The following is a 109,820-nucleotide window of genomic DNA, read 5'->3' as shown; positions in this document are numbered from 1 at the left end:
ATAAATAAAATAGCTAGATTAAAAGAACTTTTCACTTAAACGTGAGAAGTTCTTTTTTGTTTAAACACGAACGATGGTGATTACGAAAGTTCTTAACGCTTAATTAGAAATAATTCGCTTTTTAACCTTTACTTAACTTGTATTTGAAGTTATACTATAAAAGTAATAAATATTAACGAAGTATAAAACGTTTATTTAAATTAATGTTCGTATTTAATAGGAGGGTTATTTTGGAAGAGAGAATGAAACGTCCAGCAGGAACAATCGTGTTACCGAAAAAAGAGAAGAGGAAGGCAAAAGTTTCGCCTAAACACGAATCTAATCTTATTTATCAAGTAGATGATAAACCAGGATTTATTTTGATGACACTTTTAGGATTTCAAAATATTCTGACCGCTTTTGGGGGGATTGTTGCAGTTCCATTAGTTATTTCCGGTATGGCAGGGTTTGGGGTTGCAGATACGTCTTATATGATTAGTGCAGCTTTACTAGGTTCAGGCGTTGTTTCCATTATTCAATCTAAAGGGATCGGACCAAAATGGTTTCGAGTAGGAGCTGGTCTTCCAACAATCATGGGAACGGACTTTGGATTTGTCGGTCCAGCAAATGCGGTCATCAATACGATGGGCGGAGGGATTGCCGGTTACATTGGTGGGACAATGATGGGATCCGTTTTAGAGATTATCTTGAGTTATTTTATTAAACCTTTAATGAAGTTTTTTCCTCCTGTTGTCACAGGTACCGTTATTTCACTGATGGGATTAACGTTGATGCCTGTTGCGTTCGGTTGGGTAGCTGGTGGAGTTGGAGCAGCCAATTACGGTTCGCCACTTAATTTGGCAATTGCTACGGTAGTATTTCTACTGATAGTCACACTAAATCATTATGGCAGTGTCAAAATTGGACCAGCTGCTGTACTACTTGGAATCGTCGCTGGTTACATAATGTGCATCCCACTTGGTATGGTTGATTTTAGTCAAGTTGCAGCAGCCAATTGGTTCGCTATGCCCCAACTCTTTAAATATGGTGTCAGTTTTGACTTCAAATTTGCTATTCCATTTATTTCAGGTTATTTAGTAACCGTTATTGAAACGGTTGGTGTAATGCAAACAATCGGAGCAGTAACTGAAACAAAATTAACTGATGAAGACATTGCAAATGGTGTACGTGCTGATGGCGTGGGTTCGTTTATTGGACCAATGATGGGATCAGGTCCTGTGGCCACATTCAGCCAAAATGCTGGGTTGATTCCTTTGACACGCAATGCTTCTCGCTCAGTTGCCATTGCGGCTGGAGTTCTTTTAATGGCAATGAGTTTCTTACCGAAATTTGCGACACTTGTTTCAATCATGCCCATGGCTGTACTTGGCGGAGCAGGAGTATTGATGTTCGGAAATGTAGCAGCATCGGGCGTAAAATCATTGTCACGAGTGAATTTTGACAACCGGAATTTAATCATTGTAGCCGCTGGGTTAGGTATTGGGTTAGGCGTGGCTTTCCGACCTGAAGTCGTTGCTGGATTGCCAGGAATACTTGGCGGGTTATTCTCATCGGGTATTTCGGCTGGAACAATTGTTGCCTTAGTATTAAATATTATTTTGAAAGAAAAACCAGCAATGGAAAAAGAGTTGGAAAATAGTTAAAAATAGAATATCTTTGCTTAAAAGCTGTTCGGAAACGAATGGCTTTTTTTGCGTTCAAACTTACTGCTCGCTTTCTCATGGGACCAAATTTAATTCTCGCTGTAGTAAGTCATATGCCGAGATAGCTGACTTTGATAATTCTTTTTTAAGATGATTCGAATGTGTTGCCTTGAGTAAATTTCGCCACACCATTGATAAATTCGAGTTGTCGTTAGCATTAAATCCGGAAATAACACCTTGAATTCTTTAATACTACGTTCGATTGCTTGTCTGTTAGTTTCTTTGTATCCACAAGCAGTACAAAAGTGGTTTTGTCTAGTTGTTGTATATTTTGTTGAAAAACAATTAGGGCATACAATGCCTTTTTTCAATTGATCAAAGGTGTAAGTCGGCAAATTATCGGGACGATAATTTTTATTGTGGAATTCTTTGAGTTTGTTCGCAAGTTCTAACCGTTCGTGTTTTAGTGGCACATCTTGAGAAGGTAAAGTATTAAGATACTTAGGTAATTGATTAGAAAATACGAAAAGTTGATTTGGCAAGAGTGAGTAAAGTTGGAAATCTGGATTAATGAAAACAATGACCGAATATATGGGCAACCGATATCCTAGACGAAGAAGCACGTTATGAAGATAAGTCGCACTTCTGTCAATCTGTCTTAGGGGATTAAGAATTTTGTATCCCGATTCCGCGAAAAATGACTCTTCCTTATAAAAGTATGCCCCCGTATAATTTTTCACTTCATACAAATAAACAGAATCATTGGTGATAAGAAGCGAATCGATTTGAAAAACCGTATCTCGATAGGTTAGAACGAGATCATTTAATATGATCCCAAAAGGGTGAGTTTGAGTCATGTAAAAATCAAATTGTTTCTCACCTTCAAAACCTTTTACCTGATTCTCATACTTCTTTTTTTCTTCATCCGGCAAATTCATTCGAGCATTCAAAGATTCTAATACGCGGTGAGTAACTGATTTTGTTCGTTCTTTTAGTAGAATCATTTTTTTACGAACTCCTTAATAGTGTTTTGTCTCTTATAATATAAGCAGAATTACCTGAAATTAGTTAAAAAAGAGCCAACTAGAGAATGAAAAGGGTGTTTAGTAAGGTTGTTTGTTTGAGTAATCGGCTGCATGATAGAGTGGAGCGGGAAAGTTGACTCACTCTATCATGCAACCGGCTCGCACGTTACAGTGAGACAAGAAAAGTGATTCACAGTAACGTCCAAAAGCTCTGCACGATACAGTGAACACCAAAAATGATCTCACTTGTTCATGCAATCTAACTCTAGAAGGAATAGTACCTAAGAGCATCGTTAAAAGAACCAACTAGAGAATGAAAAGGGTGTTTAGTAAGGTTTTTTGTCTTGAGTAATTGGCTGCATGATAGAGTGGAGCGGGAAAGTTGCCTCACTGTAACATGCAACCGGCTCGCACGTTACAGTGAAGCAAGAAAAGCGATTCACTGTAACGTCCAAAAGCTCTGCACGATACAGTGAACCCCAAAAAGAGTTTCACTTGTTCATGCAATCTAACTCTAGAAGGAATATTACCTAAGAGCATCGCTAAAAGAACCGGCTAGAGAGTAAAAAGGGTGTTTAGTAAGGTTGTTTGGTTTGAATAATTGGCTGCATGATAGAGTAGAGCGAGAAAGTTGCCTCACTGTAACGTCCAAAAGCTCTGCATGATACAGTGAACACCAAAAAGAGTTTCACTTGTTCATGCAATCATTCAACAGCGTTCCTTTAGTAAAATATGTTCAAAAATGGTATACTGAAAACGATTTCTTAAATTGAAAGAAAGTGAGCTGATCAGTATGAAAAGACTATTTTTAGGAAAAAGTGAATTATTGGTACCGAATATAGGCTTAGGATGCATGTCAATGGGAAAGCTATCGCCTGAAGAAGCTAGCAAAGTAATTAATAACGCATTAGATTTGGAGATTGATTTTTTTGATTTAGCAGATATTTACGGCGGAGGAAAAGCTGAAGAAACGTTTGGGAAAGTAATCGAAATGGATCCTTCTATACGAGAAAGAATGCTGATTCAATCTAAAGCGGGCATTCGAAAAGGAAGCTATGACTTTTCAAAAGAGCATTTATTAAAGAGTGTAGATGACATTCTTAAACGGTTGCAAACAGACTACTTGGATGTGTTGCTATTACACCGTCCAGATGCATTGGTTGAACCTGAGATCGTAGCTGAAGTTTTTGATGAATTAGAAAAGAGCGGAAAAGTACGCAACTTTGGTGTCAGCAATCACAATCCGAATCAAATCGAATTGTTGAAAAGATATGTTAAACAGCCACTGATTGTGAACCAAATGCAATTTAGCGTTATGCATACTGGAATGGTGGATGCAGGCATTAATGTGAATACGAAGTTTGATAGCGGCATAAATCGAGACGGTGAAATCTTAGATTACAGTCGACTAGAAGATATCACGTTGCAAGCATGGTCACCGATTAAAAGTGGTGGAGATATTTTTGTGGATAATGAAAATTATCCTGAAGTAAATGCTAAGTTGAAAGAAATCGGAGGGCGTTACGGGTTGTCTAATTCTGCTGTGGCTATTGCATGGATCTTACGCCATCCCGCTAATATACAAGCCATTGTTGGGACTATGACACCAGAGCGATTAACGGATTATGCTAAAGCTTCTGAAGTCCGAATCACTCATGATGAATGGTATGAGATTTATCGGGCTGCTGGAAATAAATTACCATAAAAAAGATAGAATAAAGAAAAAGTATTCATTTGATTAAAATCAAATGAATACTTTTTTTCTGTCGCTTTAAATAACGGGTGATAAAGTTAAGAACAAATGAAAAAATAAAATTAATGACTTAAGAAAGAATTAATTAGACCGATATGCTATTTAGTAAACGTTTAAATAAAAGTACTACGGATGAGAACTTCAATCAAACACCTGTCGGGATATGAAAAGTGTTTTTAAAGAAGTTTTACATAAGGAGGAACCGTTGGTGAAGAACATACGCAAAAAGAAAAATGGTCGAAAAAAAAGTATAAGATTAGTGATTATTCCTACATTAATCGCCATGATCACTATACCTATTATCATTGTTTTGGTTATGAATTATTACAGCACACAACAATTATTAACTCAACGTATTGAGCAAAGTGAAAAGAATTTAGCGACACAATTTACAACACAACTAGACTGGATCGGTTTAGAATTAGAAAATACGATTAATTCTTTGTCAGAAAAGGCGGAATTTCAAGAATTTGCTGATGATCAAGATGAAGAGGCGCAAGCAGCTATTCAAGAAGAAATGCAATCTGTTAAGACCAATAGTATGTACATAGGAAATGCTTATTATGCACCTGTAAATCAAGCAGTGATTGGAACGGTCGAAGATTTACCAACAGACTTTGATGCCAGTGCAACAACTTGGTACCAAAGAGCCGTTGAACGTAATGGTGCATTAATTTGGAGTGAACCTTATCGTGATGCAATTACAGGAAGTATGGCAATGACGATTTCTAGAGCTATCATAGTTGATGGAGATTTGTATGGTGTATTGGCTATTGATTTAGATTTAACACGAATGAATAATTATTTAACATCAGTTCAAAATGGAAATACCGGTCACTTTTTTGTGCTTTCTGAAACGGGTGATTATTTGATGTCCAATGATCCTAAGAAAATTGGCACAAAAATCGGCGACAGTACGTTGGTGAAAGAAGCAACTGACCAAACGGGCTATATTCATGATAAGCAAAAAATCGACAGTTATTATGCTAAAGTAAGCCGTTTAGGAATGACTGTTTATGGAGTCGTTGGCGAAGATGAAATGGCTAATGAGGTCAATGCTACGAATAGAGCAGCTTTGATTGGCTTACTTATTGGTGTCGTTATTGCTATTCTAAGTGCATTAGTAGCATCCAAATACGTTATGACGATTGCAGCAACTTTGACTAAAGCTTTCAATAGCGTTGAAGAAGGTGATTTGACGACTGAAATCACTGGTGAGGACTTTAATATGTTGCCGAATAAACCATATTTAAGAAAATTAACAAAACCAAAAGCCATTAACGAAAATAGTGATGAATTTGGGCGTATCGCATTTGCATTTAATAAAATGATGCACCAATTCAGACAAATGGTTGGAGGGATTCAGCAAAAGAGTAGTCATTTGATGGATATGACGCAAACACTGAATGACATTTCTAAACAAACAACTTCAGCAACAGAAGAAGTATCTGAAACGATTACTGGAATTGCTCAAGCAACAAGCATCCAAACGAAAGATACTGAAGATACTGTTGGTAAAATGGAAGAGTTATCGAAAACAGTGGGCGAGATTGATCAAAATATTCAAAAAATGGGTCAACATACGGATGATACAACGATTGCCAATGGGAAAAATAACCAAATGATGTCTGAGGTTCATGACAATTGGGAAACAACGATTGATACTATGGCTAAGTTAGCCAAGAGCATTCATGGTGTAAACGAAGATATTCAAAACATTGAAAAGATCGTTAAAGTCATTGATGGAATTTCTGATCAGACCAATTTGCTAGCTTTAAATGCTTCTATTGAAGCTGCTCGTGCAGGTGAAAGCGGCCGAGGATTCGCTGTGGTTGCCAATGAAATTAGAAAACTTGCTGAGAAAAGTGACGCATCAACAAAAGATATCGCGGCTATTATCAAAAATATTCAAGAGAAATCTAATGAAATGGTTAGCAAAGTGGAGCAATCACATTCAGAAAGTGAAATCCAAACGAAAACGATTGATGAAGCCATCGATTCATCGAATAAAGTGACAGATCAAATGGATAAACTAGTTGAAAGTATCTTAAATGTTGCTAGTTTAGGATTTGTTATTTCAGCTAAGAAAGATGAAACATTAGTAGCCATTGAAAACATTGCTGCATCAGCGGAAGAAAATTCTGCAGGAACTCAAGAAGTGTCAGCAAACGCAGAAGAGATTTTGGCGACGATGGAAGAATTTTCATCAAGTATTGCTAAACTAGAAACGATTGCAAATGAATTAAAAGAAGAAACAGATCAATTTAAACTAAACTAAACTATTCATACAAAAGATACGTGCAGTCTAAAAAGAGTGCACGTATCTAATAAATAGAGAACTTGGAGGAATAGGATAATGGAAAAGTTTGTTATTTTTAGTAGCGGAGGTCAAAGCTTTGCCATTCCAATCGAAGTAACCGAAAAAATCATACATGTTGAAGGACTAACTAGAATTCCAGATACATCTGATTATGTGTTAGGCGCGATAGAGTACGATGATGGAATTCTACCAATCATTGATTTAAGCGAACGATTCTTTCAACGTAAAACGGAAGTGACTTCTGATACTAAAGTGATTGCTATAAAATGGCAAGAGAAAAAAATTGGATTAGCTGTCGATAAAGTAACCAATATTCGTTCATTTGAAAGTAAAGACCGCGAAGTGTCAGAAAACGCCAATCAAGAAGCAGCTAGTTATGTCATGGCTTTTATCCGAACAGAAGAAGGCATCATTTTACAATTAGATGTAGACAGTATTTTTTCGGAAGATGGCGAACGAGAATTAGTGTCATTGATTAATCGATAAAAATGGGTAGATTAGAGGAATGGTGAAACGGTATGTCAGATGAATTAAGAGTTGGAATCTCAGATTATAAAGTAGCACAGCAGCCTGATTCCTTGATAACAGTAGGATTGGGTTCGTGTGTGGGGATTGCTTTATATGATCCTAAAACAAAAATTGGCGGATTAAGCCATATCATGCTGCCTGACAGCAGTGCGTTTAAAGATACCAATAAAGTTGAAAAATTCGCTGATTTAGCTGTTCCTCATATGGTCTCTGAAATAAATAAATTAACAAACAACAATCCGTTAGTCGCAAAAATTGCAGGCGGAGCAAGTATGTTTCAATTTTCTAAAGATCTTCCGCATGGAAGTATCGGAGATCGAAATATCCTTGCCGTTGAAAAAGTATTGCAACAACTAGGCATTCCTTTATTAGCCGCTCATACTGGAGGGAATATGGGCCGAACGATGATCATTGATTTGGCCACCTTTACGGTAACTGTTCGAATGGTGAATAGAGAAATAATTGTGCTGTAAAAAGGGATAGGAGAGTATCAAATAGTGAACATAAAAGTATTGGTTGTAGATGATTCTCCTTTTATGAGAAAGATTATTACTGAAACAATAGCAAGTATTGATGGATTAGAAGTTATTGGTACGGCTAGAAATGGTCGAGATGCACTAAAGGTAATTCCGTTACTTCAACCAGATGTCATCACTTTAGATATTGAAATGCCGGGATTAAATGGATTAGAAACTCTTGAAATTATAAAAAAAGAACATGATGTACCGGTTATCATGATGAGTTCATTTAGTGGAGAAGACAATACGATTGCTGCACTGGATTTAGGAGCAATGGACTTTATTGAAAAACCACACGATATCAGAAATCAATCGGATTTATTTAAAAATGAAGTAGCAGATAAAATCATGCCTTTATTTGAACAGAAGAGAACAGAGTTGCCAACCGAAAAATCAGCATTACAGAAAAGTGAATTGGAAAACAAACTGCCTAAAAAAATAAAAGCTATCGCAATTGGTGCTTCTACAGGTGGACCTAAGGCATTGTTTTCAATCATACGCTCGTTGCCGGAGAACCTAAACTTTCCCATTTTTATCGTTCAACACATGCCTAAAGGATTTACGACATCATTTTCTAAGCGATTGGATAAAGAATCAACTGCAACAGTCGTTGAAGCTGAAGATGGTATGGCAATAAAAGGTGGGATTGTGTATGTTGCACCAGGTGGGTACCACATGCTAATTGAAAATAACTGTATCAAATTAAATGAAGCAGATAAAATCCATGGTGTGAGACCAGCAGTAGATTACATGTTTGAAACGGCTGCTGAAGCTTATGGCAGTGAATTGGCTAGTTTTATTTTAACGGGCATGGGTCAAGATGGCGCTCGTGGACTAGCTAAAATCAAAGAAACAGGCGGATTTACAGTGGCACAAAATCGTGAGACGTCTATTGTATACGGTATGCCAGGCCATGCAGTGCAAAAAGGTGTTATTGATAAAATTGCAAGTTTGAATGAAATATCAGAATTGATCAATTGGATGATAAGGATGCGAAGCTAATGTTGAATTTCGAATTTTTTTACGCTTGGACAAAAGAACATTTAAATATCAATCTAGAAGGATACAAAGAAAAACAGCTTCAAAGACGAATTGGAACGATCATGAAAAATACGGGTGCTGCAACACTAGAAGAGTATGCCATCAAAATACAAGCAGACCCGATCGTCAAAAAGAACTTTTTGAATTACATCACTATCAATGTAACGGACTTTTTCCGAAACAGAGAAGTATTTGATGAATTTGAAGAGTTGATGGTTTCGTATCTTGAACCGCGGTTTGGCTCGTTAAAAGTTTGGAGTGCGGCTTGTTCTACCGGAGCAGAAGCCTATTCACTGGCAATGATCATGGACAAACATAAGATTGCGCAATCAGAAAAAATAACAGCTACCGATATTGATGAAACGATATTAGCACGTGCAAAACTGGGGACATTTTCTAATATAGAAATTAAAAATGTTGATGAAGAAAACCGTGAAAAGTACTTCACTCATGATGATAATACCTATTATTTGTCAAACCAAATTAAAAACAAAGTCGCTTTTAAAAAACATGATTTGATTGGAGACCGCTTTGGAAAAGACTATAATGTCATCGTCTGCCGAAATGTGACCATTTATTTCAAAAACGAAGTGAAAGAAGAGTTGTACCAAAAATTCAGTGATGCTCTTGTTCCAGGTGGTTTATTTTTCACAGGAGCAACAGAAACGATTTATAGCCCAGAGAAATACGGCTTAGTAAAACGAGCATCGTTCATTTATGAAAAACTGTAACAACTAAATTACGAGAACGGATGAAAGGGAGGGATACTATGGACGAAAATAGCAAATACCTCGATTTATTTTTTGAAGAAACAGATGAACATTTGCAAAGTTTGAATGAACAAGTGCTTGAATTAGAGAACAATCCAGAAGATTCTAGTATTGTAGACGTGATGTTTCGATCAGCTCATACCATCAAAGGAATGGCTGCAACAATGGGCTACGATACGATGGCTAAATTAACCCATAAAATGGAAAACGTATTTGATTTGTTAAAACAAAAAATCATTCCAGCTGATGCAACATCTATCGCCTTAATCTTTGACTGCTTAGATACATTATCCGACTTAGTAGAAGATTTGAGAGAAGAAAATGATGCAGAACGTGATATTACTAACCTTGTTCAACGGTTGGATCATGTATCATCTGGCGAAAGTGCGCTAGTAGAAGCTGTAACAGTTGAACAAGAAACCGGTTCATTGCTTAATTTATCTTTAGAAAAAGTGGAAGATTCCGACTTAATGATTATTGAAGCAGCTAAAGAAGATGGCTACAATGCTTACGTTTTGGCTATTCGTATTGACGAAGAAAGTTCAATGAAAAACGCGCGCGTGTACCTTGTTATGAGTAAGTTGGAACAGCACGGGGATGTTTTGTATTCTGAACCGGGTACAGAAGCGCTTGAAAATGATGATTTCGGCACTATTTTTAAACTCATCTATGTGAGCAAATTAGACGAGGAAACTGTCTTAAACTTAGCATTGGATAATAGTGAAATTGCGGAAGTCTTGATTCAAACGATTCAACAAGCAGATGACTTACTCGTGCAACAAGCAGAAAAAAGTCAAACGGAACCTCAAGAAAAATTAGTTGAGGAACAGGAAATAGTTGAACTAGTTGAAGCAACTCAAGCAACAGCTAAAGCACCAGGCAAAGCAAAAGCGCAAAATCATGCGATGAATCAATCGATTCGAGTGGATATTGGAAAGTTAGATTCCTTTATGAATTTGGTATCTGAATTGGTTATCTACCGCACACGATTAGAAGATTTAAGCGACCAGTTATTGGTATCTGAAATGAAAGAACCACTTGAACATGTAGCAAGGATCAGTTCAGAATTGCAAGAATTGGTACTGAAAATCAGAATGCAACCGGTCAGTACTGTCATGACTCGTTTCCCTCGTATGATCCGCGACTTAGGAAATGATCTAGGAAAAGAGTTTAACTTAGTGATTGAAGGCGAAGATACTGAGTTAGACCGTACTGTGGTTTCAGAATTAAGCGAACCTTTAGTCCATTTGCTGCGAAATTCAGCAGATCATGGAGTCGAAATGCCGGAAGAACGTTTGAGATTAGGCAAAAATCCAAAAGGTCTAATTAAAATAACCGCTTATCAAGAAGGTAACCGAGTTGTATTGACGTTGACTGATGATGGTAAAGGAGTAAACCCAGTCGTAATTAAAGCAAGTGCTGAACGAAAAGGCATTTCAACTGAAGGAATGAGCGACAAAGAAATTCAGCAATTGATCTTCCACCCAGGATTCTCAACAGCACAAGAAGTCACGAGTATTTCTGGTCGCGGTGTGGGAATGGATGCCGTTAAGCAAAAAATCACGGAACTAGGTGGAACCGTTGAATTGGAAAGTATTGTCGGCAAAGGAACAGTCTTTAAAATTAACTTGCCGTTAACCTTGTCCATCATTCAATCGTTGCTTGTAAAAGTTGGTCAAGCTACTTTTGCGATTCCTTTAGGGATTATTAAAACAATCGTTAAGGTGAAAGAAGAAGACATCATTCGCGTACACAACCGTGAAGTGTACAAATATGAAGGACTAGCTGTTCCAGTGGTTCGATTGCACAAAGCGTTAGATGTGGCAGTAACAGAAGAATCCAATCTGCATTTGGTCTTGGTCAAACAAGGAGACAACTACAATGCTTTGGCAGTAGATGACTTGGTTCGACAACAAGAAATCGTGATTAAAAAACTAGGACAAGAATTAAATATGTTGAAAAATTACTTAGGAGCAACTATTCTAGGAGATGGTAGCATTGTCTTGATTTTAGATGCGTCAGCCATTTGCAATGAAAGCATTGGTGAGTATAGTGAAATCTAATTATTCAGCAACCGAATTAGACGTCTTAAAAGAAGTTATTAATATCGGCGGTGGACATGCGGCAACAAGCTTGTCTCAATTGATTGATAAACCAGTCCATATGACTGTTCCGGTTATTGAAATGATGGATTATGCAGCTGTTTTTGAGCAAATTATGCCTGAAGAAACAGTCATAAAAGCTATCATTGTTAGAATGATGGGTGATGCAGAGGGTGTGTTTTTGTTTACGGTAGATCAACAGTTTTCAAAAGATTTAGTAGCCATGATGTTGCCTAAAAACACCCCTTATTCAGAAGCTATGGCTGATTCTGCTTTGCAAGAATTAGTAAACATATTAGTCAATTCATTTTTAAATGCGGTCATGAAACTAATAGACCGAAACTTAATCACTTCGGTGCCTATTATGATTGAAGATATGTTTGGGGCAATTATGAGCAGTGCGTATATGGAACAAAGCCAGTACGATGACAGCATCATGATTATAAAAAATGAGTTCTATTATTTAGGAGATCGATTAGAATCTTCATTGTATTTCATCCCAAAACCAGGGATAATAGAAAAGATGTTAACAGCACTAACAGTTTGAGAGGAGAAAAACAAATGACAAAAAATGTAATGATCGTAGACGACGCCGCTTTTATGAGGATGAAACTGAAAGACATCTTAGAAAAAAACGGGTACACAGTAGTAGCAGAAGCACAAAATGGGCTAGAAGCTGTTGAGAAGTACAAAGCTGAAAAACCTAACTTAGTAACGATGGATATTACGATGCCAGAAATGGACGGGGTAGAAGCATTAAAAGAAATTAAAGCTTTTGATCCAGCAGCACGCGTAGTTATGTGTAGTGCTATGGGACAACAAGGAATGGTTATGGATGCAATTCGTTCTGGAGCAGTCGATTTTATCGTAAAACCATTCGATAGTGATCGTGTAATTAAAGCTTTAGACAAAGCAAGTCTGTAAAGGTGACAAAAATATGCAGATGATTATTTTTACGTTAAATAAAAATTACTATGCCTTTTCTTCTGAAAATGTTGAAGAGATAACAAATAAAATGCCTTGGACCCCAGTCCCTCAATCTCCTGCTTGGGTTCAAGGGCTCGTTAACTTGCGTGGAAATGTGATATCTTTGATAAATTTTTATAAATTGCTTTCTCCAACGGATGAAACAAAAGAATTATGGTACAATAATATTATTATTGTGAAAAATAATGAGGAAAAAATAGCATTCATGGTAGATGAAGTGGCTTGGGTCTTGGATATAGAACCAGACACCATTCAACAGTTGGACAATAAAATGGATGATTTAGTGTCTAGTGTATTCCAAGTTAAAGACCAAATAGTGAGTGTCATCAACATGGAGAAACTATTTTTATAAAAATGAGGGATAAATAGTGAAGCAAGTTCTATCGCAACAAGAAATCGACTCGTTATTGCAAGCAGTAGAAAGTGGCGAAATCGATGCTGCAGGTATAGATGAACAGGAGCAAGAAAAAAATAAAGTTAAAAGCTATGACTTTAGACGACCAGCCAGGTTATCAAAAGAATACATAACGACCCTGAATATGATTTTTGAAGAATTTGCTAAAATAATTGGAAATATATTGTCTACTCAAATTCGGACAAATGTAGATGTAAAGTTAGCCTCAATTGAACAAGTGAGTTTTGATGAGTTTGTCCATTCTGTTCCTCGTTTTACGTTAATGGGATTGTTTCGTTCTGCTCCTTTAGAAGGAACGCAAATTATAGAACTAAACCCGCAACTTTGCTTACAGCTGGTTGATCTATTATGCGGAAGCTCGGAAATTCGTAAAAACGATGAAGTTATGAGTAAAAATAGTTTTACTGATATTGAAATGGCCATTCTAGAAGAGATATTGACGAACTTTAGTCAGTCATTCGAATTGGCGTGGCGTGATGTGGTGGACCTTAAAGTGAAAATAGATTCAACTGAAACAAATCCTCAGATCCTACAAACCATGTCACCCAACGAACCTGTAGTTCTGGTAACACTCACGGTTGAGTTACATGGGGTCAAAACGTTTATTAATGTTTGCGTACCGTACATCTTCTTTGAAGGCATATTAGAAAAGTTGAGTTTACGCAATTGGTTCCATTCTGAAAAGGAAACCGATCATACAGATAGTGGGAAATTAGAAAAAAGTCTGCATTCTGCCCCAGTAAATATGGAAGTACTTTTAGGCGAAACAGTCATGACGTTGGAAAACTTTCTACAATTAGAATTGGGAGACATTATTCCTTTAGATGGTAAAACATCTGATCCGTTAGTCCTATCGGTGGAAGAGCTTCCGCGCTATTTTGTTAAACCGGGACTAAAAGGAAAAAACATGGCAGTTGAAGTATTACAGTATATTGGAGGAGAGACAGACGAATGAGTAGTGAAAAATTAACACAAGAAGAAATTGATGCAATGCTAAACGGCAGTGCAAGTACCCCTGAGCCAACACCAACTGACACCCTTGATCAAACACAAGTAGATATTATTGGAGAAATCGGAAATATCTCAATGTCTCAAGCCGCTACTACTTTGTCTGATATCTTAAATCATCGAGTAACGATTACGACTCCAGTTGTATCAACTTTGAAATTTCAAGAAATCATCGACGCAAGTGTTACACCAAAAGTAGTGACAACTATTGAGTTTAAAAAAGGATTAGAAGGCAGTAATTTATTGATGATGAATGAAAGAGACGCCATCATTATTGCCGACTTAATGATGGATGGCGATGGCAATCCTGAAAATAAAGAATTTACTGAACTTGAATTGAGTGCAGTAGGAGAAGCCATGAATCAAATGATGGGTTCAGCCGCAACAGCAATGGCTACGATGCTAGAACGAATTGTCGATATTTTGCCACCTGACGTTGAAGTATGGAAAGACCAAAATAATGTAACGTATGATCGCATTAGCGGCGACACGATGGTTTGTAAAATTGCTTTTCAAATGACTGTAGGTGACTTTATTGAAAGTGAAATCATGCAAGTTTTCACTCTTGATACAGTAAGAAATATTTCGAAAATCGTATTGGCAGATGAAGGTGAAGTGATTCAAGATCGTCAACTGCCTCAAGCTGAAGAAATGACCGCTCCAATTGCACCGGCAGCTAATCAACCAACGCAAGAGACAGCTGGGAAGATTGGCATTCAAAAGCCTGAGTTCCAAGAACTGACTCATGCAGGCAGTTTGAAAACACCGCGCAATTTGGATCTGATTATGGATGTACCGTTGCAATTTAGCGTTATGCTAGGCGAAAGTAAAAAAACAATCAAAGACATTTTATCACTTGGAACAGGTTCAGTAGTTGAGTTGAACAAAATGACCGATGAACCTTTAGAAATTTATGTAAATGGTAAATTGATCGCTGAAGGAGAAGTTGTCGTGATCAACGAAAGCTTCGGAATTCGTATCACCAACATCTTAAGCAAAGAACAACGCATCAAACATTTAAACTAACGCGTGGAGTGTGGTAAAAAGCGTTTAGACCCGAATCACTGGAGCAAATAAGCGCAGTATGGTCACAGACAATTGAGCATTATTTGGGAAGTGATATCGGGTCTGCTTTTGAGAACACATTCTAGGTCAAAAAGGAAAAAAAGTCAGAACAAATCGTTCTGGCTTTTTTAGTTGTCTGCAATAAAATGACATTTCTTTTGGAATAACAGGTTTGCTTGTGGAGAGCCATGAGACCGCCGGAAGACTACCTTTTAGACTTCTGGCTTTCAAGCTTCAAACAGCGCGTAATCGCTGAAGCGTTAACGCGCTTTAATTCTCATTGAATCTTTTTACATGGCTACAAGCAACCCTATTCCGTCAAAAATAGGGTCTGCTCCTATTAACCCATTAACTAATTCATCAGGTGTCCAAAAGGGAAAGAAGTCAGAATAAACTATTCTGGTTTCTTTAATTTTTCTTGAATAGTGGGAAAGCAACCGCTAATATAGAAGAGTCTAGTTCATAACAAATATACATAAATAAATCAAAGATGGCTTTTTTGGTTTAAAGGCTTAAGTATCTAAAAAAACTGCCGATAGTAAACGTGTAAGGCAGAAATTGCCTATAACTCATAGATAACTCAAATCAATTACTCAAACCTACTGATGATAAAAATTGAAACCAAGCATAAGAAAGGAGCACCACCAATGAAAATAGGAAATAATGGATACAACCAATACGTCAATAATGTTCGCCAAAACCAAGAAAATACACACAGCAAAGGATTGGCTAAGACGACTGAAACGGTTAATGAAGAATCTGTAACGGTTGACATATCTGATGCTGCTAAACAACTTGCTAAAGCTAAATCAGCTGAATCTTCAGCTATGACACCGAATGTCGAAGCTATTAAAAAAGCTGTATTGAACGGGACTTATACCGTATCGCCCGAAAAAATTGCGAATGGCATGATGCAAGCAATGAACAATCAAAGGGAGTTCACTGAATAATGGCCAAACAAGCGACAGCACTTGATACGTTAATGCAATTTAAGAACGTGCTAATGGAAGAACAACAAGCATTGATCAAAAATGATAGTGCTAAAGTAAAAGCTATTGTAGAAAAAAAGCAAGCCTTTTTAGCTGTTCTACCTACCTTATCAACTGAAGGACTAGAAAAATCAGACCTTAGCCAAGTGGTAGAAGACATTAAAAACTTGCAACAAACGAACTTAACTCTGACGCAGCAAGCGATCAATTACCAAGAAATGGTGATGGAAGCTATTACTAAAGGGGTTAACAAAGGTGGTTCTACTTACTCCAAACAGGGAGATTTTAGTGCCACACAGCAAGCTAATATTATTGATCAATCCCTATAATGAGGTGAAAGAATGTCAGGTTTATTCGGAACATTAAACAATGCAACCAAAGGATTACTGGTGCAACAATCAGCGTTACAAACAACCAGTCACAATATCTCGAATGCGAATACTGAAGGTTACTCTAGACAAAAAGTCACTATGGTAGCAGACAATCCTTATACTCTTGGAGGAATCGGCCAACTTGGTACAGGAGTCAGAATTGCTTCGATTGACCGTATCGTGGATCCATATGTGAATAACCAATTAAGAAATGAAAACTCTTCTTTAGAAATGTATAGTCAAAAATCGGATGTTTTAGCCAATTAGAAAGAATCTTTAATGAGCCTTCTACAACGGGACTAAACAATAACTTGAGCAAAGTTTTTGCTTCTTGGACTTACTTGGGCTCTAACCCAGAACTTGCGACTGCTAAAACTATGGTAGCCCAAAACTCAGAAACGTTTACAGATACGTTACACCATATGTCGAATCAAATCGACAACCTTCATGCAGGTACAGTTCAGGATATCAAAAAAAATGTGTTAGACTTCAACTCAAAAGTCACGCAATTGGATTCATTGAATAAACAAATTTTTAATATGACCTCTCAAGGACAAGCACCAAATGATTTATTAGACCAACAAGATAAAATTCTAAGCGAATTGTCGGGTATTGCTGGAGTTGAAGCAACTTACGATAAATTTAACCGTGTCAGCGTCAGTATTGGCGGACAACCGGTTTTAACAGAAAAATCTATTGCTGAACTGAGTGTCGCGAAAGATCCTGTTGGACAATTAACCGTCAACGACAAAACTGTCGATATCACATCAGGTACTATCAAAGGTTCACAAGAAGCCTTAGTAGAGATTGACGTTAAAAAACAAGATCTAAATGAATTAGCTTATACTTTTGCAACAGCAGTAAATAAAGTACATAGTGACGGTGGGAAAGGTACAGACTTCTTTGACCTTAGTGAAACTGTAGATGGAAATTATGCGGCGTCTATCCAAGTGAATAAAGAAATCTTAAATGATGTTTCTAAAATTAATGCCGGAAAAAATATTGAAACAGTTGTAGGCGGAGATGGAACACGCGCTCAAGCGATTGCTGCATTGCAAAATACTAAATTAGATTATTCTACTAATCCACTAGAATTGAAATACAACGAGACAACAATGACAATAGATAACCAACCAGGTGGATCAACAGTAGCTGGGGCGTATAATGATAGTGTTACGCAAATGGGAATTGTGAAACAACAATCCGATAATATGGTAGACAGTCAAGGAAGCTTAGTTAGTTTGCTTGAAGCCCGCAGAGATTCTGTTTCAGGGGTTTCAATCAATGAAGAAGTAACCAATACGATTACCTATCAAAGTGCTTTTGAAGCGAACTCTCGTATCATTTCAGTTGTTTCAGAGATGCTAGATACGCTAATTAATCGGACGGGGGTATAATGAATGAGAGTAACCGATTCGTTAATGTCGAAAAGTTTTTTACGTAACCTTTCAGCTAACACATCAAACGTAATGAAATACCAAAATCAACTATCGACTTTAAAAGAAGTCAGCAAACCTTCCGATGATCCCTTAAAAGTATCGAAAATTTTAGATCTAAATAACTCAATTATTCAAAACGACCAATACAAAACGACAATTAACGATGCTATCCAATGGACCAATGTACAAGATTCTGCTTTAAGTAGTGCGACAGAATCCATGCAACGTATCAAAACACTGATTCAATACTCAGCCAATGGCACATTAAGCCATGAAGATCGCCAAGCGAATAAAGCGGAAATCGAATCTGAAATCCAAGGAACGATTGATGCATTAAACACCAACTTTGGAGGACGCTATGTTTTTGCTGGAATGAACACGACTGAGAAACCTTTTTCAATTGACAAAGATGACGCTGGAGAAATTACAGGTATCACGTATAATAATGATAAAGATACTGGTCATGGCAATCTTTCACGTGAAATAGCACCTGGTGTTTCAGTAGAATTGAGTACGGACGGACGTAACTTTATGAATACGAATGGATCAGAAGATTTAGGTACTTTCTTTTCTAAGGCGTTAAAGGCTCTAGATGAAGATGATACAGAAGGATTATCCAACTTATTGAGTCGAGCAGATCAAGAAATTGAAAATGTCGTATCGAATCGTTCAAAAACGGGTTCTATCTTTAATCGTCTAACTGCAACATTAGAACGCAATGACAGTGAAAAGTTAAACCTTAAAACAATGTTATCTGAAAATCAGGATATTGATTTAGCTGAAAAATATATGCAATTTACGATGGAGAAATCAGCTTATCAAGCTGCTTTATCCATGGGAACTAAAATATTAGACACAAGCATACTGGACTATCTATAAGATAGTCTTTTTTTTTTTGGGAAATTTAAACTAATTAAGCATTATATCAAAATTAATCAAATCATGATTATAGATTATTATCTGTATATTCTACTCAGATTTCTTTAAAAAACAAAAAAGCTGTAGGCTAAAAATATACCTATAACTTTTTTTACTTAAAAAATAAAATTTTAATAGTCCTAAAACTAACCATTAGATTAATTATGGTTATGCAATTTAATATCGATTCGAAAATTATTTCATTTTGAAATTTATTCCAATATCCTTTAAAACCTCTAATATATCCAGAGACTTATCATCACTATTTTTTTCGAAAGCATTAGCTACTCCAAATCCTATTGCTTCAGTAAATGCTGCAGCAACAGTTGCATTTATAACTCCACCAACTACAGTTCCAACACCAGGAATCATTTTAAATAAATTACCTGCAACACTTTTTCCGATTGTAGAAACTGTCATAGCTTCTACAGCTCCAAGTAAAAATCCTTCTGAAATTTCTCGGTCATAAGCTTTATAAATTGCTGCAATCATTGTCGTTTGAATTGGAATTAATAAAGTTGAATCAGAAAAAGGAATAGGGCTTGCTGATACAGCTATAGCAGCTACAGAAACTGAATAAAAAGTAGCGAATTCTCCCGAGATATACGAATAGATTTTATTAAAAATAGCGTTAGAATTGTCTTTGAAAGAAATTTAGTCGTGTATTTAGTGTCGTTTACGATATGAATTATAGTGATGAGTCTGGAAGGTTGTAGAAGCATTCACTAAATATAATCATTCGGAAGTTAATGAAACGTAGTGTGTAAAGCCACATTCAAAGTTAAAAGTGCTTAATTATAATTGGGATTTACCGATACAAGATTATAAGATAGGACGTAACTAAAAGTTGATAGCGTTTAATAAAATTAATTAAGATCAATTATTATTTGAATATGTATGGGAGATGAATTATGAGTTTAGAAAATAAGAGTTATTCAGCTAATTTGGAACAAAAAGAAATCGAAATAAAATATCCTTTAGCAGCAGAATTAAAACTTGATCAAGAACAGTTTCTTGCAGCAACAAAAAAAGAATACCTTGAAAAATTGAATAACACAAATATCAATGTCAAAGAAACATTGGAAATTAGCACTGCAATAAATAAGTCCTTAAAATTAGATGTGGATAAACTTTTTAGTATAGCAGACAAAACAACGGAGCAATATGGAGATATCACAAAAGATCAGTTATCTATCATACTTTTACAATCGATTGTTGATACTAACGAAAACAAACTAATGCGTAAAATTGCTAAGAAATTAATAAAGAAAGTAGGGAAATGAGTGACTAAACTCTCAATGTTTATAGAATTCATTACTGGTTTTTATATAAAAAACCGAAAAGAGATTGATAGAATGATGTTAAAGATAGTTCAAACTATTGCAGAAGATGCTATTAAGAAAAGAAAAGAAAATTCTACTGCAAAAATATAGATATAACTGAAATTAACACATCGCTAAACAGCGCGTGTTTTAAACTACAAAATAGTGTTAAGAAAATGCTTTATTTAAATAAAAAAATAAAAAACATCCTTAACTGATAATGAAACGTGCCGATATAAGAGGTAGAAGGCAACACCTTCACAAAATAGACTTTAGGAGGAAACACATAATGAGAATTAATACAAATACAGCAGCAATGAATACTTACTCAAATCTTACATCAGCTAATGCTTCAAAAAGCAGCTCATTAGCTAAATTATCATCAGGACTACGTATCAACAAAGCAGGAGATGACGCAGCAGGTTTAGCAATCTCAGAGAAAATGAAAAATCAAATTTCTGGAATGACTCAAGCTTCACGTAACGCTCAAGATGGCATTTCATTGATTCAAACAGCTGAAGGTGCTTTAGGAGAAACACACAGTATTTTAAATCGTATGCGTGACTTAACTGTTCAATCAGCTAATGGAACAAACACTGCAGACGATAAAACAGCTATCCAAGCTGAATTAACATCATTAACTAAAGAAGTAGATCGTATAGCTGGAGATACAGAATTTAATACAAAAGGATTAATGAATGGTTCTGAAATTACTAGCACATCAATTGGCGGTAATTTTACTCCAGCTGGAGCTGCACTTACAGCACCGGCTACTAATGATAATAAATTATTAGTATTAGCTATCAAGGCTACTAATGCTAATACTACATTGAAAGCTGATGGCACTGATACTGCAGGAGACATGCATACAGCTCTAAAAGACTTAACACCAGAAAAACTAGATAAGATAATTGCTAAATATAATACTGATAAAGCAGCTGATGTATCAGCTGATAAAAAACTTGCTGACGCTTTCGATACTTCTACAGTTAAGGCTGATTTTGATGCAAAGGCAAGTAAATATGGAGTAACAGTAGCTGCAGGTACTAATGCTACTGATGCAGAAATTACTACTTTGAATAATGCAATAGCAAAAGCAGGGAAATCTGAACTTTCTGTAAATGATTTGGGTGAAAGTAGAGATACTAAGTTCAATTTCCAAATTGGTGCAAACGCTGGTGAAAAAATTAGCGTTGAAATTAAAAACATGAGTTCAAAAGGATTAGGTGTGAATAATATTGACGTAACTGCTACAAATGCAAATACTGATGATATTCTAGGTAAATTAGATAAAGCTATCGGTTCTGTTTCAAGCCAACGTGCTGACTTAGGTGCTGTTCAAAACCGTTTAGATCACACAGTTTCTAACTTAGCTACAACTAAGGAAAACTTATCAGAAGCTAACTCTCGTATTACTGACGTAGATATGGCTGAAGAAATGATGAGCTTCACTAAATCAAACATCCTTTCTCAAGCTTCTACTTCAATGTTGGCTCAAGCAAACCAAATGCCACAAAGTGTTCTTTCATTATTACAATAATAGTTCAATAAATTAAATAATTAAAATAAAACACCTGAATTATTCATTAGTTTTAAACGATGAATAGTTCAGGTTTTTTTTTATCTTTTAAGATATGACTAGAGTATGTAATGTTAATAGGTGGTGGATTTTATTACAGTTCAATGAAAGCTGTTGCAGGAAGAGTCAGTAAAGTGTTTGGTAATAGTTGAGTTATTCATGTTGATTATTTTAATAGAGATTATTTCTAGGCTATTTTCTATTAATTAATTTACAAAGTTGTCGATATAACCTATAGATGGAAAAACGACGTTGTATGGACTTTTCATTTATAGTAAACTATACGATGTTGAGAAACGGAGTTGTCAGATCTGGATATTATACAAGCTGTCACTAAATCTCTTCAAATTCGACCAATTGAATCAAATACTATTCACCAATCAGATAAGCAAGCCTACATAAAAGGAACAGGAGACTCAAAAGAAAAACCAGAGCCTATTATCGTTTCTGAAATAACCCAAGAAGAATTAAAAGAAACGGTTGAAAAAGCCAATCAATTTTTATTGGGGTTAAAAACGCAATTTGATTTTAAAATCCATGAAGGTACTGGAAGAACAGTTGTTAGATTGATAGACAAGCAAACGCATGAAGTCGTAAAAGAGATTCCACCAGAAAAAATGCTCGATATACTTGAGAGTGTTTGGGATTCAGCCGGAATTTTAGTCGACCGAAAGGAGTAATAAAATGGCTGGCAGTATTAATTTTTTAGGATCTTATTCAGGTATTGATTCAGCAACCATCGATGCTATGATCGAAGCAGAATCAGGAAAAGTGGTTCAATATACCAATAAACAATCGAGCATTACAGCAGAAAAAAATGCTTGGAAAGACATCAATACACGGTTAGATAGTTTATTTACTAAACTAGGCACGCTTGGAGAAGATAAAACATTTAAATCCAAATCAGCAACGTCAAGTGATGCAACTAAGGTAGCTATTACAGCAGGTACAGATTCATTAGCGAGTGATTACAGCATTGAAGTAAATCGTTTAGCAACTTCAAACAAAGTTACATCAGGTGAAATACCCTTAGCTGAGGGTGCAACGATTAAAGGAAGTCTTAAATTGTCTGGTACGTTTACATTAACTAGTCAAGCAACCTCTGGTCCTGTAGAAGAAAAAGAAGCATCTATTGGGAAATTTGACATTAGTATCGAAGCGAAAGATAGCTTAAAAGATATTGTTGGCAAGATTAACGAAAAGACAAAAGAATCTGGTATTCAAGCAAAAATCGTAGATAATCGTATCATTATGACGGATAGTAAAATGGGCGAACGCACGATGACATTTGGCGGTAATCTAACCGATGAATCTGGAATAGCAATTGATAACAGCGATATGGCCAAAGCATTAGGCTTTGAAAAAGACAAAGCTTATGAAGGTGGACAGTCTGCCGAACTTACTGTAGATGGTATTAAAGTGACACGAAATAGCAATACCATTACAGATGCTGTTGAAGGTTTGACTATTGATTTAAAAGGGGTAACGGAAGCGTCAAAACCTGTTACGATTGGAATCAAAGAAGATACGGATACAACAGTTAAAGCATTTCAATCTTTTGTCGATCAATACAATTCAACACTTACATTTGTCGGCGATCAATTAGATGTTGGAGATCCTTCAGCCGAAAAGAATAAAACAGGTGCGTTAGCTGGGGACAGTTCTTTAATCCGTTTACAGTCAAGTTTGCGTTCTTTGATGACCCAAAGTGTGAGTAGTGGAAATCCAGCCTACAAAAACTTAGAAGCCATTGGTATCTCTGTCGACCGTTTTGGTGCAGCTACTCTGGATACAGCTAAGTTAAAGACAGCTTTAGCAGATGATCCAACAGCTGTGAAGAAAATGTTATTCCAAACAACAACGACTGAAACACCAGGAGTTGATGAGAATGGTGCTCCAACAACGGTAAAAACTGAAAAAGAAGTTGGCATGGCTCAAAAGATGCGTGCGTTAGTCGATACGTATATTTCAGATAAAACGGGTATTATTGTGACTAAGTCAGCTACTTATGATAAATTGTCAGAAGATATTACTAAGAGTATTGCTAAATTCAATGAGCGCTTAGTGAAGAAACGCGAAAATTATGTTGCCATGTTTACTCGCTTAGATACGGCTATGATGCAAGCTGAATCGCAAATGGCATACTTGCAAAGTCAATTTAGTACAGAGAAATAAAAACTGAGCTCATTAAGAAAGGATAAGACACCATGAAAACTGATGCTGAGTGGACTCAAATTCGAACAGGTTTATTGGAGAAAATGAATATTTTGCTGGAGTCTTGGAGCGGAAGCGCAGTAGAAGCAATGAAGATCATAGCTGAAAACCAACAAAATTTGGATTTATTAAAAGCCATTGAAGAAAAATTGACTGAAGAGGCTGCTAGTCAATACACACCAATTGAAAAACAATTATTGACCGCTATTATTCCTCAACAACAAAAATTAATGACAAGTATTCGTAGAGAAAAAACAAGCTTAATGAATAAAATGAAACAAATCAATAAAAAAAATCAAGTCAGAGACAACTATGTGTCGGTTAAACGGGCTCCTGTATTTGTAGATAAAGGAATTTAACAGGGAAAATAAAAAGACAAGTAATGGAATCAGGAGGTAAAAACTTTGTACCAAAAAAACGGATCAGAAATTTATAAACAAAATCAGATTTTAAATGCATCTCCTAAAAAATTAATCGTCCTTTTATATGAAGGTTGTATCAAAAACTTGAAATTAGCTGAGATACACATTGCAGAAAAAAATATCGAAAAAACGAATCAAGTGTTGATCAAAGCGCAAGATATTATTGCTGAATTAATGAACACATTAGACTTTGAAAGAGGCGGAGAAGTTGCGGAAAATCTTTACCGCATGTATGAATACATTGGTAGTGAATTGATTAAAGCAAATGTTTCCAAAGACACTGAAGATGTAAAGCGTAACCGTAAGTTAGTAGAAGAACTACGGGATGCTTGGATTGAAATAGAGTGAAAATAAAAAACGACAAGTGTTGATTTTTAGACACATTTTCAAAAAAAATAAATAACAATATTAATTTAATAGTCCCACTCCGCCTTACTTTCAAAAAAGTAAGGCTATTTTGTATTAAAATTTAATAAAATCAAGGTTTTATTTGAACATCAAAGTAAAAAGAAAAATCAAGTAAAAAAATTATTTTTTTTAGAAAAAGATAACTTGTGTATTTTTGAACAAAGTGGAATGAGAAAAGTGTATTGCTGAATAAAAACAAATAGGATATACTTTCTTAGGTTGATAGAACTGTATAGTTTACCAAAAAGTCGACTAATAAATGTATAATAATTAATAACGAATGTATTTTATTTGTGAGTGATAAATACAAAAATGTTCATAATAAAACAAATTGGAAAATTAAGATTGGGAGTGAATGAAATGGATCCTACTTACAATTTGATGAAAAATGCATTAGATGCAGCTTCAATGAGACAAGAAATGATTTCAAGCAATATTGCGAATGTAAATACAGATGGCTACAAAGTCAATAAAGTAGAATTTGAAAGTATCTTAGATAATGTTTCAAAAGGTACAACAATGAATAAAACAAGTGATTTACATATAGGGTTTGAAAATTTAAATGAAGTAACACCAGTTGTGTCAAAAAGAACCAATACTTCAGTCAAAGAGAATGGGAATAATGTGGATATTGATATCGAAATGGCTGAAGAAGCTAGCAACAGCATTTATTATAATGGGTTGGTGACTCAATTAAACGCTAAATATGCCATGTTGCGTAGTGTAATTACGAAGTAGTGAATAGAAAAAGAAGAAGGTGTACTAATGTCCATTTTTGATTCAATGCAAATAAATGCAAGCGGATTAAGCTTAGAACGCTTGAAGCTAGATACGATATCGACCAATATTGCGAATGTGAACACAACGCGAACAGAAGATGGAGAAGGTCCGTACTTAAAAAAAGAAGTGGTCTTTGAAGAAAGTTTAAAGCAAGTTGAAACTTCTTTGAACGGTCAAGGTACTGAAAAAAGTTTTGGCGTAAAACCAACTGAAATTAGAGAGAATACAGATGACATTGTTATGGAGTATGATCCAACTCATCCTGATGCCAATGAAGAGGGTTATGTTCAACAGTCGAACGTTAATATGGCAGATGAAATGATTGATATGATGACAACACTGCGAACATATGACGCTAACGTAACAGCTATGAATGCCAGCAAAGAAATGCTGTCTAAAGCGTTACAGATTACAATTGGTTAATAAAACAGTTTAGAGGAGAATTTAAATGAATGTAGATGCACTTTTTAATAGCTTAGTCAGTGGACCAACGCAAACGGGAGTGACCGGTGGATTAAAGGAACAATCAGCTGAAGCAGCGACTGGTTCAGCGTCATTTTCAAATATGTTGGAAAATGCGATGGGTTCACTAAATGACCAACAAGTTGCAGCTGATCAAGGTGTACAAGGCTTGATTACAGGGAACACAGATAATTTACACAGTGTCATGATTCAAACCTCTGAGGCTCAATTGTCACTAGAATTAGCCTTGCAATTAAGAAATAAAGGTCTAGAAGCTTACAACGAAATAAAAAATATGCAATTTTAATGAGGTTTTGGGGGAGTTACGTTAATTATGGATGGAATTAAGAAAATCTGGACTGGAATCAAAGACGGTTGGACGAATCTTGGCAAAAGCAAACGCATCGGCCTCGTTATGGTGCTGTTTTTTGTTATTAGTATTGTAACCGCTATGACTTACTACACGCAAAAAGTAGAGTATGCCACACTGTTTTCTAATCTGGAAGAAGCAGATGCAGGTACAATCGTAAATGATATAAAAACTAAAGGCATCGATTATAAGCTAGAAGACAATGGCACAACGATTTTAATTGATCAAGCCCAAGTTGATGCATATAGAATTGAATTAGCCGTAAATGATCTCTTACCAAAAAGTACGACTGGTTTTGAGATTTTTGATGAAACCAGCATGATGGCAACCGATGAAGACCGTAAAATTATGTACCAAAGAGCGGTTACTGGCGAATTGGAACGCTCGATTTCAGCACTTGATTCCATTGAAGAGGCAAAAGTGATGTTGTCACTGCCAGAAGACAGTGTCTTTACAAGTGAAGAGAATCAATCAAAGGCCTCAGCTTCTGTTGTATTAACTCCTTTAAGCGGTTCTCAAATTCCTGCTAATGCTGTGCAAGGAATTGCATCTTTGATTTCTGGAGCAGTCGATAATTTGCCAAAAGAAAATATCAAGATCGTAGATACCGCTGGTAATTTATTGAGTGTAGCATTGGAAGATGAAGTCAATTTAAATGCGACCGATTTGGTCAGCAAGTACCAAGCTATTACCAACAGTTACGAACAACAATTAGAACAAAAGCTGCTTCAAACACTAGGTCCGATTTATGGAATCGATAAGTTGACCGTTGCCGTCAATGCCGACATGAATTTCGACTCAAGTGAAAGTGAAATCATTAATTATGGCGATTCTTCTGTTCGGAGTGAAACGGTTTCTGCAGGTGGAAAAACGATTGGGGTCGAAGAAGGAGAAGGATTCGACAACGCTATTAATCAAGTAACGAGTGGTGAAGAAGGCGGAAATTCTACGTATGACCGAACGACTAATTATGAATTGAATTCAGAAACAACAAATACTATTAAGGCACCCGGAGAAGTAGAACGCTTAAGCACTTCGGTTATTTTTGACGGCAATTTAAGTCCAGCGGATAAAGAATCGCTAGAGGCTATCGTGGCTGCAACGGTTGGGACAGTTGCTGAACGAGAAGACGTGATTTCGATACAAGGGATCGATTTTGCAACGTCTACTGAAGTAGTCGAACCAACAGCTCCCGAGCAATTAAAGAGCAGTATTCGAGATACGCTCTTACGTTATTGGCCATATCTTGTAGGTGGACTCGTTCTTTTAATCGTGATGATTGTATTGCTCCGTATGTTGCTGCGCAATCGAAAAGATGATGAGTTGGATTTCTTCGATGAGGAAGAACCGGAACCAATCGTACAACCGATGCGACCTGTTCAACCCACAGATGAGCAGAAAAAAGCAAAAGAAAAAGCAGATCTTAAAAGAGAACTAAATAAAAATATGTCTGAAAAAGAAACGACTGTAAGAGAGTATGCGAAAGAAAGTCCAGAAGGCGCAGCTGACTTGATCAAAATTTGGATGAAAGATGAGTAGGTGAAGGTATGAAAGAAGTAGACGGATTAAAAAAAGCGGCTATATTGCTGATCTCATTAGGCTCAGAAACGTCAGCCAAGATCATGAAAAATCTTCCTGACAGCTACATTCAAAAAGTGAGTTATGAAATAGCTAATATTGATTATGTGAACCCAGAAGAACGGGATTCGGTTATCAATGAATTTATCGAAATGTCTCAAGCAAGAGAATACGTGATCGATGGTGGGATTGACTACGCTAAGAATTTATTGAATATGGCTATTGGTCCGCAACGTGCCAAAGAAGTGATTGATATGCTGAACCAGATTCAACTGCGTGAACGTCCATTCAATATTGCTCGAAAAGCCGATCCACAACAGCTGACGAACTTATTATTAAATGAACAACCGCAAACAGTTGCGTTGATTTTATGCTACATGCAGCCAGAAAAAGCAGCGATTATTTTGGCAGAATTTCCACTAGAGTTGCAATCAGAAATCGCTGAGAGAATCGGAACCATCACGAGTACTTCTCCTGCTATTATTGAAAAAATTGAAAAAGTAATTGAGAATAAATTTTCAAATTACATTGAAAATGATTTGGAAACAGTCGGTGGCGTTCGTACATTGGTTGAAATCTTAAATTCTGTTGGACGAAGCACTGAGAAAAACATCATTAGTGTATTGGAAGAAAAACAACCAGAATTGGCTGAAGAAATCAAAGCTAGTCTGTTCACATTTGAAGACATCGTTACACTTGAAAAAGGCGATGTGCAAAAAGTTCTTAGAGACGTTAAGAATGATGACTTGGCATTGGCTCTTAAAGGGGTATCGGACGAAATCAAGAGCTTTATTTACAGCAACCTTTCTACTCGTGCAGTTGAGACACTTAAAGAAGATCTACAATTCATGGGACCTACTCGCTTATCAGCCGTTGAAGAAGCTCAACAACGCATTGTAACCGTGATTCGTCGCTTAGATGAAAAAGGGGAGATCTATTTGAGAAGAGGCGAATCTGATGCCATCATTTCATAAAATTATCAAGCAAGGACAGTCGTTTACAAAAGACAGCCGCTCATTTATCGAAACGGATATGACAGCTGCCAAACGACCTGACATGGAAGAAATCTTAAGTGAGCAACTGCTAGAAGAACCGATTGAAGTTGAGCAAGCTAGAGCTTTGTTGCTGGAAGCGAGCCAAAAGAAACTGGCTATTCTTTCTGAAGCCCAAAATGAAGCCAACCAAATGAGAGAAATGGCTGAAAAGCAAGGCTTTGAAGAAGGTCAAAGAAACGGCTATGAAACGGGTTACATTGCAGGCTATGCAGCCGGTATAAAGCAAGCTGAAGAAGAGAGCCAACGTTTGAGAGAAACAATCCACAACATGCTGATTGAAGCTCAAGAAGTGGTAGAAAGCTATTACCAAGCTAAAAGAACTGAATTCATCGAGTTGGCAGGACACATGGCTGAAACCATTGTTCATAAAACAATTGATGTCTCTTCGAATCAAGTAATGGATTTAATTAAGCCAGTGTTGCATCGTTTGAAGCGAGAAGATCAATTCATCACGTTGATGGTCAGACCGGAACAAAAAGAATTGGTTAAAGAAAAAGTAAAAGAGTTTGAAAAAGAGAATCAAGATATTCGGTTTGCAGTTCTGTCAGATAATACATTGGCTAAAAATGGCTGTGTGGTTGAAAATGCCCATGCAATCGTTGATTTGCAAGTGCGAAAACAATTAGATGCGATGATAGATGAGATGAAGAATGTGGAGTGACGATAATGTTTGATATTCCTTTTGAAACATATCACAACCAATTGAATCGAAAAAGTTACTACTTAAAGATGGGGAAAGTTAGTCAAGTGACGGGTCTGATCATTAAAGTAGAAGGCTTGGATGCATTTGTAGGCGAAGTATGCGAGATTTTGATCAAATCATCTGGCAGAGTGGCATTGAGTGAAGTCGTTGGGTTCGTAGATGAAACGGTTTTACTGATGCCTTTAGATGAATTAGAAGGCATTGGGCCAGGTTGTTTAGTCAAACCGACTGGCAAAACGCTAAAAGTTGAAATTAGTGAAAAGCTGCTCGGCAATACATTGGATGGCTTAGGCCGACCGATGGATACCTCATTAGTAGTAGACGGCGTGTTTTATGATGTGAATAGAAGCTCGCCAAATCCTTTTAAACGAAAAAAAATCAAAGATGTTATGCCAACGGGGATAAAAGCCATTGATGGAACATTGACTGTCGGTGAAGGTCAACGGGTTGGGATTTTTGCAGGTAGTGGGGTCGGGAAAAGTACCTTGCTAGGAATGATGGCGCGCTACATTGAAGCAGACATTATTGTGATTGGATTGATTGGAGAACGTGGCAGAGAAGTGCTAGAATTTATCGAAAAAGATTTAGGCGAAGAAGGCTACCGAAAGTCAGTTGTTGTTTGTGCAACGTCAGATATGCCTCCGCTGGTCCGTTTAAAAGGAGCCTCGGTCGCAACGACTATTGCAGAGTACTTTAGAGATCAAGGCAAGAAAGTCGTCTTGATGATGGACTCGGTTACGCGTGTAGCTATGGCCCAACGTGAAATTGGATTAGCAACTGGCGAGCCACCAACAACAAAAGGGTACACACCATCGGTTTTCACAACATTGCCTAAGTTATTAGAACGTAGCGGAATGTCTGAAAATGGATCAATCACAGCCTTTTATACCGTATTGGTTGAAGGGGATGACATGAATGAACCCATTGCCGATTCTGTGCGTGGAATATTAGATGGCCATATCGTATTGTCGCGAAAAATTGCTTCAGAGAATCACTACCCGGCAATCGATATTCAAAATAGCATCAGTCGGTTGATGAAAGACATCACAGCCGAAAAGCATTCTGAAACAGCTGGAAAATTAAAAGAGAATATGGCTATTTACTCGGATTCAAAAGATTTGATTGATGTAGGAGCGTACCGTAAAGGCAGCAACCCATTAGTCGACCGTGCCGTTCAGTTAAACACACCAATCAAAGACTTCTTGAAACAACGAGTAGACGAGCGCTATGCATTCGATGAAGTAGTTGGACAATTAAAAACGCTCTTTGAAGTACAGCAATTCGGCAATTAAAAAGGTTTTGAGTAGCTGGGTTATGGAAAGTTTAAAGTGGCAGGTAGAAGATAGTGGTGCACGTTACAGTGAGTAGCTTTTCTGGCCGCACTGTAACGTGCAACCGGCTTCGATGATACAATGAGTAACAACGTAAGCTTCACTGTATCGTGGACGCTCGCTTTAGGTGCTTTTTCTTAAAAAAAGCGTTCTAGAGTAATAGTTGGCGTACATTATAAAAGTAATCAGGATAACTTTCTCAGTTGGTTAAAGTAAGGAGCAAAGAAATTGACAAAATATCAGTTTTCAATGGAAAAAGTTCTCGACTGGAGATCAGATACCGAAGAAGAGAAGAAAAAAAATCTAGTCCAAGTTCAACAAAGTAAACAACAACAAGAAACAATCTTACGACGTTTGATCGATGAAAATATCAAAATAAAAAATGACAGCTTATCAACTAATCGTATCGATGTCTTGCGACGACAGAATTTATATAAAGATATGATTGATGAAAAAATCATTCATCAAAAGAATGTCGTTAATAAAGCGGAAAAAGAAGTAGAAGTGGCTCGTATCGAATTAATGGAAGCCCATAAAGACCGAAAAGTTATGGAGAAGTTAAAGGAAAAAGAGTACACCTTAACAATGGAACAAGAAAAACAAGAAGAACAAAAGCAATTAGATGAAATGGCAACCTTAAGTTTTGGAAAATCATTTTATTAACCTACATACGCATCACTAAATGGATTTATCTTCCATTGAAAGGAGGTGAAAAAACACATGAACCCAACTCCTGTTGCACCCATTAGTAGTGGCGCCCAACAATTACCTGAACAGCAACAAGCAGTACTACCAGAAGAATTTGAAGCTCAGCTTGCAGGGTATCTAGACAAAGAGAAGTCTGGCACAATACATAAAGAGATTTCTGATTCTAAAAAGACAAAGGAACAGGAAATTAACCAAGAAACTGATGAAGACACAGCTGACGAAGCGATTTTCTTAGATTCACCAGTGCTTTATACAGGCACGTTTAACTTGACACAAGAACAACAGCCAGTTGCAGTGAATCAACCGTTGAATAGCAGTGAACCGGATTTTGCAGCACAAATAACTGTTGCAACGGAAAAAATAGACGCATTTGCAGTTGGTCAAAATGAAAAAATTTTACCGGATACCAAAGAAACTAAATTTGTAGAATCTTTCATGGAACCTTTAGCGACTGAAGTCAGCAGTTCACAACAGAGGTTAAAGGACCAAGCAGAGCCAATAGAATCAGTTGGAAAAACGGTCACTAAACCGGCTGTAGTCAATGAACCAACCAACAGAATTCAAGGAGAATCCATTGCAAAAGATGCGGTTAACCTGTTAGTTGAGGAAACTATTCTGATTGAAATGGATCAAATGCAAAGTACGACCAAAGAAAATGAAATGGTTGGATCTATCTTACCAACTGGTCGATTTTTGACTGCTGAATGGAAAAATGACCGAATGGCTGTTAACCAACTCACAGCTAAACCCGATGATTCAACAGGAACATCATTAAATGAAGTGTTAGATGATGCTAGTCAACCAAGTGAAGCACTAAATGATAACGAACTGCTGCAACCCCAAAACTTGGATACAGTCAAAAGTAAGCTGAACGTTTTGATAGAACCAGTTTTAAACGAAACGCTACTTAAAAAATCAATTTCTCGTATGACTGATTCCGAAAATACTGAAACAGCAATGCGAGTTGCTGAAATGGATACGGATGGACAAACCATTCACCAGCAGCCGCTTTTTGAAGCGACAGCTGTAAAACAATCAAACGTAATCGAACCTGTGAGACAAGCGAGTGTCCAAATGATAAATGAAGTCGTATTGGAACAAGCTGAAGCGGTTTTAAGTGGCAAGCAATCTATTGCGCATGTCATATTAACACCAGCAAAAATGGGGGAAGTAAAAATCACCGTAGAGTTAACCGATAATGTGTTGTTAACAAAGATTGTTGTGGACAACTTGGAAACAAGAGAATTATTAACAACGGGTATGCAGCACTTAACCGATAAATTAGACCGTCAAAATATTCGTTTAGGAGAACTAACAATTCAATTGAACGAAAATGCAACAGCCGGTTTTACTTCTCAAGAAAGACAGCAAGAAGGGCAGCAAAAATCTTTTGAATCACCGCAAATGAATTTTTCGGATAATGAAATAGAACTACTAAAAACTGAAGAAAAAGCGGAGATAGATACCGGTAGACTTAGTATATTAGTGTAAGAGGAGCAAAAAAATGGAATTTCCAACTGGTTTTATGATGGGGTCAATCAAAAATGTCTCATCTACTGAAAAGAAAAATAATGAACTTGCTACAGAAGACTTTTTACAAATTATGGCAGCCTCAATTAAAACGCCCTCTCTTCCAGGTGAAAGTGGCGGCAGCGGTGGTGGTGGAGAAACCGATTATCTTGCTCAATTAGCTCAATTTAATACATTGGACCAGTTGACGACTGTTTCAGAAACCTTAAATATGAGTGTTTTAATGACGCAACAACAACAGGGCTTAAGCCTGTTAGGCAAAGAAGTAAAAGTAGCGGGTGCAGAATCAGGTTTTGTCAACGGGACCGTTGATAAGGTTAAATTTGATAAAGGCTATGCAACGATTCAAGTCGGCGGCAAAGATTACGCATTAAACGATATTTTAGAAGTTGGTGATCAGACGTAATGTCTTTTCGCGTTGAAAGTGCATCAAATCAAACAATAGAAAATAGAGCTAATCCAAACAATCAAAAAATTGATCGAACGTTTAGTACTTTTTTGAACGAATCGTTACAGAATCAAACGACTGCAACAGAAATGAAAATTTCACATCATGCACAAAAACGCATGGCAGAAAGAGGTATTCAATTAAATCAATCTGATTTGACCACCATTGAAGGTGCAGTAGAAGAGTTGAATCAAAAGGGATCGAAAAATTCATTAATCGTGTATAAAGACATGGCATTGATTGCTAGTATCGCTAATCGAACCATTATTACGGCTATGACTACTAATGAAATAGAAACTGTTACCAATATCGATAGTGTTAAAAAAATAAACGCCTAAATTAGCCGGACTTATAAAGAGGCTAACATCCCATGGACCGACTGAAGTGGGACAATCGAATGGAGGAAAAAGAAATGTTAAAATCACTATACTCAGGTGTTACTGGAATGAAGAATATTCAAACGAAAATGGACGTTATCTCAAATAATATTGCCAATGTAAATACGACAGCTTTTAAAACAGGAAGAGTTCGTTTTGAAGATATGTTGAGCCAAACTAATGCATCAGCGCAAACAGGAATCAATGCTCAACAAGTGGGTCTTGGTGTGCAAGTAGGATCAATTGACACAGTTATGTCAGGTGGATCATTGCAATCAACTGGAAGAGCACTAGACTTCGGGATTGAAAATGGCGATAGCTCATTTTTCACAGTTAAAGAAGGCGATAACACTTTTTATACTAGAGACGGTGGATTTTATACAGATCCTAATGGTAATTTAGTTACAAGTGGCGGCTTAAAAGTGCAAGGATTTGTAGCAAACCCTCCTGCTGTAAATGATACTAATTTTAATCCTGATACCTTTGTTGATGGTAAAACTATGTCAGCAATAACTATCCCTCAAAGTATTGGAGAAGGAGCAGATAAAGCAGATTTACAAAGCTACAGCGTAGATAGTAAAGGGTTCATCGTTGGGTCTTATAGTGGTGGGAAATCGATGGTCTTAGGTCGTGTTGGTTTAACATCATTCTCGAACCCAGATGGCTTGCAAAAGAGCGGTGGAAACTTATACACAGAAACTGCTAACTCAGGAGCTCCAGAAGCAGGGAGTCCAGGAGAACCTGGATATGGAAGCGTACGTTCGGGTTTCTTAGAAATGTCTAACGTAGATTTAGCGAATGAATTTACTGAAATGATTGTTACTAGCAGATCTTACCAAGCAAACTCAAGAAGTATTACGACTTCTGATACGATGTTGGAAGAATTGATTAATCTTAAGAGATAGTCTCTAGGTAAAAGGTTTTTTGAAACAGTGAAAAACCTTTTACGTTAGTTAATGTTAATAACTAAACAAAAATAGGATGGGGTTTAAGTATGATTGCTCTAACAGCTATTTCAGGAAAAGAATTTTATTTGAATTGTGAATTGATTTATCGGATAGACCGTTCTTTCGACACTATTATTACATTAACGGATGGCAAAACAGTACGAGTTAGCGAAACAGAAAATGAAATAGTAGAAAAAGTCATTCAATACAAAAGAAAAATATACAACGGTTTTTCAGAAGGAGAATTATGAAAAAAAATATTGTACCAATAATTGGTTTAATCTTAGGATTTGGTTTGATTATTTGGTCGATCACTTCTAGTGGAAATATTGCTAGTTTTATTGATACACCTTCATTAGTGATCACACTTGGTGGTTCGTTTAGTGCAATACTGATTAGTTTTCCATTGAAATCAATTAAAACATTGCCCTCTATTTTAAAAACATTGGTGCTTGATCCGAATCCTAACTACAATGAGTTGATTGAAACTTTTGCTTCATTATCTAGAAAAGCCAGAAGTCAAGGAATCTTGGCTATTGAAGAAGACATTGAACAGCAAGACAATGAATTGATGGTAAGCGGATTGCAAATGGTTGTAGACGGTTTAGAACCTGAAACAGTCAGAGATATTATGGAAATCACAACGGAAAACATTGAAAAAAGACACAGTGTTGGTCAAGATATCTTTTTAAAATGGGGCGAAATGGCCCCAGCTTATGGAATGATTGGAACATTGATTGGATTAATTATTATGCTAGGAGAGTTAGATGACCCTAGTACAATTGGTGTGGGGATGGCAACAGCTTTGATTACGACTTTCTATGGAAGTTTCTTAGCCAACTTAGTGTTCATTCCAATAGCCAGCAACTTGCAGAATCAAACCATTGAAGAAATGAAGTTCTGTGAAATGATTATTGAAGGTGTCTTATCCTTACAAGCTGGAGAAAATCCACGTGTCATTGAGCAAAAATTAAAAGGCTATCTGCCTTTTGAAAATAAAGAAGATGCGATGAAAGAAGCAGCTAAGATTCAGCAAGAGGAAGAAAACTATGGCTAGAAGACGAAAGAAAAAAGAAACCAAAAACAGCTCTAGCGGTGGCGGATGGATGACAACTTTTTCAGATTTGATGTCTTTATTGCTGACATTTTTCATTCTATTGTATTCAATGTCAAGTGTCAGTGCGGAAAAATTTGAAGCTGCAGCTAAGTCCATGCAATCAGCATTTGGCGGCGGAGAATCGATGCTTGAAGGAAGCACAGTCGTAGATTCAAAAACAGATACGAGTGACGAGACTCTTGAAGAGACACTTGAAGAAATTAGTGAAGAGACGGTTGATCCAGAATTGCTTAAAATGTATAACGAAGTCGTTCAGTTTTTAGAAGACAAAAATATTACTTCTCAAGCAAGTGTTGAATACGATCAAGATGGAATTTATGTAAATATTCAAGAATCGATTTTATTTGGAAGCGGAAGTGCAATTATCGCCGATTCTGGAAAACAGACGTTAAATGATCTCGGTGAATTGATCCAAAAATTTGATAATGCTGTAGTGATTGAAGGGTACACGGATAATGTGCCAATGTACAATGCAAATTTCAGCAGCAACTGGGAATTATCAACAGGCAGAGCCTTATCGGTCTTGCGGTATTTAAGTGAAGAAAGAGATGTTAATCCAACCAGGTTGGCGGCAAAAGGATACGGAGAATACCACCCGTTAGTTCCAAATGATTCAGAAGAAAATAGATCGAAAAATAGAAGAGTAAATATTGTTATTGTTTATGATCAACAGGAGGGTTAATAGCAGATGAAATCTGAAGAAGCAAAGCCTGCTAAAGGGAAGAAAAAAATAAGCATAATCATTGCTATCTTATTGGCAATTGTAGTAGGAGCAGTCGTCAGTTTTGGTTTTACTTCAGGTAAAGCAACGGAAATAATTAAAGGATTTTCAGAAAAAGAAGTCGTCGAATCAACGGTTCCTTTAGAAGAATTCTTAATTAATTTAGATTCTGGTGAATCGGCTAAAAAGAATTTTTTGAAAATTGAACTTTCTTTATACAGCACGAAAGAAGACGCAGATGTATTGCTTAATGCAAATGTAGCAGAAATTCGTGATACGATCATCTCTGTTTTGCGTAAGAAATCAGTAAACAACGTGTTTGTAGAAGAAGAAGGCAAATTGATAATCAAAAAAGAATTGATCGAAGCAATTAATAAAAAATTAGACACAGATGCAGTGGAAGATATTTTCATTACAAATATCGTAACACAATAAGAAAATAAAAAAGGAGGAAGAGAAAATTGGAACTTGGACTGAATTATGTGTTGAAAAGTGTCGTTGCATTGGTCGTGATCATTTTTGCGGCTAATTATGGATTGAAGTATTTAAATACGTTTATGACTAAAAAAAATCAAGTGATAAAAGTCATTGAAAGAACGCCCATCAGTAAAAGTTCAGCCCTTAGCATTGTTGAAATTGCGGACACGTATTACTTAATGAGTTTTACAGATACGCGTAACGAAATACTAAGAGAACTGACAGCTGAAGAAAAAGCAAAGATCACGAAAAGTATCGAAGAAGTTTTACCAGCTACACCAGTAAAGCAAAAAAAAGCGATATCTAGCAAAAAAAACATCCAGACCTTTAAAACCTTACAGTCTCAATACCAATCTTTCTATGAAAAGAGGAAATAAAGTTGCACAAGAAAAAGTTTTTGATTTTATGCTTTAGCCTCTTTTTAACCAGTTTTGTTCTCTTTCCACAAGTTGCATCAGCCGCTGAATTAACGGATGGGTTAGACGGAATAACGGATCTCTTTGGGAAGCAATCTGGCGGGACTTCAGAAGTCGTTCAGTTGTTCCTTTTGACAACAGCATTAAGTTTAGCCCCAACGTTTTTGGTACTGACCACTTGTTTCACACGAATTATTGTCGTACTGTCATTTGTTAGAAGTTCTTTAGGAACGCAGCAAAATCCGCCCAATTTGGTGTTGATGGGAATTGCGTTGTTTTTATCTTTGTTTATTATGCAACCTGTCTATACTGATGTGATGGATGAAGCTATTACGCCTTACATAAATGAAGAAATATCCGGAATAGAAGCATTTGAATTAGCAGAACTACCGATTAAAGAGTTTATGTACAAGCAAACAAGAGATGAAGATATCCAATTGTTCTTAGATATATCTAAAACTGAAAAACCAGCAGACGTAAATGATCTTCCGCTAACGGTAGCGATTCCAGCCTTTATTATTAGTGAGTTGAGAACGGCTTTTACAATCGGATTCTTAATCTTTATCCCATTCTTAGTAATCGATATTGTGGTGGCCAGTATTTTGATGTCAATGGGGATGTTTATGTTATCTCCCGTTATGATCTCACTGCCATTTAAATTGCTCTTATTTGTTTTAGTTGATGGATGGTATTTAGTCGTCGAATCGTTAGTCACAGGATTTCAGTAGAGGTGTAAAAAATGACAATTGTACAAGTTTTAGACATTATAAGAGAAGCATTCATGGTGATGATAGCAGTAGCAGGTCCGACATTGGTCATCGCATTAGTGGTAGGACTAATCATCAGTATTTTTCAAGCAACTACACAACTTCAGGAACAGACATTGAGCTTTGTACCCAAAATATTAGCCGTAATCGTCTCGTTAATCGTTTTTGGAAATTTCATGTTGAATGGTCTGATTACATTTACACAGAAAATTTTTGAAATGATCGCGGCGCTTTGAGAGGATAATCATGAACATACAACTGCAAACCATCATTTTAATTTTCATTCGAGTGACATCGTTTATAGTGGTAAGTCCAGGTTTTTCATTCAAAGGTCTGCCCAGTGTAGCGAAAATCGCCCTTTCGATGGGTATAACGTTAGCAGCCTACTCTGCTGTGCCAGTTATGGAACAAGAAGCAGGAACAGTACTTTTTGCTGTATTGGTCATAAAAGAAGTTTTACTTGGAATAGCATTAGGCTTTATTACCAAACTGTTTTTCACGGCTGTTGAGATTGCTGGGAATTTTGTGGATTTCCAAGTGGGTTTTTCAATGGGAGCTGTTTATGATCCGAGTATGGGAATCAATGTTTCTTATTACGGGAAAATCTATTATTGGTTGTCTATGTGTGTCTTTTACTTAACCAATCTGCATCATGTCGTAATCAAAAGTTTGGTTAAATCATTTACGACCGTTCCGATATCCAATTCCAATTTAGGTGATTTTGGTGTCGAAGGAATGATGAAATTACTTGGCATCATTTTTGAAATCGCGTTTAACATAGCTGTACCGATGATGATTGTGGCATTATTGACGGAAGTGATATTAGGACTGATTTCACGTTCTGTACCTCAGATTAACGTATTGATCTTGGGGATGCCATTAAAAATTGTGGCTAGTTTCGTTATGATATTGGTTTTGTTGCCAACTCTAGTAAAAAATATTCAGACAACCTTACCATTGATGGTGAAATATATGAATGAATTTATGCAGTCGTTGTAACGAAAGAGAGGTGAACGTAGATGGCGGAAAAAGATGGTAAAACCGAAAAAGCTAGTCCCAAGAAACTAAGGGATGCTAGAAAAAAAGGGGAAATTCCTAAAAGTCCAGATTTAACTTCCGCTGTTACGTTTATTGTTTTTATTCTCTCAGCAACATTTTTAGGAAATTACATATTGAAAAACAGTTTACTTTATTTACAAAATTATTTAACAGCCGGATTCTCAGTAGATGGACTGGAAAATGATTTAGCAGATATTGGAATGAAAGCCATTCTGTTCACTTTAGTGTTAGCGGGACCTTTTCTAGCTATTGCCTTTGTGGCAGCATTTATTTCCAGTATCGTACAGACAGGGTTCTTATTCTCTGCGGAGCCGATTAAATTCAAGCTAAGCAAAATTAATCCTATTAGCGGATTTAAGAATATGTTCAGTAAAAAAACGTTATTTACACTGGTCAAAAATGTGGCCAAATTAACACTTGTCTTTTGGATGGCATATAAAACACTTGAAACCTCTATTTACTTGATTATTAATTCCAGCAGTATTGGAACGGAAAAAATATTTTTCTTAATGTCTGATCTTGTGATGGAATTAGGCACTCAATTAGGAGTCTTGCTGCTTATATTAGGGCTAGTGGATTACATTTATCAAGTTTATGACCACCGGAAAAATTTGCGGATGTCTAAACAAGAAATAAAAGATGAATACAAAGAATCTGAGGGAGATCCGCAGATCAAGTCGCAACGGAGACAGCGTTACCGTCAATTAACAAAAGGGGCCTTGCGAGAGGTGGAAACAGCCACAGCCGTTATTACGAACCCAACTCACCTAGCTATCGCTATTCGTTATGAGAAAGGCAAAGATGAAGTTCCTATTATTGTGGCTAAAGGAGCAGATCATCAAGCTGCAAAAATTAGAGAACGGGCTAAAGCATTTGATGTTCCAATTATTGAAAATAAACCAGTCGCTCGAGCCATGTATAAATCGGTCGAGATCGGACAGCCCGTGCCAATCGATCTTTACCAAGCCATTGCTGAAATATTAGCATTGGTCTACCAAATGGAAGAACTAACTAAAAATAAGATTTAATGCTGATTTAAGATAAGGAGTTCAAAAACATGTCTACTGCTTTTTGGGGGAAATTAGAAAAACTAACCGGTTCTTTAGATGTTATCGTAGCTTTTTTTGTAATGGCTATCCTAGCGATGATCATTATACCTTTACCATCTGGATTACTCGATTTTATGTTAGTGATCAACATAGCGTTATCCATCACCATATTATTACTGACTCTGTTCACTAAAAATGTGTTAGAGTTCTCAACTTTTCCTACAATTCTATTGATCACAACGATGTTTCGTTTAGCGTTGAACATCTCTTCTACACGATTGATTTTAACTGAAGGAGAAGCTGGCGCAGTGATCGATACGTTTGCTAATTTCGTAGCAGGAAGTAATTTCGTTGTTGGAGCGGTTATTTTCATCATAATCGTCATCATCCAGATGATGGTTGTAACGAATGGTTCCAGTAGGGTTTCTGAAGTTTCAGCCCGTTTTACGTTAGACGCTATGCCTGGTAAACAAATGGCAATTGATGCAGATTTGAACTCAGGGCTAATTAATGAAGAACAAGCTAAAAAAAGACGATCAGATCTTGAACGAGAAACTCAGTTTTTTGGGGCGATGGATGGAGCGAGTAAGTTCGTAAAAGGGGATGCCATGGCCGGTATCATTATTACTGTAATCAACTTGATTGGTGGAGTAGCGATTCATTCGCTGCAAAACGGCATGCCTATTATGGAAGCCTTGATGGCTTTTGGGAAGTTAACCATTGGGGATGGACTGGTCAGTCAGATTCCTTCTTTATTAATCTCGGTAGCTTCAGGTATCTTAGTGACACGTTCTGGAAGTATTAAAGGTTTTGGGAGCTCAATCGGTGAAGAATTATTCGGTTCGTCAAAAGTAATGATGATGCTAGCAGTAATCTTACTGTTATTTGCCATTATGCCTGGTTTTCCGACTGTTCCATTTCTATTATTGGGAACAGCAGCCGGAGCGGCTGGTTACTTATTGATGGAGAACGAAAAATCCAAGAAATTGAATCAGAAAGCGAAAGAAATGCGCTCAAAGGCTGTACAGCGAACGAATCAAGAAAAAAGCACAGATGAATCAGTGGCTTCCTTTCAAGTGGATCCGATTTCCATTGAGATCGGCTACGGTTTGATTCCGATAGCAGATGAAAACCAAGACAACAATCTGATGAGTCATATCACAACAATCCGTAAACAAAGCGCTCATGAGTTAGGTATTTTATTGAGTCCAATCCGCATTAGAGATAATTTACAGTTGAAGGCCAATGATTACGTAATTAAAATTAGAGGAAACGCTGTGGCTCGTGGGGAATTGTATTTAGATAAATATATGATTGTAGACCCAGGCGAAACTGAATTTGATTTTGACGGTATTCCAACAAAAGAACCGGCTTTTGGCTTAGACGCTATGTGGGTAAACGAAAGTGACCGCGAAGCTGCTGATTTAAGGGGCTATACAGTAGTCGATCCGATAACCGTTTTAGTGACTCATTTGAAGGAGACGATTTACAAATCTAGTTATGAATTGTTAGGCAGACAAGAAGTGAAACAATTGCTAGAAGGCATTAAAGATAAATATGGTGTCGTGATAGATGAATTGATTCCAGACATTCTTCGTTTAGGTGAAGTGCAAAAAGTCTTGCAAAACTTATTGAAAGAAAGTATTCCAATCAATGATTTGGTCACTATTTTAGAAACGTTAGCCGATTATGGAAATACGACCAAAGATATTGAAATGTTGACTGAATACGTACGTCAGTCGCTTAAACGAACAATCGTTAAACCGTATTTAGATGAACAAAATGTGCTTCAAGTGGTTACTATATTGCCAGATACAGAAGAATTGATTACACGCAGCATTCAAAAGTCTTCAGCTGGATCAATTCCGATCCTGCAGCCTGAAACGGTCACGAAGATTTTTGACAGTATTACAGCTATTCACAACCAACTTTCGGCAAGAGGAATTCCACATGTTTTATTAGCTTCACCAAAAGTGAGACCAGCAATGAAAAATCTCATTTCATATAATTTCCCTGATTTAACGGTGGTATCTTTAAACGAAGTGCCAAATGATATTCCTATTGAAACAGTCGGCATGATCAATGGATAAAAAAATAAACGATAAGCTGAATGAAGGACTGGAATCTAATGGATTCTATTCGTTCCAGTTCATTCCGTTTTCTAAGGTGGAGGGGTATAAATGTATTACGAAAATGATAGGGAAAAGGAAATCATTAAATACCTTCCCTTAGTAGAAAAAATTGTTAACCGAATCGATATTAAGCGGAGTGAATATGACCGGGATGACTTATACAATATAGGCGTCATAGGTCTGATGGATGCGCTGGAAAAATTCGACAAATCGAAAAAAGTTCCTTTTGAAGGGTATGCGTACATTAGAATCAAAGGTACAATCATTGATGAAATCAGAAAAACAGCTCCCGTCTCGCGTACACGGATGGGGAAATTAAATGAGTATTACCGAGGCAAAGAAAAGCTGGAAGCAGAACTGATGCGCACGCCTACTGAAAAAGAAATTTGTGCAGAATTGAAAATAGACGAAAAATCTTTAGCAAAGATTCATGAAACAGTCCATAATTTAGCATCTGTCTCACTAGAAAAAGTGATGTTTAGCGATGATGGCAATTCAATCGAGTTATTGGATTTCTTAGAAGACACGCATGAAACTGGTTCTGAAGACACATTGTTGGATAAAGAACGGCAGCATCTGTTGACCAAACATGTGGGTCAATTGGATAAGCGCGAGCAAACCATTTTGAATTTGATTTATGTTGAAGAGTTGTCGTTGAAAGAAATCGCATATATTTTCGACATCTCGGTTCCTAGGGTCTCACAAATACATGGCAAAATGATTTTGAAATTAAAAGGATCGATGGGGAGAGAATACGATGATTAGAAGTTTAACAACACTCAGCAATAGTATTAATATCCTACAAAAAAAACAAGAAAACATTAGTGCAAACGTAGCGAATATCAATACTTCTGGTTATAAATCGCAAGAAATTATCCAAAGTACGCGAGCATCAGAAATGATGTCCAATCATTTAGGCGGACCATTGTTAAATCAACAACAAGACATTGGCGGCTTTACGTTTGGCAGTCAAATTGATGAGATTGTGCAAAATTTTAATCAAGGCGGTTTAAAAGCAACGGCTTCTACGACAGATGTAGCGATTCAAGGAGACGGTTTTTTTACAGTTGAAGCCGCAAATGGTGAAACATCTTACACCCGCAATGGGAATTTTAACGTTAACGATGCTGGGGAATTGGTTACCCAAGAAGGTTACCGAGTTCTTGGGGTAACAGCTAACGGTCAGGCGGCTCCAATTCAAGTTGATGGAGCAGATTTTACGATTGATGCTAGAGGGACGATTGCGGGAACTGGAATGAGTTTGATGATTACCAATTTTGACGATACTGCTGGATTAACAAGAGTTGGAGATACACTTTTTACGGGTCAAGGCGGTACCGTACAAACTGGCGGAACGGTTGTGCAACAAAGTTACTTGGAAACGTCTAACGTAGAAACGGTTGACGAAATCACGAATTTGATGCAAGTTTCAAGAGCTTTTGAAGCAAATCAAAAAGCTCTCAGTGCAGCAGACGAAACGTTAAGAAAAGCTGTGAATGAAGTAGGGAAAGTCTAGGAGGATGAAAAAATGAGTATACCTTTAAGCATTAGCAAAAGCGGTATGAATGCCATTCAAAATCAAATGGACGTTGTATCGAATGATATTGCAAATATCAATACAACAGGTTATAAGTCTAAAAATATCAGTTTTAATGAATTGCTATTGAATGACATGAACGGAGAGGCAGCATACTTATCGGCTGATGCTCAAGGTTCAGGAATTTCAATAGGTTCAAAAAGTGCCGTAACTTCTACGAATTTTACCCAAGGAGCGCTTGTTTCTGATCCAAATGATTACCACTTGGCTATTGCTGGAGAAGGATTTTTTGGTGTTACGGGAGAAAACGGCGAACGTTACTTGACACGTGATGGTGCTTTCCACGTCAATGGAGATAAATCGATCACGAATGATAATGGAGACACTTTGGAAATCCAAGCCACTATTCCAATCAACCAATGGCCTGAAGGAGACGTATCCATTGCTGAAAATGGCGAAGTAACCATCCAATCAGAAAATAATAGTATGTTAGTCGGAACAATACCGTTATTTTACCCAGCTCAACCAAATGCTATGCAGCCTGTTGGAGAAAATAAATTCAGCTATGACGGTGCATTTGGAACGGGAGAGGGTTCGATTCAACAGCATTATTTAGAAGCCTCAAATGTTGATTTAGCTTCTTCTATGACTGAAATGATTTTGGCACAAAGATCTTATTCAATGAATCTTAAAGTAGCACAAGGCACAGACGAAATGGCTTCAGTCATTAATCAATTTAAACAATAGCATTTAGTCGCAAAACAGGAAAAGATAGGAATATCTTTAGGCACATACACTATCGGATTTGGGTTGACGCGAAATAGGCGTTGGGGAAGAATTTGAGGTAAAATAGGTGATGAAACATGATTAAAATGAAAAATGTGATTAAAAACTACTCTAAGGGAGTGAAAGCTCTTCGAGGAGTCAATCTGACGATTGCAGATGGGGAATTTGTATATTTAGTTGGAGCAAGCGGCTCTGGAAAGTCGACTTTAGCAAAATTACTGTATCGGGAAGAAAAAGCGAACAAAGGTCAAATTGAGGTTTGTGGTCAATTGATCTCTAAAATGAAAGAAAAAGATATTCCTAAACTTAGAAGACAGATTGGAATCGTTTTTCAAGATTTCAAATTATTGCTAGACCGTACCGTATTTGATAATATTGCCTATGCATTAGAAGTAATTGGTATAGAACCGGATGAAATCAAACCATTGGTGATGCAAGCTTTGCGTTACGTTGAATTAGAACATAAGGCCAATGATAAACCTACTGAATTATCCGGTGGAGAACAACAACGGGTTTCGATTGCACGTGCAATCGTTAATTCACCTAAACTGATTATTGCAGATGAACCAACAGGTAATTTAGATCCTAAAACAGCTTTAGAAATCATGCGGTTATTTTACCGTATCAATCAACAAGGAACGACTATTTTAATGGTTACTCATAATCGCAAGATAGTAGATAAGTTTCGCAATCGTGTCATAGAAATTGAAAATGGCAAAATTGTCTGGGATGAAAATAAAGATGACAATGCAATTCAATACGATCTGTCATTGGGAGAATATGTGGTTGTTTAATACATAAAAAATGAATTTGTGAAATAGATAGGTTTAAGCATAAAGTGAGATGCTTAAACCTATCTATTTTTGTGGTCCAATAAACCTGCGGATAAATTTAGCTCTTCGTCAACTAGTGTGGCTGCTTCTAAAAATTCTTTCGGAATAGACGGATTTGCTTGTAAGAGCCCTGGTACCGTCTTAAGCCTAAAGTCTTAAGAACTTTCAAGCCTCAAACACCGCTTAATCGCTAAAGCGTTAAAGCGATATAATTCGCATTGAATACTTTACAGGGCTACAAGCAATCCTATTCCTGCAGAAGTGTTAAGCATGAACTAAATTCATCTATCAATACTAAAAAGTATAGAGCCATAAATTTAGTTAAAAAGATTCCTATCACATAACTAAAGTTTTCTAAAAATGTACCGATATAGTAGAAGATACATATAAAGTAAAAGAACGAATCTATTTTGCCCGTCATAGGAATAGAAATAGATCGAAAGGGTGTAGAGTAGTTGGAAAATAATATAGAAGAGAAAACCATCACCAAAGGCAAATGGAAGATCAAAGAATTAGATTTATCAAGATTTAAGAAAGTACTGAATTTCAAGAGTTTAAAAACAAAAATTCTTCTAGCGTTTACGACGGTCATTGTATTGGTCATTATATTATCTTCAATTACGGCTGTAACAATTGCTAGAGCAAATGCTAATACAGAAAAAATGGTCAATGAAGAGTTAGAACTTCTAATTGTTGATGATAATTTGACATTCAGTCTGTCTCAAAGAATCGCAGCAGCTCGAGGATACATATTATTTGGCGATCAAATGTACAAAAATTTATTCAATCAGTATTCTGAAAAAAGTCATGAACATGAAAAAACACTTCTCGCTCTGTCTGATGTGAAAGCTTCAAAAGAAATTGTCGCACGAAGCAATGACTGGGAACAAATGGTACTGACAGAAGTATTTGAACGATACGACAAAGGGGATTCAGCTGGTGCTGCTAGCTATTTAAGATCATCTGTAGAACCTTACTCCAATGATTTGATCAATGAACTTGAAAAAATGTCCACTGAACGAAAAGAATCTATTAAAGCTGACGCCCAAATAGTTACGAGTTCTGGAAACCGTTCGTTGATATCTATCATTATTATCAGCATTGTCATTATCCTATTAGGTATCGCTATAGCTTTATTGACATCAAATTCAATCATTAAACCGATTAAAAAAGTGATGGAACGGATGAATATTATTGCCTATGGAGATCTTACTTCTGAACCATTAGAAATAACAGAAAAAGATGAAACAGGCCAATTAGCTATGGCAATTAACCAAATGCAAGTTATGGAAAAAGAAGTAATGGAAGGCATTCAAATGGCTTCTGAGATGTTAACGAATCACAGCAATCAATTGACACAAGCTGCCAACGAAGTAAAATCAGGTTCAGAACAAGTAGCGACAACTATGCAGGAATTAGCAACTGGATCTGAAGCACAAGCGACAACTGCCAGTAATTTAGCTGTCGTGATGGATACCTTTACTAAAAAAGTCCAAAGTACCAATAAAAGTGGCGAAAAAATTAAAGACTCTTCAATGGGTGTGTTGTCTATGACTGCTGAAGGTAAACAGTACATGGAAGATTCTAGTCATCAAATGGCTAAAATTGATGAAATCGTCTTAGATGCGGTATTTAAAATGGCTACATTGGATAACCAAACAAAAGAAATCAATCATTTAGTGGTCATTATTCAAAAAATCGCCGATCAAACCAATTTGCTAGCATTAAATGCAGCGATTGAAGCTGCGCGTGCTGGCGAACATGGTAGAGGATTCGCCGTTGTAGCAGATGAAGTCCGCAAATTAGCTGAACAAGTAGCCGTATCGATTGCTGATATTACTGGATTTGTTGGGAAAATTCAAGCCGAATCTATGAAAGTAAGCGAGTCTTTGCAAACTGGTTATACAGAAGTACAAGAAGGAACCAGCCAAATTAAAAAAACTGGTGATACCTTTAATAAAATTAATGCTTCCGTTACAACAATGGTAAAAGGCATTAAAGATATATCTGATAACTTAGAAAGCATTCAAGTAAATAGTGAAATCATGAACGTTTCAATTGAAGAAATTGCTTCAGTTTCACAAGAGTCAGCTGCTGGGGTGGAAGAAACATCTGCCGCATCACAAGAAATTACAAGTTCAATGGATGAAGTTGCTGAAAATTCTGAGCAACTTGCTGATTTAGCAAAAGGTTTAGCTGATATGGTTGGAGAATTCAAAGTATAAAAGTAAGTGAAAAAAGCTTGAAATCGAACGTTAAAATAAGCATGACAGGTTTACCTTCTAGGGAAAGGTAAAAACAACAAGGGTTAAGAGTAGTACATTAAAAAATAAAAAAGGGCGTTAACGTTTTGTATGCTAGTTAACTAGCATACAAACCAGTTAATAAATTAGAGGAGATAAAAGAAATGAAAAAGAGATTCCAGTTTAAAAGTATTCGTGCAAAAATTTTAGGGGGATTCGCGGTTACTATTGTACTAATGCTTATGTTAAGTTTTTACACAATCAATTCAATAAATAAAACAAATACTTCAATAAGAGGTATATTAGAAAAAGAGTTGGATCTGCTAATCGTTGATGAAAAACTTTCAACAAATATGAACAGACGTACAAGCCTTATAAGAGGATATATGCTATATGAGGATGATACCTATAGAGAGACATTTAATGATGAACTAGATGAAACGATTGCACTTGAAAATCAAGCCTTGGAATTAAGTGCTTCAGCCGAAGTAAAGGATTTAATGGCTAAAAAATTCGAGTGGGGTACGTTAACTGATGAAGCGTTAGCAGCATATGACGAAGGCGATAATGAAAAAGCCTACGAAATTATGATAGAACAAGCACAACCAATTGAAAAAGAATTGATTACAGGATTTTCAACATTAGCTAAAGAGCGCGAACAAATAATTAATGAAATTGGTCAAAAAGTGATTGAAAATGGCGAACAGGTTAGTACAATCAGTGTAGTTATTATGGTTTTAGTATCTTTATTGTCTATACTTGTTGCATATTTAACATCTAATAATATTACAAAGCCTTTAAATGTAGTAATGAAACGCTTGCAAAGCATTTCTGAAGGCGACCTTAGCTTGGAGCCATTAGAAATCACTGAAAAAGATGAAACTGGTAAATTAAGTGTGTCTATGAATAAAATGCAAAAAACAGTTAAAAGTGTTATGAAGGGAATTTCGCATGCATCTGAAGAGTTGAGCAGTCATAGTGAAGAGCTAACTCAATCTGCTAGTGAAGTGAAATCAGGTTCTGAGCAAGTAGCAATAACGATGCAAGAATTGGCAACTGGTTCCGAAACTCAAGCGACAACTGCAAGCAATTTGGCAGTCGTTATGGAAAATTTCACTAAAAAAGTCCAAAATACGAATAAAAACGGAGAAAAAATCAAAAATTCTTCACTAGGTGTGTTATCTATGACCAATGAAGGAAAGCAATACATGGAAGACACAAGCCAACAAATGGCAAAAATAGACGGAATTGTACAAGACGCTGTGAAAAAAATGGCGATTTTAGACAACCAAACGCAAGAAATCAATCATTTAGTAGTTATTATTCAAAAAATTGCTGATCAAACCAATTTATTGGCCTTAAATGCAGCAATAGAAGCTGCACGTGCTGGCGAACATGGTAGAGGATTCGCTGTAGTAGCAGATGAAGTCCGTAAATTGGCTGAACAAGTTGCTGTATCTATTGCAGATATTACTGGTTTTGTTGAAAAAATCCAAGTTGAGTCTAATAGGGTAAGTGATTCACTGCAATCAGGTTATGCTGAGGTAGAAGAAGGAACAAGTCAAATTGCTAAGACTGGTCAAACCTTTAATCAAATCAACACGTCTGTTACGACAATGGTAGAAGACATCAAAGGGATTTCTGACAACTTGGAGAGTATCAAAGTTAACAGTGAAATTATGAACGGTTCAATTGAAGAAATTGCATCCGTTTCAGAAGAATCTGCTGCGGGTGTCGAACAAACATCTGCTGCTTCACAACAAATCACTAGTTCAATGGAGGAAGTTGCCGGAAGCTCTGAACAACTTTCAAACTTAGCAGAAAATCTAGCTGATATGGTTGGACGTTTCAAATTGTAAAAAGTAAACAACTAAAATTTTAACGTCTATCAAAAAACCTCCCTCTTCAGCAGAAGAGGGAGGTTTTTTTGCCGTTTCATCTTCAAACAGAGTGAATATAAGAAAATACATTCTCACTTCTATTGTAAGGAATCATCAAAAATAGTAATGAATTTTTTGATAAAGAGTTGTGCTAGTCTATCCTTTTTATTGAAGTGACTCTTTTGATTGAGAAAGGACTTCTTTAAATCGTTGTCTGAATTCTTTGCGGTTTTCATCGGTAAAAGGCTTAGGACCTTTTGTTCGTTTACCACTTTTTCGTACCATAGCGCTCAAATAGCGAGATTGCAACAATTGGTCAATATTTTCAGCTGTATACATGTAACCTGTATGATGAAGCACAATACAGCCTTTCCCTAAACCTAATGAAGCTAAGCCGTAATCTTGCGTAATCAGAATATCGCCTTTTTTTATTAATTTTATGATACGGTAATCTGCTGCTTCTGCTCCTGTATCAACGTACACGGTCTTTACCCCTGGAGGTTGTTCTTTTGTTGAAAAATGCGAAATGCTAGTCACAAGTGTAACAGGAATATCTTTCGCTAAGGATTCTTCAATAATAATCGTTTTAACTGGGCAGGCATCTGCATCGATATAAATCTGCAAGATTTCACCGACTTTCTAATCATTTTTATACTATTAGTATACCAGTTGTCGGCTTATATGTTTAGGAATACTTTGGAATACTGTATGATGGAGGCAAAGAGGAAAAGGAGTTGAGCAACATGACCAGTAATCTTTATTTATTTGATATCACAACAGAAAAGAAGCAAACCTTTCTCACTATCGACGACTATCTGCAACAGGCTTTATATAGAAGCGGTGTGAAAAATGGGATCATGCTGGTATTTTGTCCTCATACAACGGCTGGAATTACCATCAATGAAAATGCAGACCCAGATGTCAAAAAAGATCTCAGTTTAGGTTTAGATCAAACATTTCCTAATAAAGAAGAATATGTTCACATGGAAGGAAATTCAGATGGACACATGAAATCATCTTTAGTAGGAGCCAGTGAAACACTGATTATTTCAAAAGGACGGCTTATATTGGGAACGTGGCAAAGCCTTTATTTTTGTGAATTTGACGGCCCACGAGAACGACAATTCTTCGTAAAAATTATTGAAGGTTGAGAAAGAATAGAATTTTTTTAATAAATAGCTAAAAAAGATTGTATTAAAAATTTTAATAGTGTACAATTTAATTGTGCACAACTTATTTAGGAGGAACAAGAATGGATGGAAACAACTTTCTACTAGAAGAACAGTTATGTTTTTCTACTTATACTTTATCCAAACAGTTTACAAAACTTTATCGTCCGGTTTTAGAACCTTATTCTCTTACATACACGCAATACGTAGCTTTACTTGTGCTTTGGGAGGAATCTGATCTAAGCGTTCAATCATTAGGAACAAGACTTGGATTAGATAGTGGAACTTTAACACCGATGTTAAAGCGAATGGAGTCAAATGGTTTCATTACTCGAAAGCGTCATCCGGAAGACGAAAGAAAAGTAATCATTGCGACTACCCAAAAAGCTGATAGTTTAAAGGATGAGTTACTTGAAAAGGTTTCTGCCTGCCTAGCCCTGCTAAATATGAATGAAAAAGATTATTTTGATTTATTGGCAAAAATAGATGATTTATCAAAAACATTAGGAGGAATTTTAAATGACTGAATCAAAAGTAATGTATCAAACAACAGCAATCAATACAGGTGGACGTAATGGGGAAAGTCGTTTACCAGATGGTTCTTTTTCTGTAAAAGTTTCTACACCAAAACAAATGGGTGGCCCTGGACAAGGAACTAACCCTGAACAATTATTTGCTTTAGGATACAGTGCTTGTTTCAATTCAGCACTTGAAATTATGCTTCAACAAGCTAAAATCGAAGCTAAATCTGAAGTTACAGCTGAAGTTTCATTAAATTCAGACCCAACAGACAATGGATTTAAACTTTCTGTTGTGTTATCAGTTGCTATTGAAGGACAAACGCTTGAAGCAACACAAGAGTTAGCTGAAAAAGCTCATGCTTTCTGCCCATACTCTAAAGCTACTAACAACAATATCGATGTTGAAATAAAAGCAATTGAATTTAACTAAAACGGTTTAATTTAAAAAACTAACTTGGAAATTCTGGTTTAAACACCGAATTTTTTCAAGTTAGTTTTTTTGTCGTGCTATATAAGTTACTTTGGGAATAAAAAAGACACTTCTTTTTCTAAATTCAGAACAGCTTGTTTATGAATGATGCTTGAAAAAGAGTCGCACAATAAACGCGCATCGTTCTCATTGTGTAAAATAATTAAACAAGTATCAAAACTGGCAATCGTACCAACGATAGACGGCATCTTTAATTCATCAATTAAAGATGCAATAACATTGGGATAATTGGGTGTAACCAGAATGGTAACTAAAAATTGGACAGCAGTAACACTTCTTGCGTATTGATGTAGCGCTTTTTCTAGTCTGTAACACAAATGCTTTTCCTGATAAGCATCATGATAGAATGTATACTTGGTTGTCCTATCTGTTTGAGTTACTTTGATTAAATTTAATTCTTTGATGTCTCTGGATAATGTGGCTTGGGTGGTTTGAAAACCTTCATTTTTCAAATAGTCCATCAATTCTTGCTGTGTAGCAATATCGTTATTGAGGATTAGTTTTTTTATTGCAAATAATCGATCATTTTTCTTCATAATCAGCCTCTTTTCTAAAAAAAATTCATTCATAAAAAGTGTATAAACGAAAGTCATATACAGTATAAAGATTCGTTGTGGAATGAATATTCCATAATTAGAATATATATGAAAAAGTCGTGAAATAATGTGATGAAATCGACATTTCTAGTGCGGATTTCAAACTTTCATAAAAATAATGTAAACGTTATCATTATTATATAATAAATAGAAGCTTTAAGAAAGGAAGGAAAAAGAAATGACGACACCCATTCACGTAATGTCCGAAATTGGAAAATTGAAAACAGTATTATTGAAAAGACCAGGTAAAGAAGTCGAAAATTTAACGCCAGAGATTATGGAGCGTTTATTATTTGATGATATTCCGCATTTGCCAGTTATTCAAAAAGAACACGATGCATTTGCTCAAGCTTTAATAGATCACGGGGTAGAAGTATTGTATTTAGAAAAGTTAACTGCAGAAGCGATAGATGCAGCAAACGGGAGAGAGAAATTTGTTGAACGTATTTTAGATGAGTCGAAACTTGAAACGGAAGGGGTTAGAGAGGGACTAAAAAAATATTTGCTAGGTTTCGATACACAAGAAATGGTAGATGTCATTATGGCTGGTGTCCGTAAAAAAGATGTCAGTATTGAAAGCCATCATTTAGCAGATATTTCTAGTGAAGAAGTCTATCCATTTTTCATGGATCCTATGCCTAACCTTTACTTTACAAGAGACCCAGCTGCAGCAATTGGAAAAGGACTAACTATCAATCATATGGCTTTTGAAGCTCGTAACAGAGAGTCGCTCTTTATTGAAGTGATTATAAAACACCATCCCAGATTCGCTGGTCAAGGTGTAGAAGTATGGCGTGACCGGAATCATACATCTCGCATTGAAGGAGGAGATGAGTTAGTTTTAAACGATAAAGTATTGGCTATTGGTATCTCACAACGAACATCAGCTAAAGCGATTGAACAACTTGCAACTGAATTGTTTGATCGAAACTCTAATTTTGAGAAAGTTTTGGCAATCAAAATACCAAATGTCCGCGCTATGATGCATTTAGATACGGTGTTTACAATGGTTGATTACGATAAATTTACTATTCATCCAGGGATTCAAAAAAATGGTGGTGAAGTAGATACGTACATTTTGGAAAAGGGCGAAGAAGCTGGAACTATCAAAATGACTCACCGTTCTGATTTGCAAGAAATTTTACGTGAAGCACTGAATGTACCGAAGTTGACATTGATTCCTTGCGGTGGTGGAGATGCGATTGCGGCACCTCGTGAGCAATGGAATGACGGATCCAATACACTAGCTATTGCACCTGGAGTAGTTGTCACTTATGACCGCAATTATGTTTCTAACGCGTTATTAAGAAGTCACGGCATTGAGGTTATTGAAATTGCTTCAAGTGAATTATCTAGAGGTCGTGGCGGTCCTCGTTGTATGAGTATGCCTTTAGTTCGTGAGGATCTACCTATCAGATAAACCTAATTTCACAACCAATTAATAAGTATATGGAGGAATAAGTAATGACAAAACAAGTATTTCAAGGACGCAGTTTATTAGCTGAAAAAGATTTTACAAAAGAAGAATTGATGTATTTAATCGACCTATCTGCACATTTAAAAGATTTGAAAAAAAGAGGTATTCCACACCACTATTTAGAAGGGAAAAATATCGCTTTATTATTTGAAAAAGCTTCTACTCGTACGCGGGCTGCGTTTACTACAGCAGCTATTGATTTAGGTGCACATCCTGAGTACCTTGGGAAAAATGATATTCAATTAGGTAAAAAAGAATCTGTTGAAGATACAGCTCGAGTACTCGGAAGTATGTTCGATGGAATTGAATTTCGTGGATTCAAACAAAGTACTGTAGAACAATTAGCTGAGTTTTCAGGAGTCCCTGTATGGAATGGGTTAACGGATGAATGGCATCCAACGCAAATGATCGCAGACTTTTTGACGGTTAAAGAAAACTTTGGACACCTTGAAGGGCTTACGTTAGCCTATGTTGGAGATGGCCGTAACAATGTAGCAAACAGCTTGCTAGTCACAGGCGCAATTTTAGGAGTAAACATTCGAATCGTGTCTCCTGAATCATTATTCCCAGAAAAAGAATTAGTGGATATGGCTCAATCTTTTGCGAAACAATCTGGTAGCAAATTGATAATCACAAAAGATGTTGCAGAAGGTGTTAAAGGCGCAGACGTGTTATATACCGATGTCTGGGTATCTATGGGAGAAGAAGATAAGTTTGCAGAACGGATCGAGTTATTGACGCCTTATCAGTTAAATATGGAGATGGTTCGTGCTACTGGAAAAGAGGACATGATTATTTTACACTGTCTACCAGCCTTTCATGATACCAATACCGACTATGGAAGAGACGTAAAAGCAAAACACCATATTGATGCGATGGAAATTACGGATGAAGCATTTAGAAGTAAACATGCACGACAATTTGAACAAGCTGAAAACCGCATGCACTCTATAAAAGCGATTATGGCTGCAACGTTAGGTAATTTATTTATTCCCAAAGTTTAAGAATGAAAAATTAATTGAATATAAAGTATGAGGAGACAAGCTTCTCATACTTTATTTCATAAAATTAACTGAACCCGTAACGTTAATAAAAAGGAGGAGGAAAAATAATGGAAGAGAAAAAATTAGGCATAACGCCTTTAGTTGCCCTTGTTGTAGGGTCAATTATTGGTGGTGGAATTTTCAACCTCATGTCCGACATGGCCGTCGAAGCTTCTGTAGGTCCAGTTATTATCGGTTGGGTCATTGCCGGTGTAGGTATGGGATTTTTAGCTTTCTGTTTTCAAAATTTGTCTGCTAAGCGCCCTGACTTGGATGCCGGAATATATAGTTATGCTAAAGAAGGCTTTGGAAAATATATGGGGTTCAATTCTGCTTGGGGTTATTGGTTGTCAGCTTTCTTAGGAAATGTGGCTTATGGAACATTGCTGTTTAGTTCCATTGGGTACTTTTTCCCTATTTTTGGAGATGGTCAAAACTTAGCTTCAGTTATTGGAGCATCGGTCATGCTTTGGTTGGTTCATGCCCTTATATTAAAAGGAGTCCAAACAGCTTCATTTATCAATACGATTGTTACAGCAGCTAAATTGATTCCTTTGGCAATTTTTTTCGTTGCGATGTTCGTTGCTTTTAAACTAGATATATTTACCGCTGACTTCTGGGGAACCATTTCAGGCGAGTTCTCTTTTAAAGAAGTGATGGATCAAGTTCAAGGAACGATGCTTGTAACGGTCTGGGTGTTTATTGGTATTGAAGGAGCAGTTGTATTCTCTGGACGTGCCAATAGAAAATCTGACGTTGGAAAAGCAACGATTATCGGATTGGTAACTGTCATTGCGATTTATTTATTGACGACTATCCTATCAATGGCCGTTTTAACGAGACCAGAATTAGCTGATTTGCCTCAACCTGCAATGGCTTATTTATTAGAAAGCGTGGTAGGTAAGTGGGGTGCAGTATTAATCAATATTGGTGTAATCATTTCTGTTTCAGGTGCTTGGCTTGCTTGGACTATGTTTGCGGCAGAATTGCCTTATCAAGCGGCTAAACAAGGGGCTTTTCCTAAGTTCTTTTCTAAAGAAAATAAAAATGGAGCGCCAGTCAATTCATTGTTATTTACGAATATATTGATTCAATTATTCTTATTTACTTTTTTAATCAGTTCCAGAGCTTACAATTTCGCTTTTTCATTGGCTTCATCAGCCATTTTAATTCCTTATGCATTTACAGCATTTTATCAATTGAAACTGTCGCTAATGGAAACAAGTGACACAAAACGCCGTAATCAAAATATTTTTATTGGAATAATAGCTAGTATTTATGCTGTTTGGTTGATTTATGCAGGTGGAGTGGATTATTTACTGCTAACAATGTTGTTGTACGCACCAGGAATCATTATTTATGCTTGGGTACAAAAAGAAAATAAAGAAAAACTATTTACTAAAAGCGAATGGATTGCGGCTGCGGTCGTAGTGGTTCTCTTTTTGATAGCTATCTTTCAAATAGCAAATGGTTCAATTGATATCAGTAATATGTAAAGGGACGTGACAGATATGAAAAAAAGAAAAATTGTGGTAGCTTTAGGTGGAAATGCTATATTATCAAATGATGCTAGCGCTAAAGCTCAGCAGCAGGCACTTGCAGAAACAGCAGAATATTTGGTCAAATTTATTGAAAATGGGGATGATTTAGTCATTTCTCATGGTAACGGACCGCAAGTGGGAAACTTACTATTACAACAAAATGCGGCAAATAGTTCGAAAAATCCAGCCATGCCATTAGATACTTGTGTAGCCATGACTCAAGGAAGCATTGGTTATTGGATGCAAAATGCACTTTCACACGCATTAGAAAAAAGAAATCTAACGAAACAAGTCGTTTCGTTGATCACTCAAGTCGTCGTTGATGAAGCAGATTCAGCTTTTAAAAGCCCAAGTAAACCCATTGGACCATTTCTAACTGAAGTCGAAGCTAAAGCAGAAATGGAAAAAGCTGACGTTATCTTTAAAGAAGACGCTGGAAGAGGCTGGCGTAAAGTCGTTCCTTCTCCAAAACCAATCAGCATAAAAGAACATGTTGTGATCAATCAATTAGTTGAAAATGGGGTCATTCCCATTACGGTTGGCGGTGGAGGTATTCCAGTCATCAAAAAAGACAATGAGCTAAGAGGAGTAGAAGCTGTCATCGATAAAGATTTTGCTTCACAAAAATTAGCAGAATTAATCCAAGCCGATTTATTGGTTATTTTAACTGGCGTAGATAACGTATACGTCAATTTCAATAAACCGAATCAGCAACAGTTAAGCGAAGTATCTATTGAAGAAATGAAAGGTTATATCGCTGAAAATCAATTTGCCGCAGGAAGTATGTTGCCAAAAGTAGAGGCAGCAATTGCTTTTGTTGAAAATTCAAAAGATGGAAAAGCAATCATTACTTCTTTAGAAAATATCGAATTCGTTTTAACTCAAGGAGCCGGTACAATTATTACAAAGTGATGTAAGCGTTATTAGGAATGCCACATAATAAAGCAAGAAAGCCCGTTATTATGATGGGTTTTTTTGCTTTTATGTTATAATTGAATTGTGAATAAATTATCTTGGATGATTTTTCAATGGATGAGATGATTAGAATGAATAGGAATCTTAAATTGAGGAGTGTTTTGATGACAACTATTCAAAAAAAGATGACCAATCTATACGAGCTTCGTTACAAGCCTGTCTTTTCAGAATTTACTGATCCAGAGTTTAATCACCTCCGAAAAAATATGTATTTGCGCAAGTATAAAAAAGGGCAAGTTTTATTTGATGAAGGGGATATCCGTGAAAAAATATTTTATTTAGTCAGTGGATTGGTTAAACTTGAAAAATATGATGAAAGTGCTTTTTACACCTATACAGATTATGTAAAAAAAGAAACCTTATTCCCATATGGTGGGATGTTCTCCGATGAAACTTATCATTATTCTGCATACGCTGTTACAGATATTGAGTTGTACTATATTCCAACGATTCTTTTTGAAAAACTGATAACCGATAATCCTAAACAAATGATTTACTTCTATCATAAATTATCTAAAATTCTTGAAAGTCATGAAAAAAGAGTGCAATATATAGTCGTTTCAAATGCGACGAATCGGATTATTAAAACGCTGAATTATTTAATGAAAGAGTTAGGCGACTATACAAATCCAACAATGGTTAAAATACCTTATCCTATTACCATTAATGAAGTAGCAGACATGAGTGGCTGTTCAAGAGAAACAGTAGGAAATACTATCAAGAAATTAAAGGAAATGGATAAGTTAGAGTACGAACGTAAATTATTTGTCTTTAAAGATTTGATTTATTTCAACACTTATACCGAATGAGTACAGTCAAAAAGTTTTTATGGAAGGATTTTCTTCTATAAAAACTTTTTGTTTTGGAAATATCAAAAAAGCTCTTCATTCAATAGTGTTGCTGCTACAAACAATCTTATTCTTCCAGAAATGGTGTGATCAACTAAATTCATCTATCCACACTAAAACGTATAGAGCCGTTAAAAATAGATACTCGTCTAGTACTCCAAAAAATTCTGTGGTATTATTAGGATTAAGAAAACCTTTTCTTTGCTTAAAACAAAGGATTAGTAGGAGGAAAAATGAATGATGTATGGCGCAATTGAAGCAGGCGGAACAAAATTTGTTTGTGCAGTCAGCGATATGCAATTAGAGATAAAAGAACGTGTAAGTATCCCAACAACAACACCTGAAGAAACGCTCAAACAAGTCTTTGATTTCTTTGATCAGTATTCGTTAAACTCTATTGGAATAGGTTCGTTTGGCCCAATTGATGTAAATGAAAAATCAGCTACATATGGGTACGTGACATCAACTCCTAAAACAGCTTGGAAGAATTTTGATTTTTTAGGAACAGTTAAACAAAGATATAACGTTCCGGTGTCTTGGACGACAGATGTAAATGCAGCTGCATATGGGGAACTTAAAAAAGGTAGTGCGCGTGGGACTGAAAGTTGTCTCTATTTAACGGTTGGAACTGGTATTGGCGGCGGCGCTGTCGTTGACGGAAAAGTATTGAGTGGTTTTGGTCACCCGGAGATGGGACATCTTTTGGTTAGTATGCATCCTGATGATGATTTTGAAGGCGTCTGTCCATATCACGGGAATTGTTTAGAAGGTGTCGCTGCAGGTCCTGCCATTGAAAAACGTTATGGGAAAAAAGGGCACGATTTGGCAGACGATAAAAAGGTTTGGGAAATAGAAGCTTTCTATTTAGCACAAGCTTTAGTAAATTATACATTGATTCTTAGCCCAGAAAAAATTATCTTGGGTGGAGGCGTTATGAAACAAGCACAATTACTTCCTTTAATTAAAAAAGAATTTACCCAACTAATGGCTGACTATGTCAGTACTCCTGCTTTAGATGAGTACATCGTAACACCTGAACTGGAAGATAATGCAGGTATTACGGGTTGTCTATTAATGGCTATTGAAGAAAATAAATAGATTGTTCAAAGAAATGTAAGGTGATAAGATGGTGACCATAAAGGATATCGCTCAACAAGCTGGAGTAGCTAAAAGTACCGTTTCTAGGTATCTGAATGGCGGATCTGTGAGTAAAAAAACGAAAGCCAAATTAGATGTTATTGTAAAAGAAACAGGTTATGCACCTAATACTTTTGCCCAGAGCTTAAAAGCGAAAAAAACAAATATGATTGGTACCATCATTCCTCGCTTAGATTCATTCGCAACGAATGCTATTTTAGCAAGCATTGACGAAGAATTAAGAAATAAGCAGTATCAATTAATTATTACAAATACGAATCAAAGTGTTGAACGAGAAGTTGAGAACATTTACACATTGGCAAAACAGAAAGTTGACGGGATTATTCTTTTAGCCACAATTGTAACCCCGGCTCATCGTAAAGCAATAGCAGAAGTTGAAATCCCTGTTTTACTTTTGGGTCAATCGGCAGAAGGCTTACATACGATAGTTCATCAAGAGTATGAAGCTGGGCTTAAGATGGGAAGTTATGCAACAGATTTAGGTCATAATAATTTCTTGGTTTTTATGGTTTCTAAAGAAGATCATGCAGTCGGAAAACTGAGATCAAAAGGTGTCATGGATGCTTTACAAAAAAGCACTAGCACGTCTATTGAAATTATTGAAACCAATTTTTCTTTTTCAAAGGCGTATGAAAAAGCGATGAATGTATTACCTAAAACTTCTGCGACATATATTCTTTGTGCTACTGATAATATTGCTTTAGCTGTTATGAAGGCAGCACATACATTAGGACTAAGTATCCCAAACGATTTCTCTTTATCAGGATTTGGGGGATATGAAGTCACGTCGATCGTTACACCATCTATAACGACAGTCGAATATCCTTATAAAAAATTGGGTACTCTCTCGGTAGCTAACATGATTGGATTAATCGAAGGAAGAAAGACCATAGATAATTTGGAATTACCCAACAAGCTAATCAAAAGAGAATCAACTATGCCAGTTGAAAAAAACACTTCTAAATAATAGAAGTGTTTTTTTTATGTATTAGTAGACACAGTAAAAAAAATAAGGTAAACTAAAAAAAGAAACCGGTTCCAAAAATGAAAAGGAGGAAAAAGCATGTCAGATAATAAAGAAATAGCCAAACAAGTCATTGCTGCTGTTGGTGGAAAAGAGAATATCAATTCGGTGGCTCATTGTGCAACAAGATTACGTATTATGGTTAAGGATCAAAGTAAGGTAAATAAAGACGAAGTAGAAAATACCGAGAAAGTTAAAGGTGCGTTTTATAATTCTGGACAATTCCAAATCATTTTTGGAACCGGTACCGTAAACAAGATTTTTGAAGAAGTTGTAGGTTTAGGTGCAGTTGAAGGATCAACTGGTGAGATGAAAGAAGAGTCTAAACAACAAGGAAATGTGTTCCAACGAATGATTCGTACGTTTGGGGATATATTTGTCCCAATTATTCCTGTGTTAGTTGCTACAGGGTTGTTTATGGGATTACGTGGTCTATTGACACAAGAACAAGTTTTAGCCGTTTTTGGAATGGTCCCAACGGATATCAGCCCTAATTTCTTATTATATACTGAAGTATTAACAGATACAGCATTTGCCTTTTTACCAGCACTTGTAGCTTGGTCATCCTTTAAAGTATTTGGCGGTTCTCCAGTCATTGGGATTGTTTTAGGGTTGATGCTCGTTAATCCTGCATTGCCAAATGCTTATGAAGTAGCAGGCGGAACAGTAGATCCAATCACTATGTTTGGTTTTATTCCCGTAGTCGGCTATCAAGGAACGGTATTGCCTGCTTTTATTGCAGGTTTTGTCGGAGCGAAATTGGAAAGATGGATTCGTAAATACGTACCTGAGACACTTGATTTATTGGTTACACCATTCATGACACTATTAATCATGAGTATCTTGTCATTATTTATCATCGGACCAATTTTTCACTCTTTAGAAGAAGTAATTTTAAATGCAACGATTTGGGTATTAGCTTTACCGTTTGGTTTAGCCGGTTTAATTCTAGGTGCCGTGAACCAATTGATTGTGGTAACTGGAATTCATCATCTCTTCAACTTTATGGAGATACAATTATTAGCTAATACAGGTGTTAATCCCTACAATGGGATCATTACAGCGAGTGTAGCTGCACAAGGTGGAGCAGCATTAGCAGTTGGAATGAAAACGAAATCTAAGAAATTAAAAGCGCTGGCTTATCCCTCTACACTTGCAGCCTTTTTAGGCATTACTGAACCAGCTGTATTTGGTGTAAACTTGCGTTATATTAAACCTTTTATTTTTGGTTTAGTTGGTGGTGGAGTTGGTGGTTTTTTTGCTAGCTTAGTTGGATTAGAAGCAACTGGAATGTCACTTACGGTTATACCAGGAATATTACTTTATTTAAATGGTCAAATTTTGTTGTATATTTTAACAAATATCATTGCTATCGGTGTAGCATTTGTATTAACTTATCTATTTGGATACAGCGATAAAATGAGACAAGAATTAGAAGGATGAAAGGACGTTTAGATAGATGGGACAAACGGATGAAATAAATGATTACAAGTTAGGATATCATGTTACACCGCCTAAAGGACTGTTAAACGATCCAAATGGACTAGTTCACTTTAAAGGTGTTTATCATGTATTCTTTCAATGGAACCAGACGGATACTACACATCAATCAAAAAGCTGGGGTCATGTAACGACTAAAGATTTCATCCAATGGAAATCTTATAAACCAGCATTAGAGCCTACTGATTGGTACGATAAAGACGGATGTTATTCTGGAAGTGCTGTTGTTTTTAACGAAGAAATTTATTTATTCTACACAGGAAACGTCCGAGGAGAAAATGGCGAACGTTTTAGCTACCAATGTTTGGCTGTATCAAAAGATGGCAACTATTTTGAGAAAAAAGGCCCTGTTTTAGAACACCCTATAAAAGGATATACAGCACATGTAAGAGATCCAAAAGTTTGGCAAGGTAAAGCTGGCAAATGGTGGATGGTATTAGGAGCACAAAAAGAAAATTTAGTAGGTGATGCCTTAATCTATCAATCAAACAACTTAGTAAACTGGACATTGGTTGGTCCATTGCTTGATGAGCCCTTATCATTAGGGTATATGTGGGAATGCCCTGATATCTTAAGGTTTGCGGATACAGATATCTTTTCCTTTTCACCGCAAGGCTTAGAAGTTGAAGGAGAAAAATACCGTAATATTTATCAAAGTGGCTATTTTACAGGTCATTTTACAGAAAATGGTGTCTTTAAAAAAAATGCTCAAGACTTTAAAGAACTGGATCATGGTTTTGAGTTTTATGCTCCTCAGACTTTTGTGGATGATGTTGGACGTACAATTCTATACGGGTGGGTAGGTGTGATGGATCCTAAAGTTGAAGCAGCGGTACCTACTAGAAAGCAAGGTTGGCTACATGCGTTAACAATTCCTAGAGAGGTGCATTACGAAAGTGAAAAACTTACTCAGTACCCACTTTCTGATATAGCGAATTTAAGAGAAACAAGTCCTATAATCATTAAAAGTAGTCAAAGTGAAGTTATTAAATTGTCGTCGTTACAACAAGATATTCTGATTGAATGGGGTTCAGTAGCTACAGACTTTGTGATAAATTTAAGAAACGAAATTGAAATCTTGTACCAATCCAAAACTAGAAAACTTTCTATAATACGGACGAACTGGAAGACAAATATGAGAGAGGAAAGAGCGACGTTTTTAACACGTGAATTGACAGAATTACGATTGTTAGTCGAAAGTTCATTGTTAGAATTATTTTTGAACCATGGGGAAGAAGTTTTCACTTTAAGATATTTTGTAGACGAAACAGACTATCTGTTTAGTTTCAAAAACTTAGGTGAACCTATGGAAAAAAGAATGATGCTTTATACTCTACGTTCATTTGAAATTGAAGAATAAAATAAATACAGCTAAAGAAGAAATCTACCAGAGTAAATTGGCTCTGGTAGATTTCTTTTAGGTTAAAGTGCTTTATTATTTATTTAACAAGAATTCAGTTACAATAACATAGTGATGGATAAAGGGGGAAGACAGAATGGTAATATACAAGCGTCTGCCTAAACATATAGGTATTGCAATGGTACCAAGATCAAGATGTTACATTAGGTGGGTAATTGATTAAGTAAGTTGAATCCCCTATTTATGAGGGTTCAACTTACTTTTTTAGTTTAAAAGCAAGTGATTTAATAGTCCAGATTCGATAGTAGGCACAACGGTTATGGAAAACGATTACATCAATTGGGTTTAAATCCAATTGATGTAGATTGATGAAACAACTATAGTTAAATTAAGAAAAGGAGGAACTCTTTTGTTTGATGAGAGGGCTTACAAATTATTCGAAGAAATAACGACCCATAATAAGATGAGTAAATTTGAAGTTATGAGAGAATTGAACCTATCTGAAAGACAACTTCAATATGATTTAGATAAAGTTAACGATACATTGCAAATGATGGATTTACCAATGATTAAGATTAATAAGGATAACTTTTTTATAGATCCAAGTTTAAAAAAACGCATCCAAATAGGGTTACCATTAGACTTTAATACAAAACAGTTCGTTATAGCTGAAGATACACGGAGTCTGTTAATTTATCTATACACCTATATAAGAACGGAACCAGTATCAAATTATCATTATCAATTATTGCTAGGCGTAAGTAAAAATACAGCTTTGACTGATGTGAAAAAAACAAAATTAAATTGTGAGAAGTGGAATATCAGCCTAGTATATTCAAGAAAGGAGGGGTACTACTTAACAGGAAGTGAGAATGATAAATGGAAATTTGCTTCTTATTGTATTGATTACCTATTAACACAGCCTCTTGGAAAAGAACTAATAAACTTAATTTTAAAAGCATGGCGAAAAGAAAATCAACTTACACATGTTCAACAGTTGGTTGAAGAAGCATTAATAAGAACTAATTTAAAGCTAGTAAAAAGTAGAAAAATAGAAATGCTCATGCACATTCTTTTTGTTAAGTTAAGGAATAAAACTGATAAGCTTAATTATACGGAATTTGAAAAGCAATTGTTAGAAAGACAACTACTGTTTAAAAAAGGGAAACAATTAGCTGATAGTTTGTTTAATGAAAAAGCTATAAATGGTTCGTATTTTCTTACTGTTCAATTATTGATAACTCAACAAGAGATTGAGGATAAAGAGAACCCTTTTCTTGAAGAATTAGCTGAACAAATTATTGAAGAATTTGAAAAGAGTACATTATTGCCTTTAAAAAATAAACCGCAATTAAAAAACAGTTTGTATAATCATTTGGTTCCAGCTTTTTTTAGAATTACATTTGAAATTCCACTAGTTAATCCAATGATAAAAAGAATAAAGACTGAATATGCTGATTTGTTTGGATTTGTAAAAAGAGCATTGGAACCTTTATCTGCTTTGACAGGGAAAACGATTAGTGAAACTGAAATAAGTTTTTTCACCTTACATTTTGGCGGTTACCTAGAAAGAAATGAAGAAAAAGAACCAGAAAAAATAAACGCCTTAGTTGTTTGCTCGAATGGTGTCAGCACTTCAATTATGCTCCGTTCACAGTTACAAGATATGTTTCCAAGTATTCGGTTTTCTCGTGTTCATGCGATTGAGCAAATTTATCACATTCCAATTACGGAATATGATTTGATTTTTTCAACAGTAGAGGTTATTTCAATTAAACCAGTATATCGAGTTAAGCCATTATTAACGGATATTGAAAAAAATTATTTGATTCAATCTGTAGCTACTCAGTTTCCAAGATTAAATTTGAGAAATATTTCTATTGATCAATTAATGAAAATTATCCATAAATATACAGAAGTAAAAGATGAGGATAAGATGTTATCAGAACTGGTGAATCTTATCCATTCAAAAGAAATAGAAAAGGGGAGTTATAAGCCAATGCTTTCAGAATTATTAACTAAAGATATGATTCAATTTACAAATGAAGAAATGGATTGGAAAAAAGCAATAGCTAAAGCGGCTCAACCTTTAGTTGAATCTAATAAAGTTCAATCAGGGTATGTGGATGCTATGATAAAAAATGTAGAAGAAATTGGAACTTATATCCATATAGGTAAAGGAATAGCTATTCCACATGCAAGACCTGAAGCGGGAGTAAATAGTTTAGGTATTTCATTTCTAAGAACAACTACTCCAGTATTATTGTTAGATAAAGAAGAACATAAAATTGATATTTTTATTTGTTTAGCAGCGATTGATAACCAGGCGCATTTGAAAGCGTTAGCACAAATAACAAAGCTTTTAAGCAATGATACAACATTAAATGCGATTAAAGAGTCAAAAACAGCAGAAGAAATAATTAGTATTATAAAAAAAGGAGAAGATGAATAATGAAAATTTTAGCAGTTTGTGGACAAGGTTTAGGGACAAGTTTTATGGTGGAAATGAATATCAATCAAGTATTGGGTGAATTAGGAGTAACGGATGTAGAGGTTTCGCATTCTGACTTAAGTTCTGCACAACCAGGAGATGCAGATGTCTTTTTCTTAGCTAAAGATATTGCAGAAGGTGGGGAACAGTTAGGTAATGTAGTGATTCTAGACAGTATCATTGATATTGATGAGTTGAGAGTGAAAGTAAAAAAAGTACTTGAAGAAAAAGGGATGCTATAGAATTAGTTACAATAAAAAATTGATAGATGAAAAGGAGATAGAACGAATATGAATACTTTAATTGATGTTTTAAGCGCACCATCCATTCTAGTAGCCTTTATTGCTTTAGTTGGTCTTTTGGTACAAAAGAAAAAAACGTCGGATGTCATAAAAGGTACAGTTAAAACATTTGTTGGTTTCTTAGTGATACAAGCAGGTGCAGGAATATTAGAAACCTCTTTAGCACCATTCGGTTTAATGTTCCAAGAAGCTTTCAATATTGCAGGAGTTGTTCCAAATAATGAAGCTATCGTTGCATTAGCTTTAACTGAATATGGCACAAACACTGCTTTGATCATGTTCTTTGGAATGGTTGCTAATATTCTAATTGCACGATTCACCAGATTTAAATACATCTTTTTGACAGGACACCATACGTTATATATGGCTTGTATGTTAGCTGTAATAATGGCTGTAGCCGGATTCGATACAATACCTTTAATCATTGCTGGTTCTGTAGCGTTAGGTATTATTATGACTTTATCACCCGCTATTGTTCAACCGTTTATGCGTGAATTACTTGGAAATGATAATGTTGCATTAGGTCACTTTAGCGCAGTAGGTTATGCGGTCAGTGGTTATATTGGAAGAATTTTTAAAAAGGATAAAGAACATTCCACTGAAAATATCAACTTTCCAAAAGGACTTGGTTTCTTACGTGACAGTACAGTAAGTATTGCAATTACTATGATTGTAATGTATTTCATCGTTGCTCTATTTGCAGGTCCTCAGTTTATTGAAGCAGAACTTAGTGGTGGAACAAACTTCTTAGTCTTCTCACTAATTCAAGCAGGTAACTTTGCTGCTGGAGTATTTGTAATCTTAGCAGGTGTTCGTTTAGTTCTAGCAGAAATTGTCCCAGCATTTAAAGGGATTTCTACAAAATTAGTTCCAAATGCTAAACCAGCACTAGATGTTCCAATCATTTTTACTTTTGCTCCCAATGCTGTATTGATTGGTTTCTTCTCTAGCTTTTTAGGAGGAATTGTTAGTCTAGCTATCATGTTGGCTGTAGGAAGTACAGTGATTTTACCAGGAGTTGTACCTCATTTCTTTACAGGGGCTGCAGCTGGAGTATTCGGCAATACAACTGGTGGAATTAAAGGATCTGTAGCAGGTTCATTTGTTAATGGGGTAATTGTTTCATTCTTACCGTTATTCTTAATGCCTGTATTAGGAGATTTAGGTTTTGCAAGTACAACTTTCTCTGATGCCGACTTTGGTGTTAGTGGTCTATTCTTTGGATCATTAGCAAATTATGCAGGGCCAATTGCAATTGTAGTAAGTTTAGTTGTAATTCTTGTATTAATGGCAATACCGTTTAAAAAGAAAACGGCAGAAGCAAAATAAATAAGTCTATTAAATAAGACAATGAATAAAAAGTGGATACTCATTAGTGATGTATTCACTTTTTTTGTAGCATTTTAGAGTAAGCAGGATAATTAACTATTAAAATAGTCGGTTACGGAGGGAGAAAGTACAATGAAAAATGACAATTTAATTTCAGAATTATCTATCAATACTATTCGTACAATTGCGATGGATAGTGTTGAAAAGGCCCAACATGGACATCCAGGTATGCCAATGGGTGCGGCTCCGATGGCGTACAGTCTGTGGAAAAAAGTTTTGAATATAAATCCTAGCAACCCCAAATGGTTTAATAGAGATCGTTTTATCCTATCAGCAGGACATGGCTCATTACTTCAATATATCCTATTGCATCTATCCGGATTTGATCTATCCTTAGACGAAATAAAACGATTTAGGCAATGGAATAGTAAAACACCAGGACATCCTGAATATGGAATTACTCCCGGAGTTGAAGCTACAACCGGACCATTAGGACAAGGAATACCTCAAAGTGTTGGTATGGCACTAGCTGAAAGACATCTAGCAGAAACCTATAATAAAGACGGCTTTCCAATCGTAGATCACTTTACCTATACCATTTGTGGGGATGGCGATTTAATGGAAGGTGTGTCTTATGAAGCAGCTTCATTTGCAGGTCATGTTGGTTTAGGACGTCTAATTGTACTGTATGATTCTAATGACATTAGCCTAGATGGAGATTTGAACCGTTCCTTTTCGGAAGATATTCAAAAACGTTTTGAATCAATGAACTGGCATTATCTATTAGTTGAGAATGGTAACGATGTTGATGCAGTCGAAAAAGCTATTATTGAAGGCAAAGCAGAACAAAATAAGCCAACAATCATCGAAATTAAAACAATAATTGGTTATGGTGCTCCTACTCTTCAAGGGACTAGTGACATTCATAGTGATCCAATAGGTGCAGAAGAAATAAAAAAAGCTAAAGAATTTTATGGATGGGAATATGAAGATTTCCATGTACCGAAAGAAGTTTATACTGATTTTGAAACAATTCAAAAAAATGGAGAAGAAAAAGAAAAAGAATGGGATCAATTATTTGAACAATACAAAGAAAAATATCCTGATTTAGCTAGAGAACTAAAAAGAATTATAGTAGGGGATTTTTCAGAAAATTGGAATGAAAACTTACCTTTATACACTGAAGGGGAAGTTATAGCAACGAGAGCAAGCGGCAGCGAGATTTTAAATGCGTTAGCAACGAATAGCCCAGAATTAGTGGGAGGATCTGCGGATTTAGATGCTTCAACAAAGACTAGATTAACTAAATATGATAACTTCACAAAATCAAATTATGCAGGTCGTAATGTAATGTTTGGGGTTAGAGAATTTGCCATGGGTGGTATTGCTAATGGGATGGCCTTACATTATCTCAGACCTTTTGTAAGTACATTTTTTGTGTTCTCTGATTATTTGCGACCAGCTATTCGATTATCGGCTTTAATGAATGTGCCAGTGATTTATGTATTTACGCATGATAGCATTGTAGTCGGGCAGGATGGACCGACACATCAACCGGTAGAACAATTGGCAGCTTTTAGAGCAATGCCCAATCTTTCTGTAATTAGACCAGCTGATGCAAATGAAACAAAAGAAGCTTGGAAAATAGCTTTAACACAAAAGGATAGACCTACCATGATTGTTTTGGGAAGACAAGGTTTACCCACACTTGAGAACACAAATAATAAGATAGCAGAAGGCGTTAAAAAGGGGGCATATGTTATTTCTGAAGCAAAAGAAGAGCCAAGCGGAATCCTCATTGCTGCCGGATCTGAAGTTTCGTTAGCCATTAAAGCACAAAGTAAATTGGCTGACGAAAAAATTCACGTAACAGTTGTCAGTATGCCATCATGGGATTTATTTGAAAAACAAACAGAAGAGTATAAAAAGACTATTTTACCAGATAACATTCAAAAACGATTGACGATAGAAATGGGTTCTAAACTCGGTTGGAGGGAGTATGCTGGAACAAAAGGTAGTGTGATGAGTATTGATACATTTGGAGCAGCAGGTCCTGGAGAAGAAGTTATTGAAAAGTATGGTTTCACAGTTGAAAATGTCATTAAACACTATAAAGAAATAAACTAATTGATCTGTTTCTATGCCAGGCCATTTACGGTAAACTAAAATAAGATAATCCATTTAAAAGATGGGTTATCTTATTTTTTTAGGAAGAACAAAGGTAAAGGAGTGAGTGTAAATGGATTTTATGGAATACCATCACCACACAGATAATTCGTTTGACTCCAAAGCTCAGATGAAAGATGTTTGCCAACAAGCGATAAATAAAGGTATCGCTGAAATCTGTTTTACGGAACATTTTTCAGTAAACCCTAAAGCACCGACTTATGGACACATGGATTTCAAACGCTACTTTTCGCAAATTGAGCAATGCCGTGAGCTATTTGGAAGTCAGTTAATCATTAAAGCTGGGATTGAGTTATGCGAGCCGCATTTGATGAAAGAAGACTATCAAGAAGCTTTAGCGGATTTGGAGTTAGATTTCATTTTAGGATCCGTTCATAATATCAAAGAAGAAAAATTGCGAACGTTTATGGTAAATAAAACGAAGGAAGAAATTTACCAAGACTATTTTGAAGAAGTTTATGAGCTGGTTAGTCAGGCAGATATTGATGTGATTGCACACTTAGACTTAATCAAACGTTACGCAACAGAATCAGTTGGCAATTATAATTTCGATAAGTATAAAGCCCTTATTGAAAAAATCTTACTTAAAGCGATAGAGCGAGGTATTGGTATTGAAATCAATACCTCAGGATTATCAAAAAGCGGATTAATAGAAACCTTTCCATCAATGGCTGTTTTGCGTTTGTATCGTGCATTAGGTGGAGAAATTTTAACGATTGGCTCAGATTCGCACCAGGCGAAAACCGTTGGATTTAATCAAGAGATAGCCTTGAAAATGGCAAAAGAAGCCGGATTTGATAAAGTGTATGTATTTAAAAAGAGACTACCTAGTACACTCTCTCTTAACTAGGCTAGAAAAAAAGAAACACTCAATTATGAGCGTTTCTTTTTTTATTGAAAAATATAGCGCTAACAACTTGTAATTTTATTTACATAAATGTATAATTGTTTTATACAAAAGACTAGACAAATTGTCTTGGTTTAAGATGAAAAAAGGAGTGTTTAATAAAATGAATTATGAATTTCCAAAAGGATTCTGGTGGGGATCTGCAGCTAGTGGCCCACAAACAGAAGGCGTTTTTGAAGGCGATAACAAAGGAGACAATATTTGGGATTATTGGTATCGCGAAGAACCAGAAAAATTTTTCAATCAAGTAGGACCAGAAAAAACTTCTTATTTTTACGAAAAATATAAAGAAGATATTCAATTAATGAAAGAAACAGGACACACAACCTTTAGAACTTCTATTCAATGGAGTCGTTTGATTCCAGATGGTACTGGAGCAGTAAATCAAAAAGCGGTTGATTTTTATAATGCGGTTATTGATGAATTGATTGCTAATGATATTGAACCGTTTATCAACTTATACCACTTCGATATGCCAATGAAATTGCAAGAAAAAGGTGGTTGGGTTAATCGTGAAACGGTTGAAGCTTATGTAGTATTTGCTAAAACTTGTTTTGAATTATTTGGTGACCGTGTTAAAAAATGGTTTACACATAACGAACCCATTGTTCCTGTTGAAGGTGGATACTTGTATCAATTCCATTACCCTAATGAAGTAAACATGAAACATGCAGTTCAAGTTGCTTACCATGAAGTTCTTTCAAGTGCTAAAGCAATTAAAGAATACCATGCATTAAACTTAGGTGGCGAAATTGGTATTATCTTGAATCTAACACCGAGCTATCCAAGAGATGAAACAGATCCTACAGATGTAAAAGCAGCACAACTTGCAGATGCATTCTTTAACCGCTCATTCTTAGATCCTTCAGTTAAAGGAGAATTTCCAACTGATTTGGTTGAGTTATTGAAAGAAATTGATCATTTGCCAACGATTGAAGAAGGCGATTTAGAACTAATCAAAAATAATACAGTCGACTTGCTAGGCGTTAATTACTACCAACCTCGTCGTATCAAAGCTAAAGAATCATCAGAAAAATTAGCTGATGGTCCTATGCCAGATGATTATTTTGATAACTATATTAAACCAGATCGTAAAATGAATCCTTACCGTGGATGGGAAATCTACGAAAAAGGGGTATACGATATTCTAACAAACCTAAGAGAAAACTATGGCAATATTCGTTGCTATATTTCTGAAAATGGGATGGGTGTAGAAGGCGAAGAAGCATACGTTAATCCTGATGGAATCATTGAAGATGATTACCGTATTGAATTCGTCAAAGATCATTTAACATTTATGCATAAAGCTATTCAAGAAGGCAGTAATGTACAAGGTTACCATATGTGGACATGTATGGATAACTGGTCATGGACAAATGCTTATAAAAACCGCTATGGGTTTATTGCTGTTGACATAGAAAATGAAGGTAAAAGAACCGTTAAGAAAAGTGGGCGTTGGTTTAAAGAAGTATCTGACGCTAACGGTTTTAATTAAAAAGTACGAAATGATTGGGTTTTCCACTTGGAGAACTCAATTTTTTTATTAGCTGTCATTTTCTAATATAAGTTTAGTTTTTTTAAATAAAAGACTAGACATATAGAAAATAAAATGATATTATTTATATGTAATCGATTTCAATGAATTGATAAAAGAACTAAAAAGAGGCCTATTTTTAGTTTGAGTAAATAATTAACGTAAGATTACTTAATAGAGACTTAAAAAAGAAAAGAGGAATATTAGTGAATAATTTTATTGATAAGCTAAGTGAAAAATTACTTCCAGTTGCCGCAAAATTGGGCGAAAATCGTTATCTTAAAGTTTTACGTGACGCATTTATGCTTGCTTTTCCTATTACCATGTTTGGTTCATTCGTAGTTGTATTTAATAACTTGCCATTTTTCAGTGATGATACAAAAGGTTCTTTAGGAAGCTTGTTCGGAAACGGACAAAATGCGACAATGTCAATCCTAACCATTTTCGTTACGTTCGGTATTGGTTACTACTTAAGTAAATCATATGATGTTGAAGGCGCCTTTGGTGGTGCTGTTTCATTAGCTGCATACTTAATCTTAACACCATTCACAATGGTGACGGAAGGCGGAGAAGCAGTCAGTGGTGTATTATCATTAGATCGTTTAGGTGCAAAAGGAATGTTTATCGGAATGATTGCAGCCTTTATTGCAGCTGAAATTTACACACGTATCGTTAAAAAAGGTATTGTAATTAAAATGCCTGATGGTGTTCCGCCAGCAGTTGCAAATTCATTCGCTGCCTTATTACCAGCTCTTATTACATTATTTATCTTCTTAATGGTTAATGCAGCTGTTTCTGGTTTCTTTGATACTAACTTACATGATGTAGTATACTCAGTTATTCAAAAACCGTTAACTGCTCTTGGTAGTGGATTACCAGCTACTTTGATTGCTGTATTCTTCGTACAATTCTTATGGTTCTTTGGATTACACGGTCAAATTATTGTTAACTCAGTAATGGATCCTATCTGGAACACATTAGCATTAGAAAACCTTGATGCTTACAAAGCTGGAGAAGCTTTACCACATATTGTAACTAAACCATTTATGGAAACGTACACTGTTGGTATGGGTGGATCAGGTAGTACTTTAATCGTTGTATTATTGTTAGCCTTCTTCATGAAGAGCAAACAAAACAAAGAAATTGGTCGCTTAGCTTTAGCACCTGCAATCTTCAATGTTAACGAACCGTTACTTTTCGGTATGCCTTTAGTATTAAATGCTTCTATCTTTATTCCTTGGATTATTGCTCCATTAGTAACAACTTCTTTCAACTATGCTATGATGGCTGCAAATATATTCCCAACTCCAACAGGGGTTATCATACCGTGGACAATTCCAGTGGTTATGAATGGGATAATGGCTACAAGTTCAGTAATGGGTGGAGTACTTCAAATTATCGATATGGCTCTTATCGGATTAATCTGGTTCCCATTCCTTAAATTAGTGGATAAAGTAAATCTAAATACTGTTTCTATGACTGACTAATTATAAATACGAAGGCATAAAAACAACAAATATAGAAAGAACTTGCCTTTTTTGGAGGCAAGTTCTTTTTTATTTTTAATAATTTCGAAAAAAAGCTATTTTTATCTGAAATGGCTAGTCTTATTATTTTTATTAAGCTATGATAAATGTGTATAGAAGAACGAGGAGGAACCTCAATGGTAAAATATGAAGCGATAGCAAAAGAAATAAGAAGTCGCATTACAGATGGCATTTACAAAGTGGAATCTCTTATTCCAGATCAAGTGACCTTATCAGAAGAATTTAAAGTTAGTAGAATGACTATCAAAAAAGCGTTAGATATTTTAGCCATGGAAGGATTAATTTATCGTCAGCGTGGTTCTGGAACATTTGTGATGAAAAATTCTCCATTAAATGAAAAAAATGCTGCCGTTAATGAGTACGATGGATTAACTAAACAGATGCAAGGCCACAAATTAGAAAGCAAAATCATCAAATTCACAGTAGAATTTCCAAGTGAAGAAATGATGGAACATCTGATGATTGAAAAAAGTATGCCCGTCTATAATCTTATTCGATTAAGAATTCTGGATGGCAAGCCTTATGTGTTAGAGCATACTTATATGCCAACCGATTTAGCAACGGGATTAACAGAAGAGATTATTGAAGGATCCATTTATAAATATCTTCATGATGAATTAAATATAAAATTTAGCGGAGCCTACCGTAAAATCCGGGCAGATAAAGCATCAAAATATGATCAAGAATATTTGATTTGTGACGTTCATGATCCTATATTAGAAGTCGAACAAATCGTATATTTAAAAGATGGTCGCCCTTTTGAGCATTCACGAAGCCGTCACCGTTATGATACAAGAAGTTTTACATTTATAGATATGAATCAAAAATTTTAAAGCAATGACGCTCTCAAACTAAGGGGGAGGAAAATTGGCAACGAATCGCAAAAAGTTAGTATTGGATCATTTAAATGAACTAAATAAAGCCGTCACAGCCAAAGATATTGCAGCGGCATTATCTTTGGACCGAACGAATATTAGCCGGTATTTGAATGAATTGTATAAAGAAAATCAAATAAAGAAATTACCAGGTCGGCCAGTGTTGTATCAAGCCACTCTTAGTGATGAAGATACAGAAGAGGAAGACCACAATAAAAAAGCTTTTTCTCGTTTAATTGGATACGATGCTTCTCTAAAAGAGATGGTTCAACAAGCAGAATCGGCAATTTTGTATCCGCCTAATGGATTGCATACGATTATTTTCGGACAAACTGGTACGGGTAAATCACTCTTTGCAGAGTGTATGTATCAGTATGCAGTGGAATCAAAAGCCCTATCTGCCGATGCCCCTTTTATTACCTATAATTGTGCTGATTATGCGCAAAATCCGCAATTGTTATTTGGGCACATTTTTGGTGTGAAAAAGGGATCTTATACTGGTGCTAATCAAGATAGAACTGGATTACTGCACCAAGCAGATAATGGAATTTTATTTTTAGATGAAATTCATCGTTTACCCCCTGAAGGCCAGGAGATGTTATTTACCTTTATTGATAAGGGGATTTATCGTCCATTAGGAGAAAGTAATGAAACGTATCATGCGAACGTTTTGATTATTGGCGCTACGACTGAAAAAGCTGATGTCTTGTTGTCAACCTTTACTCGACGCATACCAATGTCAATCACCTTGCCTGAGTTAGCTGAACGGACTATTGAAGAGCGTTATGAGTTAATTGATAGCTTTTTGAAAAGAGAATCGCAAAGACTCAACCAAAAGATAACGATTGAAAGAGAAGTTTTACTAGCCTTTATGTTGTATCAGCCAGAGGGCAACATTGGCCAATTCCAAAGAGATTTAAAACTTGTTTGTGCAAAAGCCTTTTTAAATTTTAGAACTAAAAAAAGTAACGTTTTGAAAATTGATCAAAAAGATTTGCCTCTTCAAGTTCAAAAAGGATTGCTATTTATTAAAGAGATGCCTAAGTCAATGGAGCGTTTGATTCAACAGGATAAAGCGGAATTTACGTATCAGCCTTTAACTGAAGGAATGGAATCGCAAATTAAAAATGTGATGAATGATACAACTGCAAATAATCTGGTGAGAAAAACGAATGAGAATCTATTGGGAAATTATCAACTGGAAGGGCTAGGTCATAAAAATTATTTTAATGAATATGTTAAAAATTTATCAGAAACATCAGATATACGGCATCAGATGATTGATCCTATTTTAAAAGAATTGATTAAGCAAATGTATAGAATCGCAGAAAAAAGACTTAACCGTTCCTACACTACTAAAATTGAATTTGCTTTTGCTTTGCATTTGCAGAGTGCATTGGAGCGGATAGCTCAGAATCGACTGATTGAGTTTCCTAATTTGAATGACATCCGCAAAAATTTTCCCAAAGAATTTCAAGTAGCCATTGACTTATCTGCAATGATTGAAGAGACGTATTCTATTGAAATCCCATTTGAAGAAATTGGCTTTATTACCTTATTCCTGACAAAACAAGAAGAAGCAGATAGCATTAAGAAACAGGAAAAAACAACGGCTATTATGGTTTTAATGCACGGGAAAACAACAGCCAGTAGTATGTTAGAGACAGTAAAGGAACTTTTAGAAACAATGGTAGGAATTGCAATTAATATGCCATTGTCGATGAAAGTACAAGTGATGTACAATCGTGTGCGTCAAACGATTATGGAAGACAAAGAGGCTTATGAACAAGGTTTATTGATCCTAACCGATATGGGGTCTCTAAATACCTTTGGAAATATGCTGGCAGAAGATTTAGGCTTACGCATCAAAACCTTACCAATGGTCAGCACGCCAGTTGTTTTAGAGGCGGTAAGAATGGCTAGTATTGGTCGCACATTAGAAGACATCTACCAAAGTTGCCAAACGGTATTGAAAAGTAGTACAAAACAACTGACTTCGATGGATGTTAAGAAAAAGAAAGCCATTTTAGTGACTTGTTTTACCGGTGAAGGAGTGGCTAAAAAATTAGAACAACGCATTCGACCAATTTTAGATTCTGATAATGTCAGTATTATTCCGTTGCAATTTTTGCATCGCGAGGCCTTTAATCAACGTATTGATCAGTTGATGGAAACTTATGAAATTAAAGCAATTGTAGGAACAGTTGAATTTGATTACCAAAATATTCCTTTCTATACTGCTTATGATATTTTTAATGATGAAAAATTACGTTTATTAAAAAATCAAGTTGAAGAAGAGCTGCCAATTAACGAAATGATTCAATCGTTAACGGGAACCTTGAAAAAAGTGGGTTCGGTGCAACAGTTGATGCATTTCTTACAAAAGTTAATGCAACAATTGAAAAATGAACTGAACGTTATGATTCCTGCAGGTGTCGAAACGGGAATGATGTTGCATATCGCATTCTTAATAGAAGGACTAAAAACGGGAACGATTTTACGTAAGTTCTCTGGTTTAGATGAATACGCTAAAAAGAATCGAATGACTATGGATGTTATCAAAGTAACCTTAATTCCATTAGAAAAACAATATCAGATTGCTATTCCTGAGGATGAAATAGCCTATATAGCTCAGATGATTATTGAAAATAAAGTTAATTTCCATCTTTGAAAATACACACTAAATTAGTGTGTATTTTTTTTGATTGAGTGTGTAACAGCAAACGATTGAAGAAAAGGCTTTCTGAATAGGTTTTCATTTGTAAAACTTGGCACGTTTATTGCAATATAATAAGTGTAAAGCAAATAAAACAATGGAGTGATAAATAATGGCAGAAAAAACAATTATGTTAGTATGTTCAGCAGGTATGAGTACAAGTTTATTGGTAACTAAAATGCAAGCAGCTTCAAAAGCACGCGGTATGGATACTGATATTTTCGCAGTATCTGCAGCAGAAGCGGATAAATATCTTGCAAGCAAAGAAGTTGATGTTTTGTTATTAGGACCTCAAGTTCGCTTCATGAAAGGTCAATTCGAGAAAAAATTGGCTGACAAAAATATACCTTTAGATATTATCAATATGCAAGATTACGGTAAAATGAATGGTGAAAACGTATTAAACAGAGCTATCGAATTAATGAACTAATCAGACGTAACATGGAAAGGAAGTTTTAAAGTGGGACAATCAATCGATATCGAAACAATCATGGGTTTGATCATTCATGGAGGAAATGCTAAAAGTGATGCAATGGAAGCTATTCAAGCTGCAAAAAAAGATGATTTTGAATTGGCAGCTGAAAAGTTAGAATCATCAGATAAATCATTAGTTGAAGCTCATCATGCTCAAACGAGTTTGTTAACGCAAGAAGCATCTGGTGAAGAGCTAACTGTTTCTTTATTAGCTGTGCACAGCCAAGATCATTTGATGAACGCTATTACATTTAAAGATTTAGCATCTGAAGTTGTAGATGTATATAAAAAGCTTGCAGGATTAGCAATCGACTAAATGTAAGTTTATAGTGATTCATAAAAAGTCATAAAAGATTTATTTTATGACTTTTTATTGTATAGCCATCATGAAGATTAACACGAATTAATTTAAATTAGATAACTAGCGATTTTTTAGTTGGAAATATTAATGAAGGAGTGTATAAATTGAAAAGAACTATTCCAGAAAATTTTATTATCGGTGCGGGGTCTTCTGCATGGCAAACAGAAGGATGGAAAGGTAAAAAAGAAGGTCAAGATTCGTATCTTGATACCTGGTATAAAAATGAACGTCATGTTTGGCATGAAGGATATGGACCAGGAGTGGCAATTAATTTTTATGAACGCTACCAAGATGATATTGATTTAATGAAAGAAGTCGGTTTAACTCATTTTAGAACTTCTATCAATTGGTCACGTTTCTTTACGAATTATGAAACGTTAGAAGTTGATGAAGACTATGCTTCATATATCGATCGTTTTGTAGATAGCTTGATTGAAGCAGGTGTTGTACCAATGCTTTGTTTAGAACATTATGAGCTCCCTACTTATTTGTTAGACAAGTACGATGGCTGGAGTTCTAAAAAGGTTGTGGAATTATTTGCGCAATATGCAGAGATTGTTTTTGAGCGTTACGCAGACCGTGTAAAGCATTGGTTTACATTTAATGAACCCGTGGTTATCCAAACACGAACTTACTTAGATGCTATCCGTTATCCACATGAACAAAACACTAAAAAATGGATGCAGTGGAATTACCATAAAGTTCTGGCGACTGCAAAAGTTGTTGAAGTGTACCATAGAAACAACTATGATGGACAAATTGGTGTGGTGCTTAATCCAGAAGTGACCTATCCAAGATCTTCTTCAGAAGCAGATAAAAAAGCAGCCGAGATGTATGATTTGTTTTTCAATCGTATTTATTTAGATCCGTTGGTTAAAGGAACATACCCTGAAGAATTATTTCCGCTTTTAGAAAAACATGATATCTTATTTGATTATACAAAAGACGAGTTGGATATTATTAAACAGAACACGGTAGATTACTTAGGAATCAATTTGTATTACCCAAATCGTGTGAAGGCACCTAATCATCAATGGAATGAACAAGCGCCATTCCATCCAGCGTATTACTATGATCATTTCGAATTACCAGGACGCAAAATGAATAAATCAAGAGGTTGGGAAATTTACCCGCAAATGATGGTTGATTTTGGGATGCGTATCAAGAATGAGTATGGCAATATTCCTTGGATAATTACAGAAAATGGAATGGGTATTGAAGAGGAAGAGCGCTTTATGGACGATAATGGCGTTGTACAAGATGATTACCGAATTGAATTTATTACAGAGCATTTAAATAGTTTGATTGAAGTTACTGAAGCAGGTTCAAACTGTAAAGGGTATATGTTATGGGCCTTTACCGATTGTGTTTCTCCTATGAACGCATTTAAAAACCGCTATGGATTAGTTCGAATTGATTTAGACAATAATAGAGACCGTTCATTAAAGAAATCGGCTTTTTGGTACAAAGATTTAATTGAACAGAGTGAATTTGAGATTCCGGATAAAACAGAAATCAAGTAAAGGCAGCACGTTTAGAACAGTTAACAAGAATAAATAGGATAAAAATGGTAATCTATTATTAATGGATTGCCATTTTTATTTTGAATTCAACTAAAAAAATGTAGCTGTAGTTACTAAGGAGGATAAAAATGATAGCTGAAACAATTGTCGTAAATATGTTGGTTTTTGATGAATTGGTTAAAGAAGGAAAGAAACAGTTAGAATTCTTTGAAGGACTCTCTCAATTGGGCATAAAAAAAGTAGAAATTAGAAGAGACTATATTAAAGAGGAATCTGAATTTAAAGCTCTTAATGAAGCCGCACAATTATACGGGTTTGAATTATTGTATTCTGTGCCAGAACTGCTTTACACAGGACAGATGATGGAAGAAACAACTTTAATCTCTTACGCAAAAGAAGCCAATGAACTAGGAGCGAAGCATTTGAAATTTGGTGCTGGATACTTTGAAGAAGTATCAACAGAAGATGCGCGTATTCTAAATAAAGTAATGCAAGAGTATGGAATTGATCACTTTACGATTGAAAATGGTCAAGAAAGTTATTCGACAGCTGAACAATTAAACCAATTGTGTACCCGGTTAACCGAAAAAGGGGCGACTGTTTCAGTAACCTTTGATACTGGGAACTTTATATTCGTTCATGAAGATCCAGTTAAAAATGCACTAATATTGAAAAAAAATGTAACGTATGTCCATTTGAAAGACATTAAAGCAGCTACAGGAGAAATGACTTTATTAAACGAAGGCGACATTGCTGTCGCTGAAGTACTTAAAGTATTTCCAAGCGACATAAATACGGCGATTGAATACCCATGTGGGCACGACCCATTAGATGGTTTAAAAAAGGAAATAGCCAAACTAGTAGCGATTAAAGAAGAATTAATAAGGTGAAAGCTTTCATCACTTTGTGGTGTATCAGTTTATTAAACTTCTCTTTAGTTTTGTTGTAAACAGTTGTTTTTTTATTAGGAATAATTTATGATTTGTTAGAAAGCTTAGTAGAAGAGGCCATTAGATAGGTATACGTTGAACGTATAGCTGTATAAAAGAAGTCATTAAATAAAAAAGGGGTCCTTTCTTTGAAAATTGGAATAGACAAGATTGGTTTTTATGCGCCACATTTATATGTGGACATGAATAAGTTGGCGGTAGCGAGAAATGTAGAACCAGAAAAATTCACCATTGGTATTGGTCAAGAAAAGATGGCAATTGCTCCAATTACACAAGATCCAGTAACATTAGCAGCAAATGCAGCATTAAATATATTAAATGATGAAGATCGAGCGAAAATTGATTTTGTCATTTTTGGTACAGAGTCAGGCATCGATAATTCAAAATCAGGAGCCGTTTATGTTCATCACTTGTTGGACTTAAATCCCAACGCGCGTTCTATTGAAGTGAAACAAGCTTGTTATGGAGCAACTGCGGGAATTCAAATGGCAAAAGGGCATATTGCCTTAAATCCAGAAAGCAGAGTTTTGGTATTAGGTTCTGACATTGCACGTTATGGATTGAATACTTCAGGAGAGTCTACTCAAGGAGCTGGAGCAGTTGCTATGGTAATCAGCGCAAATCCTAAGATATTGGCTTTAGAAGATAAAAGCGCGTATCTAACGGTCGATATTATGGATTTCTGGCGTCCTGTTTATTCAGACAAAGCTTTTGTAGACGGCAAGTTTTCAAATGAACAATACATTCACTTTTTCAATACTGTTTGGGAACAATACAAAGCTAAATCTGATTTAGCTTTAAATGATTTTGAAGCCATCTGTTTCCATTTGCCTTACACAAAAATGGGACTTAAAGCCTTGAGAACAGTATTAGAAGAAGCAAATGAAGTAGATCAAGAACGCTTATTAGCTAATTACAAATCAAGCACACTATATAATCGCAACGTTGGAAATATCTATACTGGTTCACTGTACTTGAGCTTAGTTTCATTGCTTGAACAAGGTGACCAGTTAAAAGATGGTTCTCGTATCGGACTGTACAGTTACGGATCTGGTGCAGTGGGAGAATTCTTTACGGGTATTTTACAACCAAACTACCGCGAATATTTGCAAGTAGAAAAACATGCTAATTTGTTTGCGGCTCGAACAGAGATCTCTATTGAAGAGTATGAAGCTGTTTTCCAAGAAACCGTTCCAGTTGATGGATCGACCGCAGAATTTGATGCTACAAAAGACACAGCAGCTATTTATTTAGCGGGTATAAAAGACAACATGCGTCAATACGTTACTAAAAAAAATTAAAAAAATGAGGTGCGATTTTAAAATCGCACCTCATTTTTTAATTATCTAAAACATTAATGTGTGAAAGTAATTCTTTTGCGGTTGCTAAGTTCATGTTTTTAGCGTGTTTTAATTGTTCTGCAACTTGCTCAATGGCTGTTCCAGTAGCTCCAGCACTGATGGCTAGAGAACGTGCTTGCAAGCCCATATGTCCCTTTTGGATACCTTCAGTCACTAATGCTTTAAGAGCTGAGAAATTTTGAGCCAGTCCAACGGAAACAATCACAGCTTCTAATTCTTTAGCAGATTCGTATCCTAACAAGCGTTTGCTGAACTGAGCAGCAGGATGAATTGAAATGGAGCCCCCAACTGACCCTACAGGCAAAGGCAATGTCAATTGGCCAATCAAATCACCGTTTTCAGCTTTTTTCCAAGTAGAAAGAGCACGATACTGTCCACTGCGGGAAGCATAAGCATGAGCGCCAGCAGAAATTGCTCGCCAATCATTTCCTGAAGCTAAAACAACAGCATCAATGCCATTCATAATGCCTTTATTATGAGTGACAGCTCGGTAAGGATCGACATATGCCAGTTGCCCAGCTTCAATTAAACGATCTCGTACCTCTTCTCCAGAATAGTTAGAGTTAGGTCTTTTTAACAGGTGCACCGGAATTTGACAAACAGCAGTAGCTAAACATTCCGTTGCGTAGTTAGAAAGGATACTCATCAAAGCCGTACCACCCGTTAATTCTTCAAGATAAGCCGTAATGCCTTCCATCATCGTGTTGATAATATTAGCACCCATGGCTTCAAGAGTAGATACATGCAAATGCACCATCAAAAATGCTGGTGTTGCAGCTTCAGGATTTGCTTCAATAACGCGAACAAACAATTCAGTGGCTCCGCCTCCGCGCTTGACGATGGAAGGGTGTGCTTCATTAGCTTTTTTGAGAATATCTTGTTTATATTTGGCCAAGTTACTTTTTGCAAGAGTTAAATCAGGAACCTCTTTTAAAGCGACTTGTCCAATCATTATGCGATCTGAAATTGTTGTTTTAAATCCGCTAGCTTGAGCAATGATTTTAGCTCCAGCGCTGGCCGCAGCGATAACAGAAGGTTCTTCAATGGCCATCGGTACGATGTAGTCTTTATCATCAACTAAAAAGTTTAAGGCTACTCCCAGTGGCAGTTCGTAATTGGCTAAATAATTTTCAATCATATTATCCGCTAGTTCATCTGCCAAATGTAGGTTATGGGTTAACAGGAAATCGTCAGCAGTTAGCACATCTGCGGCTACAAGAGCCTTTTTTCTTTCAGTAGGACTCTTTTTGTAAAATTTATCTAAATAAGTTTTATCCATCTCACTATTCTCCTCGTGATTCGCTCTTAGTCAAAGTTTACCATATTCTATTCTTATACTTGAATATATTTTTTTGATCTTTTCTTCTAATAGTGTGGCTGCTTACAAATAGGATAGACTTGGGCATGATTTCCCGTGATTCCCTTTCAAGTTTTTCATAGGGCTACAAGCAATCCTGTCCCTCCAGAATGTTAAGCATCAACTAAATTTATCTATCCACACTAAGAAGGATAGATGAATTTTTGATCAAGAAAAATAAAAACCTCCCATCCAGAGCTTTTAGAGCCAGGGATGGGAGGTTTTTATTCGTTTTATTCATTTATTAATTGGTCAAGAATAATTATTTTGCTTCTTCTTCTTTTTCTCCAATTAATTCAGGTTCAACAGCTTCAGCAGCTGTTTCAGGTTCTTCAGCAGATGGAGGTAAGACACTTACTACTGTTTGTTCAGGATCACTTAATACTGTGATAGATTTATCAACTTTGATATCTGAAACGGTTAATGAATCTCCAATTTCTAATGCACAAGCATCCAATGTGAATTCAGTTGGAATGTTAGCTGGAAGAGTTTCGATTTCTAATTCGTTTAATGTTTGAGAAACAATTCCGCGTTTAACGTTCTCAGCGTTTTCTACATTAATTTGAACCGTAACCGTTAATTTTTCACCTTTTTGGACAACTTGCAATTCAACATCTAAAATTTGATTTACAAGAGTTGCACTTTGAATCTCTTTGATAATTACTTGGTGAGTTTCTCCATCTTTAACAACAACGTCAAAAATAGCATTTTTACCTAATGTTTTTAAAACATTATCTAAATCTTTACTATCTAATGATACTGGAGTACTTGTGATACCTTTACCGTTAATAACAGCAGTAACTTTCTTTTCTTTTCTGTCGCGATTAGCCGCTGCAGATCCGACCTCTGTTCTTAAAATAGCATTTACTTTCATATATATATTTCCCCTTTCGAACTAAGTTGATGAGTGGTTAAAGCTGCTTTCACTAGTTAAACTAGCCAAGCAGAATTAAAAACCTTACAATATGAGTATAGCAAACAAACAAAAAAGAAGCTATTTTAACGACTTTTGAAAAATGATCAAACAAGCAGTTTGCTGCTTTCAACAAACTGAAATATGCGAGAAACTAAAAGGAATTATTCACTAGAATAAAAGCAAACCTAACAGGTAGTAGAGAGGGAAATGGAATATGAAACTAAATAAAAAAGACCGCATTTTTTTATTGGAGATAGTGTGACAGATGGCGACCGTGACCGAACAACTGGAGCAGATTTAGGTCAGAGCTATCCTTTAATAATCGCTAAAAATTTAACAAAGCATTATCCTGAGTTAGAGCTAACGTTTTTTAATCGTGGAATCGGAGGAGATAAATTAAGCGATATGGCTGCACGCTGGAGAGAAGACTGCCTGGTTTTAAAACCAACAATCGTTTCTATTTTAATCGGAATCAATGATACCTGGCATACTGTTGGCCAAGAACAATTTGGACGCATAGAGGAATTGCAACGCTTTGAGCAACAATACCGTTTATTACTAGAATCCTTGCAAAGGGAACTTAAGTGTCAAATTATTTTAATGGAGCCTTTTGTGCTCCCTTATCCAAAGGATCGTGAAGCATGGCGCCATGACTTAAATCCACGAATTGAAGTGGTGCGAAAACTAGCTAACGAATTTCAAGCGGATCTGATCCCACTTGATGGTATACTGAATACTATCGGAATCAAAAAAAACTTCGCTTACTTAACAGGAGAAGATGGGGTTCATCCTACACCAACAGGACATGAAACTATTGCAAATGCTTGGCTTAAAGCAGTAGAAAAGGATTAAAAGGGACTCAACGAAAAAGGGGTGAATGCGAATGAAAGATATCAGCAAACTGATTCAGGGAAAAAAACTATCCGAACTGGATATAAAAGTTTTGCATTACATTATTGAAAATATCGATGATGTATTAGATAAAGGTGTAAGAGGCGTAGCAAAAGACAACTATACTTCTCCGTCAACTATTATTCGTTTATCAAAGAAGTTAGGTTATACGGGTTTTATTGACTTATATTACCAGCTGCTTCCAATGGTTAAACGAACAGTAGGTCAACAAACAGACAACGATGAAGATTTTTTGCGCATCAGTCAACAAGATTTTTTTAAAGAAAATAGTAGAGAAGACATTGATCAGTTCATTCGACAGGTTCTATATTTAAAGCAAAAATACATCTTTATTTATGCAACTGGATTTTCAGCAATCATGGCAGAGTATCTCTATAAAAAACTATTGGTATTAGGTAAAAAAACAGTTATCGCTACAGGTACCGACTCGATTGGTGTCTTTGAAAATAATTTAGAAGACATTGGCGCCTTTATTGTAATTTCAAAATCTGGCGAGACACAACAAGTAATTGATAAGTTGCTTGTCGCAAAGGATCAGGGAATATTTACGATTACTTTTACCAAAGAAACAAGCAATCGTGCCGCTGAATTAGCGGATTTAAACTTTAAACTAACCGACAATAACAAACTGGATGATCGAAATATGTTGCCAAATAGTTTTTTTCCTAGGTTACTAATGTTAGTGGAATATATTTTCAAAATGTATCTTGATGGATTACAAAAGGAAATAGCAGATGAATGAAACGTGTTTCTAAGTTGCGGAACACGTTTTTTGTGTGCCCATAACGCTATACAATAAATCGCTTTCAAGATAAACTAGGTTTATGAAAAGAAATGAAACAATAAAAAATTGGAGGTAAGAAGTATGAAAGAAAAAGTGATGGATGGTATGCAACGATTCTCAAAAGCGATGTTTATCCCTGTATTGATTTTACCTATCGCAGGAATCTTGATTGCAATCGGTAATTTATTTACAAATGCGAAGTTGATTGAAACCGTTCCCTTTTTAAATAATCCCATCACAATGGGTTTTGGTGCTATTTTATCTAGCTCGTTAGTTTCTATATTAAGCAACCTTGGACTAATATTTTGTATTGGACTAGCCGTTGGATTAGCTAAAAAGAAAAAGTCAGAAGCAGGATTTACTGCTGTACTAGGATACTTAGTGTTTATCAATGCGATGAACAAATTTATGGAACTTAGTGGGGTATTATTCGAAGGTGAATCATTACAAGGTACTGGACAGACCATGGTATTAGGTGTTCAAGTACTCGATATGGGTGTTTTTCTTGGCATTATATTAGGTATCGTAACAGCACTTGTACATAACAAGTTTTGTGAGAAAGAATTTAATAACGCATTTCAAATTTATGGTGGAACGCGTTTCGTATTCATCTTATTGATTCCAGTAGTCGTTTTATTGGCTATTGCTTTCACATATATCTGGCCGTTTTTCCAAAGCGGCATCAATAGCTTAGGAACATTAATTAATCAAAGCGGAAATTTTGGGATTTTCTTATATGGAACGTTAGAACGCTTATTAATTCCGACAGGACTGCATCACTTGGTTTATACGCCGTTCTTGTACACGTCACTAGGAGGCATTCAAGAAGTTGGAGGGCAAATTTTTGAAGGAGCAAGAAATATTTACTTTGCTGAAATCGCCGATCCAAGTGTCAGTGTTTTATCTCCAAGTGTGATTTGGGATGCACGTGGGATTTCAAAAATGTTTGGTTTAATTGGAGCTTGTTTAGCCATGTATCACACAGCTAGCCCTGAGAATAAAAATAAAGCAAAAGCTATTTTAATTCCAGCAGTGGTTACTTCATTTGTAGCAGGAGTAACAGAACCGATTGAATTTTCATTCATGTTCGTAGCTCCATTGTTATTTATTGTCCATGCAGCGTTAAGTGGATTAAGTATGGTGGTGTTGAATTTATTGAGTGTTCGAGCTATTGGACCAAATGGCTTCATCGATTTCCTATTGTACAATGTGCCATTAGGTATTGAGAAAACGGGTTGGCCAATGTACATCTTGGTTGGTCTCGTATTCTTCGCAATCTATTACGTTACTTTCCGTTTCTTGATTACTAAATTCAAGTTTAAAACGATTGGTCGTGAAGATACTGGTCAGGAAACAAAGCTTTACTCTAAGAAAGAATACAATGAAAGCAAGGCTGCTAAACCTGCCTCCGGTGGTGCAGAGAATCAAGGGGATACGGGTTTAGCAAGCACGATTGTTGCAGCATTGGGAGGACCAGACAATATTGATACGGTAACTAATTGTTACACACGTTTGAGGTTAACCTTGCATAACCCCGGTATAGTAGATGAGCAGTCTTTAAAAAATGATACAGGAGCAAGTGGAGTAATCATTAAAGACCACAATGTCCACGTTGTTTATGGGTTGCAAGTGAGCAGTGTGAGAAAATCAGTCGATCACTATTTAGGAAGAGAATCAGAAGAATAAATAAAAAGATAAGATGAAAGGAAGTTATGACTAATGAAGAAATTTTCAATCGTAATCGCAGGAGGCGGAAGCACATTTACACCAGGAATCGTCATGATGTTGCTCGAAAATGTGGATCGTTTTCCAATTCGAACGCTAAAATTATATGATAATGATGGAGAAAGACAAGCTGTTTTAGGAGAGGCACTTGAAATATTATTGAAAGAGCAAGCACCCGAAATTGATTTTTCTTATACAACGGATCCAAAAGAAGCTTTTACGGATGTTGATTTTTGTATGGCACATATCCGAGTTGGAAAGTACGCAATGCGTGAACAAGATGAAAAAATTCCGTTGAAATATGGAATCGTAGGTCAAGAAACATGTGGACCTGGTGGAATTGCTTATGGAATGCGTAGTATCACAGGCATGATGGAAATTATTGATTATATGGAAGAGTATTCTCCAGATGCTTGGATGCTGAACTATTCTAACCCAGCAGCTATCGTAGCGGAGGCATGTCGTGTCATGCGTCCTAATGCAAAAGTACTCAACATTTGCGATATGCCTGTGGGAACGTTAAGAAGAATGTCTCAAATTATTGGAAAAACGCCAGCTGAATTAGAAGTCCGTTATTTTGGATTAAATCATTTTGGTTGGTGGACAAGTGTGAAAGATATTGCAACTGGCCATGAATACCTAGATGAGATTAAAGAATATGTTGCTGAAAATGGTTATTTGACACAAGTTGAAGTCGATACTCAACATATGGATGAGAGCTGGCAAGCGACTCATAAAAAAGCTAAAGATTTATTGGCTATTGAACCTCGTTTCTTACCGAATACGTATTTGAAATATTATTTTTACCCAGATTATGAAGTAGCTCATTCTAATCCTGAATTCACGCGTGCAAACGAAGTGATGGCTGGTCGTGAAAAAGAAGTATTTACAGCTGCTAAAGAAATCATTGAAAAAGGCACAGCTGAAAATAGCAACTTCCATATTGATAGCCATGCTTCTTTTATTGTTGATTTAGCCCGTGCTATTGCTTTTAATACACATGAAAGAATGTTATTGATTGTAGAAAATAATGGCGCTATCGCTAACTTTGATGATGATGCTATGGTAGAAGTTCCTTGTATCGTCGGTAGTGATGGCCCAGAACCATTAGCACAAGGGAAGATTCCTCAATTTGAGAGAGCTTTAATGTTGCAACAAGTCACAGCTGAAAAAATGGTTGTTGAAGCGTACATTGAAGGAAGCTACCAGAAATTATGGCAAGCTTTGTGCTTGTCTAAAATTGTGCCAAATGCAGCGGTAGCTAAAAACTTATTAGATGATTTAATTATTGCTAACAAAGGTTTCTGGCCAGAATTAAATTAAAAAACAGCATAGACTAAGCAAGAAAAGGAGAATACGTTCATCTTTTCTTGCTTTTTTACTCAAAAAAATAATGAAACCAAAAGTGACAGTAGACATTATTTGAAAATGGTTCATAATAGTAAGAGTATGCGTGATGCAATCGGTTGCAGAGAGATTTAATGGTTTGAATCATCGCGTAATGAATTTGAAAGATAGTTGTATCAAAGCAAGGAGGACTAAATTTATGATAAAACAACCAAAATATACCATTGGAGTGGACATTGGGACAACCAGTACAAAAGCCGTTTTGTACCAAGAAGACCTTCAAGTGGTCGATAGTACATATGTAGGTTACGCTATTAGTCAAACTGAAGCAGGAATGGCAGAGCAGGATCCAAAGGCAATTTTCCAAGCAGTCCTTTCGGTTATTCGAACATTGATGGAAAAAGACAAAGAAATCAAAAACCAAGTGGACTTTATTTCTTTCTCAAGTGCCATGCATAGCGTGATTGTTGTAGATGGAAAAGATGAATTATTAACAAATTGCATTATTTGGGCGGATAATCGTCCAGCCGATTTAGTTGCTCAGTTAAAAGAGACCACAGATTGGAGAGCTTTATACCAGAAAACGGGGACTCCTGTTCATTCTATGACACCACTGAGTAAAATAATGTGGCTAAAAGAATATTTCCCTACTATTTTACAAAAAGCAAAGAAGATTATTGGCATTAAAGAATATGTTCTGTACCAGTTGACTGGCGAATACAAAATTGATTATTCGATTGCTTCAGCGACAGGCTTGTTCAATATTCGTGAATTGGCATGGGATAAAGAAATTCTTGAACTTGTCGAAATCGAAGAGTCTATGTTATCCCAACCTGTTGATGTAACGCATCGCTGGCAGACTATCCGTGAGTTTTATGCGGAACAGATGGCAATTGATTCAAAAACAGATTTAGTTATTGGAGCCAGTGATGGTTGCCTATCTAATCTTGGGGTTGGAGCAATGGATCCTGGAGAAACAGCAATCACAATCGGGACGAGCGGAGCAATACGCATGGTAACCAATCAAATTGTATTGGATGCAGAAGGTAGAACATTTTGCTACTACTTATCAAAAAATCGTTGGGTCATCGGTGGCGCTGTAAATAATGGTGGCAATGTGATGGCCTGGTTGACGTCTGTACTTTATCCTGAAGGAAGCCAATTAATGGACAATAAGGTTGAAACAGAATTGGAGCAGCTTAATCGTTTAGCTGAAATAGTAACCCCAGGTGCAGATGGGTTGTTTTTCTTGCCGTACTTAAATGGAGAACGTGCGCCACTATGGGAGTCAGAAGCTACTGGTAGTTACATCGGTTTAGCTTCTCGTCATACTACTGGACATATGGTAAGAGCAGCTATGGAAGGCGTAATGTTTAATCTCTATGAAGTTTGGCAGCTCATTCAAGAAGTTGGTGGTCCTTCTAAAACAATTAAAGTAACGGGTGGTTTTTTAAATTCTCCTTTATGGAAGCAAATGCTTGCAGATATATTTGGTAGACCGATGCAGCAGCCGACTAGCTTTGAAAGTTCTTGTTTAGGAGCAGTGCTGCTTGGGAAAGTGGATAATGAGATCTTGGAAAGTTCGATCATCCAACATAAACCTGTTTTATTAGATCAAAAAACGGAGCCTGAGATTTGGATGCAGCCAAATGAACAAACGACTGAAAACTACAAAAAAATCATTCCTACTTATCAAAAACTAGCCAAAGAGATGACTAAAGTACGTAAAATTCTGGGTGAAGTAAATTAAATTACAAGTAAGCAAAAAACAGAGCAGATTTTTCTGCTCTGTTTTTTGCTTACACCTATTGTCTTTAAAAATAGAAAGATTCTTTAGGATAAAGAAACTATGCTATACTAAATTTGGATTTACATACGAGTAATGCAGTTGAAACAGCGGCTGGTAGCCATTATGGGAAAGGGAGGACACACAAAATGGATTATAGAACTCTGATGGATATCGCTATATTAGCAGGGAAAATCATGTTAGAAAGCAACGCTGAAACGTACCGTGTTGAAGACACAATGAATCATATTTTGAAAACATCAAAATTCGAAACCACTGAAGCTTTTGCAATTGCAACTGGATTAGTGGCTACGCTAGATGATCCTAGTATCGAAGACCCGATCACAGTTGTTAAACGAATCAGCTTGCGCGATACAAATTTAAATAATATTGCTACTGTAAACACCATATCCCGTCAATTGACGACTGGAGAAATAACGATTCCAGAAGCGTATGATGCTTTACAGGATATTGGGAAAGTACAGTACAAGCGACTATATAAAGATTTTGCTATAGCAGCATTAGCAGCTTCGTTTGCTCTATTACTAGGAGGCGGTCTAGTTGAAATACTGGCTGCTGGAATTAACGGTGGCTTGCTGGCGCTAGTATTAAAAGGCGAGAAAAAGTTGGATATGGGATCATTTGTACGAAATGTTTTATCGTCTGCGGTTATATCAGTAGGAGCTGGGTTGATGCAGGCGTTTATTTTCCCAACGCTTAATATAAATCTGGTCATAACGGGAACAATCATGCCTTTAGTTCCAGGAACAGCGATTACAAATGCGATTCGAGATACTTTACAAGGAGACTACATGTCTGGTGGTGCGAAAGCCTTAGAAGCTTTCGTGATTGCTCTCTCAATCGCCATAGGGGTAGCCATTGGATTAGTTGTTATTGGAGGTGCCCTCTTTGATTAGTCAAATCATAGGAGCTTTTCTGGCAGTCACCGCAGCGGCTGTCATCTTAGAATCGCCTAAAAAACATATTGTTACAGCAGCTATTGTAGGAGCTGTAGGTTGGGCAGTTTATTTGCTTTGTATTGATGCACTAGGATCTGTTGGAGCTACCTATATTTCAGGATTAGTGATTTCAACGCAATCGCATATTTTCTCGCGCATGTTTAAAGTTCCAGTAACTATTTTCTTTCTTCCTGGATTTTTCCCGTTGGTACCAGGTTCGGGTATGTATTTAACGGTCTATGAATTTATTCAAGGCAATACTAATTTAGCACAAGCGCACCTGCAGAATACCATCCAAATAGCAGGGATGATTGCCTTGGCAATTTTCACTGTTGATACCATTTTCAAAGTAATCAAAAGGACACAGCAACTAAAAAACACACATTAAACTCATTGAAGAAGCCAAGAACCTAAATTGCGTTCTTGGCTTCTTAACAGTTATTTATCAGTCAAGTGAACGCGTTAACGACTAGTAGCAGAGTGAATATAAGACTCAACAAGTTTCGTGTATTCATTCATCAGGGCTTTAATGATTGGATTGGATGTAGAGGGTAAAGTTAGTGTTTCAATCGATTGGATGGGTAATATATTATTCCCAGTACCTGTAATAAAAGCTCCATCAATTTCAGCTAATTTTGAAACAGGGATGGTTTCTTCTAAAACCTCAAAGCCCAACGTTTCACATAAAGCTAACGTTTTTTTTCGAACAATACCAAGTAATACATTCTTAGCAGGCGAGGTGTACAGTTTATTCTGCTTAACAATAAATAAATTTGAACGGCTGCCTTCAGTAACATGATTGTCTTGATCGACGAGTAACACTTCATAAGCTTGCTGTTTTTCTCGTTCAGCTAAAACTCTTTTTTGATAATCATTTCGTACGGTTTTGATATTTGGATCTATTCTTTCCATTTTCAATAAAGTTGTATGCATACCATTTAGGTAATACTCTTGTGGCGGGTAAGTCGTTTTCGTAAAGAAAATTAACAGTCCTTTTGAAGCAGTTAAAATAAGTTTGATATTCTTATTAGAAACTTGATTTACAGAAATCAATTGATAAATCCGTTGCGTTATAGACTCATCAGAATCAGTTAAGGTTAAATTTGTAGCGGCAGCGGATGCTTTAAACCTTTCTAAGTGATCTTCTAAAAAAAGAGCGACCCCTTGTTGAACACGGATAACCTCATAAATCATTTTTCCATCCAGTTGGTTAAAAATAGTGCTATTTTCGGTTGCTTTTTTTTGGTCATTTATAAAATAAAAGGTCTCTTCTACTTGTTCCATAATAATCTCCCTTTTGTATGAACGCATGAACTGTCATATTTCTTCTATTGTAATCAACTTATTACAGGATTAGCAAGAATTATATTAGTATAGTACAGCTGGATTAATTATAATGAGGTATATCGTTTATTATATGAATATCTGAAGGAGGATTAAATATGTTAGAAGAAATAAAAATCTTGTTGGAAAGCCATAGAGTGAAACCGCTTAATAATCAACGCCATTTTGCAGTACTGATTCCTTTAATTGAAGTAGATGAGGAGATGCATCTTTTATACGAAGTACGCAGTAAAAGTATCTCTCAACCGGGTGAAACGTCTTTTCCTGGTGGAAGAGTCGAAAAAGGGGAAACGTATAAAGAAGCAGCTATCCGTGAAACAATGGAAGAATTATCTCTTTCTAGAGACGCCATTCAAATTTTAGGCGAAATGGATTATATTGTGAATGAGCACCTCGTTATTCGAGCTTTTGTGGGAGAAGTGAAAAAGATAAGCGTGAAGGATATTCAATTTAATGAAGAGGTAGATGAAGTCTATACTGTGCCGTTAAATTATTTTTTAACTCACGAGCCGGTATATTATACTGCAAATGTTAAATTGGAACACGAAAAAGGGTTTCCTTATGAGCTGATTCCTGGAGGTGAAAAATACAATTGGAAGCAAGGAAAGCATGCTGTCCCATTCTATAACTTGAGCAATCATACAATCTGGGGATTCACGGCTAATCTGACGGATCGCTTCGCACGATTGTTGAAAGAGTACAAAAGGGAGGGTGATTTATAGCAATCATGTAGGAATTGTAAAAAACAAGTAAGAAAATTGTACATTTTTTTTCGTTTACGGTATGATATATCGTGTATGATGCAATGGGTTACATACAGTCAAAATACAACAGAATTCATTGGTCTAAAAAGAAGCAGGTAGTTAAGAGGGGGATATAATATGTTTTTAGCATGGAAAGAAATTAAGTATTCAAAAACCAGATTTGCATTGATTATTGGGGTTATGGTATTAGTATCCTATTTGGTTTATTTTTTAACAGGGTTAGCATATGGTTTAGCGCAAGATAATCGAACAAGTGTGGATAAATGGGAAGCAGATGCGATTGTTTTGACGGACGAATCAAATACCAATATCAATATGTCTATGTTGACATTTGAACAAGCAAAAGAAGTAAAAGCAGATGAAACTGCGTTACTTGGTTTAGCGCCTAGTGTTATTAGAAAAGTTGGCGAGACAGGCGAATCTTCAAAAATAAATGCAACATTTTTTGGTATTGATCCAGATGAATTTATTATGCCCGAAGTCATAGATGGACGAGCATTTGAAACTGATGATGAAGTGGTTGCTGACATCAGTTTAAATAAAGAAGATGGCATTGAATTGGGAGATGAGGTTCAACTTGCTGGAAGCGATAAAGAAGTAAAAGTAGTTGGATTTACTGAAAATGCTAAGTTTAATGTGGCACCGGTATTGTACACTACGATTGACTCATACCAAGAAGTACGCTTTGAAGCAAGTGATGATTCAGAAAATGGTCGAATCAGTGCAGTAGTTGTTCGTGACTCTTCAGATTCTTTTAAAAAAGTTGTTGCAGATGCTGACGATTTAGTTGCGTATTCTATTGGGGATTACATCTTTAAAATACCTGGATACAGCGCTCAAGTCTTAACATTCGGTTTAATGATTGGTTTCTTAATCGTAATCGCCGCAGTCGTTATTGGAATATTTATCTATGTATTGACTTTACAAAAAACAAGTATGTTTGGAGTAATGAAAGCACAAGGAATCTCTTCAGGCTATATCGCTAAATCTGTAGTTGCACAAACATTCTTATTATCTACTATTGGTGTGGGAATAGGCTTGACTTTAACGGTTATCACGTCATTTGTTCTGCCAGCAGCAGTTCCATATAGCACAAATTGGCTATTTATTGCAGGAATAACAGCATTGCTTATTGTTATAGCTGTTTTAGGAGCATTATTCTCAGTACGGACAGTCGTTAAAATCGACCCATTAACAGCAATTGGATAAAGGAGGAAAACAAAAATGAAATTAATAGAATTGGATAACGTAAGCCGTTCTTTTGGTGAAGGACACAAACGAATAGAAGCATTAAAAAACACCACTTTTTCTGTAGAAGAAGGCGAGTTCGTTGCTATTATAGGTCCCAGTGGATCTGGTAAAAGTACGTTATTGACGATTATTGGAGGATTACAAAAGCCTTCAAATGGGACAGTAGAAATCAATGAAAAACCGTTTAGTGATGTGAGTGAAAAAGACCGTGCAGCTTTACGATTCAAAGAAATTGGCTTTATTTTGCAAGCGTCAAACTTAGTTCCATTTTTGACTGTGAAAGATCAACTAAACTTAGTCAATAAAGTTGAAAAATCAAAAGTGAAGAAAGAAAAACAAAAAGAACTGTTAGAAGAATTAGGAATTTATGATTTGAGAGATAAATACCCAAGTGATTTGTCTGGCGGAGAACGTCAACGTGTTGCGATTGCGCGTGCTTTGTATCATGAGCCTTCTGTTATTTTAGCAGATGAACCGACTGCTAGTTTAGATTCTGAAAAAGCCTTTGAAGTAGTTGAGATATTAGCACGTGAAACGAAAATTAAAAAGAAAGCAACCATAATGGTTACTCATGATGAGCGTTTGATTAGCCATTGTGACAAAGTTTACGTGATGAAAGACGGCGTTTTAACGTTGAGAGAAACTAATTAACGTGAGTATTACAATTGAAATGAATGGACTAGATGGAAGGGGAAAAAATAATGGATGAATCAATATTCGTTCGATCTTTAGAAGACCAACTGTGCTTTGAAGTATACAAAGCTTCCAACGGATTTTCAAGAATGTATGGAAGAGCCTTGAAGTCATTCGGTTTAACTTTTCCTCAGTATCTTGTTTTGTTAGCGCTATGGGATGAAGATCATGTCTTTATAAAAAACATAAGCGATCGTATAGGTATGAGTATAGGAACAATGAATCCAATCTTAAATCGGTTGAAAACTCAAGGATGGATTGAAAAAGTAATATCAGATACGGACAAGCGAGCAGTAGTAGTGACGTTAACTGAGAAAAGTCAGCAATCTAAAAAAGCTATATCAAAAGCTATTTTGAATGAAATTATTCAGTGTAACATGGAAGATATAAGCAATGATGCTTTTGTAAAAGGTTTGAAGTCTTTAAACCATGAATTTGAATGGTTAGAAGAGAAAAATAATTAAGTTGAACTCAGGCTAAAAATAGGAACCATACAAATATAAATTAGGGGGAAGACTTTTTGAGTAAAAAAATAGCGGTTATTGGGGCTGGTGTAGCCGGTTTAGCCAGTGCTATCCGGTTGCAACATGAAGGATATGAAGTAGAGATATTTGAAAAAGAAGCCATTCCAGGCGGAAAAATGAATCGGATTGAAAAAGACGGATATACATTTGATTTAGGCCCAAGCTTAGTAATGATGCCTGAGATTTATAAAGAAGTTTTCGAATTGGCAGGAAGAAATCCAGATGATTATATTCCTATGACCAGACTCGATCCTATGTATTCAGCGTTCTTTGGGCCAGAGGAAAAAGATCGCTATGATGTATCTTCAGATCTCGTTAAATTGATAGCATCACTAGAAAATCTTAGCGATGAAGATGCAAAAGGTTTTTTAAGTTATTTGCAAGATATTTACGGACGTTTTATCGTGGCGAAAGATCACTTTTTACAACGACCTTTCAGAAGTGCGTTAGATTTTTATAACCCCTTTATGATTAAGCAAGCGCTGAAGTTGAAAACATTTGATACGGCTAGTCATTCTATCGGTAAATTCGTAAAAGACAAACGAATGCAGCAAATGTTAAGCTTTCAAACCCTTTATATAGGTGTTTCACCTAATAATGGACCTTCTCTTTATTCGATTATTCCAATGATTGAATTCCTTTATGGTGTTTGGTTCATTAAAGGTGGCATGTATACAATGGCTAAGTCAATGGAACGGCTATTTTTAGAATTAGGCGGAAAAGTAAACTATAATAGTCCTGTAGAGAGTATTTTGATTCAAGATAAAAAAGCTTATGGAATCAAACTGAAAGATAAAGAAGTACTAACAGATTTTGTTTTATGTAACGCAGATTTCCCTTATGCTCTCAAAAATTTGGTTCAAGACAAAGCTGCAAAAGGCAAATATACGGATAAAAAAATTGATAGTATGAAGTATTCTTGTTCTTGTTTTATCTTGTACCTAGGGATGGATCGTAAATATGATCAGGTTGATCAATTGCATAACTTTGTATTTACAGAAGATCTAGATAAAAATCTTGAGGATATTTTTGATGGAAAATTATTAGATAAACCCTCTTACTATTTATATATGGCTTCAAAAATGGATCAATCTATGGCACCAGAAGGCAAAGATGGATTGTATCTGTTAGTTCCCGTTTCAGATCTTTCGACAGCAGATTACGAATGGAATGAAGAAACGATTCAGTATTACCGTTCACAAGTATTGGACTCGCTTAAAACCCTAAAAGGTTTTGAAAATGTTGAAAATGAGATTGTATCGGAAACGTATATGACACCATTAGATTTTGAAGAAAAATTCAATGCCTATAATGGAGCATGTTTTGGATTGAGACCTAATTTGTTACAAAGCAATCATTTTAGACCACAAGCAAAAGCAAAAAATTGTGAAAATCTTTATTTTGCCGGAAGCAGTACCCATCCAGGTGCAGGTGTCCCAATTGTCTTGTTGTCTGCTAAGATAGCTGTAGGAGAATTGTTGCTAGATGACCGTGGCGTTAAATACTAATGGGTTGAAGAAAGTAGATGAATAAAAGCTAGGAGGGGCGGAATATGGAATTAAACAAACAAGAAACCATAAAACAAGATTACCAGTACTGTGAAAATATTATTAAACAGCACTCCAAGAGTTTTTATTATGCTTTCTCACGTTTGCCTAAAGCTAAGGCACAAGCCATATTTGCGATTTACGCCTTTTGTAGGCGAGCCGATGATGAGGTAGATTTAGCAGAAACAGCACAAGAACAGTTAGCAGCAGTGGAGACGCTTGAAAAAGAATTGGCTCTATTTGAAAAGGGACAGCCAATTGATCATCCAGCTTGGAGAGCGTTAACTGATGTGTTTGAACGATATGATATGGATATTCAACCGTTTTATTATCAATTAACGGGTCAAAAAATGGATATTCAATTTAGTATGCCTGAAACGATGTCAGACTTAGAAAAGTATTGTTTTTATGTCGCTGGCTCAGTGGGGCTTATGTTGTTGCCTGTACTAGCTTCTGAAACGGATAAAGATCTTACGCAAACAGCTGTAAATCTAGGGTTAGCCATGCAATTGACTAATATATTGAGAGATATAGGGGAAGATTTTCAAAATATTGGACGTGTGTATATTCCTATTTCAGAATTAGAAAAGGAAAACTATTCTATTCAAGAGTTGAAGGAAAAAAAAGTGAATGATAAATTTATTCGTATTTGGGAAAGATTGGCTCAACGCGCTGAAGAACTTTATGATAATATTCAATCGGATTATCGCTACTTTGATGAAGATAGTCGTTTTCCGGTTGAATTATCAGCTAATATTTATAGAGGTCTGCTAAATGCGGTGCGAAAAAATAAGTACGATTGTTTTACAAAACGTAATTATGTTTCTAAAATGGAGATGCAGCGTATTTACCAAGCAATAAAATAAGAAATTGTCCTTGACGAATGAGCACGATGTTTGAGTCTGGGGCTTTTCTTATACAATAAAGTACATGAGGAGTGTTTGAATATGTCATCTCAAAAAAAATCAGTCATTGTTATTGGCGGAGGATTAGGCGGAATTTCGGCAGCTATTTCACTGGCCCAGAGTGGGTATAATGTATCGCTTTTTGAACAAAATGATCATCTTGGAGGCAAGTTAAATCGTTTAGAACAAGACGGTTTTGGTTTTGATTTAGGTCCATCAATCCTAACAATGCCTCACGTATTTGAAAAATTATTTACAGACAGTGGACGTAAGATGGCTGATTATCTTTCTATTATTCAATTAGATCAACAATGGAGATCATTCTTTCCGGATGGTTCAGTTATTGATTTGTATGGTGATTTAGAGAAAATGTCTCGTGAAAATAAAGCGTTAAGTGAAAAGGACATGAATGAGTACAAAGAGTTCTTGTCTTACGCTAAAAAATTATATGATGCGACTGAAAAAGGCTATTTTGAAAAGGGATTAGACAAAACAGGAGAAATTTTTCGTGTTCATGGGTTAATAGGGGCAATGAAAGATTTTGATTATTTTTCATCCATGTATGATGCTATTGAAAAAAGAATCAGTAATCAAAAAGTCAGAGACATGCTGGCTTATTTTATCAAATACGTCGGTTCGTCCCCCTATGATGCTCCAGCAGTCTTAAATATGATGATTTATATGCAACATGCTCAAGGTGTTTGGTATGTACCAGGTGGGATGCATAAGATTGCAGACGGGCTGGTTAAATTAGCTCGCGAATTGGACGTGGAATTTCATACCGGTAAAGCCGTTACTTCATTGGTTAAAGATAACCAAAATCAAATTCAAGGCGTCCAATTTGCAGATGGCTCGTTAAAAAAGGCTGATTATTATGTTTCAAATATGGAAGTTATTCCAGTTTATAAAAAATTATTGAATGAAGATACGGATTTTATTGATAAATTAGAAAAGAAATTTGAGCCTTCAAGCTCTGGCTTAGTGCTGCATTTGGGTGTAAGTAAAGAATATCCTCAGCTTGCTCACCATAATTTCTTTTTCTCAGCTGATCCAGCTCACCATTTTGATACGGTGTTCAATAAGCATGAACTACCGGAAGATCCAACTATTTATTTAGTAAATGTGAATAAAACTGATCCAACTCAATCTAAACCAGGACATGAAAATATCAAAATATTGCCTCATATTCCTTATATCCAAGACAAACCCTTCACTAAAGAAGACTACTTGGACTTGCGTGAACGAGTCTTGATCAAATTAGAGAAGATGGGTTTAACAGATTTGCGACAACACATTGTGACGGAAGATATGTGGACACCGGATGACATTGAAAAAGCTTATGGATCACACAAAGGGTCAATTTATGGCACCGTATCTAACCGTAAAAAAAATCATGGCTTTAAGCATGCTAAACACAGTGAAAAGTATGACAATCTTTATTTTGTTGGAGGCACTGTAAATCCAGGTGGAGGTATGCCTATGGTTACTATGAGTGGTCAACAAGTTAGAGATAAAATCGTGCAACGAGACCAAGAAAATGAGTGATACAAAAAAAGTCAACAACCAAAAAATAAACTGGTCTATCATTCAACAACGTCAAAAAAGGAGAGTATCTGAAACAAGTCTTTCAGATATACGTTACCGCAAACAACAGTTGGTTACTTTTCAGTTAATGTTAGAAGAGAATCAAACGGAATTATTGAATACGCTTTATGAAGATCTGGGTAAACCACCTGAGGAAGCTTATGCTTCTGAAATTGCAGTATTGCTTCAAGAAATCGACTTTTTGAAACGTAAACTCAATCAATGGCAAAGAACTAAAAAGAAGCATCACGTTAGATTAAGTTCAGTTAGCAAAACAAGTATCCAGCATCATCCTTATGGATCGGTACTGGTTATTAGTCCTTGGAATTATCCTTTACATTTAGCACTTCTTCCTGCAATTGGGGCAATGGCAGCTGGGAATAGTTGCTTTATTAAACCTTCAGAATATGCACCTGCAACAGCCAATTTAATTGCACGATTAGTTGAACAGTATTTTTCACCGGATAATTTAATGGTTGTTACTGGAGATGCTTCAGTGGCTAGTGAATTATTAGAGTTGCCATGGGATTTCATTTTTTTTACTGGAAGTAAAAAGGTGGGTTCGATTGTTCATAAAGCTGCAGCTGCAAGACAGATTCCAATTGTGCTGGAATTAGGTGGAAAGAATCCTTGCATCGTTGACGAAACAAATCTAACTCCAACAGTTGTTCAACGTATCATTTGGGGTAAATTTTTAAATGCAGGACAAACGTGTATCGCTCCTGACACGGTTTATATTCATGAGTCTGTGTACACTGAATTTCTCCAACTAGCGACTGATCAAATCAAAGCATTTTATGGAACTCAACCGATTCACCATTCACGTTTCGGTCGGATTGTTCATGATAAACAGGTTGAAAAATTAAAGGATTATTTGGAACAAGGAAAAATCTATTATGGTGGACAGGTAGATACTGCTAATCGGTTTATTGAACCAACACTATTAACCAATATTCCAGTTGATAGTTCGATTTTACGTGAAGAAATATTTGGTCCAATTTTGCCCGTCATTCCTTATACTGATTTAACAACCTTAGTTCATCAATTGAAAGATTATCCTGATCCGTTAGCTGTATATGTGTTCAGTAAAGATAGAGAAACTAGTCAGTTTTTGAAAAGAGAATTGCGTTCAGGAGCGTTCAGTTTAAATCAAGTAATTTTACATGCTGTCAGCTCACATAGTCCTTTTGGTGGAGTCGGAGCAAGTGGTTTTGGGCGCTATCATGGAATGGCTAGTCTAGCTACTTTTAGTTATTTGAAGATGGATTATGAAAATATTTTGCCTTTCAATAGCCAAAAACAATACCCACCATATCAAACAAATGATTTGAATTTGCTTCGTAAATGGAGGCGTTGGTTATTTTAGAAGTGGAAAGTATCGTAATCGTTTTTTGTGTTTTGACAGCCCTAGCTCTCGTTAGTGGTTTCCTTATGCTTTGGAAAGTTCCTTTAGCACTCAAGAAAGAGCAACAGCTAAGTTTTGGAAAAACGGTATCCATTATTATTCCTGCTAGAAATGAAGAAAATCGTTTGCCCAAATTGCTAAAGTCATTAAAAGAACAATCCGTCTATAACATAGAAATAATAGTAGTCGATGATGATTCAAAAGATCAAACGGTTGCGATTGCTAAAGGTTATGGCGCTAAAGTAATCCAGAGAGCGAGTTCTGAGGAAGATATTGGGAAATCCGCTGCTTGTTGGCGTGGAGCCCAAAAGGCCAATGGAGATTGGTTACTCTTTTTAGATGCAGATACGTGCTTTGAAAATCAATTTAGCTTACAACATTTACTAAATACGTATCAAACGGTTGGTGGAGATGGCATTCTATCTTTTCAGCCTTATCATAAAATAACCCATTTATACGAAAATATGTCAGCCGTTTTTAATATTATTTTAATGGCTGGAATGAATACTTTTACACCTATAGGTGATAAACTTAAAACAGCTGGATCTTTTGGTCCCTGTATTTTGTGTACAAGTGAAGAGTATTTTAGTGTGGGCGGTCACAAAGAAATACAAGGGGCAATCATGGATGATTTAGCTTTAGGAGAGTTATTCGCCAAGAAGGACTTCCCAGTTCGTTGTTACAGCGGAAAAGAAACCATTTCTTTCCAAATGTATCCAGAAGGAATGAAAACATTGGTAGAAGGATGGACAAAGAGCTTCGGGACTGCGGCACAATCTACTCATCCAATAGTCACGTTAATGATATCAAGCTGGATTAGCGGAAGCTTTTTCTCTATGATTGCATTAATTGGCGCGTTGAGTACAACCCACTATAGCCTGTTAGTAGCAACTAGCCTTTTGTGTATCTTGTACCTAACGCAGTTTTATTGGTTGGCCAGACGAGTAGGGAACTTTAAGTTTTATGCGCTTGTCTTCTATCCGTTCCAATTTTTATTTTTTGTTGGATTGTTTGTCTGGTCACTTATTTTAACAAAAGTTTTTCACCGGGTGAAGTGGCGAGGGCGTAATATAGAAGTATAGTGGAGGGAAAATGCAATGCAGCTAATAGAATTATCTGTTTTCTGGACCATCGTTGTTGATAGTGTCGCTTGGCTTTTTTTTCATTTAGCTATTTCTATGTTTACGTTGAGTTTACCTGACCACTTTTTTCAAAAAAATTCCTTACTGTATCGAACTAGGAAATGGGAAGCTGAAGGACAATTTTGGCAAAACCATTTTAATGTTAAGAAATATGCCAAATATATTCCCGAAGGTTCTCGTATTTTAGGAAGTGGCTTTTATAAAAGAAAGTTGCAACAGAAAGAAATGAACTATTTAGAAACCTTTATAATCGAAACAAAAAGAGCAGAACTCACTCATTGGCTTTCTATTCTGCCTTCAGGATTGTTTTTTTTCTGGAATCCCGTTTGGGCAGGGTGGATCATGGTTATTTACGCATTGATGTTTAATGTACCGATTATATTAGTGCAGCGCTATAATCGACCACGTCTAGAAAAAGTATTCAACCGTAAAAAAGAAAAATACGAACAAAAAAAAGCTCATTCTAGCAGTATAGAATGAGCGTTTTCTTGTTTAGAAGAGACTTAAAAAAACTAAGTTAATTCCCTATATGGTCAGTAGAGATAAATGACCGATTAGTATGGGTATTTGGAGGAATTATGATGGGAGGCTTAATTATTGGATTTTGATCAATGATCATAAGGCTTATCAAAGAACGGGAATTGATCCAAAGCGCGTTTCTGTAGTAGGATATGGTGAATACCGACCAAAAGCAGATAATAAAACAAAAGAAGGTCGACTTGAAAATAGACGGGTCGATATTTTGATTTTAAATAGTGAGTACAATGATACTGAACAAACAACACAATAAGAAAAGAGTGAAACTTCGCTCTTTTTTTATTGTGTTGTTTTTTTTTGAATGTAAATAGTTGACAAAAAACGATTACGAATGTAAACTATAAATATAGAACGATTACGAATGTAGTCGAAAGGAGTGAAACTTAATGATTAGTAACATTCAACCGAATATTTCCGATGCTGAATGGGAAATCATGCGAGTAGCTTGGACGAACCAAACGGTAACGAGTAAGCAAATTACAGCAATAGTAAAAGAAAAAATGAATTGGAAACAAGCGACGATAAAAACATTGATTGGTCGACTCGTTGATAAAGGCATGTTGCAAACAGAAGCTGTTGGCAATAAGTATTTGTACAGCCCGTTAATTACTGAAGAAGAAAGTTTGAAAAGTAAAACCAACGATTTTTTTGATCAGGTCTGCAATCGAAAAGTTGGACAAACAATTGCCAATCTTATTAGTGAAGCAACGTTAAGTCACGCAGATGTAAAAATGTTGGAAGAGCTTTTAAAAGAAAAAAGAAACGAAGCAGTCGATGTCGTTTCATGCGATTGTATTCCTGGTCAATGTGATTGCCAAAACCATCAGCACTAAAAAAAGGAGTGGATAAAGGTGATTGAGAAATCATTTACGATTGAAGGTATGAGTTGTGCATCTTGTGCGCAAACAATTGAAAAAGCAACTAAGAAATTACCGGGAGTTCAAGAATCAAGTGTGAATTTAGCTACTGAAAAAATGCATATTCGTTACGATGAAGCGAGTCTGACAGACAAAGACATTCAAGAAGTAGTCAGTCAATCCGGCTATAAAGCTTTAACAAATACAAAGCAGAAAACATTTGTAATTGAGGAAATGACCTGTGCGTCTTGTGCTCAAACAGTTGAAAAAGCTACTGGTAAATTGCCTGGTATAGTAAGTGCAAGTGTCAATTTTGCTACAGAAAAAATGTCGGTCCAATATGACCCAGATCAGTTAGTCTTATCGGATATTACAAGTGCTGTCAAAGATGCGGGTTATGAAGCTCATGAAGAAATTGAAACACGAGATGCGGTAGACGTGGATCGTGAGAAAAAGGCTCAACACATAAAAAATATGTGGCAACGTTTTTGGATTTCAGCAGTATTTACGATTCCGTTATTGTACATTTCAATGGGACATATGTTAGGAATGCCTTTACCTGAAGCAATAGATCCCATGATGAATGCTGGAACGTTTGCTTTAACGCAATTGATTTTAACCGTGCCAGTTGTATTTTTAGGAAGAGAATTCTTTAAAGTAGGCTTTAGAGCGTTATTCAAAGGTCACCCAAATATGGATTCGCTCGTCGCATTAGGAACGAGTGCAGCCTTCTTGTATAGCTTGGTTGCTACGATAGGAATAATAATGGGAAATACTGATTTAGCGATGGAACTTTATTATGAATCTGCGGCAGTTATTTTGACATTAATCACCCTCGGTAAATACTTTGAAGCTCTTTCAAAAGGAAAAACTTCTGAGGCCATTAAGAAATTAATGGGACTTGCTCCGAAAAAAGCTAGCGTGATACGCAATGAACTAGAGGTTGAAGTCACCATTGATGAAGTACAAGTAGGTGACATTATTATCGTCAAACCAGGTGAAAAGATGCCGGTCGATGGAGTCGTTGTTGAAGGAATCACTTCAGTAGATGAGGCAATGCTGACAGGAGAAAGTATACCGGTTGAAAAAACAATCGGCGATGCAATCATTGGAGCAAGTATCAATAAAAACGGGACAATTCAATACAAAGCAACGAAAGTCGGAAAAGATACAGCTTTATCTCAAATCATTAAACTGGTTGAAAATGCACAAGGTTCAAAAGCGCCGATTGCCAAACTAGCTGATATTATTTCGGGTTACTTTGTACCAATCGTTATCGTTTTGGCCGTTTTATCAGGTTTGGCTTGGTATTTGGCAGGCGAGTCTGGCGTATTTGCTTTAACGATTGCAATCTCCGTATTAGTCATCGCTTGTCCATGTGCACTAGGTTTAGCGACACCGACAGCAATTATGGTTGGTACCGGAAAAGGTGCAGAACACGGAGTATTAATTAAAAGTGGTGGAGCGTTAGAAAAAACACACAAAATCCAAACGATTGTTTTTGATAAAACGGGTACAATCACAGAAGGCAAGCCTGTAGTCACCGATATCGTAACAGTTAATGACCTGGCTGAAGAAGACTTGCTGATTCTTGCAGCGTCTGCTGAAAAAGGGTCCGAACATCCACTAGGAGAAGCCATTGTTCATGGTGCAGAAAATAAAGGATTAACATTTCTTAAGATACAATCGTTTAATGCGCTGCCAGGGCATGGTATTGAGGTGAACATTGAGAATCAGTCTATCTTATTAGGAAATAAAAGACTCATGCTAGACCGTGGTATTTCGCTTGATTTAGTAGAAATGACAGCTGATACACTAGCTGGAGAAGGAAAAACGCCAATGTATATTGCTAAAGACGGTCAAATGGCTGGGATTATTGCTGTTGCAGATACTGTAAAAGAAAATAGTTTGAAAGCTATTGAGAAATTGCATAAAATGGGACTAGAAGTAGCTATGATTACTGGTGACAATAAACGAACAGCCGAAGCGATTGCCAAACAAGTTGGAATAGACCGGGTATTAAGTGAAGTAGTACCAGAAGAGAAAGCAAATGAAGTTAAAAAATTACAAGCAGAAGGAAAAATCGTTGCGATGGTTGGAGACGGTATTAATGATGCTCCTGCTTTAGCACAAGCGGATATCGGAATCGCTATTGGAACAGGTACAGATGTCGCTATGGAATCTGCTGATATTGTGTTGATGAGAAGTGATTTGATGGATGTACCAACTGCTGTTGAATTAAGTAAAGCTACTATCAAAAATATCAAAGAAAATTTATTTTGGGCATTTGGCTACAATGTTCTTGGGATTCCGATAGCAATGGGATTCTTGCATGTCTTTGGCGGACCGTTATTAAATCCAATGCTAGCTGGAGCAGCAATGAGTTTTAGTTCAGTATCTGTCTTGATTAACGCTTTGCGCTTGAAAAGATTTAAACCCGCTGTTAAATAAAAGCTTAAAAAACACTTGAAAGAAATGGAGCGATGAAGAATGAAAAAAGAATTAACGATTGAAGGCATGAAATGTGATGGTTGTGCCAGTACAGTAGTTGAAAAGTTGGAGTCTATTGACGGGGTTGAACGTGTAGCGGTTGATTTAAAAACTAAACAAGCTATCGTTGAAAGCCAAAATGAAATTGATGAAGCAGAATTTAACCAAGCACTAAGCGGCACAAATTATCAAGTAGCTAAATAATTATGAAGTAAGGCTGGATTAATCCAGTCTTTTTTTTATTTTAAATGAATCAACTTGCTAGATAAACTAAAGAAGAGTAACATATTGAGTAATATTTAGGAGGAATGAAGATGGGAATCGATAACGAATTATTAGTAGAATTTAAAAACAGATTTGATGCAAATAGCACAAATCAAGTCATTAAAGGTGCAATAGCAAAAGTCGGTATTGATGACGCTTCTTTAGACAACAATGTATTAAGACGACACTCTTTTGAGTTTTCAAATGAAACAAAACGTGGCACGATAACAAATCAAAAATCTAGTGGCCGGTGTTGGATGTTTGCGGCTTTAAATACCGCTCGTGTTGACACAATGAACAAATTAAATATGGAAAGCTTTGAGTTTTCTCAAAACTATACGCTTTTTTGGGATAAATTAGAAAAAGCAAATTATTTCTTGGACAGCATTTTAGAAACGCTAGATGAAGCCCAAGATTCTAGAATTATTGCTCATCTATTGATGGATCCAGTTCAAGATGGCGGACAATGGGATATGTTTTCAGGCCTATTAGAAAAATATGGTGCTGTTCCTAAATCAGTTATGCCGGAAACGTTTCATTCTTCTAACACAAGCAAATTAAATGCAGTACTAACATCTAAATTAAGAGAATTTGCTTATCAACTACGTGAAGGACATAAAACAGGATTGACCTTAAATGAACTGACAGCTAAGAAAGAAACGATGTTATACTTCATTTATAGCGTACTGGTAAAATCTCTGGGAGAAGTTCCTGAAACATTCGCTTACACATACCGAGATAAAGATGGCGAATACCGTCGCATTCAAGATAGTACACCACAAAATTTTTTCAAAGAGTATGTGGGTTGGGATTTGACGAATTTGGTTAGCTTGTTAAATGCGCCAACTGAAGATAAACCTTTCGGAAGAGCGTATACGGTTAAATATTTAGGAACCGTTAAAGAAGCTAAACCGATTCAATACATCAATGTTCCAATTCAAGCTTTAAAAGCAGCAGCAGTGGCTTCTATTAAAGATGGCCAACCTGTATGGTTTGGCTGTGATGTAGGCAAAATGTTGGTAAAAGATGTTGGAATTATGGATGAAAAAAGTTACAGTTATGAGTTGACGCTAGGCGAAGGCAATGGATTAACAAAAGCTCAACGCTTAGATTATGGGGACAGCTTATTGACACATGCAATGGTCTTTGTTGGAGTAGACTTAGATGAACAAGGTCAACCCTTAACATGGAAGGTCGAAAATAGCTGGGGAGACAAAGCTGGTAAAAAAGGCATTTATTCTATGAGTGATAAATGGTTTGAAGAGTTTAATTATCAAATTGCAGTAGATAAGAAATACGTTTCTGAAGAATGGCTAAAAGCTTTAGATGAACCGATTATTGCATTAGAACCATGGGATCCTATGGGTGCTTTAGCGTTAGTGAAATAGAAATAAATAAGGGTGTGAAGGAAAGAACTTCATCCCCTTATTTATTTTGCTTTTAGAGGGTGAGAACGTGATATAATCTGTAATAGAAAAGAAAAAGAAGGGATGATTTCGGTGGCAAGAGAAAAGAAATTTTCAACAGAAGAGATTTACTTGCATACACATGAACTTCTGATAAAAGAAGGATACGAACATTTTTCGTTTAGTTTGTTAGCTAAATCTTTGCAGGTATCAAGAGCAGCCATTTATAAATACTATACGAATAAAGATGAATTAATGAATGATTATTTGATTTGTCAGATGGAACAAATGATGAAAGATTTTAATCATACTGAATGGTCTTTAAATTACTCTGAGCAGTTCGATCAATTATTTGAGTTGATCTTTAAGTACCGCGAAATCCACTTGATATCAAATGCTATTCCTCACAATAAAATCAAAATCAGTCCAGAAAATCAAAAGCGAAAAGAAATTATCTCTGCAGATGTACACGGTCATTTTTTTAAACACATTCAACAATTTATAAAAACGGGTAAAAAGAATGGACAGCTGAAAGAAGAATTACCAGATAGTTTAATTGTTAATATGATATTTCATAGCATCAACATACCAGACCATTCTAATTTAAGTCTGGAAGAAAAAGCGTATTTTATTAAACTAATCATAAAAAATGGTATTTTCACTATTTAAAGTGACACTTGTGTAACTTTGCTGTATACTACTTATTGTAAAGATAAGTATTCAAAGAAATGGGGTAGGATAAATGTTTTTAGCATTAAAAGAATTAAAGCATTCCAAAGGGAAATTTATGATGATTGGTTTAATTATCGTCTTTATTTCGTGGCTAGTGTTTGTATTATCTGGTCTTGGAACAGGATTATCTGATTTAGCAACTTCAACGTTAAAATATTCAGAGGCAGATTATGCTGTTTTTGAAGAT

At 36.0% G+C, this 109,820-nt stretch carries 109 protein-coding genes and 1 pseudogene (1 of these 110 only partly in view); 103 read left to right on the top strand and 7 right to left on the bottom strand.

Annotated features, from left to right (window positions below):
• The first annotated feature begins 230 nt into the window (after nucleotides 1-230).
• Nucleotides 231-1,643 carry a uracil-xanthine permease family protein gene (locus CAT7_RS01550; RefSeq protein ID WP_007721219.1) on the top strand — a complete coding sequence of 471 codons (1,413 nt, stop codon included), beginning with the start codon at nucleotides 231-233 and terminating at the stop codon, nucleotides 1,641-1,643.
• Nucleotides 1,644-1,732: 89 nt separating this feature from the next.
• On the opposite strand, the gene CAT7_RS01545 is transcribed toward CAT7_RS01550, so the two are convergent.
• Nucleotides 1,733-2,647 (bottom strand): nuclease-related domain-containing protein, encoded by a 915-nt coding sequence (locus CAT7_RS01545; RefSeq protein WP_007721218.1) that lies wholly within the window; start codon nucleotides 2,645-2,647, stop codon nucleotides 1,733-1,735.
• A gap of 814 nt (nucleotides 2,648-3,461) precedes the next feature.
• Here CAT7_RS01545 and CAT7_RS01540 point away from each other — a divergent pair.
• From CAT7_RS01540 to flgL, 17 genes are all read left to right on the top strand, one after another.
• A complete protein-coding gene (locus CAT7_RS01540; protein WP_035019316.1) occupies nucleotides 3,462-4,373 on the top strand; it encodes an aldo/keto reductase in 912 nt (303 codons plus the stop codon).
• A 256-nt stretch (nucleotides 4,374-4,629) separates the two neighbouring features.
• Nucleotides 4,630-6,699 (top strand): methyl-accepting chemotaxis protein, encoded by a 2,070-nt coding sequence (locus tag CAT7_RS01535; RefSeq protein ID WP_007721216.1) that lies wholly within the window; start codon nucleotides 4,630-4,632, stop codon nucleotides 6,697-6,699.
• Between the two features lie 78 nt (nucleotides 6,700-6,777).
• The gene (locus CAT7_RS01530; RefSeq protein ID WP_007721215.1) at nucleotides 6,778-7,227 is read left to right on the top strand and encodes a chemotaxis protein CheW; all 450 of its coding nucleotides are present in this window, start codon (nucleotides 6,778-6,780) and stop codon (nucleotides 7,225-7,227) included.
• A gap of 32 nt (nucleotides 7,228-7,259) precedes the next feature.
• Nucleotides 7,260-7,742, top strand: coding sequence for a chemotaxis protein CheD (locus tag CAT7_RS01525; protein WP_007721214.1), 483 nt, complete (start codon nucleotides 7,260-7,262; stop codon nucleotides 7,740-7,742).
• 24 nt (nucleotides 7,743-7,766) lie between these two features.
• A complete protein-coding gene (locus CAT7_RS01520) occupies nucleotides 7,767-8,789 on the top strand; it encodes a protein-glutamate methylesterase/protein-glutamine glutaminase (protein ID WP_007721213.1) in 1,023 nt (340 codons plus the stop codon).
• The gene (locus tag CAT7_RS01515; RefSeq protein WP_007721212.1) at nucleotides 8,789-9,559 is read left to right on the top strand and encodes a CheR family methyltransferase; all 771 of its coding nucleotides are present in this window, start codon (nucleotides 8,789-8,791) and stop codon (nucleotides 9,557-9,559) included. Before CAT7_RS01520 ends, CAT7_RS01515 begins: the two co-directional genes overlap by 1 nt.
• A 38-nt stretch (nucleotides 9,560-9,597) precedes the next feature.
• The gene (locus CAT7_RS01510) at nucleotides 9,598-11,661 is read left to right on the top strand and encodes a chemotaxis protein CheA (RefSeq protein WP_007721211.1); all 2,064 of its coding nucleotides are present in this window, start codon (nucleotides 9,598-9,600) and stop codon (nucleotides 11,659-11,661) included.
• Nucleotides 11,651-12,247: a chemotaxis protein CheC gene (locus CAT7_RS01505; protein WP_231549458.1), complete on the top strand. Its 597-nt coding sequence runs from the start codon at nucleotides 11,651-11,653 to the stop codon at nucleotides 12,245-12,247. Before CAT7_RS01510 ends, CAT7_RS01505 begins: the two co-directional genes overlap by 11 nt.
• A 14-nt stretch (nucleotides 12,248-12,261) precedes the next feature.
• A complete protein-coding gene (locus tag CAT7_RS01500; RefSeq protein ID WP_007721208.1) occupies nucleotides 12,262-12,624 on the top strand; it encodes a response regulator in 363 nt (120 codons plus the stop codon).
• Between the two features lie 13 nt (nucleotides 12,625-12,637).
• Nucleotides 12,638-13,039 (top strand): chemotaxis protein CheW, encoded by a 402-nt coding sequence (locus CAT7_RS01495; protein WP_007721206.1) that lies wholly within the window; start codon nucleotides 12,638-12,640, stop codon nucleotides 13,037-13,039.
• Nucleotides 13,040-13,055: 16 nt separating this feature from the next.
• Nucleotides 13,056-14,057, top strand: coding sequence for a flagellar motor switch protein FliM (fliM, locus tag CAT7_RS01490; protein WP_007721204.1), 1,002 nt, complete (start codon nucleotides 13,056-13,058; stop codon nucleotides 14,055-14,057).
• Nucleotides 14,054-15,136, top strand: a complete 1,083-nt coding sequence (gene fliY / locus CAT7_RS01485; protein ID WP_007721202.1) for a flagellar motor switch phosphatase FliY — start codon at nucleotides 14,054-14,056, stop codon at nucleotides 15,134-15,136. Before fliM ends, fliY begins: the two co-directional genes overlap by 4 nt.
• A gap of 686 nt (nucleotides 15,137-15,822) precedes the next feature.
• Nucleotides 15,823-16,125, top strand: coding sequence for a flagellar biosynthesis anti-sigma factor FlgM (flgM, locus tag CAT7_RS01480; RefSeq protein WP_007721201.1), 303 nt, complete (start codon nucleotides 15,823-15,825; stop codon nucleotides 16,123-16,125).
• Entirely contained in the window at nucleotides 16,125-16,493 is a 369-nt protein-coding gene (locus CAT7_RS01475; RefSeq protein WP_007721199.1) for a hypothetical protein, read from the top strand. Before flgM ends, CAT7_RS01475 begins: the two co-directional genes overlap by 1 nt.
• A gap of 12 nt (nucleotides 16,494-16,505) precedes the next feature.
• Complete coding sequence (locus tag CAT7_RS12495; protein WP_007721196.1) at nucleotides 16,506-16,802, top strand: flagellar basal body protein; 297 nt, start codon at nucleotides 16,506-16,508, stop codon at nucleotides 16,800-16,802.
• A gap of 44 nt (nucleotides 16,803-16,846) precedes the next feature.
• Nucleotides 16,847-17,932, top strand: a complete 1,086-nt coding sequence (gene flgK / locus CAT7_RS01470; protein ID WP_007721194.1) for a flagellar hook-associated protein FlgK — start codon at nucleotides 16,847-16,849, stop codon at nucleotides 17,930-17,932.
• A gap of 3 nt (nucleotides 17,933-17,935) precedes the next feature.
• Nucleotides 17,936-18,853, top strand: coding sequence for a flagellar hook-associated protein FlgL (flgL, locus tag CAT7_RS01465; RefSeq protein WP_007721192.1), 918 nt, complete (start codon nucleotides 17,936-17,938; stop codon nucleotides 18,851-18,853).
• A 234-nt stretch (nucleotides 18,854-19,087) separates the two neighbouring features.
• Here the strand turns inward: flgL and CAT7_RS01460 are convergent, their stop codons facing one another.
• Nucleotides 19,088-19,384 (bottom strand): hypothetical protein, encoded by a 297-nt coding sequence (locus tag CAT7_RS01460; RefSeq protein ID WP_007721190.1) that lies wholly within the window; start codon nucleotides 19,382-19,384, stop codon nucleotides 19,088-19,090.
• A gap of 419 nt (nucleotides 19,385-19,803) precedes the next feature.
• Between CAT7_RS01460 and CAT7_RS01455 the strand changes: the two genes are divergently transcribed.
• The 35 genes from CAT7_RS01455 (at nucleotide 19,804) to CAT7_RS01290 (ending at nucleotide 50,122) form a co-directional block, all read left to right on the top strand.
• Nucleotides 19,804-20,175, top strand: coding sequence for a hypothetical protein (locus tag CAT7_RS01455; RefSeq protein ID WP_007721189.1), 372 nt, complete (start codon nucleotides 19,804-19,806; stop codon nucleotides 20,173-20,175).
• Entirely contained in the window at nucleotides 20,176-20,325 is a 150-nt protein-coding gene (locus CAT7_RS12240) for a hypothetical protein (protein ID WP_007721188.1), read from the top strand.
• Between the two features lie 178 nt (nucleotides 20,326-20,503).
• A complete protein-coding gene (locus CAT7_RS01450; protein ID WP_007721187.1) occupies nucleotides 20,504-21,754 on the top strand; it encodes a flagellin N-terminal helical domain-containing protein in 1,251 nt (416 codons plus the stop codon).
• A gap of 341 nt (nucleotides 21,755-22,095) precedes the next feature.
• Nucleotides 22,096-22,473 (top strand): flagellar protein FlaG, encoded by a 378-nt coding sequence (locus CAT7_RS01445; RefSeq protein WP_007721186.1) that lies wholly within the window; start codon nucleotides 22,096-22,098, stop codon nucleotides 22,471-22,473.
• Nucleotides 22,474-22,477: 4 nt separating this feature from the next.
• The gene (gene fliD, locus CAT7_RS01440) at nucleotides 22,478-23,968 is read left to right on the top strand and encodes a flagellar filament capping protein FliD (RefSeq protein ID WP_007721185.1); all 1,491 of its coding nucleotides are present in this window, start codon (nucleotides 22,478-22,480) and stop codon (nucleotides 23,966-23,968) included.
• Between the two features lie 32 nt (nucleotides 23,969-24,000).
• Nucleotides 24,001-24,366, top strand: coding sequence for a hypothetical protein (locus CAT7_RS01435; RefSeq protein ID WP_007721184.1), 366 nt, complete (start codon nucleotides 24,001-24,003; stop codon nucleotides 24,364-24,366).
• A gap of 45 nt (nucleotides 24,367-24,411) precedes the next feature.
• On the top strand, nucleotides 24,412-24,777 hold the full coding sequence (fliS, locus tag CAT7_RS01430) for a flagellar export chaperone FliS (RefSeq protein ID WP_007721182.1): 366 nt from the start codon (nucleotides 24,412-24,414) through the stop codon (nucleotides 24,775-24,777).
• A 420-nt stretch (nucleotides 24,778-25,197) separates the two neighbouring features.
• Nucleotides 25,198-25,575, top strand: a complete 378-nt coding sequence (flgB, locus tag CAT7_RS01425; RefSeq protein ID WP_007721180.1) for a flagellar basal body rod protein FlgB — start codon at nucleotides 25,198-25,200, stop codon at nucleotides 25,573-25,575.
• A gap of 27 nt (nucleotides 25,576-25,602) precedes the next feature.
• A complete protein-coding gene (gene flgC / locus CAT7_RS01420) occupies nucleotides 25,603-26,040 on the top strand; it encodes a flagellar basal body rod protein FlgC (RefSeq protein ID WP_007721178.1) in 438 nt (145 codons plus the stop codon).
• Between the two features lie 25 nt (nucleotides 26,041-26,065).
• Entirely contained in the window at nucleotides 26,066-26,386 is a 321-nt protein-coding gene (gene fliE, locus CAT7_RS01415; RefSeq protein ID WP_007721176.1) for a flagellar hook-basal body complex protein FliE, read from the top strand.
• Nucleotides 26,387-26,413: 27 nt separating this feature from the next.
• Entirely contained in the window at nucleotides 26,414-27,988 is a 1,575-nt protein-coding gene (fliF, locus tag CAT7_RS01410) for a flagellar basal-body MS-ring/collar protein FliF (RefSeq protein WP_007721174.1), read from the top strand.
• 8 nt (nucleotides 27,989-27,996) lie between these two features.
• On the top strand, nucleotides 27,997-29,001 hold the full coding sequence (gene fliG / locus CAT7_RS01405; protein WP_007721171.1) for a flagellar motor switch protein FliG: 1,005 nt from the start codon (nucleotides 27,997-27,999) through the stop codon (nucleotides 28,999-29,001).
• Nucleotides 28,985-29,743 (top strand): FliH/SctL family protein, encoded by a 759-nt coding sequence (locus tag CAT7_RS01400; protein WP_007721169.1) that lies wholly within the window; start codon nucleotides 28,985-28,987, stop codon nucleotides 29,741-29,743. Before fliG ends, CAT7_RS01400 begins: the two co-directional genes overlap by 17 nt.
• A 2-nt stretch (nucleotides 29,744-29,745) precedes the next feature.
• Nucleotides 29,746-31,077 carry a flagellar protein export ATPase FliI gene (fliI, locus tag CAT7_RS01395; protein ID WP_035019325.1) on the top strand — a complete coding sequence of 444 codons (1,332 nt, stop codon included), beginning with the start codon at nucleotides 29,746-29,748 and terminating at the stop codon, nucleotides 31,075-31,077.
• Between the two features lie 267 nt (nucleotides 31,078-31,344).
• Nucleotides 31,345-31,779, top strand: a complete 435-nt coding sequence (gene fliJ, locus CAT7_RS01390; protein WP_007721166.1) for a flagellar export protein FliJ — start codon at nucleotides 31,345-31,347, stop codon at nucleotides 31,777-31,779.
• Between the two features lie 57 nt (nucleotides 31,780-31,836).
• A complete protein-coding gene (locus CAT7_RS01385; RefSeq protein ID WP_007721156.1) occupies nucleotides 31,837-33,315 on the top strand; it encodes a flagellar hook-length control protein FliK in 1,479 nt (492 codons plus the stop codon).
• 13 nt (nucleotides 33,316-33,328) lie between these two features.
• A complete protein-coding gene (locus CAT7_RS01380; protein WP_007721153.1) occupies nucleotides 33,329-33,760 on the top strand; it encodes a hypothetical protein in 432 nt (143 codons plus the stop codon).
• Nucleotides 33,760-34,140 (top strand): TIGR02530 family flagellar biosynthesis protein, encoded by a 381-nt coding sequence (locus CAT7_RS01375; RefSeq protein ID WP_007721151.1) that lies wholly within the window; start codon nucleotides 33,760-33,762, stop codon nucleotides 34,138-34,140. The genes CAT7_RS01380 and CAT7_RS01375 overlap by 1 nt, the downstream gene beginning before the upstream one ends.
• Nucleotides 34,141-34,214: 74 nt before the next feature.
• A complete protein-coding gene (locus CAT7_RS01370; protein ID WP_007721148.1) occupies nucleotides 34,215-35,084 on the top strand; it encodes a flagellar hook-basal body complex protein in 870 nt (289 codons plus the stop codon).
• A gap of 89 nt (nucleotides 35,085-35,173) precedes the next feature.
• Entirely contained in the window at nucleotides 35,174-35,377 is a 204-nt protein-coding gene (locus tag CAT7_RS01365; protein WP_007721147.1) for a flagellar FlbD family protein, read from the top strand.
• Entirely contained in the window at nucleotides 35,374-36,183 is an 810-nt protein-coding gene (locus CAT7_RS01360) for a motility protein A (RefSeq protein WP_007721145.1), read from the top strand. Before CAT7_RS01365 ends, CAT7_RS01360 begins: the two co-directional genes overlap by 4 nt.
• Nucleotides 36,176-36,925 (top strand): OmpA/MotB family protein, encoded by a 750-nt coding sequence (locus CAT7_RS01355; protein WP_007721144.1) that lies wholly within the window; start codon nucleotides 36,176-36,178, stop codon nucleotides 36,923-36,925. The genes CAT7_RS01360 and CAT7_RS01355 overlap by 8 nt, the downstream gene beginning before the upstream one ends.
• A 6-nt stretch (nucleotides 36,926-36,931) precedes the next feature.
• Nucleotides 36,932-37,399, top strand: a complete 468-nt coding sequence (locus CAT7_RS01350; RefSeq protein WP_007721141.1) for a flagellar basal body-associated FliL family protein — start codon at nucleotides 36,932-36,934, stop codon at nucleotides 37,397-37,399.
• A 26-nt stretch (nucleotides 37,400-37,425) separates the two neighbouring features.
• On the top strand, nucleotides 37,426-37,818 hold the full coding sequence (locus CAT7_RS01345) for a flagellar biosynthetic protein FliO (protein ID WP_007721140.1): 393 nt from the start codon (nucleotides 37,426-37,428) through the stop codon (nucleotides 37,816-37,818).
• Entirely contained in the window at nucleotides 37,815-38,585 is a 771-nt protein-coding gene (gene fliP, locus CAT7_RS01340; protein WP_035019314.1) for a flagellar type III secretion system pore protein FliP, read from the top strand. The genes CAT7_RS01345 and fliP overlap by 4 nt, the downstream gene beginning before the upstream one ends.
• An 11-nt stretch (nucleotides 38,586-38,596) precedes the next feature.
• A complete protein-coding gene (fliQ, locus tag CAT7_RS01335) occupies nucleotides 38,597-38,860 on the top strand; it encodes a flagellar biosynthesis protein FliQ (protein ID WP_007721127.1) in 264 nt (87 codons plus the stop codon).
• Between the two features lie 10 nt (nucleotides 38,861-38,870).
• Complete coding sequence (gene fliR, locus CAT7_RS01330) at nucleotides 38,871-39,623, top strand: flagellar biosynthetic protein FliR (RefSeq protein WP_007721126.1); 753 nt, start codon at nucleotides 38,871-38,873, stop codon at nucleotides 39,621-39,623.
• Between the two features lie 20 nt (nucleotides 39,624-39,643).
• Nucleotides 39,644-40,711: a flagellar biosynthesis protein FlhB gene (gene flhB, locus CAT7_RS01325; protein WP_007721124.1), complete on the top strand. Its 1,068-nt coding sequence runs from the start codon at nucleotides 39,644-39,646 to the stop codon at nucleotides 40,709-40,711.
• A 29-nt stretch (nucleotides 40,712-40,740) separates the two neighbouring features.
• A complete protein-coding gene (gene flhA, locus CAT7_RS01320) occupies nucleotides 40,741-42,822 on the top strand; it encodes a flagellar biosynthesis protein FlhA (RefSeq protein ID WP_007721122.1) in 2,082 nt (693 codons plus the stop codon).
• Nucleotides 42,823-42,912: 90 nt separating this feature from the next.
• A complete protein-coding gene (locus CAT7_RS01315; RefSeq protein ID WP_007721120.1) occupies nucleotides 42,913-43,629 on the top strand; it encodes a sigma-70 family RNA polymerase sigma factor in 717 nt (238 codons plus the stop codon).
• Nucleotides 43,622-44,380 carry a flagellar hook-basal body protein gene (locus CAT7_RS01310; RefSeq protein ID WP_007721118.1) on the top strand — a complete coding sequence of 253 codons (759 nt, stop codon included), beginning with the start codon at nucleotides 43,622-43,624 and terminating at the stop codon, nucleotides 44,378-44,380. The genes CAT7_RS01315 and CAT7_RS01310 overlap by 8 nt, the downstream gene beginning before the upstream one ends.
• Nucleotides 44,381-44,392: 12 nt before the next feature.
• Nucleotides 44,393-45,148, top strand: coding sequence for a flagellar hook-basal body protein (locus tag CAT7_RS01305; protein ID WP_007721116.1), 756 nt, complete (start codon nucleotides 44,393-44,395; stop codon nucleotides 45,146-45,148).
• 116 nt (nucleotides 45,149-45,264) lie between these two features.
• Nucleotides 45,265-45,981: a cell division ATP-binding protein FtsE gene (ftsE, locus tag CAT7_RS01300; RefSeq protein WP_007721115.1), complete on the top strand. Its 717-nt coding sequence runs from the start codon at nucleotides 45,265-45,267 to the stop codon at nucleotides 45,979-45,981.
• A 494-nt stretch (nucleotides 45,982-46,475) separates the two neighbouring features.
• Nucleotides 46,476-48,245: a methyl-accepting chemotaxis protein gene (locus CAT7_RS01295; protein WP_007721113.1), complete on the top strand. Its 1,770-nt coding sequence runs from the start codon at nucleotides 46,476-46,478 to the stop codon at nucleotides 48,243-48,245.
• Between the two features lie 182 nt (nucleotides 48,246-48,427).
• The gene (locus CAT7_RS01290) at nucleotides 48,428-50,122 is read left to right on the top strand and encodes a methyl-accepting chemotaxis protein (RefSeq protein WP_007721111.1); all 1,695 of its coding nucleotides are present in this window, start codon (nucleotides 48,428-48,430) and stop codon (nucleotides 50,120-50,122) included.
• A gap of 186 nt (nucleotides 50,123-50,308) precedes the next feature.
• Here CAT7_RS01290 and CAT7_RS01285 read toward each other — a convergent pair whose 3' ends face one another.
• Nucleotides 50,309-50,767 (bottom strand): YaiI/YqxD family protein, encoded by a 459-nt coding sequence (locus CAT7_RS01285; protein WP_007721109.1) that lies wholly within the window; start codon nucleotides 50,765-50,767, stop codon nucleotides 50,309-50,311.
• A gap of 119 nt (nucleotides 50,768-50,886) precedes the next feature.
• Here CAT7_RS01285 and CAT7_RS01280 point away from each other — a divergent pair, with 119 nt between their 5' ends.
• From CAT7_RS01280 to CAT7_RS01270, 3 genes are all read left to right on the top strand, one after another.
• Nucleotides 50,887-51,294 (top strand): secondary thiamine-phosphate synthase enzyme YjbQ, encoded by a 408-nt coding sequence (locus CAT7_RS01280; RefSeq protein WP_007721108.1) that lies wholly within the window; start codon nucleotides 50,887-50,889, stop codon nucleotides 51,292-51,294.
• Nucleotides 51,295-51,395: 101 nt separating this feature from the next.
• Nucleotides 51,396-51,839: a MarR family winged helix-turn-helix transcriptional regulator gene (locus CAT7_RS01275; protein ID WP_007721106.1), complete on the top strand. Its 444-nt coding sequence runs from the start codon at nucleotides 51,396-51,398 to the stop codon at nucleotides 51,837-51,839.
• On the top strand, nucleotides 51,832-52,263 hold the full coding sequence (locus CAT7_RS01270) for an organic hydroperoxide resistance protein (protein ID WP_007721104.1): 432 nt from the start codon (nucleotides 51,832-51,834) through the stop codon (nucleotides 52,261-52,263). The genes CAT7_RS01275 and CAT7_RS01270 overlap by 8 nt, the downstream gene beginning before the upstream one ends.
• Nucleotides 52,264-52,349: 86 nt before the next feature.
• Here the strand turns inward: CAT7_RS01270 and CAT7_RS01265 are convergent, their stop codons facing one another.
• The gene (locus CAT7_RS01265) at nucleotides 52,350-52,859 is read right to left on the bottom strand and encodes an arginine repressor (protein WP_007721102.1); all 510 of its coding nucleotides are present in this window, start codon (nucleotides 52,857-52,859) and stop codon (nucleotides 52,350-52,352) included.
• Between the two features lie 238 nt (nucleotides 52,860-53,097).
• Between CAT7_RS01265 and arcA the strand changes: the two genes are divergently transcribed.
• From arcA to CAT7_RS01150, 23 genes and pseudogenes are all read left to right on the top strand, one after another.
• Nucleotides 53,098-54,339 (top strand): arginine deiminase, encoded by a 1,242-nt coding sequence (gene arcA / locus CAT7_RS01260; RefSeq protein ID WP_007721100.1) that lies wholly within the window; start codon nucleotides 53,098-53,100, stop codon nucleotides 54,337-54,339.
• A 44-nt stretch (nucleotides 54,340-54,383) separates the two neighbouring features.
• The gene (gene argF, locus CAT7_RS01255) at nucleotides 54,384-55,400 is read left to right on the top strand and encodes an ornithine carbamoyltransferase (protein WP_007721098.1); all 1,017 of its coding nucleotides are present in this window, start codon (nucleotides 54,384-54,386) and stop codon (nucleotides 55,398-55,400) included.
• A gap of 107 nt (nucleotides 55,401-55,507) precedes the next feature.
• On the top strand, nucleotides 55,508-56,935 hold the full coding sequence (arcD, locus tag CAT7_RS01250) for an arginine-ornithine antiporter (protein ID WP_007721095.1): 1,428 nt from the start codon (nucleotides 55,508-55,510) through the stop codon (nucleotides 56,933-56,935).
• 15 nt (nucleotides 56,936-56,950) lie between these two features.
• On the top strand, nucleotides 56,951-57,892 hold the full coding sequence (arcC, locus tag CAT7_RS01245; protein ID WP_007721093.1) for a carbamate kinase: 942 nt from the start codon (nucleotides 56,951-56,953) through the stop codon (nucleotides 57,890-57,892).
• Between the two features lie 167 nt (nucleotides 57,893-58,059).
• Nucleotides 58,060-58,764 carry a Crp/Fnr family transcriptional regulator gene (locus CAT7_RS01240; protein ID WP_007721091.1) on the top strand — a complete coding sequence of 235 codons (705 nt, stop codon included), beginning with the start codon at nucleotides 58,060-58,062 and terminating at the stop codon, nucleotides 58,762-58,764.
• A gap of 276 nt (nucleotides 58,765-59,040) precedes the next feature.
• Nucleotides 59,041-59,901, top strand: coding sequence for an ROK family protein (locus tag CAT7_RS01235; protein WP_007721088.1), 861 nt, complete (start codon nucleotides 59,041-59,043; stop codon nucleotides 59,899-59,901).
• 28 nt (nucleotides 59,902-59,929) lie between these two features.
• Nucleotides 59,930-60,928, top strand: coding sequence for a LacI family DNA-binding transcriptional regulator (locus CAT7_RS01230; protein WP_029276742.1), 999 nt, complete (start codon nucleotides 59,930-59,932; stop codon nucleotides 60,926-60,928).
• A 96-nt stretch (nucleotides 60,929-61,024) separates the two neighbouring features.
• A pseudogene (locus CAT7_RS01225) lies at nucleotides 61,025-62,404 on the top strand (sucrose-specific PTS transporter subunit IIBC); the annotation flags it as partial.
• Nucleotides 62,405-62,444: 40 nt separating this feature from the next.
• The gene (locus CAT7_RS01220; RefSeq protein ID WP_007721085.1) at nucleotides 62,445-63,845 is read left to right on the top strand and encodes a glycoside hydrolase family 32 protein; all 1,401 of its coding nucleotides are present in this window, start codon (nucleotides 62,445-62,447) and stop codon (nucleotides 63,843-63,845) included.
• Nucleotides 63,846-64,254: 409 nt separating this feature from the next.
• Entirely contained in the window at nucleotides 64,255-66,297 is a 2,043-nt protein-coding gene (locus CAT7_RS01215) for a BglG family transcription antiterminator (RefSeq protein ID WP_007721084.1), read from the top strand.
• The gene (locus tag CAT7_RS01210; protein WP_007721083.1) at nucleotides 66,297-66,578 is read left to right on the top strand and encodes a PTS sugar transporter subunit IIB; all 282 of its coding nucleotides are present in this window, start codon (nucleotides 66,297-66,299) and stop codon (nucleotides 66,576-66,578) included. Before CAT7_RS01215 ends, CAT7_RS01210 begins: the two co-directional genes overlap by 1 nt.
• A 48-nt stretch (nucleotides 66,579-66,626) precedes the next feature.
• On the top strand, nucleotides 66,627-67,967 hold the full coding sequence (locus CAT7_RS01205) for a PTS ascorbate transporter subunit IIC (RefSeq protein WP_007721082.1): 1,341 nt from the start codon (nucleotides 66,627-66,629) through the stop codon (nucleotides 67,965-67,967).
• A 132-nt stretch (nucleotides 67,968-68,099) separates the two neighbouring features.
• Entirely contained in the window at nucleotides 68,100-70,094 is a 1,995-nt protein-coding gene (gene tkt, locus CAT7_RS01200) for a transketolase (RefSeq protein WP_007721081.1), read from the top strand.
• 112 nt (nucleotides 70,095-70,206) lie between these two features.
• On the top strand, nucleotides 70,207-71,004 hold the full coding sequence (locus tag CAT7_RS01195) for a histidinol-phosphatase HisJ family protein (protein ID WP_007721080.1): 798 nt from the start codon (nucleotides 70,207-70,209) through the stop codon (nucleotides 71,002-71,004).
• 160 nt (nucleotides 71,005-71,164) lie between these two features.
• On the top strand, nucleotides 71,165-72,556 hold the full coding sequence (locus CAT7_RS01190) for a glycoside hydrolase family 1 protein (RefSeq protein ID WP_007721078.1): 1,392 nt from the start codon (nucleotides 71,165-71,167) through the stop codon (nucleotides 72,554-72,556).
• A gap of 245 nt (nucleotides 72,557-72,801) precedes the next feature.
• A complete protein-coding gene (gene celB, locus CAT7_RS01185; RefSeq protein ID WP_007721076.1) occupies nucleotides 72,802-74,082 on the top strand; it encodes a PTS cellobiose transporter subunit IIC in 1,281 nt (426 codons plus the stop codon).
• A gap of 176 nt (nucleotides 74,083-74,258) precedes the next feature.
• Nucleotides 74,259-74,975, top strand: a complete 717-nt coding sequence (locus CAT7_RS01180) for a GntR family transcriptional regulator (RefSeq protein WP_007721074.1) — start codon at nucleotides 74,259-74,261, stop codon at nucleotides 74,973-74,975.
• Between the two features lie 34 nt (nucleotides 74,976-75,009).
• Nucleotides 75,010-77,688: a sigma 54-interacting transcriptional regulator gene (locus CAT7_RS01175; RefSeq protein ID WP_007721072.1), complete on the top strand. Its 2,679-nt coding sequence runs from the start codon at nucleotides 75,010-75,012 to the stop codon at nucleotides 77,686-77,688.
• 157 nt (nucleotides 77,689-77,845) lie between these two features.
• Complete coding sequence (locus tag CAT7_RS01170; protein ID WP_007721071.1) at nucleotides 77,846-78,163, top strand: PTS sugar transporter subunit IIB; 318 nt, start codon at nucleotides 77,846-77,848, stop codon at nucleotides 78,161-78,163.
• 60 nt (nucleotides 78,164-78,223) lie between these two features.
• Complete coding sequence (locus tag CAT7_RS01165) at nucleotides 78,224-78,523, top strand: PTS lactose/cellobiose transporter subunit IIA (RefSeq protein WP_197050122.1); 300 nt, start codon at nucleotides 78,224-78,226, stop codon at nucleotides 78,521-78,523.
• Between the two features lie 149 nt (nucleotides 78,524-78,672).
• Entirely contained in the window at nucleotides 78,673-80,091 is a 1,419-nt protein-coding gene (locus tag CAT7_RS01160; protein WP_007721063.1) for a glycoside hydrolase family 1 protein, read from the top strand.
• Nucleotides 80,092-80,219: 128 nt separating this feature from the next.
• A complete protein-coding gene (locus tag CAT7_RS01155; RefSeq protein ID WP_007721061.1) occupies nucleotides 80,220-80,981 on the top strand; it encodes a sugar phosphate isomerase/epimerase family protein in 762 nt (253 codons plus the stop codon).
• Between the two features lie 188 nt (nucleotides 80,982-81,169).
• Nucleotides 81,170-82,342 (top strand): hydroxymethylglutaryl-CoA synthase, encoded by a 1,173-nt coding sequence (locus CAT7_RS01150; RefSeq protein WP_007721060.1) that lies wholly within the window; start codon nucleotides 81,170-81,172, stop codon nucleotides 82,340-82,342.
• A gap of 37 nt (nucleotides 82,343-82,379) precedes the next feature.
• On the opposite strand, the gene CAT7_RS01145 is transcribed toward CAT7_RS01150, so the two are convergent.
• Nucleotides 82,380-83,681 carry a hydroxymethylglutaryl-CoA reductase, degradative gene (locus tag CAT7_RS01145; protein ID WP_007721058.1) on the bottom strand — a complete coding sequence of 434 codons (1,302 nt, stop codon included), beginning with the start codon at nucleotides 83,679-83,681 and terminating at the stop codon, nucleotides 82,380-82,382.
• A gap of 340 nt (nucleotides 83,682-84,021) precedes the next feature.
• The gene (locus CAT7_RS01140) at nucleotides 84,022-84,633 is read right to left on the bottom strand and encodes a 50S ribosomal protein L25 (protein WP_007721056.1); all 612 of its coding nucleotides are present in this window, start codon (nucleotides 84,631-84,633) and stop codon (nucleotides 84,022-84,024) included.
• Nucleotides 84,634-84,933: 300 nt separating this feature from the next.
• Between CAT7_RS01140 and CAT7_RS01135 the strand changes: the two genes are divergently transcribed.
• The 7 genes from CAT7_RS01135 to CAT7_RS01105 all read left to right on the top strand — a co-directional run bounded on the left by CAT7_RS01135 (nucleotide 84,934) and on the right by CAT7_RS01105 (nucleotide 92,576).
• Nucleotides 84,934-85,527 (top strand): SGNH/GDSL hydrolase family protein, encoded by a 594-nt coding sequence (locus CAT7_RS01135; RefSeq protein WP_007721054.1) that lies wholly within the window; start codon nucleotides 84,934-84,936, stop codon nucleotides 85,525-85,527.
• Between the two features lie 31 nt (nucleotides 85,528-85,558).
• Nucleotides 85,559-86,329 (top strand): MurR/RpiR family transcriptional regulator, encoded by a 771-nt coding sequence (locus CAT7_RS01130; RefSeq protein WP_007721053.1) that lies wholly within the window; start codon nucleotides 85,559-85,561, stop codon nucleotides 86,327-86,329.
• Between the two features lie 123 nt (nucleotides 86,330-86,452).
• Nucleotides 86,453-88,057, top strand: a complete 1,605-nt coding sequence (locus tag CAT7_RS01125) for a PTS transporter subunit EIIC (RefSeq protein ID WP_007721052.1) — start codon at nucleotides 86,453-86,455, stop codon at nucleotides 88,055-88,057.
• A 33-nt stretch (nucleotides 88,058-88,090) separates the two neighbouring features.
• Nucleotides 88,091-89,419: a 6-phospho-alpha-glucosidase gene (locus CAT7_RS01120; protein ID WP_007721051.1), complete on the top strand. Its 1,329-nt coding sequence runs from the start codon at nucleotides 88,091-88,093 to the stop codon at nucleotides 89,417-89,419.
• A 223-nt stretch (nucleotides 89,420-89,642) separates the two neighbouring features.
• Nucleotides 89,643-91,193: a gluconokinase gene (locus tag CAT7_RS01115; RefSeq protein WP_007721049.1), complete on the top strand. Its 1,551-nt coding sequence runs from the start codon at nucleotides 89,643-89,645 to the stop codon at nucleotides 91,191-91,193.
• Between the two features lie 185 nt (nucleotides 91,194-91,378).
• A complete protein-coding gene (locus CAT7_RS01110) occupies nucleotides 91,379-92,146 on the top strand; it encodes a threonine/serine ThrE exporter family protein (protein WP_007721047.1) in 768 nt (255 codons plus the stop codon).
• A complete protein-coding gene (locus CAT7_RS01105) occupies nucleotides 92,139-92,576 on the top strand; it encodes a threonine/serine exporter family protein (RefSeq protein ID WP_007721045.1) in 438 nt (145 codons plus the stop codon). The genes CAT7_RS01110 and CAT7_RS01105 overlap by 8 nt, the downstream gene beginning before the upstream one ends.
• 74 nt (nucleotides 92,577-92,650) lie before the next feature.
• Here the strand turns inward: CAT7_RS01105 and CAT7_RS01100 are convergent, their stop codons facing one another.
• Complete coding sequence (locus CAT7_RS01100; RefSeq protein ID WP_007721043.1) at nucleotides 92,651-93,472, bottom strand: aminotransferase class IV; 822 nt, start codon at nucleotides 93,470-93,472, stop codon at nucleotides 92,651-92,653.
• 158 nt (nucleotides 93,473-93,630) lie between these two features.
• Here CAT7_RS01100 and CAT7_RS01095 point away from each other — a divergent pair, with 158 nt between their 5' ends.
• The 17 genes from CAT7_RS01095 to CAT7_RS01015 form a co-directional block, all read left to right on the top strand.
• Complete coding sequence (locus tag CAT7_RS01095; protein ID WP_007721041.1) at nucleotides 93,631-94,254, top strand: NUDIX hydrolase; 624 nt, start codon at nucleotides 93,631-93,633, stop codon at nucleotides 94,252-94,254.
• 159 nt (nucleotides 94,255-94,413) lie between these two features.
• Nucleotides 94,414-95,505 (top strand): ABC transporter permease, encoded by a 1,092-nt coding sequence (locus tag CAT7_RS01090; protein WP_007721039.1) that lies wholly within the window; start codon nucleotides 94,414-94,416, stop codon nucleotides 95,503-95,505.
• A gap of 15 nt (nucleotides 95,506-95,520) precedes the next feature.
• The gene (locus tag CAT7_RS01085; protein ID WP_007721037.1) at nucleotides 95,521-96,198 is read left to right on the top strand and encodes an ABC transporter ATP-binding protein; all 678 of its coding nucleotides are present in this window, start codon (nucleotides 95,521-95,523) and stop codon (nucleotides 96,196-96,198) included.
• A gap of 50 nt (nucleotides 96,199-96,248) precedes the next feature.
• Nucleotides 96,249-96,704, top strand: a complete 456-nt coding sequence (locus CAT7_RS01080) for a MarR family winged helix-turn-helix transcriptional regulator (protein ID WP_007721034.1) — start codon at nucleotides 96,249-96,251, stop codon at nucleotides 96,702-96,704.
• Nucleotides 96,705-96,760: 56 nt separating this feature from the next.
• Nucleotides 96,761-98,272, top strand: a complete 1,512-nt coding sequence (locus CAT7_RS01075) for a phytoene desaturase family protein (protein ID WP_007721031.1) — start codon at nucleotides 96,761-96,763, stop codon at nucleotides 98,270-98,272.
• 44 nt (nucleotides 98,273-98,316) lie between these two features.
• Complete coding sequence (locus CAT7_RS01070) at nucleotides 98,317-99,177, top strand: phytoene/squalene synthase family protein (protein WP_007721029.1); 861 nt, start codon at nucleotides 98,317-98,319, stop codon at nucleotides 99,175-99,177.
• A gap of 81 nt (nucleotides 99,178-99,258) precedes the next feature.
• Complete coding sequence (locus CAT7_RS01065) at nucleotides 99,259-100,761, top strand: phytoene desaturase family protein (protein ID WP_007721026.1); 1,503 nt, start codon at nucleotides 99,259-99,261, stop codon at nucleotides 100,759-100,761.
• Entirely contained in the window at nucleotides 100,754-102,166 is a 1,413-nt protein-coding gene (locus CAT7_RS01060; RefSeq protein WP_007721024.1) for an aldehyde dehydrogenase family protein, read from the top strand. Before CAT7_RS01065 ends, CAT7_RS01060 begins: the two co-directional genes overlap by 8 nt.
• Nucleotides 102,167-102,231: 65 nt before the next feature.
• A complete protein-coding gene (locus tag CAT7_RS01055) occupies nucleotides 102,232-103,287 on the top strand; it encodes a glycosyltransferase (RefSeq protein ID WP_231549457.1) in 1,056 nt (351 codons plus the stop codon).
• Between the two features lie 15 nt (nucleotides 103,288-103,302).
• Entirely contained in the window at nucleotides 103,303-103,827 is a 525-nt protein-coding gene (locus tag CAT7_RS01050) for a hypothetical protein (protein WP_007721020.1), read from the top strand.
• A 124-nt stretch (nucleotides 103,828-103,951) separates the two neighbouring features.
• Nucleotides 103,952-104,137, top strand: coding sequence for an OmpA/MotB family protein (locus CAT7_RS01045; protein WP_007721019.1), 186 nt, complete (start codon nucleotides 103,952-103,954; stop codon nucleotides 104,135-104,137).
• A 133-nt stretch (nucleotides 104,138-104,270) separates the two neighbouring features.
• A complete protein-coding gene (locus tag CAT7_RS01040; RefSeq protein WP_007721018.1) occupies nucleotides 104,271-104,717 on the top strand; it encodes a CopY/TcrY family copper transport repressor in 447 nt (148 codons plus the stop codon).
• Between the two features lie 18 nt (nucleotides 104,718-104,735).
• Nucleotides 104,736-107,192 (top strand): heavy metal translocating P-type ATPase, encoded by a 2,457-nt coding sequence (locus CAT7_RS01035; protein ID WP_007721016.1) that lies wholly within the window; start codon nucleotides 104,736-104,738, stop codon nucleotides 107,190-107,192.
• Nucleotides 107,193-107,231: 39 nt separating this feature from the next.
• Nucleotides 107,232-107,435, top strand: a complete 204-nt coding sequence (locus CAT7_RS01030; RefSeq protein WP_007721015.1) for a heavy-metal-associated domain-containing protein — start codon at nucleotides 107,232-107,234, stop codon at nucleotides 107,433-107,435.
• A gap of 110 nt (nucleotides 107,436-107,545) precedes the next feature.
• Nucleotides 107,546-108,883: an aminopeptidase C gene (locus tag CAT7_RS01025; RefSeq protein WP_007721013.1), complete on the top strand. Its 1,338-nt coding sequence runs from the start codon at nucleotides 107,546-107,548 to the stop codon at nucleotides 108,881-108,883.
• 102 nt (nucleotides 108,884-108,985) lie between these two features.
• A complete protein-coding gene (locus tag CAT7_RS01020) occupies nucleotides 108,986-109,570 on the top strand; it encodes a TetR/AcrR family transcriptional regulator (protein WP_407389372.1) in 585 nt (194 codons plus the stop codon).
• A 73-nt stretch (nucleotides 109,571-109,643) separates the two neighbouring features.
• Nucleotides 109,644-109,820, top strand: the 5' portion of a protein-coding gene (locus tag CAT7_RS01015) for an ABC transporter permease (RefSeq protein WP_007721009.1). Its footprint extends 948 nt past the window's final position; 177 of the gene's 1,125 nt are visible here — the first part of the coding sequence; its start codon is at nucleotides 109,644-109,646; its stop codon lies beyond the right edge, outside the window.

Source organism: Carnobacterium sp. AT7, assembly GCF_000171855.1.
GTDB lineage: Bacteria > Bacillota > Bacilli > Lactobacillales > Carnobacteriaceae > Carnobacterium_B > Carnobacterium_B jeotgali.
The sequence above is the reverse complement of the archived record's forward strand: the minus strand, read 5'-3'. Positions and strand labels throughout refer to the sequence as shown.

What these genes read in the sequence shown, in the direction of transcription:
- CAT7_RS01545 (WP_007721218.1), bottom strand. Translation starts at nt 2,647, where the DNA reads ATGATTCTACTAAAAGAACGAACAAAATCAGTTACTCACCGCGTATTA.
- CAT7_RS01540 (WP_035019316.1), top strand. Translation starts at nt 3,462, where the DNA reads ATGAAAAGACTATTTTTAGGAAAAAGTGAATTATTGGTACCGAATATA.
- CAT7_RS01530 (WP_007721215.1), top strand. Translation starts at nt 6,778, where the DNA reads ATGGAAAAGTTTGTTATTTTTAGTAGCGGAGGTCAAAGCTTTGCCATT.
- CAT7_RS01525 (WP_007721214.1), top strand. Translation starts at nt 7,260, where the DNA reads ATGTCAGATGAATTAAGAGTTGGAATCTCAGATTATAAAGTAGCACAG.
- CAT7_RS01515 (WP_007721212.1), top strand. Translation starts at nt 8,789, where the DNA reads ATGTTGAATTTCGAATTTTTTTACGCTTGGACAAAAGAACATTTAAAT.
- CAT7_RS01510 (WP_007721211.1), top strand. Translation starts at nt 9,598, where the DNA reads ATGGACGAAAATAGCAAATACCTCGATTTATTTTTTGAAGAAACAGAT.
- CAT7_RS01500 (WP_007721208.1), top strand. Translation starts at nt 12,262, where the DNA reads ATGACAAAAAATGTAATGATCGTAGACGACGCCGCTTTTATGAGGATG.
- CAT7_RS01495 (WP_007721206.1), top strand. Translation starts at nt 12,638, where the DNA reads ATGCAGATGATTATTTTTACGTTAAATAAAAATTACTATGCCTTTTCT.
- fliY (WP_007721202.1), top strand. Translation starts at nt 14,054, where the DNA reads ATGAGTAGTGAAAAATTAACACAAGAAGAAATTGATGCAATGCTAAAC.
- flgM (WP_007721201.1), top strand. Translation starts at nt 15,823, where the DNA reads ATGAAAATAGGAAATAATGGATACAACCAATACGTCAATAATGTTCGC.
- CAT7_RS01475 (WP_007721199.1), top strand. Translation starts at nt 16,125, where the DNA reads ATGGCCAAACAAGCGACAGCACTTGATACGTTAATGCAATTTAAGAAC.
- CAT7_RS12495 (WP_007721196.1), top strand. Translation starts at nt 16,506, where the DNA reads ATGTCAGGTTTATTCGGAACATTAAACAATGCAACCAAAGGATTACTG.
- flgL (WP_007721192.1), top strand. Translation starts at nt 17,936, where the DNA reads ATGAGAGTAACCGATTCGTTAATGTCGAAAAGTTTTTTACGTAACCTT.
- CAT7_RS01460 (WP_007721190.1), bottom strand. Translation starts at nt 19,384, where the DNA reads ATGATTGCAGCAATTTATAAAGCTTATGACCGAGAAATTTCAGAAGGA.
- CAT7_RS01455 (WP_007721189.1), top strand. Translation starts at nt 19,804, where the DNA reads ATGAGTTTAGAAAATAAGAGTTATTCAGCTAATTTGGAACAAAAAGAA.
- CAT7_RS01450 (WP_007721187.1), top strand. Translation starts at nt 20,504, where the DNA reads ATGAGAATTAATACAAATACAGCAGCAATGAATACTTACTCAAATCTT.
- fliD (WP_007721185.1), top strand. Translation starts at nt 22,478, where the DNA reads ATGGCTGGCAGTATTAATTTTTTAGGATCTTATTCAGGTATTGATTCA.
- CAT7_RS01435 (WP_007721184.1), top strand. Translation starts at nt 24,001, where the DNA reads ATGAAAACTGATGCTGAGTGGACTCAAATTCGAACAGGTTTATTGGAG.
- flgB (WP_007721180.1), top strand. Translation starts at nt 25,198, where the DNA reads ATGGATCCTACTTACAATTTGATGAAAAATGCATTAGATGCAGCTTCA.
- flgC (WP_007721178.1), top strand. Translation starts at nt 25,603, where the DNA reads ATGTCCATTTTTGATTCAATGCAAATAAATGCAAGCGGATTAAGCTTA.
- fliE (WP_007721176.1), top strand. Translation starts at nt 26,066, where the DNA reads ATGAATGTAGATGCACTTTTTAATAGCTTAGTCAGTGGACCAACGCAA.
- fliF (WP_007721174.1), top strand. Translation starts at nt 26,414, where the DNA reads ATGGATGGAATTAAGAAAATCTGGACTGGAATCAAAGACGGTTGGACG.
- fliG (WP_007721171.1), top strand. Translation starts at nt 27,997, where the DNA reads ATGAAAGAAGTAGACGGATTAAAAAAAGCGGCTATATTGCTGATCTCA.
- CAT7_RS01400 (WP_007721169.1), top strand. Translation starts at nt 28,985, where the DNA reads ATGCCATCATTTCATAAAATTATCAAGCAAGGACAGTCGTTTACAAAA.
- CAT7_RS01385 (WP_007721156.1), top strand. Translation starts at nt 31,837, where the DNA reads ATGAACCCAACTCCTGTTGCACCCATTAGTAGTGGCGCCCAACAATTA.
- CAT7_RS01380 (WP_007721153.1), top strand. Translation starts at nt 33,329, where the DNA reads ATGGAATTTCCAACTGGTTTTATGATGGGGTCAATCAAAAATGTCTCA.
- CAT7_RS01375 (WP_007721151.1), top strand. Translation starts at nt 33,760, where the DNA reads ATGTCTTTTCGCGTTGAAAGTGCATCAAATCAAACAATAGAAAATAGA.
- CAT7_RS01370 (WP_007721148.1), top strand. Translation starts at nt 34,215, where the DNA reads ATGTTAAAATCACTATACTCAGGTGTTACTGGAATGAAGAATATTCAA.
- CAT7_RS01365 (WP_007721147.1), top strand. Translation starts at nt 35,174, where the DNA reads ATGATTGCTCTAACAGCTATTTCAGGAAAAGAATTTTATTTGAATTGT.
- CAT7_RS01360 (WP_007721145.1), top strand. Translation starts at nt 35,374, where the DNA reads ATGAAAAAAAATATTGTACCAATAATTGGTTTAATCTTAGGATTTGGT.
- CAT7_RS01355 (WP_007721144.1), top strand. Translation starts at nt 36,176, where the DNA reads ATGGCTAGAAGACGAAAGAAAAAAGAAACCAAAAACAGCTCTAGCGGT.
- CAT7_RS01350 (WP_007721141.1), top strand. Translation starts at nt 36,932, where the DNA reads ATGAAATCTGAAGAAGCAAAGCCTGCTAAAGGGAAGAAAAAAATAAGC.
- fliQ (WP_007721127.1), top strand. Translation starts at nt 38,597, where the DNA reads ATGACAATTGTACAAGTTTTAGACATTATAAGAGAAGCATTCATGGTG.
- fliR (WP_007721126.1), top strand. Translation starts at nt 38,871, where the DNA reads ATGAACATACAACTGCAAACCATCATTTTAATTTTCATTCGAGTGACA.
- flhB (WP_007721124.1), top strand. Translation starts at nt 39,644, where the DNA reads ATGGCGGAAAAAGATGGTAAAACCGAAAAAGCTAGTCCCAAGAAACTA.
- flhA (WP_007721122.1), top strand. Translation starts at nt 40,741, where the DNA reads ATGTCTACTGCTTTTTGGGGGAAATTAGAAAAACTAACCGGTTCTTTA.
- CAT7_RS01315 (WP_007721120.1), top strand. Translation starts at nt 42,913, where the DNA reads ATGTATTACGAAAATGATAGGGAAAAGGAAATCATTAAATACCTTCCC.
- CAT7_RS01310 (WP_007721118.1), top strand. Translation starts at nt 43,622, where the DNA reads ATGATTAGAAGTTTAACAACACTCAGCAATAGTATTAATATCCTACAA.
- CAT7_RS01305 (WP_007721116.1), top strand. Translation starts at nt 44,393, where the DNA reads ATGAGTATACCTTTAAGCATTAGCAAAAGCGGTATGAATGCCATTCAA.
- ftsE (WP_007721115.1), top strand. Translation starts at nt 45,265, where the DNA reads ATGATTAAAATGAAAAATGTGATTAAAAACTACTCTAAGGGAGTGAAA.
- CAT7_RS01290 (WP_007721111.1), top strand. Translation starts at nt 48,428, where the DNA reads ATGAAAAAGAGATTCCAGTTTAAAAGTATTCGTGCAAAAATTTTAGGG.
- CAT7_RS01280 (WP_007721108.1), top strand. Translation starts at nt 50,887, where the DNA reads ATGACCAGTAATCTTTATTTATTTGATATCACAACAGAAAAGAAGCAA.
- CAT7_RS01275 (WP_007721106.1), top strand. Translation starts at nt 51,396, where the DNA reads ATGGATGGAAACAACTTTCTACTAGAAGAACAGTTATGTTTTTCTACT.
- CAT7_RS01270 (WP_007721104.1), top strand. Translation starts at nt 51,832, where the DNA reads ATGACTGAATCAAAAGTAATGTATCAAACAACAGCAATCAATACAGGT.
- CAT7_RS01265 (WP_007721102.1), bottom strand. Translation starts at nt 52,859, where the DNA reads ATGAAGAAAAATGATCGATTATTTGCAATAAAAAAACTAATCCTCAAT.
- arcA (WP_007721100.1), top strand. Translation starts at nt 53,098, where the DNA reads ATGACGACACCCATTCACGTAATGTCCGAAATTGGAAAATTGAAAACA.
- argF (WP_007721098.1), top strand. Translation starts at nt 54,384, where the DNA reads ATGACAAAACAAGTATTTCAAGGACGCAGTTTATTAGCTGAAAAAGAT.
- arcD (WP_007721095.1), top strand. Translation starts at nt 55,508, where the DNA reads ATGGAAGAGAAAAAATTAGGCATAACGCCTTTAGTTGCCCTTGTTGTA.
- arcC (WP_007721093.1), top strand. Translation starts at nt 56,951, where the DNA reads ATGAAAAAAAGAAAAATTGTGGTAGCTTTAGGTGGAAATGCTATATTA.
- CAT7_RS01240 (WP_007721091.1), top strand. Translation starts at nt 58,060, where the DNA reads ATGACAACTATTCAAAAAAAGATGACCAATCTATACGAGCTTCGTTAC.
- CAT7_RS01235 (WP_007721088.1), top strand. Translation starts at nt 59,041, where the DNA reads ATGATGTATGGCGCAATTGAAGCAGGCGGAACAAAATTTGTTTGTGCA.
- CAT7_RS01230 (WP_029276742.1), top strand. Translation starts at nt 59,930, where the DNA reads ATGGTGACCATAAAGGATATCGCTCAACAAGCTGGAGTAGCTAAAAGT.
- CAT7_RS01220 (WP_007721085.1), top strand. Translation starts at nt 62,445, where the DNA reads ATGGGACAAACGGATGAAATAAATGATTACAAGTTAGGATATCATGTT.
- CAT7_RS01210 (WP_007721083.1), top strand. Translation starts at nt 66,297, where the DNA reads ATGAAAATTTTAGCAGTTTGTGGACAAGGTTTAGGGACAAGTTTTATG.
- CAT7_RS01205 (WP_007721082.1), top strand. Translation starts at nt 66,627, where the DNA reads ATGAATACTTTAATTGATGTTTTAAGCGCACCATCCATTCTAGTAGCC.
- tkt (WP_007721081.1), top strand. Translation starts at nt 68,100, where the DNA reads ATGAAAAATGACAATTTAATTTCAGAATTATCTATCAATACTATTCGT.
- CAT7_RS01195 (WP_007721080.1), top strand. Translation starts at nt 70,207, where the DNA reads ATGGATTTTATGGAATACCATCACCACACAGATAATTCGTTTGACTCC.
- CAT7_RS01190 (WP_007721078.1), top strand. Translation starts at nt 71,165, where the DNA reads ATGAATTATGAATTTCCAAAAGGATTCTGGTGGGGATCTGCAGCTAGT.
- CAT7_RS01180 (WP_007721074.1), top strand. Translation starts at nt 74,259, where the DNA reads ATGGTAAAATATGAAGCGATAGCAAAAGAAATAAGAAGTCGCATTACA.
- CAT7_RS01170 (WP_007721071.1), top strand. Translation starts at nt 77,846, where the DNA reads ATGGCAGAAAAAACAATTATGTTAGTATGTTCAGCAGGTATGAGTACA.
- CAT7_RS01165 (WP_197050122.1), top strand. Translation starts at nt 78,224, where the DNA reads ATGGGTTTGATCATTCATGGAGGAAATGCTAAAAGTGATGCAATGGAA.
- CAT7_RS01155 (WP_007721061.1), top strand. Translation starts at nt 80,220, where the DNA reads ATGATAGCTGAAACAATTGTCGTAAATATGTTGGTTTTTGATGAATTG.
- CAT7_RS01145 (WP_007721058.1), bottom strand. Translation starts at nt 83,681, where the DNA reads ATGGATAAAACTTATTTAGATAAATTTTACAAAAAGAGTCCTACTGAA.
- CAT7_RS01140 (WP_007721056.1), bottom strand. Translation starts at nt 84,633, where the DNA reads ATGAAAGTAAATGCTATTTTAAGAACAGAGGTCGGATCTGCAGCGGCT.
- CAT7_RS01130 (WP_007721053.1), top strand. Translation starts at nt 85,559, where the DNA reads ATGAAAGATATCAGCAAACTGATTCAGGGAAAAAAACTATCCGAACTG.
- CAT7_RS01125 (WP_007721052.1), top strand. Translation starts at nt 86,453, where the DNA reads ATGAAAGAAAAAGTGATGGATGGTATGCAACGATTCTCAAAAGCGATG.
- CAT7_RS01120 (WP_007721051.1), top strand. Translation starts at nt 88,091, where the DNA reads ATGAAGAAATTTTCAATCGTAATCGCAGGAGGCGGAAGCACATTTACA.
- CAT7_RS01115 (WP_007721049.1), top strand. Translation starts at nt 89,643, where the DNA reads ATGATAAAACAACCAAAATATACCATTGGAGTGGACATTGGGACAACC.
- CAT7_RS01110 (WP_007721047.1), top strand. Translation starts at nt 91,379, where the DNA reads ATGGATTATAGAACTCTGATGGATATCGCTATATTAGCAGGGAAAATC.
- CAT7_RS01100 (WP_007721043.1), bottom strand. Translation starts at nt 93,472, where the DNA reads ATGGAACAAGTAGAAGAGACCTTTTATTTTATAAATGACCAAAAAAAA.
- CAT7_RS01095 (WP_007721041.1), top strand. Translation starts at nt 93,631, where the DNA reads ATGTTAGAAGAAATAAAAATCTTGTTGGAAAGCCATAGAGTGAAACCG.
- CAT7_RS01090 (WP_007721039.1), top strand. Translation starts at nt 94,414, where the DNA reads ATGTTTTTAGCATGGAAAGAAATTAAGTATTCAAAAACCAGATTTGCA.
- CAT7_RS01085 (WP_007721037.1), top strand. Translation starts at nt 95,521, where the DNA reads ATGAAATTAATAGAATTGGATAACGTAAGCCGTTCTTTTGGTGAAGGA.
- CAT7_RS01080 (WP_007721034.1), top strand. Translation starts at nt 96,249, where the DNA reads ATGGATGAATCAATATTCGTTCGATCTTTAGAAGACCAACTGTGCTTT.
- CAT7_RS01070 (WP_007721029.1), top strand. Translation starts at nt 98,317, where the DNA reads ATGGAATTAAACAAACAAGAAACCATAAAACAAGATTACCAGTACTGT.
- CAT7_RS01065 (WP_007721026.1), top strand. Translation starts at nt 99,259, where the DNA reads ATGTCATCTCAAAAAAAATCAGTCATTGTTATTGGCGGAGGATTAGGC.
- CAT7_RS01060 (WP_007721024.1), top strand. Translation starts at nt 100,754, where the DNA reads ATGAGTGATACAAAAAAAGTCAACAACCAAAAAATAAACTGGTCTATC.
- CAT7_RS01055 (WP_231549457.1), top strand. Translation starts at nt 102,232, where the DNA reads ATGCTTTGGAAAGTTCCTTTAGCACTCAAGAAAGAGCAACAGCTAAGT.
- CAT7_RS01050 (WP_007721020.1), top strand. Translation starts at nt 103,303, where the DNA reads ATGCAGCTAATAGAATTATCTGTTTTCTGGACCATCGTTGTTGATAGT.
- CAT7_RS01040 (WP_007721018.1), top strand. Translation starts at nt 104,271, where the DNA reads ATGATTAGTAACATTCAACCGAATATTTCCGATGCTGAATGGGAAATC.
- CAT7_RS01030 (WP_007721015.1), top strand. Translation starts at nt 107,232, where the DNA reads ATGAAAAAAGAATTAACGATTGAAGGCATGAAATGTGATGGTTGTGCC.
- CAT7_RS01025 (WP_007721013.1), top strand. Translation starts at nt 107,546, where the DNA reads ATGGGAATCGATAACGAATTATTAGTAGAATTTAAAAACAGATTTGAT.
- CAT7_RS01020 (WP_407389372.1), top strand. Translation starts at nt 108,986, where the DNA reads ATGATTTCGGTGGCAAGAGAAAAGAAATTTTCAACAGAAGAGATTTAC.